Genomic DNA, 115,343 nt, shown 5'->3' with positions numbered 1-115,343 from the left:
GACCATATTTACTTTTACACGAAAACCTAATTGTTTTGCATATTCAATCCGCTCAAGTATGAGATCAGGGGAAATCCCTCGTCCATTAATTTGTCCGAACACTTTCGGGTCAAGAGCGTCAAGACTAATATTAATTCGCTTTAAACCTGCATTCAGCAGACGTTCCCCGTATTGTTTCAATAGCATACCATTCGTCGTTAACCCAATATCTTCAATGCCTTCTATAGTATAAAGTCGTTTTATTAAAAGGTCGATATCGCGACGCATTAGCGGTTCTCCGCCAGTTAATCGTATTTTTTTCACACCAAGTTTTGCAAAAATAGTAGCGAATCGTTCGATTTCTTCATATGATAATAATTCACTTTTAGGCATAAATGCGTAATCGTCCCCGAATATTTCCTTCGGCATACAATATGTGCAGCGAAAATTACAGCGATCGGTAACTGAAATCCTCAAATCACGCATCGGCCTATTCATTTGATCACGTATCGTTTGAATCATCATCACTTTCACTACTTTCTATTTTCATTTTAAATGGAATTAGCTTTTATTAATCGGTCTTGGTAGTACATCCAAATGACTAGAATTAAGCTTGCTAACGCTACTTCTGATAATAGCATAAAACCTATTGCATAGTGACCGGTTATTGAATGGATCGATGCTAGCATTAAAGGCGGGAAAAATCCACCAAGGCCGCCCATCATGGAAACGATCCCGTTTACAATTCCGGCTTGTTTATTAAAGTATAACGGTACGAGTTTAAATATGACACCATTTCCGATACCTGCTGAAATGGCAATTAATATACAACCGACAGTATACAAGCTCATGCTAGGTGAAAAGGCTAATATAATAGCAGCAAATGTATAAATGGAAAATACGCCCATTAATAAGAAAAGTGGTTTAAATTTATCTCCTAACCAGCCCCCAAGTGGTCGAATAAAGGTCGCAACTGCTATAAATCCAGCTGTTCTCATTCCTGCATCAACCTTTTGCAAATCAAATTCGGACACGAGGAAATTAGGTAAATACACTGTAAAGGCAACGAATGAGCCAAATGTAATAAAATAAAATAGAGAGAAGAACCAAAGTTTATAATTTTTATATACACCTTTGATTTGGTTTATAATCGGCTCTTTCACCTTTCGTTCATGGCGATCTCCGAAGAAGAAGTTTAATAAGGCAAAAAAGAGCAATAGGACTAAATATGACTTAATCGTTATGGACCAACCGAAATGAGTAGCAACAATCGGAGCAGCAAATGTTGAAATAGCCGTTCCTATATTCCCTACCCCATATACCCCATTGACTAATCCATGTTTTTCTTTTGGGAAATATTTCGGTAAAGAAGTTACCCCGACGGAAAAGACCGCCCCTCCAACACCAAGTAACAAACCTCCAATAACTAAGTCCCCATAAGAATTTGCTTCACTTAAATAATATACTGGGAATAATAAAACGACGAAGCTAAGTAAAAATACCATCCGCGCCCCTATAATATTAGCGTAATACCCAAGTGGAATACGCAAAACGGATCCTAAAACAACAGGGATCGCTGTTAATAATGCCAACTTTTCATGAGGTATTGCAATATCTTCACTTATAAACGGTAATAAAGAAGAAATAATAACCCAAACCATAAAACCAACGACTAAGTTTAATGTTTGCAGCGGTAGTTGTACTTTTTTTATCATGCTTCTCACCCTTCTTTTTCGAAATCAATGCTTTTATACATTTATTTTAAAGGTGAGTCAGCATGCGGGTAATAGGGAACATCCCTTAATAGCGAAGGGGATTCCCTATATTGTGAAGCTTTTATCAAAAACAAAAGTGCAAGCGCCTGTTCATTGACGTACCGGCTCATCTCCTGTGGGTCCGTCGATGTCGCCACGGGATGTGGCGGCTTTTAGTCGACGTTCCTTTTTCGGCCGTTGACTTATCGTAATGAAAAGGACAAGAAGATTGCTACACGATAGGCGCTGGAGCTAGACGAATACTAATTTCTTAGAAAGCTATCCACAAAGTTTCGAAATTAAAATTTCTTTATCCATAAAAAAAAACTATCATGATCTTTCGCTCTCAACCCAGGAATGAAAATGGGTTTCTCGCTCCATAATGTTGATACCGCAAACAGTGAGTATATAACGTGGTCTTTAATGGTGGCTTGACCCTGTATAAAAAACTGTTGGAATGAATTTGGTGTACAACCCATTGTTAGCTCTCTCTTGTTGAGAGATGACTACGAACAGAAAAATGTTTAATTTCAAATTCATTCCACTGTTTGTGGAATACATTTAGAAGGTGGAGTGAAATGGAAACATTGTACAAACGATGTGCAGGTCTGGATGTCCATTCGGAAACAATTGTGGCCTGCGTGATTCTTGGTGAATCAGAGAACGATACAGTTAAGTTGATTGAAACATTTCCTACTTTGACGAAAGATCTGTTTCGTCTACTTAAATGGCTAGAAGAAAAAGAAGTGACCCATATCGCAATGGAAAGTACCGGAGTGTACTGGAAACCTGTCTATAATATCCTAGAGGACTTCTTTGACATTACTTTGGCAAATGCTCAGCGCATTAAAAATGTTCCTGGCAGAAAAACGGATGTTTCGGATGCAGAGTGGATTGCCAAATTATTGAGGCATGGTTTGATTGAGAAAAGTTTCGTCCCTCCGGAAGACATTCGCAATTTGCGAGATTTAACCCGTTTGAGAAAGAAATGGATTGGACATATGACTTCTGAAAAGAATCGGATCCAAAAAGTATTGGAGACTTCAAACATCAAATTAGGGACAGTCATTTCCGATGTTTTCGGAGTTTCTGGCAGAAAATTGTTGGAACAACTAATGTCCAATGGCTATATAGATCAAGAAGATGTCGAACAAAAGATACATGGGAGTATGGCGCATAAAAAACAATTAATTACAGATTCCCTGTTTGGCACATTGAATGATCACCAACTGTTTCTTATCAAACAGTCATGGATGCACATTGTCTATCTGGAAGAATTAATTTCCGATATTGAAAAAAGGATCGATGGGATACTGATAAACTATAAAGAAGAAGTAGAACTTCTTATCACAATGCCGGGGATTAAGAAAGATACTGCAGCCGTGATCATCGCAGAAATTGGAGTTGATATGACACAATTTCCAACTTCCAAGCACCTTGCGTCATGGGCAGGATTGTCACCTGGAAATCACGAAAGCGCTGGAAAACGAAAGAGTACGCGAACCGTGAAAGGAAACCCGCATATTAAGTCGGCATTGTGTGAAGCCGCTTGGGCGGTATCTAGAAGTCGAAGTAAAATGTTATCAGTGAAATATTGGTCTTTATCTGCAAGAAGAGGAAAGAAAAAAGCACTCGTTGCCATTGGACATCGAATGCTTACCATTGTCTATCATATGCTTCAGAACAAAGAACCCTACCACGAGCCTACTGCAACTTAGCATTATAGACAATAAATAGAAAAGTTATACGAGAAACCGTAAATTATGGTAGCTCTACTTTCCTATTGTAAATTTCAGTTGTTAGTTAGTTTTGACAATTGATATAAATCTTAAACAAGAATTTATTTTCACAGAAAAAAGACTATCCTCAACTAGGAAAGTCCATTAAATGATTTTTGTCTTTAATTGTTCCGTTAACTTCTCCTGATCCACTGCTTTCATGACTCTTTCTGTCATAGGAAATAAAACACTTTCTTCTTTCACAAAATGCACCATTAGAACTTCATAAGCCTCTCCAGCATCTTTAACCACATTGGTCATATCCTCTAGTGTCATCTCTTCGATCCCATTTAAGGTATGGTGTAAAAAGTGACCGATATAACCATCAATTTCAGCGTGTTCTGCTTCTATCGTTACAATGGGGCCCTGTTCTTTTCCAATATATAAACCTAATAGTGGAAAAAAGAATTTTTCTTCTTTCTCACAATGGTTTTTCCATGGATCAATAAATTCTTTTATTAATTTCCTTAACACTTTGATTGCTGCTAAAGCTTCATCTTTTGTATACATTCTATTATCAAAGTTTAAGACAATCGAGTGCCATTCATTCATCAAATGCGTTAAATATACGTGCTCATTTTCTAAAATCCGCATAGAAACTTCTTTAAAACGAAATGTTTTCGAATCCATAGGCATCTCCCTTTAAAAATCCAATAATTTCTTTTTTAAAGCGTATTCAACTAATTCTGGGCGATTTTTTAAATGTAATTTCTCCATGATTTTTGCTTTATGAGCTTCTACCGTTTTTACAGAAACATATAGCATTTCTGCAATTTCTTTGTTTCCATACCCTTTTGCAACCAATGGTAAAATTTCAAGTTCTCTTTTAGTTAATAACTTATATGGATCGTTCTCCACAATATCTTGATCCCTTTTTATAAACTCACGAACTAAAGATGTCGCCATTGTTGGATGTATATATGTTCCACCATCAAACACTATGCGAATGGCTTTTAATAATTCTTCGTCGGGTGAATTTTTAAGTACGTACCCTGAAGCACCATTTTTTAACGAATGGAATAAATATTCTTCATCATCGTACATCGTGAGGATAATGATTTTCGTATTGGGATAATCCTCACTAATTTTCCCCACGGCAATTAAGCCACTTTCTCCTGGTGGCATACTTAAATCTAGCAGTAAAATATCAGGCTCGTATTTTGCCACTTGACGATGGGCTTCAATTCCGTCCGCTGCTGTCCCTACAACTTCCATATCTCCTTGCATATTAATAATCATTGAGAATCCACTTCGTACTACAGCATGGTCATCAGCAATTACGATTTTCAAATTTTCCCCTCCTTCCAGTATAATAGACTTCTGCATGACTGAATGAGTTTATATTCGAACGAAGAAAAACTCAAGCACGGAAAATGCTATTCACATCTCACTCGAAGGGATCCCTATGAGGTAAGGGCTCGAAATAACGACCAAGTTTAAGGACTCCTGAGCTTTTACTCGTAACTTCATTACTATAGTTCTGATAATGGAATCTTCAAACGAACGACAGTGCCTACCCCAACTTCAGAATTTATTGAGATTTCGGCATCAATTAACTCTGCTCTTTCCCGCATCCCATACAATCCAATTCCTGTTCCTTGGGATTCGTATGAATTAGGATCAAATCCAATTCCATCATCTTCTACAATTAATTCTAGATGGTTCTCTGTTTTAAACAATCTTACCGTTACTTCATCTACCTTTGCATATTTTAATGCATTAAAAACAGCTTCCTGACAAATTCGATACACGATTGTTTCTACTTCATTGTTAAAACGGGTGCCCCCCATTTCTGCAGTAAAATGTACAAGCAATCCATAATTTTTCTCTAACCATTTGAAATGTGTTCGAAATGCAGCTTCGAGGCCAAGATCATCTAATAAGGCAGGTCGTAATTCAACTGATAAATTACGCACTTCTTCTAATAAACGATTAATCGATGTTTCTGTTTGATAAATTTTATCCTTCACCTCCGCTGAAATATTCATATATTTCAATACGCGAAGTTCTACTAATGAACTTATTAATTCTTGAGCGATGCTATCATGTAATTCTCTAGATATTCGTTTGCGTTCCATTTCTTGTGCATTGATTGTTTTTTTCATTAGATTACTTTTATATAATGTATCTTTCACTTCTAGCTGTTTCGTTAAGTCTCTTAACATAAATACATGGGTTCTGGATTCTTTATCAATCATTTGAAAGCTCGCAATATACGGAACTACCCCTCTATCACGCGTTTCTAAATATACTTGAAATGAAGAAAAATCTTTTTGCTGGTTCATCATATAGCAGCCTTGGCATGTCATTTCCTCATGTTCATTCATATATCCACGGCAAGCTAAACACATACCGCCTTCCAACCCTGAAAGTAAACTGTTTTGCACTTTCGGATCTAAAATATCTTTAGCGGCGAGGTTCATATCAATAAGCTTATTTTCTCCATCAAAAAAGAGAATCGGTTCAGAACTATTTTCATAAAGTTTCAGTACAAGATCTTGTTTAGATGCATTTTTCATTATGAAATCACCTCTGAAGAATCACCTTGCCCATATTCTTTTAAAAATGAATGATAAATATCATCATAAACCTCTTGTGCTACTTGCTTATTTGCCCGAGTACCGAATAGAATAACCCCTTTTACATGTTCAGATTGATTTCCATAAATCGGAAATGCCGCCAAGTTCGTCAATTCCTCAGAAACAATAATTGGATAATTAAATAAGTCTTTTTTGGCAATATCTATTGAAACATCCTCTATATATAGTGCTTTACCTGATTTAAAAACTAATCCTGCAATTCCTCTACCTGAGCGCAAGACCACACGTTTATAACGGTTACTAATATTACCTGATGCGTATCGCCATTTTAGTACAAAGTCTAGTTGTTCAGACTGAACAAAAGCAACTGAAATAAAATCCAAAGCAAACTGCTCCCGTAATATTTCGATTAGTTTTTGATAATCCGGTTTTTCGTTCATAACGAGGTTTTCCTTTCTAGGACTTGATTATGAATAAAGAAGACGAAAAGTCTTCTTTATTTTAAAAGGTACGATTTTTTCTATATAAAATATAACTTCTTCCGACATAATTTAATGGTACACTCCAAACATGCACAAGTCGAGTAAATGGCCAAAATGCAAAGATTAAAAATCCGGATAATACGTGGAATTTAAACGATAATGGGACATTTTTCATTAATGCTGGATCAGGATGAAATGTTAATAAATCCCTGAACCATATGGAAATTGAACTTCTGTAATCAAAATCAGGCTGAACAGCATTAGTAACTATGGTTGCATACATACCTAAACAAATAATAAGTAATAGCAAGGAGTTTACGATTAAATCTGATAAAGAACTTAGATGCCTGACACTCTTTATCGTAAATCTGCGGGCTGTTAATATAATCATTCCTGCTAAGGTGGCGATGCCAAAAAATCCACCTATATAAACCGCACCTATATGATATAAATGATCATTTACTCCCATTGCTCGCATCCATTCCTTTGGGATCCCAAGACCTGAAACATGTCCTAAGATAACAGGAATAATCCCAATATGGAAGAGAAGACTGCCAATCATGAGCTGCTTTTTTTCAATAAATTCACTTGATTTTGCTGTCCAATGAAATTGATCGTTCCGATAACGAAAAATATGACCAACAATAAAGACAGCCATACAAATATACGGAAAGATAACCCACAAAAATTGATCTATCATTTTAAGGCGCCTCCTTCACAATGCAAAATTTAACTGTTTCCCGCAAACCTTTTATTAAAGGCGCATATGGACTTTGAAATTCGTCAAGCGCATTTAATAAATGAAATGTTCCATCTTCAAGAACTGCGAGTAAAATATTAAAGCTTTCTTCTGAACGAGGATCACCTAGCCAATCTGCTGCATAAATAAATTCACATATTAACGGGAGGTAGTCAGATAGTTCACTATTGGGCATTTCTAAACCATACATTTCGTATAGTACTTTTAAACGGGCTAACATTTGACCGCGTTCTTTACTATCTTCAAATTTCACAAATGTCATATACATCGTTGATTTTTTTTGAAAATCAAATGTTTCTACATATAATTCTTCTAGTTCCTCTAAGCTGTATTCATGAACCATTTCCCAGAATTTCAAAATATATTCGTAAGCCGGACTAGAAGGAGAAACGATTCCTTCTAGCATATTTGGGTGAAACGTTCTTTTTTCCGGATATGACAAGACTTGTGCTAAAAAGCCAAATAAAGGTTTATGGCTATGCAACAGGTTGAGATCAATCACGCCAGATCCCCCCATAAAAGTTTTCTTCATATAATTCTTTTCCGGATTTCTTAGGAACGACTTGTGGTCCACAGCCGTCACAACCATCCTCGAAGCCTGTTGAACCTTGGGCGCGATAAGGATCTGTATATCCTTCGCGATGGGAGGTTGGTACGACAAAACGATCCTCATATTTCGCAATCGCAAGAAGGCGATACATTTGCAATGTTTGGTTAGCGGTTAAACCAACACGTTCCAGTCTACTTTCATCGAACTCTTTTCCCGAAGAAATTGCTCGCATATAGGAACGCATCATCGCCATTCTCTGCAATGCCTCTTTTACTGTATTTGTGTCTCCAGCTGTCAATAAATTCGCTAAGTATTGAATCGGTGTCCGCATTTCTTCGATAGCAGGGAAAATCATATCAGGATTTTTAATTGAATCCTTCCCTTCAAAGTAGTTCATGATCGGACTTAGTGGCGGAACATACCATACCATCGGCAATGTACGATATTCAGGATGAAGCGGGAATGCTAAACGGTATTCAATCGCTAATTTATAAACGGGTGAATTTTGGGCCGCTTCAATCCATTCCACAGCAATCCCATCTTTTCGTGCTTGACGAATAATTTCTGGATCATGTGGATCTAAAAACAATCCGCATTGAGCTTCATATAAATCTTTTTCATCCGGGGTTGCAGCAACTTCCAACACGCGATCCGCATCATACAATAAAACGCCTAAATAACGAATACGTCCTGTACATGTTTCTGAACATACGGTTGGTAATCCAGCTTCAATTCGAGGATAACAAAACGTACATTTTTCCGCTTTATTTGTTTTCCAGTTAAAATATACTTTTTTGTAAGGACATCCCGTCATACAGTAGCGCCAGCCACGACATGCTTCTTGGTCGACTAACACAATTCCGTCTTCATCACGTTTGTACATCGCACCAGATGGACAGGATGCTACACAACTCGGATTTAAGCAATGTTCACAAAGCCTTGGCAAATACATCATGAAGGATTGTTCAAAGTTGAATTTTATCTCTTCTTCAATTTTTTCAATGTTTGGATCCATTGGTCCAGTAATATGCGCTCCAGCCAGGTCATCTTCCCAGTTCGGACCCCAATCCAGATTCATATACTCTCCTGTAATTACAGATTTAGGGCGAGCAACAGGAGTATTTTTTTTCTCCGGTGAATTGGTCAGTACTTCATAATCATATGTCCAAGGTTCATAGTAATCTTTCATTTCTGGCATATCAGGATTATAAAAAATTTTACCTAAAGCTACTTTTGATAGTTTATTACCTGAACGTAATTCAAGTTTTCCATTACGTAATTGCCAGCCGCCTTTATAAAGTTCTTGGTCCTCCCACCGTTTTGGATAACCAATCCCTGGTTTTGTTTCCACATTATTAAACCACATATATTCTGCACCTGGACGATTTGTCCAAGTGCTCTTGCATGTAACACTACACGTATGGCAGCCAATACATTTATCTAGGTTCATAACCATGGCAATTTGTGCTTTAATCTTCAAGCCAGTTCACCTCTTTCATTTTACGTACAGCCACATATTCATCGCGTTGATTTCCAATTGGACCATAATAGTTAAAGCCGTAGCTTAATTGCGCATATCCGCCGATCATTTGGGTTGGTTTCATATGGATGCGTGTAGGCGCATTATGGCTTCCTCCACGTTGATCTGTAATTTCCGAACCAGGAACATTGATGTGTTTATCCTGCGCATGATACATGAACATTGTCCCCTGAGGCATTCTATGACTGACAACAGCCCTAGCCGTTACGACACCATTACGGTTATATACTTCTAACCAATCATTATCATTAATGCCATGGGCATCAGCATCTACATTACTAATCCAAACAGTTGGACCACCGCGGAAAAGTGTCAGCATGTGCAAATTATCTTGATAGGTGCTATGAATATTCCATTTTCCATGCGGGGTTAGATAACGTAAAATTAAATCATCTTTCTGGCCCACAATTCGTTTATCTTTGTTTCCAAATACCATTGGCGGAAGAGTTGGTTTATAAACAGGCAATGCTTCTCCGAACTGTAGAAAAACCTCATGATCGATATAAAAATGTTGACGGCCAGTCAATGTTCGGAACGGCACTAATCTTTCAATATTCGTCGTAAAGGGAGAATATCTTTTTCCTTGTTTATTAGAACCACTAAATACGGGTGTAGGAATGACCTCTCTTGGTTGTGCCGTTATACTCGCAAATGTAATCTTCTCTGCTGCACGGTCTTGAGAAATGTCTACTAATGGAACACCTGTATCTTTTTCAAGTGACTCGTATGCCTTTTGCGATACTCGGCCATTCGTTGCGGAAGATAAATGTAGTACCGCATTAATGGCATCTTTTGCTGTATGAAGTTTAGGGAAGCCATTTTTTATCGATTTATCGATATGAACTCCATTCATTTTTTTCAAATCTTCATATTCTTCGGCAACAGGGAAGTTAACTCCATGTGCCCCTACCTTGCCTTCGCTGAGGAGCGGTCCTAATGTGATAAATTTATTGTAAATTTGTGTATAATCGCGATTCACGATAGTAAAATTCGGCATCGTTTTTCCTAGTTCAGGTGAAATTTCACCTTTCTTCCAATCTTTCACATGTCCAAATGGTTGAGAAATTTCCCCTTTAGAATCATGAGCTAATGGTGCTGTTAGAAGATCTTTATATATACCAGGCATTTCTGTTTCTGCCATTTTGGAGAATACTTTTGCAAGCTCACGGTAAATATCCCAATCAGAGCGTGATTCCCAAAGTGGATCGACAGCAGGATTAAAAGGATGTACAAATGGATGCATATCCGTTGATGAAATATCATGTTTTTCATACCATGTTGCAGCTGGCAGCACGATATCCGCGTACATCGGCGTTGCCGTCATCCTAAAGTCTAAAGCGACGAGTAAATCTAATTTCCCTTTTACTTCATCACGCCATTTAATTTCTTCAGGTTTTTCATCCTCATTTGGAGTGGCGAGCAATCCGTCGCTTGCTCCAAGCAAATGTTTCATAAAATATTCTTGTCCTTTTGCGGAACTGGAAATTAAGTTTGAGCGCCAAACGAATAACGTTCGCGGGAAATTTTCAGGCGCATCTGGATCTTCAACTGCAAAATCTACTTTTCCTGATACAACTTGATCGTATGCTTCTTTAACAATCTCTTCATCAGACGTTTTACCTTTTGTCGCTGCATCTTCAGCAAACAATAAGCTATTTTTATTAAACTGTGGATATGATGGCAACCATCCAAGCCTTGCAGCCAATACATTGTAGTCAGCTGGATGATTATATCTTAAGCTCGAGCCAGTTGGTGATTTTAACGATTCTGTACCGGATTCTTCGTATTTCCATTGATCTGTTGCAAAGTAAAAAAACGATGTTGCATTTTGTTGACGGGCTCCTTTCTGCCAGTCTTTAGCAAATGCAACTGAACTCCAGCCTTCAATTGGACGAACCTTCTCCTGTCCAACATAATGGGCCCATCCTCCACCATTTACGCCTTGAGAAGCAGTTAAAATGACTAAGTTCAAAATCGAACGATAAATCGTATCACTATTGAACCAGTGATTGATCCCTGCACCCATAATAATCATCGAGCGGCCTTCTGTATCAATGGCATTTTGCGCAAATTCTCTTGCCACTTGCGTAACAACCGAAGCTTTTACACCTGTTACTTTTTCCTGCCATGCTGGTGTATAAAAAGATTCCTCGTCATCATATCCCTTTGCAGCAAATTTGCTGTTTGGACGCCGAATCCCATATTGGCTTAACATTAGATCATAAACGGTTGCAACGAAACATGTTGCCCCATTAGCTAGAGTGATTTCTTTTACGGGAATATCGCGCTTAAATGTCCCGTTTTCTTGATTTTTAAAATATGGAAATACAATTTCTTTCCAATTAGAATTGGATTTTTCAATAGTCAGTGCTGGCAGAACTTTTGACCCGTCTTCATTTTCAAGAATAAGATTCCATTTTTTATCTTCTTCCCAACGTTGACCCATAGTTCCATTTGGTACGATGATTTGCTCCGATTTTTCATCAAAAATAACAGGCTTCCACTCGGCATTCTCTGAAACTTCACCTAAATCACTGGCACGTAAAAAGCGGCCAGCTTTATATACATCTTCATGCTCATCTAACATGATTAAAAATGGTAGATCCGTAAATTGTTTCGCATAATCGATAAACATTGGTTCTTGGCGTTTAAGATAAAACTCATCTAAAATAACGTGAGTCATCGCTTGAGCAATAGCAGCATCTGTACCTGGATGTGGTGCTAGCCAATTATCAGCAAATTTAACGCTTTCTGCATGGTCAGGGGCAACAGATACTACTTTCGTGCCTTTGTATCGGACTTCAGTCATAAAATGAGCATCTGGAGTACGAGTTAAAGGTACGTTGGATCCCCACATAATTAAATAACCGGCATTGTACCAATCTGATGATTCTGGTACATCTGTTTGTTCTCCCCAGATTTGCGGAGATGCAGGTGGTAAATCTGCATACCAGTCATAGAAACTTAACATTTCCCCTCCTAAGAGTGAGATGAAGCGTGACCCTGATGCGTAGCTTAGCATTGACATAGCAGGAATTGGGGTAAACCCTGCAATTCGATCCGGACCATATTTGCGAATGGTGTAAATGAGCTGGGCAGAAATTAATTCCAACGCATCCTCCCACGACACACGAACATGGCCCCCTTTTCCACGTGCTTCTTTATAAGAGTTTGCTTTTTCTTTGTCTTCCACAATACCTGCCCATGCATCTACTGCGCTTTTGTGTTGATATAATGCTGTTTTCCATAGACGCCATAGTCGCCCACGCATATATGGATACTTCACGCGTAAAGGACTATATTCGTACCATGAAAAAGAAGCTCCACGCGGGCAACCACGGGGTTCAAATTCTGGCATATCAGGACCACAAGAAGGGTAATCAATTTGTTGATTTTCCCAAGTAATGATTCCGTTTTTAACAAATACCTTCCAGCTGCAAGAGCCAGTACAGTTAACCCCATGAGTCGTACGAACGACTTTATCGTGGGACCAGCGCTGACGATACATATTCTCCCAATCCCTACTCTTTTCTTCTAGTAAAGACCAGTTGCCTGAGTATCTTTCAGTTGGCTTAAAAAACCTCAATCCGAATTTACCTTTCATGAGTACCTCTCACTCCTTATCTATATGGACAACGTAAATATTCCGTGATACTTACTAATAAGTATGGTAGATTGTAAGTTTTCCTCCCATTAGGGATATACCTATAGTTAAGGTAGGAATCCCTATATACGGCAAAAAAATAAAGCTATCAACAGAAAGGCCACTGAAAAAGCGCTACAATGCAAGGATCTATTCATACTGTTGATTTCCGCTCCAGGCAGACGCTTTCTTACCTGTAGTCAAGTATTTTTCCTAACTTATTTTGTTGGGAAATGAAATTTAAGAACGAATAATTATCAATAGGCTGTTTGCGCAAACTTTGTTGCTTTTAACTAAGTAATGCGGAAGCTTGATTTCCGCTACAGTTGCTCGCTTTCCGCGGGGCGGGCGGTGAGCCGCTTCAATCGCTACGCTCCTTGCAGAGTCTCACCTGTCTCGCACATCTCGCGTCGGACAGAAAGTCCTAGAGTCGCCGCCCTCCACTCCAATCAACCGTGTCTGCTAAAAATTAATATTCAAGCTTAATAGAGATAAAAAGAAAAAGGTATAATACCCTAAATTGGGAATTATACCTTCGAATTCAATAAAGATGCAGGAATGTATGTTTGTAAAGCAGGACATATGGCGATAAGGAAGGCTAGAAGAGGACTCCAATAATTTCTCCACTTAATCATTTGCTAGTTAAGTATATTAAACGTATGTAATACTAATTCTTGTATTCTTTTACGAAGTTATAAGATATTAAGTGCTTTTATATTATTTATTGACACAAAACTTCTAAATTTTTTTTATAAAATGACATAAATTAAGTACTTTTGTGCCACTCGTCAACATAAAAGTGACTACTTTTTTTGTCAAGAAAGTACCTACTCAGATACAAAATCCCAAGTTTGATGGTACTTTTCTATCATTACGCATAAGAGTAGGTACTAGTTTGAAGAACGGTGAACTGTGTCTTCAATTAAAAGTTGCAAATTTGTTGAAGGTTGATTGGAGAGAAGTGCGAGATTCCTGGTCGGCTAAAGACGGCCACGTCCTGTGGCCTACGCCGATAATAGGAAATCCTGTTCGTCTTGGAATCAGTGGGACATGTGAGACCCCGCAGGCATTTACGCCGAAGAGACTCATGGAAATGCGTAAGCGCCTTGACCAGCCCCGTAAAGCATAAGACAAATTACGCAGTGGCTTGCCTTTTAGCCACGTAGTAGTAATATGACTTATGACCTCTAGGGGCTAGGCGCTGCAGCTAGACAAACCGCCCGCCCCTCGGAAAGCGAGCAACTTTAGCGGAAATCAACCACGCACTACCTTGGTAAAGACACAGTGTTTGCAAAAACAGACTTATTTTTTGTACATTCCATTATGTAAGTTGCTTGCCAATCTCCCAATGGTGGCCAAATGGATCAACAATGCGTCCAATCCTCCAACCATGCTCTTTAGTTACGGGATAAACTTCAACTGCTCCAGCAGTAATAGCTTGTTTAAATAATGTATCTGGATCATCTACAGTCAAAACCATTCGAATTGAGCCTTGCCCTAATATATCAGGACTTGAATCAAGATCTTCTTGAATCCAAAAAAACGCTCCTTTTATAGATAACTGGGCAATAATAACCTTCTGATTCTCTTCTAGCTCGTAAATCACCTCACTACCAAATCCCTTTCTGTAAAATTCAATAGCCTTTGTACCGCTATTTACCGCTAACCAAGGTGCAATATTCGTTAATTCTGTCATATGAAATCCCCCTCATTTATCATTATTTTCAATATACTCCAAAAGTTGCATATATTACACTATTTATTGGTTGTAATTGTAAATAGGTGTTGTACATTTAGTACCATCATAGTAAGATTTAGCTAAATTACAGGGAAAAGAGGTAGGGGCTTGGAATATTTAACGACACATTTATTATTTAATTTATCCCTATTAATTGTATTGCTTTTTCCTTTTTTCATATGGTCAAAGCTGTACGGCAGTTTTCAAAACTATAAAGGGATTGCTCTTTTATATTGTTTCGTTTCAATCATTCTATGTTTTCTGCTTTCTTATAGAGTAAGTGATTCAGTTGTATTGGACTTGCGTATGGTTCCATTCGTCATTGGAGCACTTTATATGAGGCTAAGCCCATTACTAGGTCTACTTGTCATTATCCTTCGAGCTTTTCACGGGATAGATTTTGGATTCTATTTTGTGTTCGGCATTTATGGATTTTTAAGTATATTTTTCTGGTTTATTTCACCTTGGTTTTTTAAGCTTCAATCCAACCAAAGAATTCTATTTTCCACCTGCGTTACTTTTATATTTAGTGTTTTCATTACAATTTTCATAGAATTGTTTCACTTTCCTTTTCAGATTCTCGATTTGTGGATTGCCTTTACGGTTATACCACCCCTCGGAGTTGCGATGCTTTCTTTTATCATTGAAATGATTGAAAAAAGTCAACTGTTATACCATCAATTATTAAAGTCGGAAAAGTTGGAAGCGGTTGAACAAATGGGAGCAGCCATTTCACATGAAATTCGCAATCCACTAACATCTGCAATCGGATTTGCCCAGCTGCTGAATGAGGAATCATTGGAATCAGGAAAAAGAAAACAATATCTTTCTATTATAAAAGGAGAATTAGAAGCAGCTGAACGGGTTATAAAAGATTATTTAACCTTTTCAAAACCACAAATCGAATCAGTGGAAAAACTGAATGTAAACGAAGAACTCTATCATCTTTTAAATTTGCTTGAACCTTTAGCTAACCTATATTCCATCAAAATATCCTGCAAGTTTTCTTCAATCGTATACATAGAAGGCGACCGTCAGAAATTTCATCAATGTTTTATAAATATTATTAGAAATGTCATTGAATCATTATCAAATGGTGGAGATATATTAATCGAAACAGAAACTTCAAAAAAAAATGTCATTATTTATATTAAAGACTCCGGATTGGGAATGAGCAAGAAGCAATTAAATCGACTTGGAGAACCGTACTATTCAACAAACGGAAAAAAAGGGACAGGTCTTGGGATTATGGTCGCATATAGTATTGTAAAGGCGATGGGCGGGACGATTGATGTTCAAAGTTCTATTGGAATCGGCACAATCTTTCGATTTTCCTTTAAGCGTGTAGGCAACATATAAGATTGTAATTATTTTAGGGGGATTATTTATTGGACATAACTCTATACTTCTTTTTTAATCTTTCATTATTAATTATCATACAGTTCTTTAGTATATTATTGATAGGAATCTCTAAAAAACAACAATCTTTTAAAGTCCCAGCCATTTTGTTTTCTATTCTTAGTATAATTATTTGTTTTGCTTTTACATATCAAGTACATGAAAAAATCTTAATGAATTTATATTTTGTCCCTCTTTCAGTTGGGGGTCTGTATGTTGGAATCGGTCCATTCTTAGGCCTGCTCGCAATCATACTTAGTGGAATATATGGATTTGATATTGGATTTTTTTCTACTGTCATTGTCGTCGCAATTAGTGCATTATTAATTTGGAAAATATCCCCTTGGTTTTTAAAGCGTTCTGCAAAACAAAGAATCGCGATCGTAACCGGGATGACGTTGATTGCAGGCATCATCACTCCTGTCATCATGCAAATTAATCAAATTCAAATTCCGTTTCTTGTTTTCGATGTTTATTTTGCCTATTTGGTTATTCAGCCTCTTGGTGCAGCGATGATTGCATTCATTATAGAAATTACTTGCAATACAGTTCATCTCCGTCATCATCTAGTAAAATCAGAGAGATTAGAGATTGTTGAGAAAATGGCTGCTGCTATTTCCCATGAAATTAGGAATCCACTTACAGCTGCAATAGGCTTTGTCCAACTTATGCAAGATGAATCAATTTCAAAAGATAAAAGTGATCAGTATCTTTCCATCATAAATAGTGAATTAAATTCTGCTGAAAAAGTCATTCAAAACTTTTTAACCATTTCCCAGCCTCAAATCGAAATAGTCGAACCACTTAATGTTAATAAAGAATTACAATTTGCAATTGATATTCTTCATCCTTCTGCAAATAGAAACAATGTGCAAATTGAAATAAATAAATCCGACCTCTATTGGATTCATGGAGATCGGCAAAGTTTTCACCAATGCTTTGTAAATATTATTAAAAATTCAATTGAAGCGATGGAGAACGGCGGAACGATAACAATTGAGATTGGATCCGTTTCAGAAAATGTGAATATTCGCATACATGATACTGGTAAAGGCATGACACCCGAGCAAGTGGAACGTCTAGGCGAGCCATATTATTCTACTAAAGGAGAAAGCGGCACTGGCCTTGGAATAATGGTAGCTTATAATATCGTAAGAGCGATGAAAGGGACAATCTTCGTAAAAAGCGAGGTTGGGATAGGTACCACTTTTGAGTTTTATTTTCCTAAGGTAATATCGGATGGACCGCCAGAATAGTCAAAAGAAAGCCAGCAACGAATGCTGGCTTTCTTTTGACTTTTTATTTAAATCGAACCAAATAATATTTTTTCTTTCCACGACGTATAATTGTAAATTTATCTCCAAGTCGATCCTCATCACTTAAGCTGTACTGAAGATCAGTTACTCTTTCTCCGTTTATAGAGATTGCACCAGATTGAATGTCTTCCCTTGCCTGACGTTTAGAAGAAGAAATTTTTGCAGCAACAAGAAGCTCAACTAAATTCATATCGTCTCCATCTTGATGCACATGGGAAGGTACATCCTTAAAACCTTGCTCGATCTCATCAGCATTCAATTTTTTGACATCCCCGCTAAAAAGAGCTTCTGTAATCCGAATAGCTTGTTGTAAAGCAGGCTCACCATGTATAAGACCTGTCATTTCTTCAGCAAGCGCTCGCTGGGCCTTCCTCAAATGCGGCTCTTCCTGGACAGAGATCTCCAATTTTTCAATCGTCTCCTTATCAAGAAAAGTGAAGAATTTAAGATATTTCACTACATCTGCATCTGCTGTATTAATCCAGAATTGGTAAAATTCATATGGCGTTGTCTTTTTAGGATCGAGCCAGATAGCTCCCCCTTCAGTTTTCCCAAACTTCGTACCATCCGCTTTCGTCACGAGTGGTATAGTCATGCCATATGCTTTAGCTCCCTCACCCGCCATCTTTCGAATCATTTCAAGCCCTGTAGTAATGTTCCCCCATTGGTCACTTCCACCAATTTGCATTTTGCAATCCAGGTTTTGATAGAGCTTAAAGAAATCAATCGCCTGTAAGATTGTGTATGAAAACTCTGTAAAAGAAATCCCAGTATCTAAGCGTGATGCGATCGTATCTTTTGCAAGCATGTAATTAACACCGATGTTTTTACCAAAGTCTCGCAAAAATGTTATAAGGTCCATTGAACCTGCCCAATCAAAATTATTCGTCATGACTGCTGCATTGTCACCATCAAAATCGAATATTAACTCTAGCTGCTTCTTAATTCCTTGAACGTTTTTCTCAACTTGCTCAATCGTTTGCAATTGACGTTCTTCTTTTTTTCCACTTGGATCACCAATTAACCCAGTAGCACCGCCAACTAGCACAATAGGTCGATGACCATTCTGCTGAAAGCGTCTAAGTGTTAAAAATGGCAGTAAATGTCCAATGTGCATGCTGTCTGCTGTAGGATCCACACCACAATACAATGAAATTTTTTCTTTTTTTAGTGTATCTTCCATTCCTTCAGCATCAGTTTCTTGATAAATAATTCCTCGCCATCTTAAGTCTTCTAATAATTGCACCATCAGTTATCCCCACTTTCCATGAAATTAAAGGCTATTTTCTTAAAATTTGTTGTTTTTGTAAAAGCCCAAAAACCGGCTTTTACGCCTAATAAGGAAGTTTAGCGGTTCTTATTAAGCTAGTAGCTCTTTTCCCATTTTAATATTTTGTTTCAAGGATAAAGTCTATTTCTCGTTATTGATTTACATCTAATAGCAATAATATTTGGGAAAAGAGTCAAATTAAAAAACGCCCCTTCGTAAAAACGAAGGGACGACTATTTACCGTGTTACCACCCAACTTAGGAATATGAAAAATAACTATTCCTCACTTCATTTCATTAACGATGCTTTTCACCGTTTGCCGCTACTCCATTTCACAGCAAAAGCTCAAGGAGGTAATTCATCATACTGTTTGTGCCAGTTCGCACCAAACACTGGCTCTCTTCATACAGGGACAGCTGACTACTCATTCCTGTCAATGCTTGTTTTTATTAAATTTCATGATTAATATATCGTATTTTAAACATATATCAATAATAATGTCAATCTTGGCGCGGAAAATACTCCAATTTTACATACCATTCTTTCCAATTATGCTATAATAGGAATGATTTTGGGGGGATTAAAACTTATGACAAATCGCGAAAATAGAAGCAAAGAACGAATGAATAAGCTCGCTTCCACTTTTAAATTTAAAAATGTCGGCAAGGGAGTCCGCATTACTTACGGTGTCGTTTGGAATTTACTGCTTCTGCTTTTACTCGTCATCATGATTGGCGGTGCATTTGCCGGAGGAGTCGGCGCTGGGTATTTTGCAGCTCTTGTAAAAGATGAAAAAGTACGTGCCGAAGCTTCAATGGTAAAAGATATTCATCAATATGAAGAAACGTCAACTTTATATTTTGCAAATAATGTTCCACTTGGTAAATTGCGGTCTGACATTGACCGGGAGGAAGTTAGTATTAAGGATGTATCTGATTATTTAAAGAAAGCTGTTGTTGCTACGGAAGATGAATATTTTTATGAACATAAAGGTGTAGTTCCAAAAGCATTATTCCGTGCAGTATTTCAAGAGTTTACAAACTCTGCAGTTCAATCAGGTGGAAGTACGTTGACACAGCAGCTGATTAAGAATCAAATTTTAACAAATGAAGTATCCTTTGATCGTAAAGCAAAGGAAGTTCTTCTTGCTTTACGGGTTGAGAGATTCCTAGATAAAGATGAAATTTTAGAAGCATATTTAAATGTCTCGACATTCGGCAGGAATTCTTCCGGGCAAAACATTGGGGGTGTCCAAGCTGCTGCTAAAGGAATCTTTGGAATAGAAGCAAAAGACTTGAGCCTACCACAGGCCGCCTTTATAGCAGGTTTGCCGCAAAGTCCTTTCGGATATACACCTTTTACGAACAAAGGTGAAGTTAAGAGCCCTGAAGGACTTGAACCGGGGCTAAATCGAATGAAAACCGTTTTAACTAGAATGAAAAATGAAAAGTATATTACAGAAAAAGAGTATAACAAAGCAATCAAATACGATATAACAGCTGACTTTATTCCAAAACAGCCGAGAACATTTGAAGAATACCCTGCTCTAACGTTTGAACTTGAAGAAAGAGCGGTCGATGTCCTGACAGAGGTATTAGCAAAAAAAGATGGATATAAAAAGGCAGATTTGGCAAAGGATAAAAATCTCTACGGGAAATATTGGACTTTGGCCAATAGAGACATACGTCAAAATGGATATAACATTCATTCTACAATCAACAAGAAAATTTATGATATTCAACAAAAAGTGAAAGATGAATATCAAAATTATGGACCGACATACAAACGCGAACGGAAAAATGAAGAAACTGGTGAAATGGAAACAGTGGATGATCCAGTTCAGATTGGTTCTATTTTAATAGAAAATAAATCCGGAAAAATCTTGAGCTTTGTTGCCGGACGCGATTATGAGTTGGATCCATATAACCATGCTACACAAGCAAAACGTCCAAATGGTTCAACAATGAAACCATTGCTAGTCTATGCACCGGCTTATGAACTTGGGGCAAGCGCTCCTGGTGCCGTTGTCGCGGATTTGCCTTACGTAGGGATTCGTCCTGGCTGGATGCCGAACAATTTTGTCAGAGGTAAGTTTTACGGTCTTGTTTCAACAAGATACGCTCTTGCAAAATCGTATAACGCCTCGGCAGTGGCAACGTATATGAAAATCATCGATCAAAAGCCTACAAAATTTTTAGAAAAAATGGGATTTACAAGTTTAGTAAAGGATGAGTATCAAAACCCTTCTTTAGCACTTGGAGGATTAACAAATGGTGTAACCGTCGAGGAAAATACAAATGCTTATACAACGTTTGCAAACGGCGGTAAGTTCATAGATGCTTATATGATTGAAAAGATTACCGATCAAAAAGGAAAGATCATTTTTGAACAAAAATCGAAACCAGTCGATGTATTTAGCCCACAAACGGCCTATTTAATGACGGATGTCATGCGGGGTGTTTTAAATTTCGGTACGGCTCAAGCATTGCCTGGGATGCTGAAGTTTAATACTGACTGGGCGGGTAAAACAGGTACTTCCAATGATGCCAAAGATTCTTGGCTCGTGGTGTCAAATCCGAACGTAACAATGGGAACATGGATTGGATACAATTCAAATAAAGCCCAAAGTCAAGGCTATGACTTTAGAAACTATCGCATCTGGGCTAACTTAATGAACTCAGCATACGATGTCGCTCCAGACATTGTTAAACCAAAAGATAATAAACGATTTGAAATGCCGGGTGGGATCGTCAATCGATCATATTGTGCGGTTTCAGGTATGCTCCCATCTGAAGCATGTTCTAAAGCTGGTCTCGTTCAAGCGGATATTTTTAATGCAAAATATGTTCCTTCCAAAACGGATGATAGCTTAGGTGCAGGTGGGCGATATATTTTAGCTAGCGGAAAAAAATATGCAGCATTGCCATCTACTCCTGAAGAATTTACGAAGCAGGGCTTAGTGATTAATCCTGAATTCCTAAAACGAATAACAATGGGTTATGTAAAAGACTTTTCGCAGCTCATTCCAGATAATCCTAAATGGAAAGATCTTTTAGTTGCAGATGATAAGCTTGCAGATGACGGCAAGGCCCCTGCAGCAGTTAAAGCTTCTTTCACTAACGGGGCGCTAAAATGGGGGGCATCTTCAAGTAAAGATGTAATTGGTTACCGTATTTATACAGAAGAAGGCAAAAAGATTGCGTCCATCAAATCTGATGAAGACCTAGCACATAAAGTCGGGGATGGAATGTTTCACGTTGTGGCAGTCGATATTGCCGGCAGAGAGTCAAAACCATCCGAAAAAGTAGGAAATGGCGATGAACTCAAGAAAAAGGAAGAAGAAAAGAAATTAGAAGAAGAGAAGAAAAAAGCTGAAGAACAGAAGAAAGTCGAAGAGGAAAAGAAAAAAGAAGAAGAGAAAAAAGCGGCAGAGCAAAAAAAGAAAGAAGAAGAACAAAAAAAGAAGGAAGAGGAAAAGAAAAATAATAATGGAAACAACTCAGATGGAGATGAGGATACTCCATAAAAAACCGGGCATTTACGCCCGGTTTTTTGGTTATCTTTTATTGTAATTGCATCTACTTCCTATAATAGTGATCTCGCCGAAAAGCGAAAAAGAAGAAGTAGATATGTTTTTTTGAAAAAATAATGTGGAAGCGAATCATTGAGAAAGACAGTCTTCGTTTCCGTATTCCCCTTTTACACAATGAACATGTGTGTTAATCAACTTTCATCCTCGCATCTCCTACTTTCGAGAACAAACATGCATATAGGTCAACACTCGTTACTGTATTTCCCAAGCGAACCAAAAAAAGTCCTGCACATCAATCTCTCAGATGATACAGGACTTTCAATTAGTCTTCCATTGTAGATAAATCGCCTGTTGGCAAGTTCAATTCCCAAGCTTTTAGAACGCGGCGCATTATTTTTCCGCTGCGTGTTTTTGGCAGTTTATCGCGGAATTCAATTTCACGAGGGGCCGCATGAGCAGCAAGACCTTTTTTCACGAATTGCTTAATATCTTCCGCCAATTCCTCTGAAGGCTCATTCCCATCAAGCAATGCAATAAATGCTTTTATGATTTCACCACGAACAGGGTCTGGTTTTCCAATAACACCAGCTTCCGCTACGGCTGGGTGTTCGAGTATTTTGCTTTCTACTTCAAACGGTCCAACACGTTCTCCAGAAGTCATGATAACATCATCCACCCTCCCTTGGAAGAAGAAATACCCATCTTCATCCATATAGGCAGAGTCACCTGAAACATACCAATCACCTGGCAAGAAATAAGAATTATATTTCTCTTTGTTATTCCAGATTTCATGCATCATGGACGGCCAGCCTTTTTTAATTGCCAGATTTCCCATTCTATTTGCCGGAAGTACATTTCCTTGGTCGTCAACAATTGCTGCCTCAACTCCAGGAATCGGTTTGCCCATAGAACCAGGCTTAATTTCCATGCTAGGATAATTTGCAATTAGCATAGCTCCTGTTTCTGTCATCCACCATGTATCGTGAATGCGTTTTTGGAATACTTTCATTCCCCAGCGGATGACTTCAGGGTTTAGTGGTTCACCAACACTTAAAACATGGCGCAATTCGGATAGATCAAATTGTTTTACAAGCTCATCCCCGGCACTCATTAACATTCTATAAGCTGTTGGCGCACTATACCATACGGTCACACCGTAATCCTCTAATGTTTGATACCAATTTTCCGGTTTAAAGCGACCACCAACAACCACGTTTGTTGTTCCTGTTAACCAAGGTCCAAACATGCCATATGAAGTTCCTGTCACCCATCCAGGATCAGCTGTACACCAATAAATATCTTCTTCCTTCAAATCTAATATCCAGCGAGCTGTTTCATATTGCTGAATCATCGCATTGTGAACATGGAGCACACCTTTAGGGCGTCCAGTTGACCCAGATGTATAATGAAGGATCATTCCATCCTTTCGATCGACCCATTCAATATCTAGATTTTTATCCGCCTCATTTAAGCGTTTATTAAAATCTATATAAGGACCTTCTTCTTCTATTCCTTCTCCGACTAAAAAGATATGCTTTAATTCAGGCAACTCATCAACTGGAACCCTTTTAAGCAACTCTGGTGTCGTAATGAGAACTTTTGCCTCACTATCTTCTAGTCTATCTTTTACTGCACCTTCCATAAAAGCTTCAAAAAGTGGGCCAACAATCGCTCCAACCTTTATCGCTCCAAGAATAGCAAAATAAAGCTCTGGTGATCTCGGCATAAAAATAAATACTCGATCACCTTTTTCCACATTTCCAAACTCTCTTAAAGCGTTTCCTGCTTTATTCGTCCATTTTTTCATATCATAAAACGTATATGTTTCATCTCTTACACCATCACGGTAATAAAGCGCAACTTTATTTTTGCGGAACGTTTCTGTATGACGATCAATAGCCTCATAAGCCATATTAACGCGGCCAGTTTCATACCATGAAAAGTTTTTTTCTGTCTCGGACCAATTAAAGTTAGCATACGTTTCATCGTAATTTTGTAAATTATAATTACCTTCTATAACTGGCAACGCTTCCAATTTCATATTTACAACTCCCCTTTGTATCTAGAAATTACTTTTTATATTATAATATAAATAGCTATTATTCTCAATTTTTTTAATAATTTATTGAATATATTTTTGATATCTTGTGTCTCTAAAAAGGCTATTATTGTTATACCAGGGTAGTGCTTGGTTGATTTCCGCTACAGTTGCTCGCTTTCCGCGTGGCGGACAGTTTGTCTAGCAGCAGCGTCTAGCCCCTCGAGGTCATAAGTCATATTACTACGTGGCTAAAGGGCAAGCCTCTGCGTAATTTGTCTTATGCTTGTCGGGGCTCGTCAAAGCGTTTACGCATTTCCATGAGCCTCCTCGGCGTAAACGCCTGTGGGGTCTCACCTGTCCCACAGGAGTCTTGCACTTTCGCTACAATCAACCTTTAATAGATTTTGAGTTAAAAAAAAGATTAAGCCAATTAAAGAAAAATTATTTAAGATTGATGATTCATCCTTTTAATGAGTTATCTCTGTTATTATTATTTATTCATTTTCGTGAAGGTATTAGAATTCATAGGCGGAGAATTTCCGGCTAATGCTTATAGAGGAGCTTAAGAAGCAGATATAAGCGGAGATATTCCTATTAACTGCTCTAAATTAGACAAAATCTAAAGATTTGTATTATATAATCGGAAAAACATCCTTTATTATTATGGTAATATGGGTATTTTCCAATTTAAACGGAATGTATCCGTTTATTTTAAAAATACAGAGAACAGTCGCCCTACTATGAGCAAAATAATATCTCAGTTGATCTACATTCCAGGCGGCGTCTCCTTGTCGGCTAAATAAGGCCATGTCCTGTGGCCAACGTCGACTCTAGGACGTCCTGTCCCGTCGGGGGTCAGCGTGACAGGTGAAGAACCCCCGCAGGGCGCAAAGCAACCGGGTAGGCTCACCGCACGCCTCCGAGAAAGCGCGTCCGCTTGGAACGAAAATCAAATCAACGGGTGGCTGGATACAAACAACGTTAAAATAAGGAGGCTTGTTGTGTGGAGCATATAAAGACGTATAATGCAATGGAGTTAAGGACGAAAAATGGTCATTTACTCATTGAAGGACCAATATCAGCAGCGCAGCTTAGCAATCTTGAATTTCATGAAGATCTTGTTGCTTTTCGACCAGCAAAACAGCAACATGATGCATTAATCGGAATTGCAGATCTCCCGGAAGGAAGAATTATTATTGCAAGAGTTGAAAACCAAGTAGTTGGCTATGTTACATATTTATATCCTGATCCTTTAGAAAGATGGTCGCAGGGAAATATGGTGAATTTAATCGAACTTGGGGCCATTGAGGTTATTCCAAAATATCGAGGATCCGGGGTTGGAAAAGGGCTGTTGCACGTCTCCATGATGGATGATGCGATGGAAGATTATATTATTATTACGACTGAATATTATTGGCATTGGGATTTAAAAGGAACTGGGCTAGATGTGTGGGAATATAGAAAAATTATGGAAAAAATGATGAGCTCCGGTGGTTTAGAATGGTATGCGACCGATGATCCAGAAATTACTTCCCACCCTGCCAACTGTCTGATGGTCCGAATTGGTAAAAGGGTGAATACTGAATCCATTCAACAATTTGATAGTATTCGTTTTGTTAATCGCTTTATGTATTAGCATTATTTAAAAAGGGGTGAAAAATATTGATAGTAGAACAAATTATGACGAAGGACGTCATTACATTAACTCCCGATGATTCAATTAGAACAGCCATTCATTTAATGCGCGAAAAAAATATAAGGCATCTTCCACTTCTTAATACTGAAAAAGAAATTGTAGGACTTGTGACAGATCGCGATATAAAAAGTGCCACACCAGTATTCTCTGAAAGTGAGAAAATGCATGAACAGCTGGAAATGCCGCTCTCCACTATTATGACAACTAATATTATTTCAGGGCACCCCCTTGATTTTGTAGAGGAAGTCGCTGTTATTTTTTATCACCACAAAATTGGCTGCCTTCCTATTTTAAATAGCGGGAAGCTAGTAGGTATTATAACAGGAACAGATTTATTACATACGTTAGTTGAATTGACAGGTGCAAATAAACCTGGTTCACATATTGAGGTGAAAGTTGAAAACCGCCCTGGTGTGCTTCATGAAGTAACACGTATTTTTCAGGAATTTCAAGTGAATGTTCATAGTGTTCTTGTGAGTCCAGATCAGGAGGATGAAAGGTACAAAATTCTCGTTTTTCGAGTGGCCACCATTAATCCCCTTTTGCTCATCGAAAAATTAAAAAAAGAAGGACTTCAAGTGATGTGGCCAAATATGCCAGGGATGGAAACATGAAAAAGGATTCGGTATTTATTTATTCCGACTCATTATTGTCATACCGATTTTCAGACCATCATCCATTTAACCAGCATCGATTAACGCTAACTTTAGATTTATTAAAAGAATTAGGAGCAATTAAAGCCGATGATATTATTGCGCCTAGAATGGCATCTGATGAGGAACTTCTTTTAAATCATGAACGTTCTTTTATAGAAGCGATTAAATTAGCAAGCAGCGGGAATCTTTCCAAGGAAAAAGCAGAAGGTTTTGGCTTAGGCACTGAAGATACCCCAATTTTTAAAGGCATGCATGAGGCAAGTGCCGGGCTCGTTGGTGGAACATTGACAGCAGTCGATTATGTTTTACAAGGTAAAGCCAACCATGCCCTCCATCTCGGTGGTGGCTTGCATCATGGTTTCCCAGGAAAAGCCTCGGGATTTTGTGTCTATAATGACAGTGCAGTTGCGATTAAATACATTTTAGAAAAATACAATGCACGCGTTTTATATGTAGATACGGATGCACATCATGGAGATGGTGTTCAAGGCTCTTTTTATGATGATGAATTAGTTTGTACCCTTTCCATACACGAGACGGGCAGATATTTATTTCCCGGGACAGGAAATGTAAATGAATGGGGACAAGGAAATGGTTATGGATATTCCTTTAATATTCCCCTTGATGCTTTCACAGAGGATGAATCGTTTTTAGAATCATATAGATCCGCATTTGCAGAAATCGCAGAATATTTTAAACCAGACGTGATTGTAACACAGAATGGTGCAGACGCTCATTATTTTGATCCTTTAACTCATCTTTCCAGTTCCATGAAAACGTATCGAGGAATACCTAAATTAGCACACGAACTGGCACATACATATTGTGATGGAAAATGGATCGCTGTTGGCGGAGGCGGTTATGATATATGGCGAGTTGTTCCAAGAGCATGGTCGCTTATTTGGCTTGAGATGATAGGTTGGCCAAATGTTTCTGGTCCTCTTCCGGAAAATTGGCTAAAACGCTGGCAGCCAAAAGCACCTGTTTCATTAATTGATCAGTGGGAGGATCCGGTAGATATGTATAACCCAATTCCTCGAAAAAAAGATATTGAAGAAAAAAATAAGCAAACTGTTGATCGTGCTCTTTATTTAGTGAGGCAGCAACTAGAAAGAATCAATCAAAAAAACGGGCAAGTCTGATTAGCCCGTTTTTCCTTTCTAGCATAAGACATCTTGTAGAGTGACATAGCCCAGCTTTTCTTTATTAGTCTTTTGTTGTACCTCGATATTCAATACGATGAGGAAGAACAACGGTTTGCTCGTCTACTTTCTCTTTATTCATTAACTTTGTCAACAATCTCATGGCAACTGCTCCTATATCATATAAAGGCTGAACAATAGAAGTAAGCTGCGGCCTTACCATTAAAGTAAGTCTAGTGTCATCAGATGAAATAACTTCCAAATCATTAGGAATAGTCAATCCTTCATCCTGTGCACCATGCATAATCCCCAGCGCCAATTCATCATGTCCTGCTACAACCGCTGTAGGTTTCTCATCCATTTGGCTCAATTTTACCCAAGCTTCAAGCCCAGAATCATATGAGTCATCACTTTCAACAACATATTCCTCATTGTATTCCAAGCCTGCTTTTTCAAGGGCTTCTTTATAGCCAATTAGTTTTTGATCTCGATTAATCGTATCATTCAATGAACCAATCGCATATGCAATTCTTTTATGCCCTTTATTTACAAATGCTGTTACAGCATCAAAGGCAGCTTGGCGGTAATCAATATTGACTGAAGGGACAGCTTCATTCTCCTCAATGGAGCCCGCCAATACGATTGGAACTGGAGAACGATTGAATTCGTTTCTTAATTCCTCATTAATATTACCGCCCATAAAGACAATTCCATCCACTTGCTTTCCGAGCATCGTATTGAGAAGATGCAATTCTTTATTCAAGTTTTGGTCAGAATTACTTAATATAATATTGTATTTATACATTGTTGCGATGTCTTCAATTCCACGTGCTAACTCTCCATAAAATATACTAGAGATATCTGGAATGATCACACCCACTGTTGTCGTTTTTTTACTAGCTAGACCCCTTGCCACTGCATTAGGTCTATACTCTAACCGGTCAATTACCTCTAAAACCTTTTTTCTAGTAGTCGGCTTTACATTGGGATTACCATTAACCACCCTAGAAACGGTAGCCATCGATACATTTGCTTCTCTTGCAACATCATATATTGTTACATTCATTTACAGCACACACTCCTCTATTACATCTTTCGACAAAACGATCAATAACCGTTTAATAATACTTCAATAATCATACGATACAGAGCCTCTACCTGCAAATTATTTCCCTTGTTTGTGAAAAATATTTCATATTTATACTTATATATACAAAATATACCCTTTTTTTTCATATTTATGAGATATAGATGAAAACTTGTCGGTTCTTAATCTTCTTTTCGCATCGAAGATATGATACATTTTTAAATAGCGTATATACATATTTGTATCTTTTCTGGAAGGTGAATTTCAGTGCAAAACAATAAGATTTTTGCATTAGATATCGGTACTCGTTCTGTTGTAGGACTCATCCTTGAAGAGAACGAGGAAAAATATAAAGTTTTAGATTTAGTTGTAAAAGAGCATAAAGCGAGAGCGATGGTCGATGGACAAATTCATGATATACAAGCGGTCTCATATGTTATTAAAGAAGTAAAAGAGCTATTAGAAAAAACATATGGAAAGCTCTCTAAGGTTTGTGTAGCTGCTGCTGGACGCTCATTGAAAACAGAGCGTGCAAAAGCCATAGTGAATATAAAAGGCAAGCCGATCATCAGTCAAGAGGATATCCTTTATCTGGAGCTAGCCGCAGTCCAAAATGCTCAAGCGATTGCTGCGGAACAGCAAGCGATCGAAAACTTTCAATCCTATTATTGTGTAGGTTACTCTGTACTCCATTATTTTATTGATGATCAGCTCATAGGGAATTTAATTGATCAACAAGGTGACGAAGCTTCAGTAGAAATAATTGCTACATTCTTACCTCGGGTTGTGGTAGATTCTCTCATAAAGGCTTTGCAAAGAGCTGATTTAGAGCTTGATGCTCTTACATTGGAGCCGATTGCGGCTATTAATGTTCTTGTACCTGTTTCGATGAGGAGGCTAAATGTGGCTCTTGTTGATATAGGTGCTGGAACATCCGATATCGCGATTACAAATGCCGGAACAGTTGTCGCCTATGGGATGGTTCCGACCGCGGGTGATGAAATTACGGAAGCGATTAGTGATCATCTCCTCCTTGATTTTCCAGATGCTGAACAAGCGAAAAGAGAGCTTTGGGAGAATGACGCCATTACTGTTCATGATATACTCGGTTTCGAAAATGAATTATCTAAAGTAGATGTCGTTAAACAGATTTCACCTGCTATTGATAAGCTTTCTAAAGAAATTAGTATGGAGATTAGAGAATTAAATAACGGACAACCTCCAAAAGCCGTTATGCTTGTTGGAGGAGGAAGCAAAACTCCCGAACTGCCAAAAAGATTGGCTGGAATGTTAAATTTACCTGAAAATAGAGTGGCGATTAGAGGAGCAGAAGCCATTCAAGGTTTAACCTTTGCCGAACATATTCCCGGTGGGCCTGAACATATTACACCAATTGGCATCGCTATCTCAGCTCGAAAATCACCGATCCAATATGTTACTGTTATGGTAAATAATCAAACTACTCGTATGTTTGAAGTAAAGGATTTAACGGTTGGCGACTGTATTCTTGCCTCAGGCATTTTAATTAATAAACTTTACGGAAAACCTGGAATGGCTATATTTGTAACAATGAATGGTCAGCAAGTTACGATTCCCGGCTCATATGGTGAACCTCCTATTCTATTAAAAAATGGAAAAGAATGTAGTTTAGAAGATCAGATTACAAATGGTGATGAAATTATTGCTCAAAAAGGAGCAGATGGTGAACAATCACATATTAGAATAAGAGATCTAATTGATGAAATTCCTAAAAAGCATGCTGTGATTAATGGAAAGTCATACAATATCGCTGCCATAATCAAGATAAATGGTAAGAAGGCTTCACTCAATGATAAGATTAGTGACCGTGACAGCATTAAGGTTGATATTCCAGATTCTATTTCCGAGCTGCTTTCGACCTTGAATTTAAATGAATTACTAAACGTCCTCCATCCTTTTAAGCTGTATATTAACGGCAAAGAAAAGGTTATTCCTAATTTTTCGGGCGAAATTCGACTAAATGGCCGGCGTACAACTGAAAATGAAACACTTTCTTCGAACATTGATGTAAACATTGCTAGGAAAATGACGCCAACGATTAGTAATTTGGCTTCATCTATGGGGCATTTGTTAAAACGATCTATTACTGTTTTTTTTAATGATGAAAAAATTACTATATCTAAAACAGCTGGCGAATATAAACGTAATGGAGAGATATTAAAACAAGAGGAAGAATTGTTTTCAGGAGACCATATTGAATGGAATGAAGCGAGTGAATCAACTTTTATTTTCCAAGATATTTTTAATTTTGTAGAAGTAAATAAACCGAAAAACGCATCAGGCAATTTCTCGATTTTATTAAATAATGAAGAAGCCACTTTTTACTCGCCCATTCAAAATGGTGATCATTTAGAAATTGTTTGGCCGACTGTAACTTATGATAAATAAGGACTTTCTGTCTAACAAATCACTGCAATAAAACAAAGCATTACTCTCCAGTAAAATGCACATAATTAATCTTGGCACAATGTTGATTGTAGAGGATAGAGTGTGAGAGCCCTGTGGGAATACTTGGCTGGGGAGATCCCGTTTCCGAGGAAATTCCCTATATCTCGCGGAAAAAGCGATCCAGCAGCAGAAATGAACAGTTCAGGTATCAAAGAGGGCTAAATTAAATGAGGGCTTCCAAAAAGTCGACTACTATGACTTTTTGGAAGCCCCTATTTTCGTTATTGTTATTGTCTAGCTGCAGCGCCTTCCGCTTTTCCTACTCATTCATCGAGTTGTTTATTTGCTCTGCCATTTCTTTCGCTTTTTCAGAAACTTCATCGGTAGAACTTTTTGACTGGGCTTGCACCTCATCTATGTTTTCTTTCGCTTGATCCGCCATGTCATCAGTTGCTTCGTGCACTGTTTTTCTCCATCCATCCGTCATATCCTTTGTTTCTTCTGATAGTTGATCAGTCGCATTGTTTGTAGCAGTTCGGAGTTGATCTGCTTTATCCTTCACGACTTCTACTACCGTATTGCCTTTTTCCATCGCTACTTGGCGAAGCTGATTCGTTTTTTCCATAGCTGTCGAGCTGATTTCAGATCCCTTTTCCATTACAGTTTCTTTCCATTCACCAGACTTTTCTTTTAAAGCTTCCACTTGGCTATTGATATCTGTTCGCAGTTCTTTCCCCGATTTTGGAGCCATTAATAATGCAGTAACTGCACCTACAAGACTCCCTACGATAATCCCAGTCATGAAATTGCCAGTATTGTTTTGATTATTACTCATAATATCATCCTCCATCCTTTTATTTACTTTTTTAGCTATTACTACGTTCAAGTTGATGGGTGTGGATTTTCACTTCAGAATCAAATGGTTTTTTCTCATCATGTTTGTTTTTTTCACCAAACCATTTATCTTTTAACTCTTTAACGACTGCACCCCATTGTACTACTTGGGCGACTTTATCTTGATTCCTAACCATTGCCGATGATACAGATGTAGATACTTTTCGAAGCGAGTCATTCATATCTTGGATCGTACTTCCTACTCCTTGAACTGCATGAACGACAGTATCCAACTTCTCTACTTTTCCTTGAATATCGTCCGCTAGGACATTTGTTTTATGTAGTAGCATTGTTGTTTCACCTGTAACACCCTTTAGCTGCGATTCCAGCCCATCCAGTGTATGCGAAACACTTTCCAGCGTTTCTTTCATAGCTTTTAAAGTTTTAGTTAAACTCAAGACTAGAATAAAAAACGCAATTGCAATTAATGCCACACTTAAATATAAAATAATCTGCATGTATGCAGCACCTCCTAATGTACAATTCACTTTACCCTTGTTTAACAATACATAAACAGATAAATTTATACTTCGTTATAACAGGGATGATATCCTTCTTAATTATGTATTATAATTCACTTATTTAAAATGAAGTATTCCAATAATACAAAAAGAGGCTGACCCAAAGTCTTGCTAGTACAAGGCCAGAGGGGCAACCCCTTATTCGTATGTCATTTGTTCAGCTTGAGCGCCCAGCCCCTCGAGGTCAAATAACCTGAGTCAACAAATGTCAAAAACCGGACTTTTATTGACTCAGAACATTTGCTTGTCTGAGGCCCACAGGATGCGGGTCAGGAAGGCGGTGCAACGTACACGGATGTACTAGTGGAGGCGAAGCGATAGGACGTTGCAGTTTTAGCCTTCCTTCCACTCCAAGGCGCTTTAGCTTTTCGTTTTATTGTGCTTTTTTCAATTGCTGTTGTAAAAGACCCTCGTAAGCTAATTGAAACTTTTGTATATCCCCAGCTCCCATAAAGAGTAACACGGAGTTATTTAGCATTAAAAGTGGAGAAGTATCCTCTTCATGTAAGATTTCCGCTCCATCAATTTTTGCTTTTAAATCATTAATAGATAACTTCCCATGATTTTCCCGAGCAGAACCAAAAATTTCACATAAATATACCTTATCTGCTTCCCCTAAGCTTTCACCAAATTCCTGTAAAAACGTTTGGGTGCGTGTAAATGTATGCGGCTGAAATACTGCGACAATTTGACTATTTGGGTATTTTTGACGAGCTGCATTAATGGTGGCCTTAATTTCAACTGGGTGATGAGCATAATCATCAACCAATACTTGATTGCCGATTACTTTTTCAGTAAAACGACGCTTAACTCCGCCAAATGTCTTCAATTGACTTTGAAGCACTTCTACATTGATTTCCTCATAATGACATAACGCAATAACCGATAAAGCATTTAATACATTATGGTCACCAAAGGTGGGAATTTCAAAAGACGCATAAAAATGGTTACGTACAAAAACATCAAATTTTGTACCACTTGTGGATTTTTGAAGATTCCGAGCTTGGAAGTCATTTCCATTCCCAAAACCATAAAATATTACAGGTACCTCAGCTTGTATTTTTTGGAGCTGATCATCATCCCCAAAGGCAATAATTGCTTTATTTACTTGCATAGCCAGCTGTTGAAAAGCTGAATATACGTCATCAATATTAGAAAAATAATCTGGATGATCAAAATCGATATTTGTCATAATGGCATAATCCGGAAAATAAGAAAGGAAATGTCTTCGATACTCGCAAGCTTCAAACACAAAGTATTCCGCATCTTTCACTCCACTTCCAGTTCCATCACCAATTAGATAAGAAGTAGGCTTTGCACCACCCATGACATGGGAAAGCAGCCCTGTTGTGGAAGTTTTCCCGTGAGATCCAGTAACGGCAATACTAGTGAACTTATTCATAAATTCTCCTAGGAATGCATGGTATCTTATAACAGGGATTCCTTGTTTCAATGCTTCATCAATTTCTTCATGCGTATCTGGAAAAGCATTTCCGGCAATAACCGTCATGCCTTGAGTAATATTTTCGCGCTGAAATGGTAATATTTTTATTTTTGAGTCCTCAAGAGCTGCTTGAGTGAAAAAATACTTCCCCACATCCGAGCCTTGCACTTTATATCCCATATCGTGAAGAATTTGTGCAAGTGCGCTCATACCAGAGCCCTTAATACCTACGAAATGGTATACAGTCATATTTGAACCTCCAACAATCGTCTGTCTATTTGCATCATATGATGAATAACTACATTTTGCTCAAGTCGCTTTTATCAATCCTTGCCATTATTATTAGCGGCAAGAAGATTAGTATGTAAAAGCATAAAATGTTTATGATATTTTGTATTTAGTCATTATAACATTGATTATGTGTATTGACCATTTGTCATAAAACAAAACATAAAAACATTCAAAAATAAGAATAACATTTTCAGCCCAGTTATACTAGAGAATCTTTTAATACTTTTAGTTCTCGTTCATTAATTAAAACATCTCTAGGCTTACTTCCTTTTGCTTCAGAAATGATTCCTTGTTGCTCCATCATCAAAATTAATCTTGCAGCACGATTATAACCAATTCTAAATTGTCTTTGAAGCAGAGAAGTTGAGGCACTTCCTTGATTGACAACGAAATCACATGATTCGAAAAACAGTTCATCTTCATCCTCTTGTACTTGCGCTCTTTTCAATAATTCTTCCTGCTCAAACATATAGTTAGGTTTTCCTTGAGTTCGTACAAATTCAACTATACGATCAATTTCATGGTCTGAAACAAAAGTGCCTTGAAGTCTAACTGGCTTGGATGAACCACTTCCTAAAAATAACATGTCACCTCTACCGAGCAGTTTTTCTGCTCCGCTTATATCAATAATTGTACGAGAATCCACTTGAGATGAAACGGAAAAAGCAATTCTCGTTGGTACGTTTGCTTTAATTAAACCAGTGATGACATCAACAGAAGGTCGCTGTGTAGCAATAATTAAATGAATTCCACATGCTCTAGCCTTTTGAGCTATACGGCAGATGGATTCCTCAACATCTGTGGGTGCCATCATCATTAAGTCGGCTAGCTCGTCAATCACAACAACGATATACGGCAGCTTATCGCTATAATGCCCCCTTTCCATAGCCACCTCGTTAAAACGGCTAATGTCCCGAACACTTGCATGAGAAAACAATTCATACCGACGTTCCATCTCGTCTACTGCCCATTTTAAAGCCGCTGTTGCTGCTTTCACATCCGTTATTACTGGACTAACGAGATGCGGAATATGGTTGTATGGTGCGAGTTCAACCATTTTAGGATCAATAAGCAATAGCTTAAGCTCCTCTGGCTTTGCTTTATAAAGTAAGCTGATCAAAATAGAATTAATGCAAACACTTTTACCGGACCCTGTAGCGCCAGCAATCAATCCATGGGGCATTCTTCTTAAATCAGTTACAACAGGAGCACCAGATATATCGAGGCCGAGAACAGCAGTAAGAGGTGATTCGTTTTGTTCAAATCCCTTACTTGCAATAATTTCACTAATTTGTACTGGTCGACTTTCTTGATTTGGAATTTCAATGCCTATTGAGCGTTTCCCTGGAATCGGAGCTTCAATCCGTATATCTTTTGCCGCCATACTTAATTTGATATCGTCGCTAAGATTTGTGATCTTACTTACTTTCACTCCCCGCTCAGGCTGAACTTCAAACCTTGTGACAGCTGGTCCTTGACTTACATGAACAACATGAGCATTTACATTAAAATTTGCAAGTGTTTCGTTCAGCAACTCCTTTTGCTCATCCAGCCATTGTCTGTTTTCCGACTTTATGATAGGTGGCTGCAACAGACTTATTGCAGGAAAATGGTATGATCCTGTTTCCGTATTTGATTCCTGAATTGCCGAAGCCGTTTCAGATCTCGCCATCTGAATTGGTTCTGGCATCTCTTCCCTCTTATTTAACTCTAGTTGTTTTTGTTGCCATTTTTCTTTATCTTTTTTTAGCATTAAAACATTAAAAGGCAAATGTGATCTTTGACGTGGAGCTTCACTCTCTAATATGTGTTCTTCGCTATTTTCGGGTTCCTTTTCATCTTCTTGCTGTTCAATTACTAAATGAACGGGTTCGCTATCTACCGCAGAAACCTCATAATTATTACCTACGTCGCTGCATGCATTATCTTCAACTATTGTTATATCTTCTATTGTTGTGTCTTCTATTGTTGCGTCTTCTTTTTTTATATCTTCTATCGTTATATCCTCTAGTATTGTGTCTTCGGAGTTATCTAAAACATCATCATTTAATTTTGTATCATTATTCTCCTCTTGAATTTCCAAAAATGAATCATTCAGTTCATATTCAAATTCCTTTTTTCCAGGTCGTTCAAATCCATATATTGGCGACGGAATCTCTGTCGCACGAAAAGGTTGATTATTAATGGGTTCAATTTTTTTGCTTTCGACCTTTTTTTGTTTTGCTTTTTGTTGGTTCGCCTTATCCTTTTCAACATTTTGAGGATTTTGCTTTGTTCTTCTAACATGTAGTTCTGATATATTTGTGCGATTTTTGGTAATTCTATCTTCATTCGTTCGCATAGACTTATTTTCATTTCTTCGCGGAGGATCTTCAATTAATGGAAAGCGAAATGGACCTTTTGGGTATTGATACTTCATTCGAGTATCCATTTCTGTATGTTGGAAAACATGGTTAGATTTAGGTATATATTCTTCTTCAGACTCTTCCATAGTTATTTTTGCTAGTATTTTTTTCAACCAGGACATCTTATCCCTCTATTCTTTCAATTCTGTCTAAATACGGTCTTTTTACCAGATACCGTCATAGCTGCCATTTATTCATTATAACAAAAAATGAGGATAAAAATTGAAGCAAATGGAACATTATAAAAGAATCACGATAAAAAGGAGGAGAATGAATGAAATTTGCAAAATCTATTGCTTGTGTAGGTTTGGTTTCCGTCATGCTGATGGGTGGATGCGGAACTAACAATAAAAATAATGACCAAATTGCAGATAATAACGGAAATACTCCACTTGGAGTTCGCTATAACCCTAACGTTGATACGAACAGAAATTGGACAAATGATAATCGAAATGTAACAACACGAGATGGCATGGGTGTAAATAATCCAAATGGATTCAATGTTAATAACACTAGAAATGGTGTAAATAATGATCGTGATTTCAATGACAATAATCGAATCGACGTAGCAGATAATATTGCGGATGAGATTACAAAGCTAAAAGAGGTTGATACTGCAAATGTGCTTGTTACTAGGCGAAATGCTTATGTAGCAGTAAAGTTAAGCAATAAAGGAAATAATGAAATGAGTAGTACTGTTCAAAGAAAAATCGCTAAACAAGTTAGAGATGTCGATAATAATATCGATAACGTCTATATTTCCGAAAACCCAGATTTCTTCAATCGTATGACTGGCTATCGAAATGATATAAACGCTGGACGTCCAGTAAGTGGTTTCTTTAACGAATTTAGCGATACTGTTAGAAGAGTGTTTCCGAACGCACGTTAAGTTCAAAACGGAAGCGTCTGTTCATCGACCTACAAATTTCAGGGCCTTTGACTTAGATAAAGGAAACACGATGGGTCCACAGGGCGAATCGATGTTGGGTAGGGAGAATGGCAAGAAATTTGCTAGAGGCGCTGAAGCTGGACGTAGTGCATGCCCTTTTGCTAATTGCGAAGGGCATGTTTTCTTTCACCAAAATATCCCAATAATAGCAAGTGCCCCTAAAATTAATCCTCCGATGGTTCCAATTGTCCCCGAATCAAGGAGTGGTCTTTTTGTAAAAAATTTAATATCCTCTATTTCTGATTCCAATTTTTTAACTGTTTCTTTTAATTCAGCAATCTCCGTCATTAGTCGGTCTTGATCACTCATTTTTTGGCCTCCCCTCGATTAATCTTTTCATACATATACGTCTTAATGCCATTTTAGTTTCATATTATCTTTTCTATATTATTGAATCCATTGGAAGGTTTAAAGTCAATAAGAAATGGGATTAGGAAAAGGTGTACAATATATTAGAGTATTTTTCATACAGAAGGGTTTGAACATATATGTTAACTTTAATTAAAAACGGAGAAGTCTTTACTCCCGATTATATTGGAAAAAAGGACATTTTACTTGTCGATCAAAAGATTGGGTATATTCAAGACTCAATCGATGTTCCTAACAGCTTTGTTCAAATTAATGTTGTGGATGCAACAGATAAAATGGTTGTTCCCGGTTTCATAGATGCTCATGTTCATATTACTGGAGGGGGCGGCGAGGGCAGTTATCGAACAAGGACTCCCGAACTTCAATTGACGGAGGCAACACTCGCTGGTGTAACAACGATTATCGGCGTAATTGGAACCGATGGAACGACAAGATCGATGTCTAATTTAATAGCGAAAGCACGAGGATTAGAAGAAGAAGGAATTACTTGCTATGTTCAAACAGGTTCCTACCAAGTTCCTGTTAAAACATTAATGGATAAAATTGAAGATGATATTATCCTCATTGATAAAATTATCGGTGTCGGTGAAATTGCGATTTCTGATCATCGTTCCTCGCAACCAACTGCAGAGGAATTAGCAAAAATCGCATCTGCCGCTAGAATTGGAGGCATGTTGTCTGGCAAAGCAGGAGTCGTAAATGTTCATGTAGGCGATAGTTATGAACATGTTCGATTAATTGAAGAGGTCGTGAAAACAACTGAGATTCCGATTCAGCAATTTTACCCCACCCATATGAATCGCAACCCGCATTTATTTGAAGCGGCGATTGAATATGCCCGGAACGGCGGCTATATTGATTTTACGACGAGTTCAATACCAAATTCAAAAGATGACTGGAACATAAAATGTAGTAAAGCTTTAAAAAGATTGCTAGACGAAGAGATTGATATTGAACAAATTACCTTCACATCCGATGCTCAAGGAAGTCTACCGAAATTTGATGAGCAGGGGAATTTTATAGGGCTAGGAATTGGAAAGGTTTCGTCCCTTTTTGCCGAAGTGCGGGATGCAATTTTAACTGAAGGAATTTCTCCTGAAGTAGCTTTCAAAGTGATTACTCAAAGTCCAGCCTCCATTTTAAAGTTAGATCAAAAAGGAAGGATTATGAAAGGCAAGGATGCTGATTTAGTTATATTAAATAAAAAAGATTTGACGATTGATACGGTGTTTGCTATGGGGAAGATTATGGTTGAAAATGGTGAGGCCGTTGTGAAAGGGACATTTGAATAATATTTAAAAAAAGCCGATTCGTGAATCGGCTTTTTACTATAATTATTTTCTTACAAACTCCAAAATAGAATCAATCACTTCGTTCTCCCAGTGATAGGAATTAAATGTGTGATCTCCATTCTCAATAGTATGTAGCGTTGCTTGATCACCGTAACAATGTTCAATATATAATTTAGACACTTCATATGGGACGACATCGTCTTTGGTTCCATGGATAAGTAAAACTTTTCCTTTATATTTCGCTGCGCGCGACCATACATTTAAGGTTTTTAAATCTTCACCAAATTCTTTGCCAACAAGGTTTCCTCCGTGATCGTATGCGTTGTGGCTGGCAATATAAGGAACTGTCGCCTCCATCGGTTCTACAATTTGATCCATTGTTCCTGCTGGAGCAAGTAAAACTAATTTCTCAAGCTGGTTATTCAATTCTCCTGCTAGTAAACTAGCAACGAGCCCTCCCATGCTGAGACCCAATAATATTATTCGATTTTCGTCAATCTTAGGATGGGATTTTACATACTCAAATATTGTGCCCGCTTCTTCAAATTCCTTTGATACGGTCATGTCCTGGAAATCTCCATCACTCTCACCGCTGCCAAGGAAATCAAAACGAAAACTGGCAAAACCTTGTTTTTCCAACGTTCTTGAAATTTTTAAAAATAAGCGATGGGGCTCGAGCTTATTTCCTGTAAATCCATGGAATAAAATGACTGCAGGTAGCGTTTCTCCCGATGGAATATGCTCCATTCCACGAAGAGTAAGTCCGTTATGAGAAATTGAGACCGCCTTTTGCAAATAAGACACCCTTTCTGTTTTATCTTTAATAATATTATTTTAGCACTTATATCTCATAACAACGAGTGCTAAAGATGGTATATAATGGGATTACCTTTGAAAAAGGAGGCGCTGAAAAATGATCACATTAAAACAGTTTCAATTTGTTCGTACTTATACGATAAGAGCACTAAATCAAACAAAATTGGATAAGTGGGATTTTATTCCGAATGGTTTTTCCAATTCGATCCGCTGGAATGTTGGGCATATATTTATTACAGCAGAAATATTATTGAACAAAGCAGAACAACAGTATGATATAAAAAATCGCAAATGGGTAACATTTTTTGCCCCTGGAACTCAGCCAACTGATTGGACGGAAACCCCTCCTTCTACAGAAGAATTAATAGAGGCTTTAAAAATGCAGAGTCGTTATATTGATACTTTTTTTGCAGGAAAAATAAATAATAAAGCGTCTGAATCGTTTATAATTGCAAATCATGAGATGGACACTGTCGATGCTTTTCTTCAATTCGTCATATTTCACGAAGGCCTCCATGCAGGAATCTTTAAATCAATTCATAATGCTTTAAGTTAGCATCGAAATCCCCCCGCCACGTTTGGAGGGCACTGAAAAAGTCCTTAACGGGGATGTTGATTTGCGCTACAGGCGGACGCTTTCCGCGGGGCGTGTCTTGAGCCGCTTCGTCGCTACGCTCCTGCAGGGTCTCAAGCTGCACGTTCATCCCGCAGGAGTCGCCGCCTTCCGCTCCAATCAACTGTATTAAAAATTTTGTTAATAGTTTTAACCAAATACAAAATCAAGGGGCATAAATTCCTTATACGTAAGGGATTTATGCCTTTTTTTCTGTATAATTATAGTATCAATTTCAAACGGGTGGTTACTATGATACAAAATCAACAATCCATGATTTTCAGTACTTATATGGGTATTTATGATTTAGTTGTTCCAGAGGATAATCTTTTACGTAAACTTAACAATCTGGTTGATTTCTCTTTTGTTTATGATGAACTTAAGGATAAATATTGTCATGATAATGGTCGAAACGCTATCGACCCTATTCGCATGTTCAAATATTTATTGTTAAAAACTATTTATGACCTATCTGATGTTGATGTAGTCGATCGGTCGAAATACGATATGTCATTTAAGTATTTTCTTCACATGGCTCCGGAGGAGCCGGTAATCGAGCCAAGTTCTTTAACCAAGTTTCGAAAACTTCGTTTAAAAGATGTAAACCTGTTAGACATGCTAGTTAATAAGACCGTTGAAATTGCCATCGAAAAGGAAATTATCAAAAGTAAATCCATTATCGTAGATGCCACCCATACAAAAGCTCGATACAATCAGAAGTTACCTAGGGAAATCCTGATTGAGTGTTCTAAAAAACTTAGAAAAGCAGTTTATAAGATTGATGAAAACATGAAAAGTAAATTTCCTACTAAAAATAAAACAGATGTCCTTGAGAATGAAATTGATTATTGCCAAAAACTTATTGAAGTGATTGAAAAGGAAGACACCCTTACCCAGTATCCAAAAGTGAAAGAACAATTAAATCTTCTAAAAAAAACGGTTTACGATGACATTGAACATTTACAAATTTCAGAAGACCAAGATGCCAAAGTCGGACATAAAACAGCTGATTCTTCTTTCTTCGGATACAAAACTCATATTGCCATGAGTGAAGAACGGATTATCACGGCCGCCATAGTAACTTCTGGTGAAAAGAACGACGGTAAACAATTAGAAGGTCTAATTGAAAAAAGTATTAAAGCGGGCATTAAAGTTGAGAATGTCATTGGTGATACAGCCTATTCTGAAAAGGGAAATATCGAGTACACTAAGAAGAATGAAATAAAATTAGTAGCCAAATTAAATCCCATCATTACTCAAGGAAATCGAAAAAATGAAGATGATTTTGAATTCAATAAGGATGCAGGAATGTATGTTTGTAAGGCTGGTCATATGGCAATTCGTAAAGCACGCGGGGTAAGAACAAATGAAGGTAATAAAAATACACGTTACATATATTTTTTGATATTGAAAAATGTAAAAGTTGCCCTTTTAAAGATGGATGCTATAAAGAAGGGGCCAAAAGTAAAACGTATTCCGTTACGATTAAATCGGATGAACATCAAGTACAGGCCCAATTTCAAGAAAGTGAGTATTTTAAAGAAAAATCTAAAGAACGTTATAAAATAGAGGCTAAAAATAGCGAATTAAAACACAGACACGGGTACAATGTTGCAAAATCCTCGGGTCTAATTGGCATGGAATTACAAGGTGCCATGGCCATATTTACAGTTAATCTGAAAAGAATATTGAAACTGATGAATTAAAATGAGAAAAATATTCCATCTCAATCAAAAATACGACCCAAAATTCAACTTCTTGGAATTTTAAGGTCGTATTTTTTTAATATTTTATTTTGTCTCCCAAAAAATCGAAGATTTTCAGTGCCCTCCACGTTTGCGGGAGGGGATTTCGATGTTTTTAAATCAACGGCCTTTTTTAAAATAATGCCTAACTTTCTCTAGTTCCTGCTCATACGGAATTCGCTTCTCAATCAAATTAAGTTCTAATTCCTGGAGTATTTCGAACTGCCAGTCTTGCATCGATTCTGGATTCCATTTTTCTTTGAATAAATTGTATAAAAACAGCTCCCTCATTTGTAAAAGAATCAAAAGCTGTTCGTACATCTCTTTGGAAAGTTGTCGCTCAGAAAGATACCCTTCTAATAAATGAGTAAGAAAATAATTAGGGAAATCCTCCCACTCAGAATGAAAAGAAGTTCCTGTCCATATAGCATGATAGATGGACACTGCTAAATCTTGGGCAAAAAATTGATAGGTACAATCATCAAAGTCAAAAAGAACAATCTCACCATTCACAATGTGGAGATTACCTTGGTGAAGGTCATTATGAACAAGTCCAAAATAATTAAGCGTCTTTGAAAATTTATTAATCTGCGTATGTAATTGTTCGTAACAATCTTTCAGCCAATTTCTTTAGAATGGAAATTGGCCAAACCTTCTGGCCGATCTAGAGAAGGCGAAGAAATATTGTGTAAAGATCCAATCGTCCTACCCACCGATAAAAAAATGCACTATTCCATTCAGTACTTTCCAAAACATTTACCGGCTGGCCATAAGTATGTTGGAAAAAAGTAAGCAAATACCTTTCTTGATCTGGTGATTTCAATTACTTTTTCCAATTCATTAAACCGAACAGGTGCTGCAAGACGTATCCCTTTGTCTTGCAAGTAATCCAACCATTTAATTTCTGCTTCAACCCATTCTTTTTTTTATCGCTTAACCGCGCAACATATTGATTCTCATCTACTTTAAATGTTGCAACGATATTTTGAAATCCTTTTGATTCTAGTCTAAACTCCCGTATATCTCTATCTAATACTCTATTAAGCAAGTCACTTATTTTATCATTCACTTCAAAATCCCTCTTTAAAAAAATGCCGACGGATACTTTAGTTCCCCTTTAATAAGATCAAGTTCCCCCGCTCTTAATTCACAAACCATAAAAACATCGTCCGGTACGTCAAACTGAAGTAATTCCAACCCAAATGGACGAGCAGGCTTAAATCCAAATTTCGGATAATAGGAAGGATGGCCAATTAATAATACAAGTCCATAGTTCAGTTCCTTCACCCTTTTTAATCCTTCACGAATCAATCCACTTCCAACGCCTTTTTTCTGAAAACTCGGTTTAACTGCAACTGGCGCAAGCACAATTACCTCGAAAAACTCCTCGTCCTTTACAACATTTGCTTTACTTAGCAAAATATGGCCAACCATTTCTCCATTTATTTCAGCTACGATGGAAAGCTCTGGAATAAAACGAGAAGATTCTCGAATCTTCTCTACTAATTTAGCTTCGTCGTCTCGACTCCCAAAAGCCTCATAATTTAAATCATAAACTGCTTTATAATCATTTATTGTTTCAGTCCTGATGCTCATTTAATACTAAACCTCGCATAGCTTCCTTCATAATTTCTTCGTTTACCCCATGCCAACCATCATAATATTCCGATACCTCACTTGGAGCAATGAATATCCTTTTAGAAGATTCATATTCTCCTGCAAATGGATGGAGCTTTTGAATATCCATTCGATAAAAAACTTGATAGCCCACTAGTGGATAAGGACTGCTTTCATTCCAATTAATATTTTCTTGATGATTCACTTCAACATACCCTAAAAGGCGACAATCGCCTTCCACATACCCTTCCTCCATAGCCTCACGTTTAAAACATTCTTCGGGCGTTTCCTCTATTTCAATATGTCCTCCCGGAAAATCCCAACCTCTATCATTTAAATCGATCATTAATAATTGGTTTTAAAAAAAACAAAAACCATGCACACTCGTAATTATGTTGCGTTCAGGAAGAATTGAGCTAGAAATCCAAGTTAATTTGACTCTCCTATTCCAGTCTACATATGTAAAATACATCTTTTCACCTCATCACTGGGATCATAATCGTGAATTCAGGATCCGTCGAATAAGGATTTTGAGTCATCGGATATTTTTCGAAGTGGGTTAAGTGCCCCACATTATTTTCCATCAATCCTTCCTTTCGAATCCAATTGTACATATTATCATAAGACTGCTCAATATTTTGTCCCTTTCGATGTTGACAAGTTGCATAAGTTAAAGTTGGAACCGATATGCTGATCATGCCTAAAGGAACTTCTTCTACACTCTCCACTTCTACAACAGCATAATGGGTAAAGCCATTGCCGCCGAACGTTGCATGATAAGAAAGACCGAGCAAAATATCAGGATTCACGATATTAGAAATTTCTTCTAACCTATTTTTCAACTTTATTTGAATTTTGCGAATTGCCCCCTCTCCCGCTTCAGCAAATGTTCCTTCCCATTTTAAACCAATTGCTTGAAATGCTTCTTTAGTCGTTAAAAGGGCATCATTTTGTTGATCAACGGTCATTTTCCTCTCTCCTCGTTCGGTTATTTTTTTTCCATGATTACGAGTAAAAAAGTTGCAACTGGTCCGAGTATTATGGAAAGTAAAAACCAATTTAATCCACTTCTATTTTTCGCTTGGGCTAATCCGGCATTTATTAATGTTAATGTTCCCCAACCAACAAAAAATCCGTTATCCCCCATAATAAATTCTCCTTTCAAAACTTTGTTCATTGTATTAAAAATATTTAGTTAATATAATTATAATTGATCTTTGCAAAGTTTAGCTAACGTTTTTTTATTAAGGAGGAAACATGGACATACCTTCAAAAGTTTTAAGCATACTTGAAAAAGAAATCAAAAAAGAAAAAATTGGCTCTTGTCTAATTCATCATAGAGGAAAAGCTATTTTCCAATATTATAAAAATCGAAAAATGGATAATAAATTACATAAGATAAATTCCGTAACAAAGAGCATTGTTTCGATTTTGATTGGGATTGCAATTGATGAAGGGTTAATTAAAAACGTTCAAACGCCTATTGTTACTTATTTCCCAAATCTAGAAGAGACTAAGAAACTAATTACAATCGAACATTTGCTGACGATGACACCCGGATTCAAATGGGAAGAATTCGGCGATTGGGGCGGACGACCTTTCCCGATGATTAATAGTCATAATTGGGTTCAATTTGTACTGGACAAAGAATTGACCACCGCTCCCGGTGAAAAAATGGCCTATAACTCTGGCTGCTCTCACCTATTAAGTGCAATTATCCAAAAAGTATCTGGTACGACTTTAGAAAAATATGCATTCGAAAAACTTTTTAAACCGTTGGCAATTAATGAATATCGCCTGCATCAAGATTCGAAAGGGATTGGAATCGGCGGCTTTGGTTTGTCATTAAAATCTGAGGATTTATTAAAAATTGGCCTCTTAATGTTACAAAAAGGGATTTGGGAGAATAAACAAATCGTTTCTAAGGAATGGGTCGAAGCATCTACTTCAAAAAAATATGAGGGGTATGATTGGATTGGCTCGTACGCCTACCATTGGTGGGTACTAGAGGATGAGCGACTTAGTTTTCCCACCTATTTCGCAATGGGATATGGAGGGAATTATATCATTATTAATCCTGCCTTTGAATTTGTTATGGTATTTACTAGCGAATTATACAACCATACATTGCTTCCAATGGACTTATTTAAAAAATATATAATTAAATATTTCTTAGATTGAGAGGACCATGTAACTTTTCTAAAGCAAAAGGGTATAAAATCCTTTTGATTTCATACCCTTTTTATGTTGCTTTCTACTTTTCTATCTTTATTTTACGATCAAAACCGGACATTTCGCATCTTTTGCTACTTTATGACTGACACTGCCAAGTACCATTTCTTGGAGAGTATTTAAACCGCGGCTGCCCATGACTACCATATCACATGATTGCTTATTTACGTATTCCACAATGATTGGACCAGGTTCACCATGAAGCAATGTGACTTTATGTGATACATTCGCATGGTTAAACGTTTCCTCAATTGGCAAGAGTTTTTTTCGACGTTCAAACTCCAATGTTTCAGCATCCTTGCTTTGGAGTATGTCACTTGATGCTTTTGAAAAGTCCATTACGAAGACGATTTCTACGACTGCGTCCTCTGAAACAGACGAAATTTTCACTGCTTCCTTAGCTGCCCGAATAGAATTTTCAGAACCATCTGCCGCTAATAATATTCTTTTGTACATTTTATTCTCCTGCCTTTTTATCTTATTTTCTCTTACTTAATTCTACTAAAATTTATGTATTCTGCAGTATGAGAATTATCCCAGAAAAAATGACTTAGCACAACCCAAAAAAGATGGGAACGAAATATCCTCCCATCTTTTTTCACTAGGCTCTTTTGTTCTAGAGAATATAAATCTAAATAATGAGAATTAGATTTTATCTCTAAAAATGATGTGAAATTGAAAAAAGATCTAGCTAAACCTCCTTATTTCGCACAAAAAATATTAAAACGGATACTCGCGTGTAATATCTTGAGTGGAAATCCATTGATAGGTTGTAAATTCATCGAGTGACCATCTTCCTCCAAATCTTCCGATACCTGATTGCTTTTCACCGCCGAATGCTATAAGAGGTTCGTCGTTTACACTTTGATCGTTTACATGCACCATTCCAGTTTCCATTTTCAAAGCTACTTGGACCCCTTTTTCTATGGAGCCGGCATGAACAGCACCGCTTAATCCATACTCTGTATCATTGGCAATACCAATGGCTTCTTCTTCTGTTTTAAACGGAATAACTGTTACAACTGGACCAAACATTTCATTTTTTGCAGTAGCTACATTATTTGAATCTGATGTTAGAATGGTTGGATATATGATGCTGCCTTCCACTTCACCATCGAGAACAACCTTTGCCCCTTCTTGTTTCGCTTTTTCAATCTCATTAAGTATGCGTTCAACTGCGCCTTTATTTATAAGCGGTCCTATTAAATTTTCTTTATTCGTCGGATCACCAACAGGGATTTTTTTGGCCATTTCCACAAATCTTTCTAAAAATTCATCATGGACTTTTTCATGAACAATAATACGATTAATTGCCATGCAAATTTGACCATTATGCATGAACTTCCCGAAAATGGCCGAATGAACCGCCTTATCCAAATCTGCATCTTCCAACACAATCAATGCATTATTTCCTCCTAGTTCCAATGCGACCTTTTTTATATTTTTTCCGCATAACGCACCGATATGTTTTCCAACAGGGGTAGAGCCTGTAAAAGAAATCATTTGGGGAATGGGATGATCAACAAATCCGTCTCCCACTTCTTCTATCGAAGCAATTACTACATTAAATAATCCTTTCGGTAAACCCGCGTCTTCAAATATTTTACCAATAATGGTTCCTCCCGACATTGCTGTTTGTTCATCGGGCTTGAGAACAACTCCATTCCCAGCAGCTAAAGCAGGTGCAACCGAACGCATTGAGAGATACATTGGAAAGTTAAAAGGACTAATAACACCAAGTACTCCTAATGGTTTTCTAAACAGTCGATTTTCTTTTCCAGGTACAAGCGAAGGAACCATTTCTCCGCCCATACGCATCGGATAGCTGGCTGCTTCTCGTGTTATGGAAATGCAGAAGTCTACTTCAACATTTGCTTTTACAAAAGAAGAGCCTGACTCTTGCATAAGCAGCTCAACTAGTTCACTACGTCGATTTTTCATAATTTGCACTGCTTTTTCCATGATCTCTGCTTTTTCAAATGCGTTAACTTTTTCCCACTCTTTTTGCACTTTTTTGGCTGATATATAAGCTTCATCTATATCATTTTGATCGGCCAATTGGATGTTCGTGATTACTTCCTGGTTATATGGATTAATATCTTCGTACACCATTTTACTATTTCCATCTCGCCATTCACCTGATATGAACTGTTTATTTATCTCAATGTATTTATCCATTTGCTTCCTCCTTCTATGTGTTTCTATTTATTACCTTCCTTGATAGAATCCTCATTAAACATAAAAAAACCCATCACTCCTGTTAGGTTTGATGGGTGTACATATTTATTATTGATTCAGCTTTTAAATTCTTGTCCTACTTCATATTTTTCATTTTCTAAAACAAGAATGCCTTTTTCCTGAGGTGCGTTAGGAAGCTCTAACTCTCTCGCTGAACATATCATCCCGCTAGACGGAATCCCGCGCAGCTCAGCATCCTTAATAATCATTCCGCTTGGCATGACAGCACCCACTTTTGCCACGACAACTTTTTGGCTCGTCTCGACGTTAGGAGCCCCGCACACGATTTGCAATTCTTCCGTTCCAACATCGACTTTACAAACACTAAGCTTGTCCGCATTCGGATGCTTTTCTTTTTCCATTACATATCCAACCACGAATTTAGGAGAAAAATCGACATCTAACTTTTCTTCAAACCCATTTTTTATTAGTGCCTCATTGATTTTCTCAACGATTGTTTCATTTAAGTCAACTTGACCTTTTCCCTCGACTTTAACATATTTAGAAGCATTAAATACATTGAAGCCGGCCGTTTTATTTGTTTTTTCATCATAAATACGGGCAACGTCCCCTTTTCGTTCAAACGTTCTATGCTCGATATCTCCCAAGTTAATGAGTAAACAATCGCCTACTCCTTCTAAATTATAAAATACATTCATGTTGCTTCCCCTTTCAGTCTTCTTTTTTATGATCCTTTGCTAAAACAAAGATTGGTTCCAATTTTCCATTTTCATATATAAATGAAAGTGCTGTTATGGGAACTGTCCCCGAGGTAAAAAAGCTCATCGTTAATTCAGCCAAAATATCGTAGCCTGTCCCATTGCGGATATCCCCAATAATCAGTACATCCTGGTGCGGAACGGCCACCACCATTTCCCCTTCTATCGTTTCCACTTTTTCTTGGAGAAATTTCTCATTTAGGATCCTACTTGCATCGTAGCCGTCATTCGTATTTAAGAAATAAAAATCATTACCTGCAAGAGAATCTTTTTTCATTTGAGTAGATAATGACCTAACATTAAACCGGGCTATTTCACGAATTTTTTGCGGATTTAACCCTTCTTTTTCAATCAATTTCTCGTCCAGCATTCGATATGTATTACCGAGATCAAGCGCATAATAAATTCTCGTTTCCGCTGTATGATCATCCGTTATAAATGAAATGCCATCACTTGTTTCAAGCGGAAAAGAAGTTGAGCGAATTACAGGATATATTTTCTTTTCACTTCCTGCCACGGTTTGCTGTTTCCCCATGACCTCTAATGCTTCCTCGACATAATACACAACTTCATCAATTGCCTTGTCTTTCTGCTCATGCCACTTCGCGACGATTCCAGAAAGGGCAACATCGATTCCTTTTCCGGTTTCATCATTTTCAATACGAAGTGTTTCCTTCTCGCGGTCATATGTAAAAGAACGGCCTTGTTTTTCAAGCCTTTTCTCTAACTCTCTTCTTAATTTCTTTTCATCCATTTTCATCCATTCAACCCTCCTTGGGCGTAAATAAACTATTAACCATTTTACATGAAAAAGTCTAGAGTCTCAAAGAATGAAGTTAAATGATAAAATTATTTCATTCATTTTAAAACTTTCCCGTACTTTCATTCGTTCAAATTATCGAGGTGAACAAATTGATTCCAGATATCGACTTAGTCAACGAGATTAAAGCTGGCAGCCATTCCGCAATGGAAGTGCTTGTCAATCGTTATTATAAACAAATCTATGCATTTATCTACCGTAAAATTTGCGATAAAGAGACAGCTTATGATCTAACACAAGAAGTCTTTATAAAAATGTTGCAAAGCATTCACACGTATCAAGAACGAGCCCAGTTTAAAACATGGCTGTATACACTTGCTGTTAACCATTGCACTGATTTTTTTCGGTCAAAGTCCTTTCAAGTTAAAAAAATAACGGAGGAACTCGATGACCAGCTATCCTCCACTACTTCTGTTCCATATATTTTTGAAAAAAAAGAAAAACGGAGGGAAGTTATACAGGCGATTCAATCACTTCCCCGTTACCAAAGCGATGCCATCCTGTTGAAGTATTTTCATGACTTAAAGATTAAGGAAATTGCCAAAGTGACAAAAACAACCGAATCTACTGTAAAATCCCGACTTAGACAAGGGTTAGAAAAACTAAAAATCATTTTACAAAGAGGTGAAGATCGTGAACAAGAGGACAGATCTAGAAATGAACAACGATAATGAATTAGAAATGTGGTTGGAGGAATTTAAAATTGAATTACCTGAAGAAGGTAAAATCGAAGAAACAATTGCCATGCTTCATCAATATGTTCCAGAAAAAAAAGAAAGTCTTTTAACACGCTACATTCCAAGTTTACTAAAAAATGCTTATAAGGAATCAATCAAGTTTTCAATTGCCTTTTGGATTTCCAATTTATTGTACTTAATTGTGGGGCTAAGTTTTGTCTTAGTTGCAGACGATCCTTACATGGCATTATTTTTATTAGCTCCATTACCAGTCTTGGTTGGAATTGTTGATATTTTCCGAAGCAGGGACGAAGGTTTATTAGAACTGGAATTATCCTTAAAGCATTCACCATCCCAAATCATCCTATCAAAACTTTTGATAATCGGTATTTTTAACCTTGTATGCAATCTAGTATTATTCTTTATCATTCATTTCTTCGCTGAGCCTGTCATACTTGGCGATCTACTGCGTTATTGGGCGCTTCCATACACGGTTACGATTGCACTTTGCTTATTTTTATCCATTAAGTTTCGGACAATCTTCGCTGTGCCGATCACCATTGCGGTTTTATTTACTCTCGGAATGTCCGTTATACAGTTAGATTCACTTTATGCAGCGATTCCTGATCTTGTATTTTTAACCATTTTCGCAGTTGCTCTTATCGTCATTACACTTGAAATTAATCAGATTAATAAAGGAGTTTACCATGAATTTAACGATTGACCATTTAACGAAACGATATGGAAAACATACCGCTTTAGATAACTTTACTTGCGACTTTACAAGTGGTGTATACGGAATTTTAGGAGCGAACGGTTCTGGGAAAACGACATTGATGCGAATGCTAGCAACCGTTACAACGCCAAGCTCTGGGATAATTCAATATAATGGCAAAAATATTTTTGAACTTGGTGATGATTATCGGGATGTTATTGGCTATCTTCCCCAGTATATTGGGCTTTATAAAAATTTCACTGCGGAGAAATTTTTACATTATATTGCGGCATTAAAGGGGCTGGACCAAAAATATGCTTCGTTAAAAGTTAATGAGCTTCTTGAACTAGTTAATCTTTCAGACGTACGCAAAAAGAAAGTGGGTACATTTTCTGGAGGAATGAAACAACGAATTGGGATTGCACAAGCACTATTAAATGATCCGAAAATTTTAATCGTGGACGAACCAACTGCGGGCCTTGATCCAAAAGAAAGGATTCGTTTTCGGAACCTTCTTTCTGCTATTAGTGGAGATCGAATTGTTTTGCTATCGACTCACATTGTTTCCGATATTGAATTTATTGCAAAGGAAATTCTTATTTTAAAATCTGGCCGCCTATTGCATAAACAAGATCCACAAAAACTTCTATCGGAAATCTCGGAAAAGGTCTGGCTTTTGCAAGTTTCGGAAAAAGAAATAGCTAAATATCAAACACTTTATAAGGTCGGAAATATTGTAAGAAGCGAACTCGGAGCCGAGTTGAGAATCATTAGCGATGAACGCCCATCACCTGCTGCTGTTTTAGCAAAACCTAATTTAGAAGATTTATATTTGTATTATTTTGAGGAGGATCAAGATGTTTCAGCTGCTCAAATTTGAATTGTATAAGATTTATAAACAGAAAAGTATTTATATATTATTTATTCTATTAATAGCTATTGTAAGTTCTGGAGGGTTCGTTGATCGACAAAATGAACGTGCTATTTATCAAGATTATCAAAAGTTTGAAGGAAAGATAACGAAGGAAAAAATGGCGGAATTAGAAATAGTTAGGGATGAAGTTAATGAAAAATTTGATAATGGCGAAGAAGTAACGTCCGAAGAACATACATTATATGGTATATCGGAATTATTTTCTTTTCGGATCGCTAGAATGCAAGAAAGGGAGCATGAGATTGCGGGATTAGCTTCCGAAATAAATAATGCCACATCATCATATAAAATGAAAAAAACTGCCTTAAAAAAGGATATGCTAGCTAGCATCGATTCATCTCAACTTTATTATCAAAAAGGCCCTGCCATCATGATAGATATGATCTATACATTTGGATTTGTCATTACAGCTTTTATGACAATCATTGGCATTGGGCCTATATTTTCTAAAGAATACAGTTCTGGCATGGATCAATTTTTACTTAGTTCAAAATTTGGTCGTTCAAAATTAGTGACAGCTAAAATACTGGCATCTTTACTATTCATTCTCTCCATAGTATCTGCATGGAGTTTATACAGCTTTGCCAAAGCTTATTATCTGTTTGGCATGCACGGTTGGAAATCTTCCTTGCAATCTTTGTACGAGTTTATTGAATCTCCATATTCGTACAATCTAATGAAAACCTTTTTTGCCATGATGACCATCCATATTATTGCTGCATTAGCTTTTGGCCTAATAACGGTATTTATTTCTTCTTTAAGCAAAAAGGTGATGGTTTCCATCCTTGCCTCTGGAATGATATTTGGGATACCACTCGTCTTTGATACTCTCCTTGACTATGGAGGAACTACGAAAATTATGGTGGAACAAATTCTTAATCTTTCAATATATAGGTTTATGAAAGTGAAGGAGCTCTTTAGTGGATTCTACACATATAATATTTTTGGCACTCCAATACTCCATCCAATTGTTGCAGTTGTTGTATCTGTTGGTTTAGGAGGACTAGCTTGGTATATGACAAAATGGGTGATGAAAAGGAGGCAAGTTTCAATATAAAAAAATGCAAAAACCCCATTTGGGGCTTTTGCATTTTTTTATGATAACCCATTAATGAACTCTTCAATCTCTTCTAACGTTTTACGATCTTTGCTGACGAAGCGGCCTGCTTCCTCACCGCTGTGATAGGCGATAAAGCTTGGAATTCCAAATATACTGAGCTCGCCGCATAAATCAATAAATTGATCACGGTCCACCTCTATGAATGTATATTCAGGATAATCAGCTTCGAGTCTTGGTAAAAATGGTTCGATGAATTTGCAGTCTCCGCACCAGTCGGCAGAAAACATAAAGATTGTTCGTTCTTCATTTTTTAATGTTTCAAATTGTTCCACGGATTGTAATTTATCCATCTTATTTCCCTCCAGTGTTGGTTAACATAATGGCTATGTTTGATCCAGCCACATTTTCTCATATATTCCGATATGATTAAGCTTATCACAGCAGGGCCGATAATATGGAGTAAAATGTCTTGAAGAAAACAGTCATTGAAAAGCCCATCATCGTAAAGGTCATGATTTGTCCGACAAATCAACACTTTCTCATTCCAGCACTAGCCGTGTTGCTCATCATTGGCCAAAACATATTGCCTATAGATGCTAAAATAACTAGAATAAGGTAAGGGGATATTAGCAACTTAAAGCATCGATGATCCTCGCCTATCCGCAGGCAGGAAAAGCGAATAGTTAACTAATCTCCATAGCTAGTGTATAGATATTTGCTGCATTCGTCTAAAAAAAAGACGGACTTGCTCCGCCTTAATCATTCCTTAAAAGATGTGGATTTAACAACTTTCATTAATAGCTCTGCATCAGTCGCTAAGTTTTTTAAATCCGATTCAGAAGTTGCTTTGATTCCACCAATTCCGACTGTGACCTCGTACATTTCTTTATCCATTTCATTAATTACTAAGTAACCAAAGCGTTCTTCATCCGAAAATGTTTTATTTGTAATTACCTTATTAGCATTCTCGACAACACCATCATAAAGGGCTTTGCTTTTATGATCTTCATTCGGGTTATAAAAAAGGATATAAGGATGATCCCCTTTTTCCAAAATAATATTATTAGGTGATTCATCTTTTATTGAAAATCCTGATGGCAGATTGAACTTAATGGACTGAATTTCTTCGTTCGCATTTTCAGACTTAGCTTCAAAAGCCTTTTCAACATTTCCCTCGGCTTTTACTTTTTCTTCTTCTATCGTTTTTCCACAAGCAGCAATAATCAAAACCCCTAATAAGATCACTACACTTGTTATCATTTTTTTCATGATCTTTCCCCCTATATTACTTAACTCACATGTCTATCATACTACTCTTAAAAAGTGCTTGACAACCCCGTGCATGGACAAAGAAAGGATTGGAAAAAAATGATACAATATTTTGTAGTATATGAAGGAGGGATGCTTTATGAGGTTAACCGTCTATTTAGCAGGTGAAATTCATAGTAACTGGCGTGATGAAATAAAAGAAAAGGCAAAAGCATTACAGCTTCCAATTGATTTTGTCGGACCAATGGAAGATCATGATCGTTCAGATGCAATCGGAGAAGAAATACTTGGTGAACAGCCTAACGCCATTTTCCGCGATGCAGCTGCTTCAAGCTTTAATAATTTACGAACTCAAGTGCTCATGCAAAAGGCTGATTTAGTTATTGCCTTATTCGGCGAAAAATTTAAACAGTGGAATACCGCTATGGATGCAAGTTCCGCCATTACACTAGGCAAGCCATTAATTCTTATTCGCCCTGAAGAACTTCACCATCCTTTAAAAGAACTTTCAAGGAAGGCGAATGCAACAGTCGAAACAGTCAACCAAGCAATCAAAGCACTAGCTTATATTTTTGATTGACTTAAGAAATTTTCTAATTAAGACAATAACTATTTAAAAACATATTTTAATTCGAATGTGGTATGGATTCGGACTGTATTTTTGACGACTCTACTTTTTTCAGTCCGAATTCAGCTCGCATTCAGGCTGTATTTTTGAAAAAACTACCTTTCAGTCTGAATGCGGCGCAGATTCAGACTGTACTTTTGAAATCTCTACTTTTCAGTCCGAATTCTGCAAGCAATCAATATGTCACGAGGAAAATCTTACTTTCTCCCCCATTCTCTTTGACCCACAAGTAATTTTACTATATGCATGAACATTTCATCGCGATTAACCATTCCATGGGTAAAAATGCCAATTGCACCTTCTCTGGAACGGACATTTTTCTTTTTGCTGTATTCTTCCATTACGGGACCTAATTCTTCCCCTGCTCTAAGGAGTTCGGCAATCTCTTCCGGTAGCTTAATTCGTGCTCCGCCTGTTACAATCGTTTCCTTGCCTTTTTCAGCTAAAGCACCATAGTTGATTAAAAATAGACCATATTGTGTTTCCGTTACGCCACCTTCAAGACCTATTGCTACATGCGCCTCGCCATGATTTAAACAAAATTCTGCCCGATTCATTGCGCCCTTCATCGTTTCTTCGTCTGAAAATGGCATGCCACTAACATTCGAAGGAGCATTTAACGAAATAAGTTCGTTCTTGTAGCCACTATCCCCCAAAACCATTTCTACTGCCTTAATTTTTGCTGCGTTTTTTGAACCTACTGCTATTTTCATGTTATATCTCCTTAAATTGCTAGCATAAACTCTTTTTTCCAAGCATTAAATATATAAGGATTCAAGCCTCTAATTTTGTTTCAGTCAAGAGAAAATCTTCTAATTTATACATAACTCTAACTTTCTATATAGAGTAAAAAAGCAGGCTATTGAGCTTTTACGATAACATGTTTTCATAACAAAGAGGCGAAGTTTACTCCACCTCTTTATTCTTTCTTATTTCTGGATAATAGAATCTACAGTAGCACGGTCACTTGCCTTTACTAGCTTAATAAGCAGCTCTTTTGCTGCTGCATAATCATCAACATGAACGATTGATGCATGGGTATGAATATAACGCGAGCAAATACCGATTACCCCACTAGGAACTCCTTCGTTTGAAAGATGGACCTTCCCCGCATCCGTTCCACCTTGGGAAACGAAGTATTGATATGGGATATTGTTCGTTTCCGCTGTATCTAGAATAAATTCTCTTATCCCTTTATGTGTCACCATGGAACGATCATAAATTCGAAGGAGTGCACCCTTGCCTAGTTGACCAAATTCATTTTTATCGCCAGACATATCATTTGCAGGGCTAGCATCAAGTGCAAAGAAAATATCAGGTTTAATCATATTTGCTGCAACTGTTGCGCCTCTGAGTCCTACTTCCTCTTGCACATTTGCTCCTGAATAAAGGATATTCGGAATTTCTTCATCCTTTAATTCCTTTAAAAGTTCAATTGATAATCCACATCCGTAGCGGTTATCCCATGATTTAGCCATAATTTTTTTAGGATTGGCCATCGGAGTAAACGGACACACTGGAACAATTTGTTGACCAGGCTCGATTCCGATTTTTTTTGCATCATCTTGATCATCTGCACCAATATCAATCATCATATTTTTAACATCCATTGGCTTTTTCCGTTGCTCATCGCTTAGTAGATGCGGTGGAATGGACCCAATAACTCCGTCTACCGGTCCATTGTCCGTAATAATTTGAACACGCTGCGCCAACAAAACCTGGCTCCACCAACCGCCAATCGTTTGAAAACGAATCATTCCATTATCGGTAATTTTCGTAACCATAAAACCAACTTCATCCATATGCCCTGCTACCATGACAGTTGGTCCTTTTTCATCTCCTCGCTTTACACCAAAGATGCTGCCTAAACGGTCTTGAACCACTTCATCTGCGTATTTTTCCAATTGTTCGCGCATGAAATTGCGGACCGCATGCTCGTTGCCAGCAATTCCAGGGAGTTCGGTAAGTGTTTTAAATAAGTCTAGTGTTTCCTGATTCATTTTCAGACCTCCTGATCCTTCCAATCTATGTACACTTTTTATTTTACAGAACTTACTTTTTACTTGCCATCATTCTGTATGCGAATTATTAAATGTCGAAGAATTAAACCATTTCCTGTATACTAAAGCTACTTACCATTTTCGGAGGTGTACTCGTTTGAATTGGAAATCATTTTTAACTGGAGCAGCGGCTGGTGTTGTCGGGGGTTACTGTTTAAGTAAAAAAATAAATAAAACCATACCTATATCTGGAGAAATGGTTCTTGCTGATGTAAAGAACGCATTTAAAAAAGAAGGCAAAATTGATGGCTCTTGGCTGCAAATGAAGCCAGAGGATTATAAAAAGTATGCTATTCAGACGAAAGTATATCGTGGCGGGATTACGACTACACAAAATGGGGAACGTCAGCAATATGAATTTATCGCCGACGCTTATACGGGAAGTGTTATTGATATATATCCGTTATAGGAAAATCAGAGGTTCATAAGCCTCTGATTTTTTTAGTCGTCCTTTCTGTTTCTTTTCACCGAATCTAAAATATTCCCTTCTTCGTCCCACTTCAAAGCACGATAATGTCCATCATGGTAAAAGGTAAACCAATTTTCTGCTTTCATTTTAGTTGGAATCCACTCCTGTTTCGCCCGGATTGAATCCATTGGATAATCATCATAAGCGAGCACCCAAAGGACATTTTGATGGGCGTGCGTCGGCATAAGATCCCCCATATGAACGAGGTGTTCTCCTTCACTTTCGATCACAATGATGGAATGACCGTTGCTGTGACCTCCAGTATGAATCATCGTAATGGCTCCTTCGATTTCTTGCTTATCTTTAAATGTCACAACTTGATCTTGTATCGGCTCCCAGTTTTCTTTCCAATATGTATTCCGCGAACGAATATTTGGATTTCTCAACTCATTCCATTCAACCTCTGATGTGTAGATAACTGCATTTGGAAAAACGGAAGTAAAGCCCTCTCCATCCGGCTTCGTTAGCCCACATGCATGGTCAAAATGAAGATGTGTCATACAAACAATATTTATATCCTCAGGCATTAATCCAAGTTCGGCCAATGATTCAGATATTTTGGATTCCTCCGTCACGCCAAAATTCCTTTTTTGCTTATCGGTCAATTTTCCATTTCCAATGCCCGATTCAATTAAAATATTTTTATTATTTATTTGTAAAAAAATAGGATCGGTCCGCAATTCAATTTGATTTTTATCATTTACAGGATATTTTTTTGACCATAAAGGTCTTGGGACAACTCCAAACATTGCACCACCATCCATATGAGTAACTCCGCCATTCAGCCAAGTTAAGGTGATGCTCCCAAGTTTAAAAACCTCCACAATATCCACGCCCTTCCATCCTTTTAAGTAAATTTTAACATAAAAAGGGGCTGTCCCAAAAGTCCATGAAAAATGACTTCTGAGGACTGCCTTTTTTTGTTAGGCTTTTCTCACATACTTTGTTGCTTTTTATCAAGTAGTGCGTAAAGGTTGATTTCCGCTACAGTTGCTCGCTTTCCGCGGGGCGGGCGGTGAGCCTCCTCGGCGCAAACGCCTGTGGGGTCTCACCTGTCCGCACATCCCGCAGGAGTCTCGCACTTTCGCTCCAATCAACCTTCAAACAGTGTTGGTTTTAAAAGCAACAACCTCTCAGAACAGTGCCTTCCGTTATTAAAAATAGGTACAAAAAAATCGTCACTTCTTGTAAAATGAAAGTTACCACACCAACATTTAGGAAGGACGATTTTTTATGAGCAATCCAAAGATTACTAACCCCAATTATATCACTGAACAAACTTCACTTCCACTGGAAATACAAGAGGAAACTTGCGTTTCTAAAAAAGCAAATTACGCACCTACTTAAAAGTATTTGAATAAGAAAAATGCCTCAGGTTATGTACAAAGTTTAAAAGTGTATGAATGTGAGGACTGTTCAGATTGTCCGTTGAAAGCTCTCTGTACAAAAGCCAAAGGCAATCGTCAAGTACAATGGAACCCCATTTTTAAAGAAATGAAAGCAAAGGCCAAAACAGCCCTTGAGTGTGAAACAAAATCACGCCTCTACGCGCAACGTAAAATTGACGTAGAGAGTGTTTTTGGCCACATCAAGGGCAATCGGTCGTTCCGCAAATTTTTACTGCGGGGCCTTGATAAGGTTCACACAGAATTTGGGATTGTGGCATTGGCACACAATCTCTTGAAAGTAGCCGGCATCCGCCGGCTACTTTCAAGGGAAAAAATGAAAGCATAAAAACAGGTGAAAACGACTCGTTTTCACCTGATATATTTTAGGGACTTATTAGACAGCCCCAAATCAATTTAGTATTTTACCTCGCATCTATAAATCGGATGACCTTTCGATGAAAACTTTTCTTCATATTCTGTCATGATATTGCCTTCGAAATTACTATTATGCAAATCAAGGCTTACGTATTTTAACTCAAGTCCAAATTTAGAAAAGCTCATTAACGAATATTCAAATAAGCCGCGATTATCCGTTTTAAAATGAATTTCACCATGTTTAATTAATAACTTTTCATATATACGTAAAAATGATTCGTGGGTTAGTCGCCTTTTTTCATGACGATTTTTTGGCCATGGATCAGAAAAGTTTAAATAAACGCGCTCAACATCTGCACTTTCAAAAAACTTTTGCAAATCCTCGCCGTCTGTGTTCAAAAGTTTTACATTCGGAAGCTCGGCTTCTATCAACCTATCGAGTGCCGCTACAATCACACTTTCTTGAAGTTCAATCCCAATATAATTAATATCAGGATTCGCTTTTGCCATTTCTGTTACAAAGCGCCCTTTACCGGTACCTACTTCAATATGAACAGGATGATTATTTTCAAATAGTGCACTCCAGTTGCCACGAAATTGCTCGGGATTAGGAATGACGTACTGTGGATAGTTTTCAATTTTCTCTCTCGCCCAAGGCTTATGTCTTAAACGCATGAATGTTACACCTCATTATTTTATTGCTTTTCCAACTATTTTTTATGAATAAATACAAAGCTTGTTCCGTACACTAGCAACAATATCGTTGTTTAAAAAGGAGATTTCCGTATGTCACTTAAGGTTCAAGATCAAGTGGGTTTACTTCAAGATATTTTGGTTAATCACCTTGAAGATTGCTGTGGATCAGTTTCAGAATGTGAACAGTTAGGAAGACTTGTCAAATCCTTACTCGCAAGCAATTCCATATCCTCGGATATGCAGCCGCTTTTGGAAGAAATATATACATATTGCCAGTCTGGGAAAAACTCTTCTGATCTAGAGAGTCATATAAATGCCCACCAGGAAGAGCTCTCCCAGTGGGTAGGACAAATTAATTCTTATTCATAATGAAAGTGGTCAAGATAATTAATCCAATATTCCATTTCTCGGAATCGATTTTTGCTTTTATGCCATTGGATCGATAATAAAGTATGGGCAATTGTGTACCACTTCATTCTAAGTTCAAGCTCAGCGGTTAACGGCTTGCCGTATTGTTCAAGCCATTTTCCCCAATGATCTTTTGGGATATACCAATGAAGAAGCAATCCAAGGTCAAATGCTGGATCTGCAATCATCGCACCGTCCCAATCAATGAGGAAAATTTCATTTTTATCCGAAATTAGCCAATTATTGTGATTTACATCGCCATGGCAAACAGCCCATTCTTCACAATTAATATTCGCTATTTCATTTTGAAGAAATGCTTGGGCAGCTTTCACCAAATGTACATTTAATAACCCTTGGTCAATGGTGGATTCCACATCATCGAGCAGCTGGGCAGGACCGCATGGTGTCTTTCCCATACGCATAAGCATCGTTAAAAGCGGCTGCGATTCGTGAATCTTTTTTAGCAATTTCGCAGCCCTTTTATCAGCCATTTCATTCGGTTTAAACTCTCGCCCAATTAAATACTTCTGGGCCGTGATTACGTCACCATTTTCCATTCTTTTTGTCCAAATTAACTTTGGAACAATTCCCTCCGCTGATAGCACGGCAAGAAATGGTGAAGAGTTACGCTTTAGAAACAGTTTTTTATTATCTTTTTTTGCAAAAAAAGCTTCTCCTGTTGCTCCGCCAGCAGGAGTGATTTCCCAATCCTGCCCTAATAAAAAATCCACTTTATGTTCACCTTCGTTTATATCAACGGAGTCAGTACCCCGAAATGTCGTAATAAAAGCGCATAGAATTCTTACAACCTTTTTCAACAAAAAAAGACAGCTATTGAAACTAATTTGACTGCAATAGCTATCAGTTATTAAATTTTATCGCTAATTGTCGTTTTTCGTCAAGACGTTTTTATGGAAATCATAAAATACCATAAGAATTATATAATATTATTCTGCATTTTGGATGAGTCCCCAGCTTTTAGGAGATATTTTAACAAAAAAAGGGGTTTCCGCAATATCTTCTCCATCTGCATGAACTCGTACAGGTTTCTCAAAATGAATGCCGATCTCCTGTCCATTAAATGAATCTACTTCTTTATATTTTAAATGCCCGCCCCAAAAGACTGTTACGAAAATAAAAAGAAGTTTGATCTTGGATAAATTATGGACTACCGTAATATTAAACATGCCATCCCCAGGATCAGCATAAGGGGCAATTTTCATTCCTCCACCGAAATACTGTTGATTAGATATGGTGACGAACCAAGTTTTTTCATAGACTTTCGTTTCCCCATCCACTTCAAGAGTTAACGTATTTGGCCGATAGCGTATTAGCTCTGTAATAATAAAGTAGACGTAAACGAGCTTGCCTAGTGAAATATAATTCAGCCATTTTTTAACTTTAGAACGATTTGCTTTCATGGATAGTAATGCATCGAAGCCTGCTCCTACACTATTTACAAAAAATCCACTTTCATTAAGGTTCGTCTTATACATACCCGCATCATATAAAATGGAAGGTGAATGCATAAGTTTTACGATGAAATCGATGCTCTTCCTTGGGTCGGTTGGCAGCATATACCCTCTTGCAAAATCATTTCCAGACCCTGCTGGGATGTATGCAACTGTCACATGAGGCAAATGCATAATCCCATTTATCACCTCATGAATGGTTCCGTCCCCGCCAACCGCAACTATTAGAACGTGGCGAGAATCTTTCATCGCTTCTCTTTTAGCAATTTTAGCCCCATCCATTGTTTCTTTTGTAAAGAAAACCTCATGTGGAATATTTGTTAATTGTTTCTTTAATTTCTTCCAAATCCGCAAGCTATAACCATTTTTGGCGGCAGGATTCACAATGAAAATAAGTTTTCTTTGTTCATTCATCTTCATATTCTTTATCCCAATCTGGTCTGCGAAAAGAAGTTGTCTGGCAATATTCCAGAAGAGCTTTCGCACCTTTAATTTGCAGCATTTTTAAAGGAGAAGCTAAGTTTCTCATCCTTTGAAACCATTCTTCATAAGAACGCTTATCTAACAAATATAAATCACTCGGCACTTCCGGAAAATCAATGAAACCATTTCTCGAAACAATCGCCTTTCGAATCGGCAGCTCCACTTCATATAACTGAAAAAGCTGTTTCACTATTTTTTCCATTCGATTCGCGGACATAGCAGGATTCAAAACCTTCGAATCTTGATTCTGATGTTTTTTCATCCAAAAGTGCTCGCTTGAACCTACGTATGCTGCGTCATCTTCATTTTCCAAGAAAGCAAGACACCATGTTTCTGTCGGGGTAAGCAGTATAACCTCCACTTCAACAGGTGCTTTTTTCAGTAAAAATATAGGCTCATATAGTACTAGTAAATTATCTGGCAGTCGCTGCAAAAAATGTTGCAGCTTTTCATTTGCATAATATTCTTCATTAACAAATGATTTTTCGTGAATCGTTGAACTCGCCCATTTAATTTGGAAACGTAGAAGATGATCCAGAAATTCTTTTTTTAATTCTTCTTCTGTATTTGCATGGGAAAAATTTGAAAAGCTGAAGTCTTTGTCTTCATTTTCTGGTAGGAAATCGAGTTGATCTATCTCTTCTTTTGAAAACATATTCATCACTTTTTTGAAAAAGCTTTGTTTTTCCTGAGACGATATCGGTATTGAAATATCTCCGTCATTATGAAACGAACCAAATTCCCAAGCCTCTTTTACCTTCTCCCACTGTTGCTTTTTCAAGCGAACATATTGAGAAGGGTAGCGGGACAGATCCGTTTCGTAGCGAGAAATATAATCTTGTAATTTGATGAGCTGGGCCATCGTAAAATCATCCTTTACTCGGGTCGCTGACAAAACTACTCTCTATTATAATATGTAATATAACGATTAGAAAGGACGTTTGCTAAACTTATAGGATATCAAAACAATACAAATCAAAAAAGATGCATTTCTTTGTGTGATCTGCATCTTTTTCATATTTAGTCATTAGCCCATTTTTACTTCATCAAATTCATTACCACATGGAGTGGATTCGCTTATTTCCATTTCAACTTCTTCTCTACCATCTTGGTGATAAAGAGGTTTGTAAAAATTGCCGATTTTGCTCGCTGATATTCCTGTGTAATGGCAAATAAATGATCTTCTAAATTTATCTTTTGAAACATTCGGATAAGATCCATGTATGACATTTCCATTAAAAAACAAAACATCTCCAGGCTCAAGAATGGCAGGAATGGGAGCTAATCCTTCTGGAACATTCACTTCTTCACGCGTAAATGATTTTTCAGGATCCGCTTCATGAGGACATTGCAGCTCGGAATATTGTGAATTGGGAACGACATAAAGGCCACCATTTTCTTCTTTTGAAGAGTCTACTGCTGTCCAAGCAGCAATACAGGTGCCAGGCTCCACTTTTAGATAAAAATTATCTTGATGAAGGGCCTGCCCCTTCGCTCCTGGAGGCTTAAAATAGAACATGCTTTGAGCTGCAAGGGGCTCCTCACCAAGAAGATTCGTGAGGATTTCAAACACTCTAGCATCTAACATATAATCCATAGAGAGTTGGTCGACTTTATGTGGATGCATGATTCTCGGATACATTTTTAGTACATCGCCATTTGCATCTTCCTTGGATTTAGGTGAAAAATGTCCCGGGATCGGTCCATTTTTATGGATATTCATGAAATGTTCTTTTAATTGCTCCGTTTCTTCCTTCGTAAAAAGGGATTTCACTATTAAATAGCCTTCTTTATCAAAAAATTCCTTTTGCACTATAGAAGTCTTTTCAGTAATCAATTGTTTTTCACTCCTTTTTATTTGAAAATTATCTATAATTAAATAATAAATTGTTTTTTAATAAAAGGAATGAATGAAATGACTAATAATCTTAACAATCCTGCTATTTTTACTACAATCCCATCTCCTGGCATTCTTATATGTGACCACTTTAATCAAAAGAATGGTTACAAAGTTGCTAGACTGGAAGGGACGAAGGATTGGCTGATGACATATACAATATCTGGTCAAGGTCAGTTCAAAATAGGAGAAAATGTACAAATGGTTAAAAAAGGAGATATAGCTATTCTTAAACCTAAAACAAATCATGTGTACGAAACTAGTTCCTCCCATTGGGAGTTTGTTTGGGTTCATTTTCTTCCTAGGGAAACTTGGATAGAATTACTTCAATTTTATGAGCCTTTTAAGGGATTACTATATTTTCAAATTGAACAAAATCAATTAAATGATCGGGTTTTAAATTGTTTTAAACGAATGATTCGCGATAATCATGGCATTCATTCATTATCTAAAGAATTGAGTATGAACGCTCTGGAAGAAATTCTATTATTAATTAATCAAATTCACAATCACAATAACCGAACAATTGCAGATAGGCGCGTTCAGGAAATTTTACATATCTTTGCCAAAACTTAAAAGCTCCGCACACGATTCAATCCTTATCAGAACAAGTAAATCTATCTCCTTCTAGATTGTCCCATTTATTTCGCGAACAAGTTGGTCATTCAATTATGGCCACCCTTTTATCGATGCGTTTAAGACATGCTGCCCGCTTACTTGAGTATACTAATTTGCCGATCTCGGAAATTGCTAGGGAAGTAGGATTTTCTAGCCCGTTTTATTTTACTAAACAATTCACCTCCTTTTTCGGATTAAATCCAAGCATGTTTCGTAAACAAGTATTTGAAAAAGCGAAAAGCACTAGATATGATTAATGTGCTTTTCGCCATTTTATGTGAAGGGGGTTAATTCAGTCGAAACGACTCTATTATTTCATATTTAGGTGTTTTCTCAGGGTGTGTATGATAAAGAACAACCTCATCTGCTCTAAATTCAAAATCATTCATCAACTTCTCAGAGTATTTTTGGAAATCCGCAGCAGAAAAGGAATCATCGTTATTCCATTTTCTTGCTAACGTAATATGTGGTTTAAACGGACGCGTTTCAAGTTGAAAACCAGCCTGAATACAGCTGTCATAAACATTTGTACGAAGACTATGTAGATTTACTGAGTGATTAACCCCAGCCCATAATATTCTCGGTGCTTTTGGACTACCGAAAATACCTGTGTTAGTTATATTTAAATGCAATGATGAAAAATCCTTTATTTGATTTCTAATTTTTTGTACGGATTGTATTAATTTAATTCGATCTGCATGTCCAAGAAACGCAAGTGTAATATGGTAATCCTCATGATGAACCCATTTTTTAAAAGGAAATTCCCCGTTTATTTGTTCACTCACATTTAATAAATATTGTTTTACTTCCGCAGGGAGCGCTAGCGCGTAAAAATAATGCCCTGTCATTATCCCACTTCCTTTTTGTATTTATTATACCCTTTAAACACAAGTTCACTGCTTGAATAGAAAATGAAATGCTGGAAAGGGAATGAAAATCTCTTGGACGAGAATAAAGATCACTTGAACGGGAATAAAGCTCGCTTGAATGGGAATTGGGCGTGTACGAACGAGAATTGAAGCTTCTTGAACGGGAATGAATCGCCTGAACGGAAATAAAACCCTCTTGAAAGGGAATTAAACATGTGCGAAAGAGAATTGAAGCTGCTTGAACGGGAATAAATCATGTTCGAACGAGAATTAAAGCTGCTCGAAAAGGAATGACAAGCACTGGAACGGGAATTATTACCCGAACGGGAATAAAGCTCGCTTGAATGGGAATTGGGCGTGTGCGAACGAGAATTGAAGCTGCTTGAACGGGAATGAATCATGTTCGAACGAGAATTGAAGCTGCTCGAAAAGGAATGACAAGCACTGGAACGGGAATTATTACCCAACGGGAATAAAACTCATTTGAACGAGAATTGGACGTGGGCGAACGGGAATGAATCGCCTGAACGGAAATAAAACCCTCTTGAAAGGGAATTAAACATGTTCGAAAGAGAATTGAAGCTGCTTGAACGGGAATAAATCATGTTCGAACGAGAATTAAAGCTGCTCGAAAAGGAATGACAAGCACTGGAACGGGAATTATTACCCAACGGGAATAAAACTCATTTGAACGAGAATTGGACGTGGGCGAACGGGAATGAATCGCCTGAACGGAAATAAAATGCCCTTGGACGGGAATTAGACATGTTAGAAAGAGAATAGAAGCTTCTCCAACGGGAATTGAACCTATTTGAAAGGGAATTGATTCAACCTAAATGGAAATTCCCCACACTTATAGGGGAATTGACTTCGATCAAACAGCGGTGACATTCAAAAAAGTTGCACTCTTTAATATAAAGTCCCCTCCAAAAAAAATCGGCAATACCCATATTTTTTCAGGGGATTGCCGACCTTATTAAATTATAGTGTATGAGCTTTCTTCACGGATTCGAATTCTTCAACAAATAGTGTTTGAAGTTTCCTAGTCACGACACCTGGCTTTCCATCGCCGACTTCTTTTCCATCTAATTTTACAACGGGCATTACTTCAGATGTAGTGCTTGTAACGAAAATTTCGTCCGCATTTTTCAATTCATCTAGCATAAAGGCTTCTTCTACAAAAGGAATATTATTTTTTTCACACAAACGAGCAACAACCTGGCGTGTAATTCCATTTAAAATTAAGTTTGTAGCTGGATGAGTCTTAATTTTACCATCCAAGACTATATAAGCATTTGAAGCGGAGCCTTCTGTAACGACTCCATCACGATGAAGTATTGCCTCATAGCATCCTTGTTCTGTAGCAGCTTGTTTTGCTAGCAAATTGGGGAGAAGATTTAAGCTTTTAATGTCACAGCGGAGCCAGCGAATATCGTCAGCTATCAAGGCAGCAACCCCTTTTTCCAATGATTCAACAGGTCTTGCTACCTCTTTTGTATAGGCAGTCAGGACTGGTTTCGTATCTTTGCTCGGAAAGAGATGGTTTCTTGGCGATGCACCTCTCGTCATCTGCATATAAAGAGAACCATCTTTTACTTCATTCTCTTGAATGAGTTGCTGAATTAACTCAAGTAACTCTTCTTTTTGAAATGGCACCGAAATTTGTATTTTTTCCGCACTGCTATAAAACCTCTCTAAATGCTCATCACCAGTAAATAGTACTCCGTCGTATATGCGAATTACTTCGTATACACCGTCTCCGAACTGGTAACCGCGATCTTCAATATCAACAGCTGCGTCTGATCTATCAATAATTTTATCGTTTACTATTACTTTTACCATGTTTTTCATCTCCCTATTTTTCACGTGCAAGCTCATAGATAGCTTGTGCATAAATGGCTGTTGCTTTTACTAAATCATCCAGCTCCATATATTCGTCTTTTTGATGGGCAACATCTGGACGTCCAGGGAATAATGCTCCGAATGCGACCCCGGATTTTAAGGATCTCGCATACGTTCCTCCGCCGATTGCCATTAAAGAAGCAGAATCATGTGTTTGTATTTCATAAACATTTTTTAAAATTTGGATCAATTTACTATCTTCTGGGACATGATGTGGTTTTGAATCTGAAAAATTGGCAATAGAATATCCTTTTTCTTCTACAAATTTAGTCAAGGTTTCTAGCCGCTCTTCCATATTAAATGTGACTGGATAGCGCATCGTCAATCCGAATTTTCCACCATCTTGTTCATTGTATGACATGATGCCTACATTAATTGTCAGCTCCCCAGAAATTTCATCTTCATATTGAACACCGAGATTGCGCCCTCGTGAATCTCCAAAAAAGAAGTTCACAGCAGATGATACGAACTTGCTTCCTTTTTTATCCAAGTCGGTTGTAGATAAAAAACTAGCAAGCAATAATCCAGCATTTTTTCCTTTATCCGGCTCGCTGCCATGGGCAGAAACACCTTCAAGTTCAATAATGGAATAGCCGCTTTCCACAAAATATCGTCCTTGTAAATCTTGGCTTTTTATAAAATCATTAAACGTTTGCATAAGTTCAGTATGGTTTTCTTTCACATCAAGAACAGCTTTTGCTTTATCAGGAACCATGTTATAACGTAATCCCGAAACAAAGGATAAAAGTGAAATTGTTGAAGGTTGATCATTCGATTCCTGTCCGATTTGAACAAGGTCGAAATCAGCAATCCCCTTTTCTGCATTAATGATTGGAAAATCTGCATCTGGTGCAAATCCCATATCAGGCATTTCTTCATGCTTAAAATAGTGATCTACACAGCGCCATTTGCTTTCCTCGTCTGTTCCAATGATTAAGCGGACACGTTTTTCCAATGGCAATTCCAATTCCTTGATCACTTTCATCGCGTAATAAGCTGCCATTGTCGGCCCCTTATCATCAATGGCGCCTCTCGCAAAAATTTTACCATCTTGAACGACACCTTCAAACGGATTGACTGACCAGCCATCCCCAGCAGGCACTACATCGACATGCCCTAATACACCAATCAACCCATCCCCAGAACCCATTTCTAGGTGCCCTGCTACATTTCCCGTGTTTTTTTGGGTGAAACCGTCTTTCTGTCCTAGCTCAAGCATATAATCCAATGCTTTTTTTACATTTACACCAAGCGGTGCATCTTCCGTAGCATTTTCCTCATCCAAAACACTTTCAATTTTTAATAGACCTTGTAAGTCAGCAATTAAGTCTTCTTTACGTTTTTCAACCTCTTTTTTCCAATTGATTGAACCCATGATCATACTCCTTTTCAAAGGCCCTTTCTTTGACTGCCTTAACTAATTATCACTCTGTTTTATATTGTACATCTTTTTAGTCAATCAGAAAAAGAAAAAATGTTGGCGAATCCAAATATTCATAATGAATGAACAACTGATTAGGATGATGAATGAAATGATAAGTAGACTAGTTACTATTTTTTTCGCTTCGAAATAGGCATCTTCAGCAGCATATTTTTTAGTAAAAGCGTGGCTTCCGATTACTTTATGCCATACAGAACGAAGCCAAGTAAGCAGGAAAACAGTCCCCAAAAAAGCCATCGTAATTTTTAACCAAACTGGCGGAAGAATGACGATTGCGGCAGACGTCACTCCCATTATTTGAAGATATCCGGTTATATATTCTATATTTCTAGTTGTTGCTTTAATAAAAAGCTCGATAAAACCATTTTTGGGGGTGCGGTTTTTAAATATCCGATTAGATCTGGAATATAGACGTGGACTTATTCTTACTGGAACAGGCTTCGGCAACTTTTCCATATCCATAGATAGTCCGAAAATGAGTTCTATATATTTATTTTTTTCTAGTTCATTAATCGCCAAGTCTTGCTCAAAAGTATAAACCGAGGTAAAACGTGATCGCACGAGCCATATAGATAAAATCGTATTAAAAAATATTAAAATAATGATTAAAAGTATATTTTCACCAACAAAAGCTCTATAACACCAATACCAAATGATGGCCGCTCCAATAAATAAAGGAATTCCTCTTAATAAACTTCTCCATCCACGCAGTTCAACGTCTAATTTTCCTTTTACAGCCATAATCAGCCATTTCAGTGAAACCCACAATACGGCAAATAAAATAAATTGTCCTCCATGAAAATCAAAATGCTTAAACCATAATGGCGCAATGAGCATGCAGAGTGTAGCGGCAGAAAACAATTGGAATGCATAAGAATAAATGATTCCTCCTCGTTTCATACCGAGAAAAAGTTCCTCTTTTTTCTTCAAAAAGATTCGATCTGCTTCTCGTACATATGTTAAAAAATGATCGCCCCATAGGAATAAGAAAAAAAGGATGAATATAGAAGAGAATGGTAGAATCCTCGTCCATTCCGGGATCTGAATCCACCATGATCGATATACAAAAAACGAAATGACAGCGGAAGGAATGACTAAATATACTAGAACGGTCCAATCGCCAACTCTTTTAATAACAGCATATTGCTGCTTCCAATTTTGACTAATTCTTTTAAATAATAGCTGTCTACTATTCATCTACTTCATCCTCAATGGATATGCATGAATATAAACTTCCATCCTCTGCCCCGCATGCTTCCAGTACTTCATCTAAAGTACCCACAGCTTTCATCGTCCCTTTTTCGATAATAATAAAAGAATCACATATTCGCTGAGCAGTATCCAAAATATGTGTGCACATAAGAATGCCGGTCCCTTTATCACGTTCTTCCTCAAGCATATTCAATAAAAGTTTTGTAGAGCCTGGATCAAGCCCCATAAATGGTTCATCAATAATTAATAAATCTGGTTGCGGAAATAAGGCAAGAGCAATCATCGCTTTTTGCTGCATCCCTTTCGAAAAAGTTCCCGGAAATTCATGAATCCTATCAATTAATCGAAATTTCTTTAAGATTTCCTTTGCGTAAGAAAGAGAGGATTCTCCAATTTCATCCACGGCAGCTACAAATTCAAAATGCTCCCACAATGTTAATTCCTGATAAAATATCGGTCTTTCAGGTATGTATGAATAATGGCTTCCTTCTTTTCTCTTAATTTCTCCATTTAAAAAAGGAAGCTCACCTAGGAAAGCTTTAATTGTCGTACTTTTTCCAGCTCCGTTTGAGCCGATCATGCCTGCTAATTCTGACCTTTTTAATGAAAAGTGGATATTGTGGATTGTTTCAACATTGGATTTATAACCAGCTTGCTTAATATTAACTTCTAACAAAGACATTTTGGTTCACACCTTATATATCGATTATAGTTTTTATACGAATATCGAATGATGAAAGTTTCGACATAGCCCAATTTTCACATGTGAAACAGGATTTTGTTAAAACCCCTTTAAATTTTCACACTAATGAGTTAAAATAGAACTGTCTGATTAGTTGCTTAATAACTAACGGATTCATACACTAGGAAAAATAATTAAGGAGTTGTCTATACGGAAAAAAATAATAGCCCGTTCTGTCCGGGACATTAAGCCGACCGTACCATCTGCCAAGGAATTTAAGATGAGGGAGTGGTTTTTTGAAACCTTCGACGAACAGAATGCTCACCCGAATCAAAGCGATCTATTTATACATTAAGGAAAATGGAACCGTAACGACACGGGAGCTTGCGGATGAATTTGGGAGCACTCCTCGCACCATTCAAAGGGATTTGAATGTGTTAGAATACAATGACCTAATTAGCAGCCCACATCGGGGAAAATGGACGACAACAGAGAAAAAAGTAAAAATTACATCATAGTAGAAAGCATAAACCGTTGTTGTGTTGTTTATTGAAACGATTAAACTAAGGTAAGCGCAAGTACCATGCTCATCGACTTACTGGCATACAGGATGTGGCGGCTTTTAGTCAGTCGACATTTCCTTTTCAACCATCGACTGAGATAAAGGAAACACGGATGATCTTGCATTCAAATCGATGTTGACTCATGAGAGAAAAGGACAGGAAGTTTGCCAGCGCTTGGCGCAATTATACTTTCTAAAAAAAATAAAAAGCCATCTGGCAGCGCGATTTCCTTTTTGGAAGGAGATCGTACTAAAGGATGGCTTTTTATTTTCGTATTTAGAATTAATTCATGGAGGTATGTAAACATCGCTCTACTGCTATTAAGGAGGCTGTGAATTGATAAAAGAATATCGAGCAGATTTCACTTTTTCATTAATTAATTATGCTTCACTAGGCACAAAATCTTTTAACAACTGCACTTCTTCCCCCGTAAGCTCCCTGTACTCTCCATTCTCTAATGTTTCATCAAGCAAAATGGGCCCCATTGAAATTCGCTTTAAGAACACGACTTTTTTCCCAATTGCTTCAAACATTCTTTTTACTTGATGGAATTTTCCTTCTGTAATCGTTAGTTCTATATCCGAATATTTTCCGGATTTTAAAATTACTAATCTTCCTGGCTTAGCCTCGTAGCCATCATCCAGCGTAACACCTTTGGCAAATGTCTCAACATCATCTTCAGTAACGGGACTGTCAATAACGGCAAAATATGTTTTAGGCACATTTTTTTTTGGAGATAAAAGTTGATGGGCAAGCTTTCCATCATTTGTCAAAAACAACAAGCCTTCTGTATCTTTGTCGAGTCTGCCGACGGGAAATGGATTAAAAATGGCTTCCTCTTCGTTCAACAGGTCAATCACTGTTTTATCTCTGTTATCTTCAGTTGCAGAAATGACTCCAGCAGGTTTATTCATCATCAGATAAATGAACTCACGATACTGAACTTCTTCTCCAAAAAGAAAAACAACATCGGCGAATGGGTCTACTTGACATTTAGCATCTTTAATAACCATCCCATTCACCGTAACATTTCCATTTTTTAGAATCTTTTTTACTTCTTTTCTGCTTCCATACCCTATATTTGAAAGCAATTTATCGATTCTCATTGAACTCTCCCTTTTAATAAAAAATTTTCTGGGCTGTTGCCCAAACATAATCTAGTTAGAATCATAGGCTAATGATGCAGGTGACTAATGAATGGAGTGATTACACACATGAACTTCCGACAACAAATGCAACCCCAGTTTCATGGAGAAATGCTTCCTCAACAATTCCCCGGCTCCGGTGGGGGTACTGGAATAAACCAAAGAATTAACCAATTAGAAAGACAAGTTCGTCGTTTAGAGCGTGAGCAAGAACGGACGGATAGGCGTCTAACAAGGTTAGAAAGAATGGTTGGAGGTACAACTGGATTCCCAGGGCAATCTGGGTTTCCGGGACAGACAGGATTTCCAGGACAAACAGGGTTTCCCGGGCAAACTGGATTTCCGGGACAAACTAGTTTTCCTGGGCAAATGACTTCCCCCGGGATGGGATCTCCAGGCCAAATGATGTTTCCTGGAGGCCGTCCCGGCTACGAAGATTACTTTTAAAGAAAGGCTCTCTTCCCAAATAGATGTCATCCCTAGAATAGATCTTAAAATGGGAAAAGAACTAAGCACTTCTTAATTAGACATAAAAGTCGACTCTTGGGCTTTTACAAACGACAAAATTTTAGAAATTAGCCTAAGTAAATGAAGAACTGACTGAAATGGAAAGAATCCAAACGGTCAGTTCTTTTTTAAGGCTCTTTTCTCAAACACTTTCAAAACCAACAAGCTTTATGCAATCAGTCTTATTTAAATACTATTAATCCCCAACTTACGTTTTACCTTTTTTAATTTTTCCCCAAAAAGTCGATCGGCGAGTCCCGATTTAAGTCCTAAATACGCATAAAACACTCCACCTATGGAAGCACAGATAAGGATGATAATAATGGATTCGAACCTGGATTCTGTCGTTAAGAAAAATAATAGCCCTTTGTATGCAAGATAAACAGGAACGATCATCATCACATTAAAAATAATAATTAAAAGTGAACGTCTATAAATAAGCTTAAATGGATAACGAGCAAAGCTTCTGATTACAAATAAATTAATGATAATGGAAACAGTATACCCTAATGATGTTGCATATATTGCTCCTTCAGTTCCAAATGCTTTGATTAATGGGGTGTTGAACGTCAATTTAATCAATATCCCTGTTAATAAACTTAAAATCGTAAAACGCTGTTCATTGATGCCTTGTAAAATGGCTGCTGTAACGGAATATACCGCAAAAAGAATGGCTACAGGCGCATATGCTCGAAGTACTTCTCCACCGAAAGGATTATATGTGAAAAACGCTGAATATATAGGTTCTGCCAATAAAGATAATCCTAATGAAGCAGGTACAGTAATAAACAGTAAAATCTGTATCGTTTGATCAAGCTGCCGGAACATGATTTTTCGATCATTATTTACGAACGCTTCTGTTATTAATGGAACGAGCGTCAACGCGAATGCAGTCGCCAAGGAAACTGGAATGATGACCAGCTTATGTGCCGTACCATTTAAAGTTCCTAGTGCATTAAAACTTTCTGCTGCTTTTCCCGCTGCCTCCATAGCGCTCATAAACGTTGCCTGATCAATAAATTGATAGAGCGGATTAGCAATTCCTACTAAAACAAACGGAAAAGCATAAACTAATATTTCTTTATACATATCTTTTATAGAAACTTGTAATGTTCCTTTATCATGCTTTAATAGTTCATCAAGACCGGGCTTTCTTTTTTTCCAGTACACTAAAAGAACGACTAGACTGGCGATTCCTCCAATAAAAGCTGCAAAGGTAGCAATACTGATGGCTTTAACAATACTTCCTTTTAAAAGAAAAATAACGATGAAACTTCCTGCCAACAAAAAGATAATACGAGCGATTTGTTCAATTACTGTTGACACAGCAGATGGTCCCATCGATTGATGTCCTTGGAAAAAACCTCGAATTAAACTCATTAACGGTATAATCAGTAAAGCAAAGCTAACTGCCCTGATTACCTGTGAGACGTCAGAAACAGTATATCTCGTTTCCGCTCCCCTTAAAACAATTTCCGCCAATGGCGTAGAGAGTGCATACATGATCAGGAATGATAGTATCCCCGTCGCTGTCATAACTAAAAGACCCGATTTAAATAGTTTCCGACCAACCGCATATTCTCCCATTGCATTATATTTAGCGATGTATTTAGAAACAGCAAGAGGAACCCCTGCTGTTGCAATACTTATAAAAATGGTATAAGGCACATACCCAAAGTTATATAGAGCATATGGCCCTTCCCCTCCGATTATGGCATAGAATGGGATGACATATAAGAGTCCCAGTACTTTTGACAAGATTGTACCTAACGTTAATATAAAAGTTCCCCGAATTAATTTAGAAGACATACATTCTCTAACTCTCCATTTTATATTTTTATGTGAAAAATCATCATAAGTATATTTTACTCGATGTTTTTGTTATTACTACCGATTACAGACATCTTACTACCGATTGATAAAGGTTTACTACCGGTTAAGCACCCTTTTCTACCGATTGGATTCAGTAAAGCTCTATTGATAGTTTACAGTTATCGACGCCATTTGACAATGAACGCAACGTCAACAACCCGCCACTTAACACCCTTACGGGTTGTTTGAAGTGGGGGCTTGCGTCTGTCAGAGTTTGACAGTGCCTCTACCCTCATAGAGTGCAATTACGCTTGTTCCTACCCAGTAGTACAAACGAGTCATGCTCTCCTACCTTTGAGTGGTGGAACATAAGGACGGTTGACTTCGCCCCTACCACAAGAGCTATACTCCCGTGGTAACTACACCAATATGTTCAATTCCTTTACGGTGTAGATTCATAGCTCCAATACGGTCGTCATTTGATTGGTATTGGCAGTTTTTACACTTAAACGTGTGTAATTTCTTTTTTCGATTCGCCTTGTCTACGTTTCCACATTTTGGACAAGTCTGGGAAGTGAATTTTGGGTCTACTGTAATTACTTTTTGACCATTCATCTTAGCTTTATATTCAAGCATTTGACGGAATTGGTGGAAAGCCCAAGACACTGTAACATAGCGATTTTTCACCCGTACTTTTTCGGTTGCAGAACGAACACCAGTTAAATCTTCTAAAACAAACATCGTCCCTCTCGGATATTTGTCAACGAGTGCCTTTGTAGTTTGATGGTTTACATCAGTTACATAACGGTTTTCTCTTGAACCCATTTGTTTTAGTTTTTTACGGGCAGATGGTGTTTGTCGCATTTGTACTTGTTTACGAGTGGCCTTGAATTTAACGCTCTTATGCTTCACCATTTTCCCGCTGTAAAAAGTGGTTTTCCCTTCACTGTCATAAGTTGTGGCAAGATAGTTAATGCCTAAATCAACACCAACGATATGATTGACATTTGCAGAATCTAACACTAGGTACCTTTTGGTCATTGGAATATGTAGGAACCACTTATTGTACTTATTAACTAATTTGGCAGTACCAAATTTCCATGTCCCATTGAAGTATCTTTTCATAGCCTTACGTTCGTAATGTAGCTTTAAACGACCATCAAGCGTGTTCACGCTAAATTGATTTTGGGTTAACGAGTAGTCACGATTCCAAACAAGATCATATTCGGGAAGTTTAAATGCAATCAACGACCATTCGTGCCCATTGGATTTAGCGGACTTGTAACGGGCGATGACGGTTTTCATCACAGATTGAGCCATTTGACTTTTTAGGCCAAATAGATGTCGTAATGGTTTATAGTACAAGTCGTTCAGTTTTGCTTGATTTAGATTTTTCGTTTCAAATATGTGTTTGGATAACCAGTTACTAGCTTTACGATAAGCGTTTGTTGTGATCTTTAGACTTTCAGCTTGATGATCAGAAACATAGATTTGTATTTTTGCAGTAATCGTAGACATAATTTTCACCACCTTTCACTAACTAAATTATACTATATTGTTTGTTTGAGTATCCGAAATAGAAAAAGGCGGCAGCAAGGTGGAAGTTTCAGATACTTGATAGGTACAAAATCTTACGATTTTAAATGTACCATATCGTATCTGACGGCAATTCCTCCCCCACTTATCATTGGGCTAAGGCTAAGCCCTTCACACGCTTGAAGTGGGGGTTTCCTTGCCGATTTTAGATGAACTATTTGCTTTTCATAACCACTAATTCTACAATTATAACAGCAAATAACAAGGTGTTGAACAAGATATGTATGATGTCATTGTAATTGGTGGAGGACCTTCTGGATTGATGGCTGCCATTGGTGCAGCTGAAAATAAGGCGAAAGTACTTCTTATTGATAAAGGAAATAAATTAGGGCGGAAGCTTGCGATTTCAGGAGGAGGGCGCTGCAACGTTACGAACAGGCTGCCGATTGATGAAATTATTCGTCATATTCCTGGAAACGGTCGCTTTCTATACGGAGCATTTTCCGTTTTCAATAACGAGGATATTATCTATTTTTTTGAAAATCTAGGCATTGAACTAAAAGAAGAAGATCACGGAAGGATGTTCCCTGTTTCGAATCGAGCACAATCCGTAGTAGATGCCCTATTGAATCAACTGAAACTACTTGGGGTTGAAATGAAAGTAAACTGTCCTGTAAAAGAGATTTTATTTAAAAATCATCATACCGAAGGAATCCTGCTAGAATCTGGTGAAAAAATCCAAAGTAAATCGATTGTCGTCGCTACGGGTGGAAAATCCGTTCCTCATACGGGCTCAACAGGAGATGGCTTTCCGTGGGCAACAGCTGCTGGACATACTATATCAGAATTATTTCCAACTGAGGTCCCGGTAACTTCAGCGGAAAACTTTATAAGAGATAAAGCATTGCAAGGATTATCATTGCGAGATGTAGCATTAAGTGTTCTAAATCCAAAAGGGAAGCCAATTATTACACACCAAATGGATATGATTTTCACCCATTTTGGTATATCGGGACCAGCTGTTCTCAGATGCAGCCAATTTGTTGTTAAAGCCCAAAAAAAGTGGAAGCTTGAGGAAGTAGCCATGTCCTTAGATGCATTGCCAGGACGCAGGAAAGAGGATTTGCATAATGATTTGATAAAAATTATGAAGGACGAGCCGAAAAAAACAGTAAAAAATGCCTTTAAAGGAATACTGCCTGAACGTTACTTATTATTTTTATTAGATCGGAGTGGAATTGATCCTAGTGCTATATGCACTTCGATTTCTAGTGAAAAGTTACGTACTTTTGTAGAATTGTGCAAGCAATTCAAATTTAATGTCAATGGCACTTTGCCGCTTGAAAAGGCCTTCGTTACAGGCGGAGGTGTCTCTGTAAAAGAAATTGAACCAAAAACAATGGCTTCAAAACTTATGTCTGGTCTTTATTTTTGCGGTGAGGTACTAGATATTTATGGGTATACTGGAGGCTATAATATCACTTCTGCATTAGTTACAGGAAGATTAGCTGGGACGAATGCAGCACTATCTATTATTTGAACCTCTTATGACTGAAGTCATGAGATTCCCGAAAACACTAGTATAACCGCTATTTTTTTAGAAGGCTCTTCCCATAAGTCCTATGGTGATAATATGTAAAAATGATAGAAGCTGTTTCACTGAGACAGCTTCTATCATTTAACGTATAATACCATCGCGCTAAAGCAATATACTTGCTCAGATCCCGCTTCTCCAATCGCCGCTACATTGTATTTAATATCAATAATATCCCTTTCCTCTAAATCACCAAGAAAGTCATTCATTTCATCTTCAAGATCTCGCTCATGTTCACAATCAAATAATTTTACTTGAACCATCCTTCTCACCTTTTCGGAATTTTTATATATTATGTCCGAAAAAATAACTTTTTATACAATTCAGAATTTACTCTAAGTGGCGATTGAAAAAACGTCTCAATCCTTCTCCTAATATATTGAAAGTGAAAATCACATATGCTAATGCAAGCGCTGGGAAAAATGGAATCCAAAATGCAGTAACGACGTCCTTTCTCGACTCCCGCATCATCGTCCCCCATTCAAGGCTTGTATTCACAATTTCCATATTAAAGAAACCCGTCTGGACAAAGTCTACTTTCATGAAAATCCCAAAAATCGCCAACTGCCCCATTAATAATGCAACTCTACCGACATCTAAGCAAAAGTTAGTTGCGATATCAGGTGCTAGATTAGATAGGTAATAGCTTTTTAGTAGATTTACTGGTTTCATCCCTAATGTAATTCCAGCGTCCATATATGGCTTTCTCGAAATTAAATATGCTTGCTGTTGAATAATATAACTTACTCTTCCTACTTCTACTAGAGCTATAGTCAAGATAGCCCAATACATTCGATGCTCTGAATAAACAAGAAATGGCATATTCAACATAATAATGGCTATAAAGATAACCGGAAGACTTGAAAATAATTTGTGCCATCCACTTATAATCTTGGGCATGATTCCTTTATTTTTATATCCTGATAATCCAAGTGGGATTGCAATGAGATACCTGAGTATCGTAATTCCCAAAATAAGGAGCATGGTTTCGCGTGCTCCCACAATAATTAAGCTAAAAATATCTCTTCCATCGCGATCAGATCCAAACCATTGACGTTCTGAAGGCTCAAATGGTGCTTTTTGAAATTTTCCATTTTCGGGGAAATAAAGCCGTTCAGCTTCTAATTTAGTGTCTACAAATGGCATGCTTGGTCCAATAAACATAACAACCAGTAGAAATGCTAATAATATACATCCCGTAATTAAATATTTGTTTCTCATGAATCCTTCTCCCATTCTAGCTTTATACTTTTTCTAATCATAAAACCAACGAGTTGGGAGATCATGACAAGCACGATAAAGCATAGACCAGTCCCGATTATAATTCCGGGCTCGTATTGTGGCCAAGAAACCGTTCTAGCTACACCTATAGCTGTAAAAACACGGTAAGCTATTCCTTGATAGCCCACTAAATATTCAGTAATAAGAAGACTTGAAAGAATAAAAAGCATTAAAGGCGTTATATGCGTTAAAATCGTTTGCAAACTATTGCGCATAATATGTTTATATAAAACTTTCTTATTGCTGAATCCTTTAGACTTAGCTACTTGGATATATAATTCCCCTTCTTCAGCCGCGATTGCTGCAAAAGTAATACGTGCGATATACATCATAGGATAAAGAGAAACGAGAACTCCAATTACTAAGAAATTATACCAAACAGTGTTATTAAACATTCGCAGAGACGGAACCATGAAAATAGTCATCCAATGAACACAAAGAATGATGAAAAAATCAGGAATAGACTGAAGGAACCAAGTGCTTCCATTCCCAAATATTTTGAATCTGCTATCTTTAACCCTGTAATCAAAAATACCTTTTAAAATACCAAACACAATACTTAACACAAAAGCAACTGCAATCACTTTTAAACTTTTCGGAAAATACATCTTAATCTCTTCTTCAGCTGTAAGATTATATTGAGTCATTCCTAAAGAATGATCATCTTTTAGAGAATGATAAAAATTCAGTAAATTCCCTTTATATTCTTCCCAATGAAATTCATATTTTAGGATTGGAGTCATTGCTATTCCATCAAATCCGTTAACAGGTTCGCGAGGAAAGAGAGCAATTAAAACGAGTAATACAATGACTACTATATATAGAGCTATTGATTTTAATGCTTCTACAAAACTTATAATTCTAAAGTCCCCCCTATTATCTAATATAGTTTTCATTATAATGGTAATTTATTAAAAACTAAAGACTATCTAGAAATACATAGCTTATTTCTAGATAGTCTTTATAGTAATTATTCATTATTTTTGTTCAAGCGGCCCTTCCCATTTAAGCATTCCGCCTACCATATTACACACATTATAACCTTGATTTATTAAATATTCACATACTCTTCCACTTCGCCCGCTAGATCTGCAAATAAAAATATATTCTTTATTTGGATCTAGTTTTTCAAGGTTATCGGGAATATCACCCATTTTGATATGAACCGCAGTGGGAATCATTCCCTCTGCAACTTCATCATCTTCTCTAACATCTATCAGATTTAATGTTTTTCCTTCTTCGAGTTGTTTTTGAACTTCTTCGGGTGTGATTGTTTTAAAAAGCTCCATTCCTTATCACCTTTCCATATCATTAATTGGCGACGATGTTTACTAATTTTCCAGGGACGGCGACGACTTTTCTAACTGTTTTTCCTTCAATCATCTCTTTAATCTTTTCATCATTTAATGCAAATTCTTCAAGCTCTTCACGAGTTGATTTACGAGAAACCAACAATTTCGAACGAACTTTGCCGTTTAATTGAACTACGATTTCTACTTCATCATCCACAAGCTTTGCTTCATCATAAACTGGCCATGATTCATATGCTATCGTATTTGTATGCCCAAGCTTATTCCATATCTCTTCAGAAATATGAGGTGCAATTGGAGAAAGCAATTTTACAAAGCCTTCAATATATTCCTTTGGAAGAACTTCGACTTTATACCCTTCATTAATAAATACCATTAATTGGGATATAGCTGTATTAAAATGCAGTCCTTCATAATCATTTGTTACTTTCTTAACTGTTTGGTGATACACTTTTTCAAGACCTGTTCCAGTATTTTCTACTATTTTTTCGGAAAGGTTCCCTTCATCATCTACAAATAGTCGCCATACACGATCAAGGAAGCGACGAGATCCATCAAGACCAGTTGTTGACCAAGCAATCGATGCATCTAGTGGCCCCATGAACATTTCATATAGACGTAGTGTATCGGCACCGTGGCTCTCCACGATATCATCAGGGTTTACAACATTCCCTTTTGATTTACTCATTTTTTCATTGCCTTCACCAAGAATCATTCCTTGGTTAAATAGCTTCTGGAAAGGTTCCTTCGTTGGAACAACGCCAATATCATACAAGAATTTATGCCAGAATCGTGCATAAAGCAAGTGTAAAACCGCATGCTCCGCTCCACCAATATAAATATCGATCGGAAGCCATTTTTTTAATAGCTCCTCATCGGCAAGTGCTTGATCGTTTTTAGGATCGATAAAGCGAAGATAATACCAACAGCTGCCTGCCCATTGTGGCATCGTATTCGTTTCACGTCTTCCTTTTTTACCTGTTTCAGGATCTTCTACAAAAAGCCAATCTTTAATATTCGCAAGCGGCGATTCTCCTGTACCAGATGGTTTGATTTGATCAGTCTCAGGTAGAATAACAGGAAGCTCGCTTTCAGGAACAGTCGTCATCGTTCCATCTTCCCAATGGATAATTGGAATCGGTTCACCCCAATATCGCTGACGGCTAAATAACCAATCTCTTAGGCGATATGTGACCTTCTTTGTACCCTTTCCTTCTTTTTCAAGCCAATCAATCATTGTAGAGATGGCTTCTTCCTTGTTCATCCCATCAAGGAATCCAGAATTCACATGAACACCATCTCCGGTGTATGCTGTTTCATCGATATTTCCACCAGCAACAACTTCGACGATATCTAATTTGAATTTCTCAGCAAATTCATAATCGCGTTCATCATGCGCTGGAACGGCCATAATGGCACCAGTACCATACGACATTAATACATAGTCAGCGATCCAAATAGGTATTTTTTTGCCATTCACTGGATTTACCGCATATCCACCAGTAAAAACACCTGTTTTATCCTTTGCAAGATCTGTTCTTTCTAGATCACTTTTAGTTTTGATTTGATCAATATAAGCTTTAACCGCAGATTTCTGTTCAGCTGATGTGATTTTATCTACGAACGGATGCTCAGGTGCAAGAACAGCATAAGTCGCACCGAAAAGCGTATCCGGACGGGTTGTAAAAACGGTGAACGTTTCATCAAATCCGTCAATGCCGAAAGTGACTTCCGCACCTTCCGAACGGCCAATCCAGTTTCGCTGCATATCTTTAATACTTTCCGGCCAATCCAATTCTTCTAGATCTTCAAGAAGGCGATCGGCGTACTTCGTTATCCTTAAAATCCATTGTTTCATTGGACGGCGCTCTACTGGATGTCCACCGCGCTCACTTTTCCCGTCGATAACTTCTTCATTTGCGAGCACTGTACCAAGAGCGGGACACCAGTTTACAGGCACCTCATCCACATAGGCTAGCCCTTTTTCGAACAACTTTGTGAAGATCCATTGTGTCCATTTATAATAATTAGGATCTGTCGTATTGATTTCACGATCCCAATCATACGAAAATCCTAACTCTTTAATTTGTCTTTTAAATGTATCAATATTATGCTGAGTAAAATCAGCTGGATTATTCCCAGTATCAAGTGCGTATTGCTCAGCAGGCAGACCAAAAGCATCCCAGCCCATTGGATGAAGGACATTATATCCTTGCATTCTTTTCAACCTTGAAAGAATGTCAGTCGCAGTATATCCTTCTGGGTGCCCAACATGCAATCCTGCTCCAGATGGGTACGGAAACATATCAAGGGCGTAAAACTTTTCCCCTTTCCCATCTGCATCCGTTTTAAATGTTTTATTTTCTTCCCAATACTTTTGCCATTTTTGTTCAATTTCTTTGTGGTTAAAGCTCATGTTTGTGCCTCCTAATCTTAAATAAAGTACAAAAGCGCAAGTGTCTGCTCAGCGACTTACAAACTTTTAAGGTTTCTAACGAGATAAAGGAAACACGTCAAACCTGAAAAATAAGCCAGTGTTGACTTACCGAAATACGAAAGTTTGTTATGCGCTAGAAGCTGGCGCAGATGAAAATTGAAATATAAAGTAAATTGCATAGAATATTTCATAATTTCTTAGTAAACAGCAAAAACCCCTCATCCCAAAAAATAATTTCTTGGGACGAGAGGTTGAATTCTCCCGCGGTACCACCCACATTAGTGTCATTAACACTCACTTCATTCATCCTTAACGCGGAATACGGCATGCATTACTTAGAATTTAAGCAGTATCGGCAAATGGCTCCACAAAAATCCGTTTACACATGCAACTTGAAAGGTGAGTTCGTGATTCCTCCCGATTGGCTTGCACCTTCCGCCAACTCTCTAAACGGGTTATTAATCATTACTAATCCTTCATTAACGTTTTATTTATGCTATTCATGATATTACCAATTGTAATTAATATTATACATACATGCAACAAAAAATCAAAAGTTCGTAAGTTAGGTGGTTGCTTTCTTTTCTTTTGCCATTGTTTTAAGGGGGCGGTCATAAAAATACGTTAAAATAAGTGCAAAAACTAAAAGCGCAATCATGAAATAGAAAAGTGAATTCATTCCATTCAGATCAACAATCATTCCTCCAAGCACGGGACCAATCATTCTGCCACCCGTAGCGGTGCTATTTACAATCCCTTGATAAAAGCCTTCTCTTCCTTTCGGAGCCAATTTATCAGCGACTGTTGGCACAATCGGCCATACAAGCATCTCCCCCACAGTTAAAATAATCATGGCGGCGAGAAATCCTTTAAATTCATTAACTGCACCGGCTATAATAAATGAAATAATAAAAATAATAAAACCTACGATCATTTGCCCTTTCAGTTTTTCACCAAATTTCCGCAGCGCTCGTTGAAGCAATGGCTGGGCTAGAACAATCAATGCGCCGTTCACGGTCCATAGCAAGCTGTATTGTTTTAGAGTAATATTTATTTCCTGAGTATATGCCGCAATCGTAGACTGCCATTGAACATAACAAACCCATCCTAATAAATAGGCCGAACATAATATGACTAGAGCATAAAACTTATTTTTACTTTTTAATGTTTTTCTTTCCTGCAATACATTTGTTTGGGCTAACTGATTTCCTGCTAAATTTTTATAACCAAAAAGAGCTAAAAAGAAAAAAATGACGTACATAAATAAATTCGCTAAAAATATATAGTCAAAGGAATAAAATGCTACAAATCCTCCCAAGGCAGAGCCAATCGCAACTCCTGCATTTTGAGCAACATACACTGCGTTAAAAGCTTTCCTTCCCCCTTCTTTCCATACAGCACCCGCCATCGCGAACATGGAAGGAAATACAATGCCTCCCCCGAATCCGATTAAAACTAAGAAATAGACATAATGAGGCCAGCCATGCCAAATTGTTAATCCAGTTAATGAAATGACTGAAATAATAATTCCAAGCAGTATAGAACGGTAACCACCGATTTTATCGTATAAAGTTCCGCCTATTAAATTTCCTATAACACTTGCCGCAGAATTCAACATTAAAACTAACCCTGCAACAGATAACGATTTTCCCAAATGATCATGTATATAAATAGCATTGAGAGGCCATAAGAAAGAAGATCCTGTAACATTTACGAGCATCCCTATGACTAACAGCCATAATGCTTTTGGCATGTTTGTCAGCACCTTTCCACGCTTATAATTCGTGCACCAAAGCAATTCTATGCTTTTATGAAGGTACTGGCAAGCAGGGTAAAGATAAAAATAAATTCAGTTAATTGATGACAAACTGTTTTTGAATAATTGAGATGAAATTGAAAGATCTGGCATCTAAAAAGAGCCAGATCTTTAATTCATTTTAATGCCAAGTACTATACAACGGGTGATCATGGTCTTGGAGAATCATTTTGTTTTGCAGCTGCTGTACTTTTAAGCGAATTCGATGCAATTGTTCCCGCTGCTGGGCATTGGAGCTATCTGTTAGTTTTTCAAGCTCCTGCACAGCATTTTCTAACCCTTGCTGTGCTTCACTGAATTCCACATCATAATAATGTTCCTGTTTCTTCGATTCGGTGAACTGCTCATTTGCGAAAAGAATTGCGGACTCACAACGATTTACACAGTCTTCAATCGATTGCCTAGTTGCCACTAACAATCCTCTCCTTTCAACCTGTCCCTTTGGAAAAAGGGTCTTGTTTAGTTTGTTCTCTTCTGCCATCTGTTATGTTACAATTTTTTGTATGTTTAGTAAGGAGTTGGATGTAGTGTCTTTAGAAAATATTCTTTCTTTTGCGCGTTCATTGCTTGAAAAAGTCGTAAAACCTGGTGATATCGTTATCGATGCGACGATTGGAAATGGCCATGATACGCTTTTTTTAGCAAGGCTTGTAGAGGATACTGGCCATGTTTACGGATTTGATATCCAAAAAAGTGCTTTACACGAAACAAATAAATTACTTGCTTCCAATAAATTACTGCACCGTGCCTCCCTTTTTCACACTGGACATGAACATGTAATAGATGTCATCCCTAAAGACAAACATGAACTTATTAGAAGCGCTATTTTTAATTTAGGTTATTTACCTAAAGGCGATAAATCCGTCATCACAAAACCTGAAACGACTATCATTGCTGTCCATCATCTTTTACAAGTTATGGCCTCTGGCGGGATTATAGTCCTTGTTGTTTACTATGGGCATGATGGAGGAAAAATGGAACGTGATGCTCTACTTCGATATACTTCAAGCTTGGACCAAAAAAAGTATCATGTTTTGCAATACGCTTTTATTAACCAAATTAATCATCCTCCTTTTATTGTCGCTATAGAAAAAAGAGGCAATCATTGAGATTACCTCTTTTTGTCCAACTCTAAGCGCCTTCCACTTTTTCAACTTCATCGTGTTTCCTTTATCTCAAGTCTTTGGCCGGAGAAGGAACGTCGACTAAAACCAAAACCGCCACGTCCTGTGGCAACGTCGACGGACCCACATCATGTAGGCCTGTACGTCGATGAACAGGCGCTTTCGCTTTTCTTGTCCAGCTGCAGTGCCTATCTATTTTGTGGGGCTAAAAATCGACCTGAACCACTTACTACTTGTTGGAGCCTTCTATAAAGCCTTCCATTCCAATAAAAGAAATAACTTGTGACTCCGCCGCGTTTCATTATTTTTTTTGCAAGAGTTCGGACGTCCTTTTGTTCATTTACTTTTCTATCAGATAAATAAACTCCGAGTAAACCGCGATTTATCAATTTATGAAATTTCTTATCGGGCAGATTTTTCGTATGCTTGTCCGCTTCATCTAAAAAGTGAATAAATCGGTTCAGCATTTGATCTTTATTTTCGTAATAAAAACAAAAATTTAAGTCTCCTCCTGCACGATCCTCATCTTGGTCAATAAAATAATCAAGTAAAATATGCAGCCCTTGTATATAAGGAAAATATCCTTCACGAATCATCTCCGCGTGTTTTTCTTCAAAATCATTCCTTAAAGCGTATGATATTAAGCAAAAAATTCCTAATGTCGATCCGGAGCAAGCCGAAAATTCATGCCACCCCATCTCCGGCAACACATCCTTATACCCTGCAAACCATTCTTTTAGACGGGTTTCACGTTCCTCCAAACTAACATGTTTATGTATTTGCAAATCACAATAATACTGGCATAGCTCAAGGAGGAATGGCTTTACAGCCTTATAATGAGGGACTTTTTCTAATACGCTTTGACACGTTTGAACAAGCTCTTGTAAATATCCCCCATCCTCACTTTCCGTTCGAAAACGATAATATTGTTTTGGGGATTCGCCAACCGTCAGGGCATCTCCCATGGATTCATGCAGTGCCGCAAAATCATTTGGATCAAGAGAAGTACTTCGATCGCAAAGATTATCTAAATAATCGCTGATCGTTTGATAGGCAACAATAAATTTAATCGCACTATGCTTTCCTTCATGTGCAGTTAGCGCCATAATGGCTCCACCCTCACAGTGAAAGGTCTTATGTTCAATACTTGCTAGTGCTTGGTGCCTCAGTTCCTTATCTGGGATAGCTGCTGCCCGCTCTTTCCAATAAGTTAATTCAGAATGAACAGCAGGCATTACTTTTCTATAAACTTGATTCATTAATGCTATTGGATGCGATGGCAAAGTCATCTCCCAATCACCTCATTTTATCAATGGCTCGTTATTAATCATTATAACCTATTTGGCGAAGCCTTATATCTACAAAGCTTTTAGCGTAATCAAAAATCAGTTCCTTCTCAGGTTCGTTAAAAATTTCATGATAACAATTTGCCCATTCTTTATAAAGCTTTTCTGAAACTTTCAATTGATTAAACCAATCTACAACATCCAGCTTATTTACAATTTTATCATCTCCACCTTGCAGAACCAATAGAGGCACATCAGGAAAGTATGAAAGTTTTGTAAAGGCCATTTTCATCGCTTTTAAAAGTTCCCGATACCAGCGGACCGATACTTTTGTGACGTACAGACTGTCATTAAGTGCTTTTTGCTTTATATCATCACTTCTTGTCACAAGGTCGATATCCATATTACTGCTAACCTTTAATTCAGGAAGAATCCAGTTTAATCCAACTGACAGAGCATTTAGTGGGACAGCGGGATAATCGACAAGCCCTAAACAGGGAGAAGAAAGAATCACTCCATCTATTTTAACTTTCATATCTTGCAAAAGTCTAATAACAGTAAGTCCGCCCATACTATGTCCGAGGACAAATATAGGAAGCGCATATGCTTGTGCTTCTTTTATCCATTCATGGATTTCCTTTATATATTCATCAAAGGAATCAACATGCCCCCTTTTCGATCTCGTCGTAAGTCCTTGCCCAGGCAAGTCACCCATAATTACATGAAACCCATGCATCCTCCACATCTCTCTCAGCCATCCGTATCTGCCATGATGTTCCATCGCCCCATGGACAATTACCATGACAGCCTTCGGTTCATTTAAAGCTTCCCATTTTCTCACCTAACCACCTCGGAATGTTGATAATAATATATTACCCCGTTTTTCATAATGAAAAATCATTCTGCATTCTACAAAAATCTACCTTTTTTGATACAATATAATTAGAAATATAAGGAAAGGGCGATTTTATTTGGCTATTTACCCTTACAATGGAAAAAAACCTGATATACATCCTTCTGTCTTTATTGCCGATTATGCAACGATTGCTGGAGATGTCAAAATTGGGGAAAACTCAAGTGTTTGGTTTAATTGTTCGATTCGAGGTGATGTAGCACCGACCATCATAGGCGAAAAAGTGAATATTCAAGATAACTCTGTTTTGCATCAAAGTCCTAAAAATCCGCTCATAATTGAGGATGAGGCTACAATAGGGCATCAAGTTGTTTTACATAGCTGTAAAATCAGAAAGAAAGCATTAATTGGTATGGGTTCCATCATCTTGGACGGGGCGGAAATAGGAGAAGGCGCATTTATTGGAGCAGGAAGCCTAGTTCCACAAGGTAAAATCATTCCACCTAATACACTTGCTTTCGGACGACCAGCAAAAGTTGTACGGGAATTAACAGTAGAAGATATAAAAGATATGGAGCGTATTTCAAGAGAATACGTTGAAAAAGCCAAGTATTATAAATCTATTCAAGAAAACTAAAAATACATGATAATTTTCCGATAGTATAGATAGCGCCTAAAATAAATAACTAGGCAATATTATAAAAGGTGATTGATTTTATATGGAAACACTGCAGTTCATATCGATAGCATGTGCTGTCGGTGTATTCATCTTTCTTTTTATCAAATATAAAAAGCATGTTTTTTTTTCAAGTCTCATTTCTTTTTTGGCGATCGTGATTTTTATGGCTACCATCTATCTATATGGAACACATAGAACGTATAGTGAAAAAGCCGAAGAAGCACCACAAAATGGTCAAGGAGCTAAGTTGAGTGAACAAAGAGATACATTGGAGCTCATAAAAATTGAAAATAAGGTGTTGCTCGACGCTCCTGTCATAAAACAATTTCCCGAGCTTCCACGTGGCTGTGAGGTTACAGCATTAGCAATGCTTTTAGGAAGTGCAGGTGTCGAAGTTGATAAGATGACTCTGGCGAAAGAAATCAAAAAGGACTCGACACCTCGCACTGTGAAAAATGGGGAAATCAATTTCGGAAATCCACATGAAGGTTTCGTTGGCAATATGTACACTTTTAATGAACCAGGGCTCGGAGTTTACCATGAACCTATTATGGAGCTTGCTCAATCTTATTTGCCAGAAAAAATCGTGAATCTATCAGAGCAATCTTTTGATGAGTTAAAAATTCCGCTTTCTGATGGACGTCCTGTCTGGGTAATTATCAATTCTCAATATCGCGAATTGGAAGATTCATATTTTCAAATTTGGAATACAAAAAAAGGTAAAATTCGGATTACGATGAAGGAACATTCTGTTCTCATAACAGGATATGATGAAAAGTTTGTTTATTTTAATGATCCATTAACAGGTTTAAAAAACAAAAAAGCACCCATTGAAGATTTTAAAAAATCTTGGGTGCAAATGGGCAGCCAGGCACTCACTTATTCTAATTAGTAAGTATGCTTTCGCATACTACTTTAGTGAGCAGCGGCTGTTTTATATTGATTTTGAAAATCATATTGGTTTTCCATATAAACGGAATGCCACACCATGAATACGACGACCGTCCAGATTTTACGGCTATAATCCATTTTTCCTTGGCAATGATCTTCAAGCAAGTTCAGCACATATTGTTTGTTAATAATATGGTCTGTACCACTTTCCTTAATGATGTTTTTAACCCAGTCGTGCATTTCATTTTTTAACCAATGACGAATTGGAACCGGGAATCCTAATTTTTTACGGTTTAACACATGATCCGGAACAATGCCTTCCGCTGCTTTTCGGAGGATATATTTCGTTGTGCCTTCAGCCGTTTTTAAACTTGTCGGGATATTCGATGCGACGTTAAATACTTCCTTATCAAGAAAAGGAACTCTAAGCTCTAATGAATGGGCCATCGTCATTTTATCCGCTTTAAGGAGAATATCCCCTCGCATCCACGTGTGTATATCGATATATTGCATTTGGTCGACAGGGTCATAGCCTGCTGTATCAGCGTAAAGGGGTCTCGTTATATCTCGATAGTCGATGCCCTCATTATACGATTTTAGCAAATGCCTTTTTTCTGCTTCCGAAAACATTTTGGCATTTCCAATGTAACGTTCTTCCATCGGAGTAAGGCCACGCTCGATAAAACTTTTCCCTTTTACTCCTTCCGGCAATACTTTCGCAAGTCCACGAAGAAGTGATTTTCCGACTGCTGGAATTTTATTGAACATCTCCAATGATTGTGGCTCTCTATAAATATTGTAGCCACCGAATAGCTCATCCGCTCCCTCACCAGAAAGAACAACAGTCACATGCTTACGCGCTTCTCTAGCTACAAAATACAAAGGAACGCAGGCAGGATCTGCAAGCGGATCATCCATATACCACATAATTTTGGGAAGTTCATTCATGTACTCTTCAGGAGTAATGACATAACTAATATTTTCTACTCCGAGCTTGTCGGCCGTTTCTTTTGCGACATCAATTTCACTAAAACCGTCACGCTCAAAACCGACAGAGAATGTTTTAATGCTTGGATGGAATTGCTTTGCAATCGAAGCAATGATCGATGAATCAATCCCGCCCGACAAGAAGGAACCGACGGGAACATCACTGCGCATATGAAGATTCACGGAATCAAATAATACGTCTTTTATTTCTTTAATGTATTCATTTTCAGATTTATACACTGGATGGAATGTTGCTTTCCAATAACGAGAAATCTGCATCGGTTCACCAAGCTTTTTAATGAAAAAATGTCCTGGTTCAAGCTTTCTAATATTCGTTGTCAATGACTCGGGTTCTGGAACGAATTGATACGTCATATATTGCTGTAATGCGTCATGATTCAATTCATTTTTCTCAAGGGCTAGCAAGATGCTCTTTTTCTCTGAAGCAAAAAAAGTACGATTATCATCTTCAAAATAAAAGAATGGTTTTATACCGAATGGATCACGTGCCCCAAAAAGTTCCTGATTTTCTTTGTCCCAAATCATAAAGGCAAACATACCACGAAGTTTCTCAACGGATTTTTCTTTCAATTGACTATAAAGCGCAATGATGACTTCTGTATCAGAAGCTGTTTCGAAAGATAAGCCCTCATTTACTAGCTCTTGTCTTAATTCTACAAAATTATATATTTCACCATTAAAAATAATCCAATAACGTTCATTTTCATATGATAATGGTTGTTTACCACTTTCAATATCGATGATGCTGAGCCTGCGAAAACCAAATTGTATATGCTCATCTGTAAAATATCCCTCATCATCCGGCCCACGATGAGTGATGATTTGATTCATTTGTTTGAATAACTCCTGATCGGACGCGTGCAATTCTCTTGCCTGATCATGGATGCAACCGATAAAACCACACATTTCCTTGTCACCTACTCTGTTATATTTCAAGCGCTTTTTACTGTATCAATGCGTTGCATACTTGTTAATACTATCATTATTTTATCAAATTTGGCAGTAATATTTACAAAAAAAAGAGCCGTATTTTTCATACAGCCCCGATTTTCAACATTATTTTATTATTATTGAGCTGATTTTCGAATCGCTTCTGCTTTATCAGTTCTTTCCCACGGTAAATCTAGGTCAGTACGTCCGAAATGTCCATAGGCGGCAGTCTGTCTGTAAATTGGACGGCGGAGATCAAGCATCCGAATAATTCCAGCTGGCCTTAAATCAAAGTTTTTTCTAATGGCATCGACTAAAACTTCCTCAGAAACCGTTCCAGTTCCAAATGTATCGACTGAAATAGAAACTGGTTGTGCTACCCCTATCGCATATGCAAGCTGGACTTCACACCGATCAGCTAGACCGGATGCGACAATGTTTTTTGCAACATAACGAGCGGCGTATGCGGCTGAGCGATCAACTTTCGTTGGATCTTTTCCTGAAAAAGCACCGCCTCCGTGGCGAGCATATCCACCATACGTATCCACAATGATTTTACGGCCGGTCAAACCTGCATCCCCCTGTGGACCACCAATAACAAATCGGCCTGTCGGGTTAATGAAATACTTCGTATCTTCATCAATCAATTCAGCAGGAACTACTGGTGCTATAACAAATTCCTTAATATTTCGTTGAATTTGCTCAAGGCTAATTTCTGGGTGGTGCTGGGTGGAAATGACAATCGTATCAATTCTTACCGGATTATTCTGTTCATCGTATTCGACTGTCACTTGAGTTTTTCCATCTGGTCGTAAATATGGTAACACTTCTTCCTTACGTACTTCGGACAATCTTCTAGATAATTTATGAGCGAGTGAGATTGGGAGTGGCATAAGTTCCTTTGTTTCATTACAAGCATACCCGAACATCAAGCCCTGGTCCCCTGCTCCTATCGCTTCGATTTCTTCCTCTGACATAGAACCTTCACGCGCTTCAAGGGCTTGATTAACTCCCGCTGCAATATCTGGAGATTGTTCGTCAATTGAAGTAATTACAGCGCAAGTCTCCGCGTCAAATCCGTATTTTGCACGCGTGTAGCCTACTTCTTTTATCGTATCTCTAACGATTTTAGGAATGTCCACATAAGTGGTCGTCGTAATTTCACCTGCAACAAGTACAAGACCCGTTGTAACAGAAGTTTCACAAGCAACACGTGCATTTGGATCATTAGATAAAATAGCATCGAGAATTGAATCGGAGATTTGATCACAAATTTTATCGGGATGTCCTTCTGTAACAGATTCTGAAGTAAATAAATGGCGAGTTTTAGACAAGGTGTTTCCTCCTTTTAAACAGTATACTTTTCAATATTTATAATAACGGTACTCAGTTCCTTTATGATGACAAAGACTACGCAATGATTATTAAGCAACTTTTATCACAATTTATTCTACAGTACGTAAAACGCCTTATAAAATAATAAAAACCTTTCCTATTTAAAAAAGTAGAGGAAAGGTTTTTTAAATCATTCGAGCCCTTCACTCTTATCGCCCAAGGCAAATTGCCTTGCAACAGGTTAGCACCTTGCTTACGACTTGTCAGTAGGTTGCTGGGTTTCATAGGGCCTGTACCCTCCACCATCTCAGGATAAGAGTATCCGTTCAATCTAAAATAATAGCGAATGAGTTAGAAATTGTCAATTAAGAACGGACATATCCGCATTAATTACACGAATGCAATGCCATAAGCTGATACAAGATCGTGGTGGTTTCATTTTCCCATTCCACCTTTTTAATAATAGCCGTGGCACGATAATCGCTTTCCCTTGAATGTCGAACCTCTAAAGGAATATCAATTGGGTATAATCGGTAACCATTTTTTTCGAGAGTGAAAAAATTATCCTTTTGCCTTTTTTCCTTCCCTTTTGTCACAATCATTGTATTTAACTCAAACGGCATTCCCATACTTGATTCCCCCTTTCTCCTTTCTCCTCATTATATACCATATCTTTGCATTTTCATCCAAAGGCAAAGGTCTCGAACGACTTCCCGATTTATAAACGGTGGAAAATAGTGAGTAAAGTTTTTGAAATACCACGTTTCCACTTGCTTTCCAAGAGATTTGAGTCTTTCTTCAAGACGCTTCGCATGTTCGACTGATACATTATCATCAAGCTCTCCATGAATTATGAGAACAGGTGGAATAAGATTTTCTATTTCATACAAAGGGGTTCGGGATTCGTATTCTCCCGGTTCCGTTTTTGGAGATCCACCAATGACCCGCTTCATCATTCTTCTCATATCTTTTCGTTCCACATATGTAAGTGAAAGATCTGACACTCCTCCCCATGTAACAACAGATGCTGCCTCCGGATATTGAATAGCCGTAAAAAGCGCCATCACACCTCCTCTTGAAAAACCAAAAATATGGACCCGATTTTCTTGCACGTTTGGGAGGCTTTTTAATAAATGAAATGCAGAAAAAGCATCATTTCGATCCTCACCCGCAAAATCCTCATTCCCCTCGCCTCCGCGATTTCCTCTATAAAAAGGAGCAAAAACAACAAACCCTTCTGAAGCAAATTGCGCAATTCTTGCCGGTCTTACCATTCCCACGTTTTTTATTCCACCTCGCAAGTAAAGAAACCCTTCGTATATCCCTTTCTCTATCGGCTCAGCAAGTAAACCTTTAACCTTCAATCCTTCCGATATATAAGTGATCAAAACTAATCGTACGTGTGGGTTAGGAGATGGGAAATGTTGTTTATCAATTATTGTTCCGTTCATATTCATAAAATTCCCCTTTATTAAAGAGTTAAATCAGATTTTTTATTTTACTTTTTTACTTTCATCTATCGAACTACATCATTTATGTTAAATTCATAATTTTATTTGCCATTAGCTCCGTATAATGGAAGCCTTTCTCAGTTTTAATTGCCGGCACTACAAGTTTACCGGACCATTAATGGACAAACGATAAACAAGCGCCTTCCGCTTTTCTTTGGCTAGCTGCATGCGCTAGGGGCTCGAGGTCAAATAACCTAAGGCATAAAAGTCAAAAACGGACTTTTTTGCCTTAGAACATTTGCTTGTCGCCCCTGATCAAGCGCCTTCCGCTTTTCTATATAGGCTATCACACATTTCCTCCTAATTCATACTATATGTTAGCCCAGATTATTTCTTAAGGAGGATTGCTTGATGAAGACATGGAAGAAATTTGGAATTGTAGCCATCATATCCACATTTATGCTCATAGCCATGACAGCTTGCTCACAAAAGGAAAGTAAAGTAAGAATTGCAGAAGTAACTCGATCGATATTTTATACTCCTCAATACGTTGCGATTGAAAAAGGATTTTTTAAAGAAGAAGGTCTTAATGTTGAGCTTACTACTGCATGGGGCGGAGATAAAACGATGACTACTCTTCTTGCAGATGGCGCTGACGTCGCTTTAGTAGGATCGGAAACATCCATTTATGTATATGCTCAAGGTGCATCTGATCCGGTAATCAATTTCGCAGGCTTGACGAGAACAGATGGCACCTTCCTCGTTTCTCGCGAAAAAATCGATAACTTTGATTGGGAAATGTTGAAAGGATCAACATTTTTAGGGCAGCGAAAAGGCGGAATGCCTCAAATGGTTGGTGAATTTGTCTTGAAAAAACATGGTATTGACCCCCATGCTGATTTGGAACTGATTCAAAATATCGAATTTGCTAATATAGCAAGTGCTTTTGGCTCAGGCACAGGCGAATATGTTCAACTTTTCGAACCAACTGCATCGGTATTTGAAAAAGAAGGAAAAGGATATATCGTTGCTTCGTTTGGAGAAGAGTCAGGTGAAGTTCCTTACACCTCTTTTATGGCTAAAGAAAGCTATATAAAAAATAACAAAGAAATTGTTGAGAAATTTGTTCGCGCGCTCTACAAAGCTCAAAAATGGGTAGATGAAAGCAGTGCAAAAGATATTGCTAAAGTCGTACAGCCGTTTTTCGAGGATTCTGATCTTGAAACATTGGAAGTCGTAGTAGACCGTTACAAGAGCCAAGGGTCCTTCGCAAATGAAATGAAAATAACAAAAGAAGGCTGGGACAATTTACAAGCAATTATGGAAGAAGCAGGGGAACTTCCTGAAAAAGTTGACTATGAAAAGCTAGTAAATACAGAAATCGTCGACAAAGTAATAAAAAAATAAAGGAGGGCTTTAACAATGAGTTTTCTTGAGGTTAAGCATGTTGCCCACTTTTATTTTTCGCCTTCTACAGCTACGAAGGCTTTAGAGGATATTTCCTTCTCCATTGAAGAAGGTGAATTCATATCACTTTTAGGTCCGAGTGGGTGTGGAAAAACGACAATGCTATCCATTTTAGCTGGTCTATTTCCTCCGACAAGCGGAAGTATAACAATCGACCACGAAGCTCCGGATGCCAATTCTAATTTAATTGGTTATATGCTTCAACAAGATTATTTATTTCCGTGGAAAACCATTGAAGAAAACATCTTTTTAGGACTTAAACTTAATGGTCGGCTTAATGAAGAAACTAAACAATCTGCCCTTCATTTTTTAAAACAAATTGGTTTAGAGGGTGTTGAGAAACAATTTCCAAGACAGCTATCAGGTGGGATGAGGCAGCGTGCTGCATTGGCAAGGACAATGGCCGTCAACCCGAAGCTTCTACTATTGGATGAACCATTCTCCGCCCTTGATTATCAAACGAAACTAAAGCTTGAGGATTTAGTGTTTGAAACATTACGAGAGTATAAAAAAACAGCAGTCCTTGTGACCCATGATATTGGAGAAGCCATATCTATGAGTGATCGAATCTTCTTATTCTCTGCTAAACCAGGTAGAATCCACAAGGTTTTTGACGTACCGAAAGAACTCCGTGATGTTACCCCATTCAACGTTCGCAGTAAAGAAGCCTACAATGATATATTCCAAACGATTTGGAAGGAGTTGGAAAGACTTGAAGAAAATAATTGACCCAAATCTCCTTCATCGGAAATACAAACAAAGACTTGCATCAGAAAAAAAATGGGTATTTTTCTACCAGCTTTTAATCTTCATTTCTTTTTTCTCCTTCTGGGAAATTGCCAGCCGCCAACATTGGATTGACCCGCTAATATTTAGCTATCCAACAAAAGTTGGCCATCTTTTTATTGAAAAAATAGCAGACTCCAGCTTGTTTACTCATTTAGGTGTCACCGTTTTTGAAACATTACTAGGATTTATTCTTGGAACAGTACTTGGGACGATTTTGGCGGCAATACTATGGTGGTCTCCTTTCTTATCAAAAATACTCGACCCTTATCTCGTCATTTTAAATGCGATGCCAAAAGTGGCGCTCGGTCCAATCTTAATTGTCGGGCTTGGTCCTGGATTTACGTCCATCATCGCCATGGGGGCCATCATTTCTATCATCATTACTACGATTGTCGTATATACTTCATTTCGTGAAGTGGATGATAATTATTTAAAAGTGCTTCGTACATTTGGTGCAGCTCGGGGACAGCTCTTTCAAGAAGCTATATTACCAGCATCATTTCCTACCATTATTTCTACTCTAAAAGTGAATGTGGGCTTATCATGGGTAGGCGTTATCGTCGGAGAGTTTCTTGTATCTAAGGAAGGACTTGGATATATGATTATTTATGGTTTCCAAGTATTTAACTTCACTCTTGTTATGCTTTCTCTGCTCCTTATAGCAATTTTTGCCACAATCATGTATAAGGTAGTGGAGTGGCTTGAAAAGAAGTTGATAAAAGACGTTGAGAAATAATAGGCTGTCTCAACTGAGGCAGTCTCCATATTTTTCTTTTATTATTTCTAACGATAGAGGAACTACTTTATCTTTCATAATAAAACTATATTCCGGATTTATTAACTCTCCTAGAAGTGTTTCTTCTTTTAATATCGGACCATTTGTTTCCATGTAATCCTGTTTTTCTTTCAAAGTACAAACTTTAGCATATAAGACTGCTTTTACAAATGGAACGTTCCTTTTATCTTCAACGTAATACTCACCGATATAGTCCAACGTTTCTATGATCCCGCCCGTTTCTTCATACACTTCTCTTGCCGCCGCTTCTTCCACAGTTTCCCCCGCTTCCAATTTCCCGCCTGGAAATTCCAAACCTCTATTAGGATGATCTGTTAAAAGCCATTTCTCTTTATAGCGGCATATAACCAACACATGGCGGGGCTCAATTGAAAATGCATTTTTTTCAAACGAAATATAGACTTTGTTTCCATTTGCATCATAAAATTCCATCAAATAACATCACTCCCCTTTTCACTATACGATATCGCGTCTTTGGAGAAAAGAGGAGTTTCCTAATTCTTATATGTCTAGCTTCAGCACCTTTTGACTAGCAAATTTCTTGTTCTATTCACTTGCTTCGTAAATATCGGCTCTGAGATTTAAACCGCGATGAGCAAAGCACTTCCGCTTTTCTTATTCACTTGTAAAGTTGTTTAGAATTCCCATGCTTTCGATATGCTGTCTAGCCTCTGCATCTCCAAGTTGGTGAATCATTTCATATACCTTCATTAAATTTTCATCATGAATATCATTCGTTGAATCATTATGATATTCTACAAAAGGAACATGGGCACGCAAGAAATCGTCTACACTATTCGCTTGATTGGAATCAAATAATTGTCTGAGTCTTGTAATTTCGTCGTCTGATGCTTGGATTTTAAACTGCCATGGAGAAGCACTTGGGGTTGTCATAATTTCACCCGCCCCTACGGATATGTAATAAGTCTTTTTATTTTCCAAGGTATTGTACCTCCTAAATAACTAAAATTACTATGCATATTTTACCGCATACCTACCTATTTTATTCTTAACAGGAATTCTCTAAAATTTTTCGATTGTATAGATTATATTTCGGGTATAGAAAAATATGGGTTGATAGAAGCATGTATATATGGGATGATATTCTAAGATAAAAGAGGTGACATGCATGAGATTGGTGGACGAATTATTCGCCATGTATCGTAATAAAATTACAGATGATGAAGAAGATTTAGATATGATAACATTTGCAGTACTCGAACATTATGACCGAAATGAGTTAATGGAGATAGTAAAAGATATGGATCAGCATGAACTCCAATATTTCATTCGTTTGTACCTACTGGAAACACTAAAAGGAAAATTTGCCCAATTAGACGGAACTCAATATACAAATTCCAGACACTTACATTGATACATACAAAAGCGTAAGCCGCTGTCCAATGACGTACCGGAATGTGGATCAGTCAATAAAGGACATGGCGGGTAGTCTTGGTCCTTTTTTACGGCCAAGACTTGCGTGATAAAGGAAACAGGATGAGGGACGAGCCGATATTGACTGCTTATGTGAAAAGACAAGATCTTTACTAGTCGATAGACGCTGGCGCTAGATGGAAAATAAAAAACTTGGCAATGTGCCAAGTTTTTTATTTTCCAAGGTATGCTTTGAACATCCAATTATTTTTTTCTAAACTTTGATGGATTGCGATTAACATATCACCTGTTGTATCGTCACCCATATTAGCCGCAACATCGATTCCCTCATTGAATTCGGAGATTAAGATTGCAAAATCATCTGCAAGAGACTGAACCATTTGATTTGCATCTTCATTGCCTTCAGCCTCGCCGACACTTGCCACTTCAAGCGCCTCCTTTAATGTTGCTATCGGGCTGCCTCCTAGGGCTAGAATTCTTTCAGCAAGTTCATCAATATGAACACCAGCTTCATTATACATTTCCTCAAATTTTGCATGAAGTGCAAAGAAATTGGATCCTTTTACGTACCAATGAAAATTATGTAGCTTCATATAAAGAACCGTCCAATTCGCTACTTGCTTATTAACAATTGGAACTAATTTATTTCCTTCTGCCATTTTTATCACTCCTCCTATAAAAACTTTACCCTGTCAAACATGCAAACAAACGTATTTTTCCCCTACTACTATGGAATTATGCTACAATAACATGAATTCGAACTATATTCTTCCTGAAAGAAGAGATCAATTTGAAAAAGATTTTCATCATCATTATTCGATTTTATCAAAAAGTCATTTCACCTCTTAAACCGCCAACTTGTCGATTCTATCCAACTTGTTCACAATATGGAATTGAAGCGATCCAGCGATTTGGTGCATTGCGTGGTGGCTTTCTAACAATAAAAAGAATATTAAAATGCCATCCTTTCCATCCAGGAGGAATCGATCCAGTTCCTGAAAAAAAGAAGTAATGTATGTCAGAATTGGAAAACTCATTAATATTATCGTTTCATTTCCTCACATAACAAAATCAACTTAGCCAAAACTATATGTGTATCTTATTCTGAAAAGAGGAGTGATACAGATGGCAGATGATGTATTATGTGAAGTGGAAAACTGTCATTATTGGGCAAAAGGCAATCGTTGCTCGGCTGATCAAATATATGTTGTAAGCCATACTGGGAAAAAAGCTGAGACAGAGCAAGAAACCGATTGTCAAACATTTAAACAAAAATAATTAAACACAAATAGGGAAGGTGAGTACTTAAACTCCCTTCCCTTTTATATATTCCCCATAGGAAATCGTAACTTCTTTCAATCTTTTGCGATTAATCAAAAAGCCAATTCCAGCTTCAGCTGGGACTGATATCATACCATTTTTCACTTCAACAAAAGGTTCTATAATATCTTCTTCCCAGTAATGATTCGATGATACTATATCTCCGGGAATCGTAAATCCCGGAAGGGTCGCAAGCGCAATATTATGTGCACGTGAGATGCCAAATTCAATCATTCCCCCACACCAAACTTGAATTTGATGATCCACACACAAATCATGGATACGCTTAGCATTTTCCAAGCCGCCAACACGCCCCATTTTTATATTCATGATTTTGCAGCTGCCAAGCTGGATGGCACTATAGGCATCGTGAATACTTGATATACTTTCGTCTAAACAAATCGGGGTCGAGATTTCCCTTTGTAAAGTGGCATGATCAACCATATCCGTTACGGCAAGAGGTTGTTCAATCATTAATAATCGGAATTCATCCAAAGCTCTTAACTGATCTACATCCGCCAACTTATATGCCGAATTTGCATCAGCCATCAGTGGGATATTTGGATATTCCTTTCTTATTTCTTTCAAAAATCTCACATCATTTTCAGGGCTGATTTTTACTTTTAATCGTTGATAGCCTTGTTTTTGAAAAAGCTCTATTTGTCTCAATGCATGTAAAACATCCTCGGTTGCAACAACGGCTCCAGCAGGAATCTCCGTTCTACTGCCGCCAATTAAGGCGGAAAGCGATTGGTCTCGTTTTTTTGCATATAGATCCCAAATGGCTGTTTCAATACCCGCTTTCGCCATTTCGTTCCGTCTAATTGAAGCAAATAAACGCGATACTTCTTGTGGATGATTGATTTTTTCGTTTAACAGCTTTGGAATTAAAAAATCGTTTAGCATATGTAAAACCGTTGCCGTTGTTTCTTCTGTATACCAAGGGGATGAAAAGGCGACTGCTTCTCCAAACCCGGAAATACCATCCGAGTCAATCACTTCGATAATGATGGATTGCCTATTTTTTACTGTTCCAAGATGAGTGGTAAATGGTTTTTTTAAAGGCATTTCAATAAGTGATAAGTGGACACGATCGATATGTAACATTTATTTCCTTCCTTCAATTAAAAGCGGTAAATTTTTTCGCTCTAATTTATTCGCACCATTTCGAGGCAGTTCCTTTACTTTTATAATCTTTTTTGGAATTTTATAAGAAGCAAGCCGCCCACGGCAAAAGCTAAGCAATTCTTCTTCTGTCACTTCTTTATGGCATACAATAAAAGCGTATGCTACTTGCCCCCATGTCGCATCACTCATACCAGTCACACCTGCTTCATCTACTGCATCATGCGCCATCAGCACCGCTTCAATTTCTGCAGGATATACATTTTCTCCGCCAGAAATGATTAAATCTGAACGTCGATCCTGGACATATAAAAATCCTTCTTCGTCCAAATAGCCGAGGTCTCCCGTTAAAAACCATCCATGTCGAAAAGACTGTTCATGATTTAAATATCCCGGAGTAATATTTGGACCTTTTAGTGCTATTTCACCAGTTTCTCTAGCCTTAGCCTCTTTTTCTGTGCTAGTAAGGATTTTTATTTGAGCTGGAAAAAGTGGCTTTCCCGCAGAACCGAGCTTGTATAAACTATCCTCCGGCGACAAAGTAACGATTTGTGATGCTGTTTCGGTCATCCCATATGTTTGAAAAACAGGTATTTGCTTCGCAGCGCATTTTTCAAGAATGGGGAGTGGTGCTGGACCGCCGCCAAGCAGCATACAGCGAAAGTTTTCATGATAAACTTCATCTCTTAATTGTGTCAGCATACGATTTAACATGGCTGTGACAACGGACATGATGGTTACTTTTCCACTCTGTAAAATCGTATTTGCTGTCTTCTCATTGAACTCCTCTAATAAATATACAGGAATTCCATAAATCACACTTCTCATTAAAATGGAAAGCCCGCTTATATGGAAAAGTGGAACTGCACAAAGCCATGCATCATTTTCTTGTATTCCAAGATTTAAAGAAGATCCAATCGCACTCCACCAATGATTTCCATATGTTTGTCGAACTCCTTTTGGTTTACCAGTCGTTCCCGAAGTGTACATGATGGAACATATATCATCAAGATCAAACTCAGAGCGCATATTAACTGATTTTTTTTGTGAAGCTGTCAGACGCTCGATTGAATAAGTTTTAAGTTCCACAAAAGCTTCTATTTCTTTTACAGTCGCTTGGAAATCACGATCATAACATAAAGCAGTTGTATGGCTATCCTTTATTTGATAACTTAACTCAGATGCTGTAAGACGACTGTTCAGAAAAACAATTTCAGCCCCAATCATTTGCAAGGCATGAATTAGGAAAACAGTCTTTGGCCGGTTTTTCATTAGGATTGCAACCCTGGAATGATGAGAAATAGAAAGCCCGGTTAGATTCATAGCGAAATCTAGAATGACTTCTTTCATTTCCTGAAAAGTCCATGTTTGTTCATTAAAAACTAGTGCAGCCCTTTTTGGTGTTAGATGGGCTCTTTGCAGCAGCCAATTTGGTATCATTTCTCCCATTACTACATCTCCTACAATAAAATAAGTGCCTGAAGGAATATTCCATCAGGCTTTAAATCAAATATTATGGGAATCTAGGGAATTGCCCGAAGTCTGGCTTACGCTTCTCTTTAAAAGCATCTCGTCCTTCCTTCGCTTCATCTGTCGTATAATAAAGGAGTGTTGCATCTCCAGCCAGCTGCTGAAGTCCTGCAAGACCATCTGTGTCTGCATTAAATGCAGCTTTCAAGAAGCGAAGTGCTGTAGGGCTTTTTTCAAGCATTTCTTCACACCATTTTACTGTTTCTTCTTCTAATTGATCTAAAGGAACCACCGTATTGACTAAGCCCATATCAAGTGCTTCCTGCGCATTGTATTGACGGCATAAAAACCAAATTTCCTTCGCTTTTTTATGACCGATGATACGTGCCAAGTAGCCTGCGCCATATCCTGCATCGAAACTACCCACTTTTGGACCTGTTTGTCCAAAAACAGCATTATCAGCTGCGATTGTTAAATCACAAACAACATGAAGTACGTGGCCGCCGCCAATCGCATATCCGGCCACCATCGCGATAACTGGTTTCGGTATTACTCTTATCAGTCTTTGTAAGTCAAGTACGTTTAAGCGTGGGATATTATCATCGCCGACATACCCTCCATGGCCACGAACTTTTTGGTCTCCCCCTGAACAGAAAGCTTTTCCTCCTGTACCCGTTAAAATAATCGCACCCACATTTTCATCATCTCGTGCATATGCAAAAGCATCGATTAGTTCCATGACCGTTTTTGGTGTAAATGCGTTATGTACTTCTGGTCGATTAATCGAAATTTTAGCGATCCCATTATATGTTTCGTATAAAATATCTTCGTATTCTCTTTCTTTTGTCCAATTAAATGACATCTTTATTTCCTCCTTTTCAACTCTTGCTTAAAAACTCCCTTACTATTGTACCAAATATTCTTGGATCCTCCACGTGAATTGCATGTCCAACTCGCTCTACCTCGATAAGATCAACATTTTTTATTAATAATTGCATTTCTTTTGATATCGTGCAGAATTTTCGATCCTTTTCTCCGCATAGCAATAAGACTGGAATTTCTATATTTTTTAGATCATCCCACCACGAAGGTTGCACGCCTGTTCCCATACCTTGTAAACTATTTACTAACCCAATTGGATTGTTTGAAAGCCGTTGTCGTCTAATTTGAAGCTTTACAGATTCTTCTAAGCTTTCTTGTGTTTTAAATAAAGGGATACCTTCCCAATAATATACAAATGCCTCTAATCCTTGTTGCATAATCATTTGACACAGCTGATCATCTGCTTGTACTCGTAATTTGCGCTCTTCATCTGATTTTAATCCTGGAGAAACACTTTCAAGTATTAAGCTTTTCACTCGCTCAGGAAAAGCAATAGCAAAACTTAAAGCAAGTCTCCCCCCCATAGAATATCCGAGTATATGCACTTTATTTAATGAAAGGTGATTCATCAAAGAACATATATGGGAAATCACTTGTTCCATTGAATATTTGTTTAAATCTGTTGGTGATGATGTTTTTCCATGACCAATAATATCGATTGAAATGACTTGGAATGAATCAAGTAAAAAAGATTTAATTGAGTTCCATGTTGAACTATCACCTGTGAACCCATGTAAAAGAATAAGAGGTTCCCCGCTTCCTGAAACCTCATAATAATAATCAATGCCATCGACAGGTACAATCATTTTTTTTCGACTCCCCGAAGAAAAGAGCTTATTTCCTGGGAAACCTTCTCCCACATTTCACGGTGGGAGGACAAGTTTCTTTCACGATCTGTCGGAATTTCAATGACATTCAGTCCTTCATAACTGACAGAATCTAAAACAGCCATTTTTAATCCTTCCCAATCAAAGATTTTTGTGTACCTGCCATGATACATTTGTACAGCATGTTCATAATTTAAACCGGTTGGCGTTCCGAATAAAACTTCAAAATGCTTTGGCTCGCCATACTGTGGCAAATAGGAAAAAATTCCTCCACCGTCATTATTAAGCAAGATGATCGTAATGTTCAACTTTTGCAATTTGGCCATTAGCAATCCATTAAGATCATGGAAAAATGAAAGATCTCCGATGACGAGAAAAAGAGGTCTTTTATGAACAGCTGCACCTAAAGCACTGGAAACAACACCGTCGATTCCATTGGCACCTCGATTTGCCATGACTGTAATATCTTTATTATTTTTATGAAAAAATGTATCCATATCTCTAATAGGCATGCTATTTCCTACAAAAACAGTACTATCTATAGGTAGGAGATCAACTAACTCATAAACTGCTTTTCCTTCTTCAAGCTCTTCTGTTGATTTCATATGATTTGCTATAACGTTTTTTGCTATGTCATCCATTTCTAACCACGTTGATAACCAATTGTATGAATGTGGTTCTTCAATTAACAAAGCCAGTTCATTACAAAAAGCCGCTTCGTTACAATAGATCATCGTTGTTCCTACGTAATTAGGATCTCGCCAATGAGATCCATTATCTATAACATAATGTTTTGCATCTATTTGCTTTGTAATATAAAGAGAAAGTGACTTAGATACGGGCATGCCCCCAAAGCGGATAATAACATCTGGTTTAAATTCTTTTACAGCCTCTTCTGTCTTTAGAATTGCATCATAACTATCAATTACGGTCGTTTCAGACATGGAACTACTTCTAAGTTGCGAGAGGGGATCCGCTAAAATCGGAAATCCAAGCTTTTTCGCTAATGTCGTGACGGCTTCAGTAAAACGATGATCTTCTATTTGACCGCAAATAATTAATCCCTTTTCTACACCTTGCCATTGTTCTGCTATTTTCTTTAATTTTTCATACGGTAGTAAAAGGATGCTATCTTCAATTTCAATAGACATCTCTTCTTCATTAAATGGATAAGGGTCTAGCAATGGCAGCAGCGGTTCTCGCAATGGAAAATTCAAATGAACTGGACCTCTATTTTGTCCCAACGCTTCTTTAGCTGCTCGTCTCGCTGTTGTTTTTGCATACCGAAGCTGGTGGCTCCCAGCTTCAGGCAAAGCCATTTCCGCAAACCAGTTTACGTGGCGCCCATATAAATGGAGCTGGTCGATCGCCTGTGGAGCTCCAACATCGCGAAGCTCGTGAGGACGATCTGCGGTCATCACAATAAGAGGGACACCCGAAAGACTTGCCTCGATGACAGCTGGATAATAATTAGCCCCTGCTGTACCAGAAGTGCAGAGCAATCCAACTGGATTTCCTGAAGCCTTTGCGATCCCCAAAGCAAAAAATCCAGCGGACCGTTCATCCACATTCATGTATACATTTATGTTACGATGCTCTTGAAACATCAATGCAAGAGGAGTGGAGCGTGAACCTGGACTAATGACAACGTCCTTAACGCCAGCTTGAACGAGGCCAGTTATAAATGCCGCTAAATACTTCGTGAGTGTTTCCTGATGGCTCATACATTTTCTCCTCCGGTTGCCTTTAGCATAGGCTGGAACTTTATCCTTGTCTCTTTTAATTCTTCCTCCGACACTGAATCTGACACTAATCCACACCCAGCGTATAAAAATGCTTTCTTCCCTTTCAATAGCCCAGAGCGAATACCTACGGCAAACTCCCCGTTTCCTAGATAATCAGTCCAACCAATAGGGGCAGCATAAAAGCCTCTGTCCATATTTTCCTTTTCCCGAATGATTTCTAGAGCAGCATTAGTTGGAACTCCTCCTAAAGCAGGAGTAGGATGTAGTTTTTCCACTACATTTAATAATGTAAATTCCTTATTAGCTTTCCCTTCTACAGGCGTATATAAATGCTGAATATCAGGCATTTTCAAAAGAATCGGTACTTTAGGTATATCGATGTCAGTACAATAAGGTCGTAATGCATCCTCTATCATTGAAACGACTAACTCGTGTTCAAATAAGTTTTTTTGATCTTTTAAAAGCCTTTCTCCAAGCAATTGATCTTCTTGGGCATTCTCATTGCGGCCAATAGATCCAGCTAAACATGTTGATAAAACATGGTCCCCAGTTTTTTTTATCAACCTTTCAGGCGACGCCCCTAGAAAACAACTATCACCCACTTCTAAAGCAAATACGAAGCTAGTCGGCTGCTGATTAAGCAATTTCTTGATGACTAAGGATGATTGAGCATGTTCTTCAAATTCGAGTAACAGCTTCCGTGCAAAAACAACTTTTTTAACATTTGACGTTTTTAAGATGTCTACGATTTCTTCAACGGAATGAACCCATTTATCCGGTGCTATTTCTTTACATACTTTTATTTTTATCGGGTTTTCCTTATATAGAGCTTCTTCTTTCATTAACTGTTGTATGAAGTGGTTTGCTTGTTCACGCTGCTCCACAACAGAAAAAGATTCATTGCCTATTGTATTTATAGTTATATAATACTGATCTTGCGCAATAGTTAACATATAGGTGGGCAAGTATAAAGTAGATTGTCCAAATTGCTCCCATTCCACCTCTTTTTCATTAGATGGATCAAATGAAAAGCCTCCAAATAAAAGTGGACCTGTACCTGGTACGCCAGAAGGATTTTGTATGTCAGCATCTTTTAAGAGTTGACTCCACTGCTCATTCGTCACTTGGAATCTGTTTTCATCACCTTCTACTGATAGCGTGGCAGCTACTCCTAATCCTACAGTCCAAAAAAGGCCATCCGAGCTTTTCCAGAAAAATCTTTCTCCAGAATACGTTGATGATTTATAGTTAAAGAAATCCAAAGGATCATAAGAATCGATAGGAAGGGTAATACTGAAAAGTTTGTTTTCCACATTTGATTTGGTATGTAAACCATTGTCTTTGATTGTCTGAAATAATTTAGTCAACATAATCTCTCCAAAAACTTTAATACTTTTTTCACTTCTTTATTATATATGAATATGTGAGCTAAATGTAGCATTCATACTTACGGAAAACATTTCCCTTATTTCCCTAATTAAATGGATTGACACAAGCCCACTCATTACCTACACTTTAATAGGTGAATAAGTTTTCTTATTTTGATAATATTAGCTTTTTGTACTATTTAAAGGGAGAGACAAGTAATGAATTTACAAACAAATTCTGTCGTTCCGGCAGATAAAGGTTGGCGGATCTGGTGGCAATTAAGCCGTCCACATACATTGACAGCCGCGTTTATCCCCGTCCTATTAGGAACGGCCTTAGCCATAAAAAGTGGACCCTTCCATATTCCATTATTTATCGCAATGCTCGTGGCGAGCTTACTTATTCAAACGGCGACAAATATGTTTAACGAGTATTTTGATTATGCCCGGGGGCTTGATCACGAAAACTCCGTTGGAATCGGTGGAGCCATTGTCCGAAACGGAATTAAACCAAAGACGGTTTTAAGTCTAGGATTTCTTCTTTTTGGAGTATCCCTCATATTAGGATTATATATTGCGATTAGCAGCAGCTGGTGGGTCGCTGTTATCGGATTAGTCTGCATGGCTGTAGGCTACTTTTATACTGGGGGTCCAAAGCCTATCGCTTACACTCCATTTGGAGAGCTAATGTCGGGATTTTTCATGGGTGTTGTTATCATTCAAATATCTTATTTTATTCAGACAGGGTATATTTCAAAGATGAGTATTCTTGTTTCTATCCCCGTTTCTATATTGATTGGAAGTATAATGCTAGCAAATAATATACGCGATCTAGATGGAGATCAGGAAAATGGGCGTAAAACCTTGGCCATTATTATTGGGCGTCAAAATGCGATTGCACTCTTAGCAAGTATGTTTATCATTTCGTACGCTTGGATTATCTTTTTAATCTTATTTACAGACTCATCTTTTTGGCTTTTAATTACGTTTATCAGCATTCCTAAAGCTTTAAAAGCAGTCAAAGGATTCATTGGAAAAACAGAACCGATCCAAATGATGCCAGCTATGAAAGCAACTGCTCAAACAAATACATTTTTTGGTTTTCTCATGGCGATCGGACTTTTTATAAGTTACTTTTCTTAAGCACCTGTCTTTTATGGCAGGTGTTTTTTTATTTGTAAATAAAGATTGAATTCCAAACGATCTTCAGCGCATATTGATTCGCAAGCTTTTTATCCTTTTCCCTACGCTAAGTAAACCTCCTCTTTTTTGTTTAGCTTCAGGTCCCGCTTTCTTAATATGTTTATTACTTTGCAAAAAAAGGAAACTATAAGGAAATAGTTGTTTACAAACAATAGGTCATACTAGAAAAGAATTTGAAAACTAAGGATGTGAAAGAAATGCTGACACAACAACAACTAGCAAGTTTAAAAAGTGAACTTTTAGAGATAAAAAAGGAATTGACCCATAATATTCATGAAGATGAAGAAACGGTTGGAAGCGGCAATGCACGAGAAATGGAATTATCGATGTATGACAATCACCCCGCGGATTTGGGAACTGAACTATTCGAACGGGAAAGGGATTTTGCGCTCGCCGTTCATTCAGAATCGGAATTAGTGAAGGTGGATCAAGCACTTAAAGCTATAGATGCCGGAACTTATGGAAAATGTGAGGTATGCGGTCAAGAAATTCCCTTTGAAAGACTCGAAGCAATACCGAATACAACCTTTTGTGTAGAGCATTCACCTGAACAATTATTACCTAACGACCGTCCAGTTGAAGAAGAATTATTAAAGCCAGCTGTTGATAATTCATTTGCTTATCGTGATAAAAGAAGTGGCGTTAAAGATTATGAAGATAGTTTTCAGGAAGTTGCAAGATACGGTACGTCAGAAACTCCGTCAGATTTTGAAGGAGATTTTAATGACTATAATGATTTATACGAAGGTGATTTAAAAGATGGATTCACTGAAGAATACGAAACCTTTATTGGAACGGACTTAGAAGGTAAAGATGTGAAAACATATACTTCTGAAGAAAAAGTGGAATACGAGGAAACATTAGATAAGGAAGGAATTGAAGCACCGTTCGGCGATGTTCCTTATAAGTATACAGATGGCTATGTAGACGGCGAAGAATAAAAAATATATCAAAAAAACCATCACACAGATGGTTTTTTTGATATATTGGATGACCCCTACGGGATTCGAACCCGTGTTACCGCCGTGAAAGGGCGGTGTCTTAACCGCTTGACCAAGGGGCCGAATAATATGTATGGCGGAGAAGGAGGGATTTGAACCCTCGCGCCGCTTACGCGACCTATGCCCTTAGCAGGGGCACCTCTTCAGCCTCTTGAGTACTTCCCCACTACAACTCCGCAGGTAGGATTCGAACCTACGACCGATCGGTTAACAGCCGATAGCTCTACCACTGAGCTACTGCGGAATGGTGGGCCTGAGTGGACTCGAACCACCGACCTCACGCTTATCAGGCGTGTGCTCTAACCAGCTGAGCTACAGGCCCATATTAATATATGGAGCGGGTGAAGGGAATCGAACCCTCATCAACAGCTTGGAAGGCTGTGGTTTTACCACTAAACTACACCCGCATATTTAAAATCATAACACAAAATAATTTGGGGCGACTAGTGGGAATCGAACCCACGATGTCGGAGCCACAATCCGATGCGTTGACCATTTCGCCATAGCCGCCATTCTATTTGCATCGTATGATTTAAATGGTGGCTCAGGACGGAATCGAACCGCCGACACAAGGATTTTCAGTCCTTTGCTCTACCGACTGAGCTACTGAGCCATATAAAGTATTAACACGCTTATTTATTATTCAATTGTCCTTCGCCCCATCTCAGGGGGATAAATCAAGCAGCAGCTCCATGGGTACGGCTTCCAGTAATTTCAGGGAAGACTTGCTTCGCTGCTCTACCGAATGAGCTACTATGTAAAAAATATGGCGGTCCGGACGGGACTCGAACCCGCGACCTCCTGCGTGACAGGCAGGCATTCTAACCAACTGAACTACCGGACCAAAGTTTTTTCAAGTGAAACTTGAAAATAACTTACCTTATTATTTTCGAATATACTCGAAAATAACTTAGTTAAATTGCGGGGGCAGGATTTGAACCTGCGACCTTCGGGTTATGAGCCCGACGAGCTACCGGACTGCTCCACCCCGCGATAATAAAAATAAAGGTATTTCATTTATGGCGGAGGAAGAGGGATTCGAACCCCCGCGCGGTTTAACCCGCCTGTCGGTTTTCAAGACCGATCCCTTCAGCCAGACTTGGGTATTCCTCCATAGATGAAAAATATTGGTGGACCTTGTAGGACTCGAACCTACGACCGGACGGTTATGAGCCGTCTGCTCTAACCAGCTGAGCTAAAGGTCCAATAAGTGGTAGCGGCGGAGGGGATCGAACCCACGACCTCACGGGTATGAACCGTACGCTCTAGCCAGCTGAGCTACGCCGCCATTATTGATTAATTACATAAAAATGGTGGAGCCTAGCGGGATCGAACCGCTGACCTCCTGCGTGCAAAGCAGGCGCTCTCCCAGCTGAGCTAAGGCCCCAAACATATTTTCAAAAGTGGTCGGGAAGACAGGATTCGAACCTGCGACCCCTTGGTCCCAAACCAAGTGCTCTACCAAGCTGAGCTACTTCCCGATAAACTATATATTTTATAAAATACTATTGGCGCGCCCGAAAGGAGTCGAACCCATAGCCTTCTGATCCGTAGTCAGACGCTCTATCCAATTGAGCTACGGGCGCACAATATGGAAGGTTATTTTGCTGAAGCAAAAAACCTAGCTATTTTGTTGAAACAAAAAATTAAGGTAAGTTATTTTGCCTGAGGCAAAAAATTAAGGTAAGTTATTTTGCCTGAGGCAAAAAACTTTAATGCCGAGAACCGGAATCGAACCGGTACGGTAGTCACCTACCGCAGGATTTTAAGTCCTGTGCGTCTGCCAGTTCCGCCACCCCGGCATAAGTTGGAGCGGAAGACGGGATTCGAACCCGCGACCCCCACCTTGGCAAGGTGGTGTTCTACCACTGAACTACTTCCGCGTGGTTTAACAACTCTCAACAAAAGCTAATAATGCGGGTGAAGGGAGTCGAACCCCCACGCCTTACGGCACTAGATCCTAAGTCTAGCGTGTCTGCCAGTTCCACCACACCCGCAAAGGGTAAGATATTTTGCCTGCGCAAAGGAAAGATCTTTTGCTGAAGCAAAATGGTAAGTTATTTTTCCTGCGAAAAAAAACTTTGGTGAGCCATGCAGGATTCGAACCTGCGACCCTCTGATTAAAAGTCAGATGCTCTACCAACTGAGCTAATGGCTCGTACAATCAAACGAGACTGGTGCCGGCCAGAGGACTTGAACCCCCAACCTACTGATTACAAGTCAGTTGCTCTACCAATTGAGCTAGGCCGGCATATATGGTGGAGGATGACGGGATCGAACCGCCGACCCTCTGCTTGTAAGGCAGATGCTCTCCCAGCTGAGCTAATCCTCCAATATGTATGCCTGGCAACGTCCTGCTCTTGCAAGGGGAGACCCCTTACTACCATCGGCGCTGAAGAGCTTAACTTCCGTGTTCGGGATGGGAACGGGTGTGACCTCTTCGCTATCGTCACCAGACAAATCATAATCGACATACTTTATTATAATATGTTTTATGTATTTTTCAAGAGAAATCTTTCATTCCCTCAAAACCAGATAATAGAGAAAACAAACCATATATTTTGATTAAGTCCTCGATCGATTAGTATCCGTCAGCTCCATGTGTCGCCACACTTCCACACCGGACCTATCAACCTGATCATCTTTCAGGGATCTTACTCGCTTGCGCGATGGGAAATCTCATCTTGAGGGGGGCTTCATGCTTAGATGCTTTCAGCACTTATCCCGTCCGCACATAGCTACCCAGCGATGCCTTTGGCAAGACAACTGGTACACCAGCGGTGCGTCCATCCCGGTCCTCTCGTACTAAGGACAGCTCCTCTCAAATTTCCTGCGCCCGCGACGGATAGGGACCGAACTGTCTCACGACGTTCTGAACCCAGCTCGCGTACCGCTTTAATGGGCGAACAGCCCAACCCTTGGGACCGACTACAGCCCCAGGATGCGATGAGCCGACATCGAGGTGCCAAACCTCCCCGTCGATGTGAACTCTTGGGGGAGATAAGCCTGTTATCCCCGGGGTAGCTTTTATCCGTTGAGCGATGGCCCTTCCATGCGGAACCACCGGATCACTAAGCCCGACTTTCGTCCCTGCTCGACTTGTAGGTCTCGCAGTCAAGCTCCCTTGTGCCTTTACACTCTACGAATGATTTCCAACCATTCTGAGGGAACCTTTGGGCGCCTCCGTTACTCTTTAGGAGGCGACCGCCCCAGTCAAACTGCCTGCCAGACACTGTCTCCCACCCGGATTACGGGTGCGGGTTAGAAGGTCAGTACAGCAAGGGTAGTATCCCACCGATGCCTCCACCGAAGCTGGCGCTCCGGTTTCCAAGGCTCCTACCTATCCTGTACAAGCTGCACCAACATTCAATATCAGGCTGCAGTAAAGCTCCACGGGGTCTTTCCGTCCTGTCGCGGGTAACCTGCATCTTCACAGGTACTATAATTTCACCGAGTCTCTCGTTGAGACAGTGCCCAGATCGTTGCGCCTTTCGTGCGGGTCGGAACTTACCCGACAAGGAATTTCGCTACCTTAGGACCGTTATAGTTACGGCCGCCGTTTACTGGGGCTTCAATTCGCACCTTCGGTTTGCACCTAAGCGCTCCTCTTAACCTTCCAGCACCGGGCAGGCGTCAGCCCCTATACTTCGCCTTGCGGCTTCGCAGAGACCTGTGTTTTTGCTAAACAGTCGCCTGGGCCTATTCACTGCGGCTCCCTAGGGCTATTCACCCCTAGGAGCACCCCTTCTCCCGAAGTTACGGGGTCATTTTGCCGAGTTCCTTAACGAGAGTTCTCTCGATCACCTTAGGATTCTCTCCTCGCCTACCTGTGTCGGTTTGCGGTACGGGCACCTTTTACCTCGCTAGAGGCTTTTCTTGGCAGTGTGGAATCAGGAACTTCGGTACTACATTTCCCTCGCCATCACAGCTCCGCTTTAGGATGAAGGATTTGCCTCCACCCCAGCCTAACTGCTTGGACGCGCATATCCAACAGCGCGCTTACCCTATCCTCCTGCGTCCCCCCATTGCTCAAATGGTAAAAAGGTGGTACAGGAATATCAACCTGTTGTCCATCGCCTACGCCTTTCGGCCTCGGCTTAGGCCCCGACTGACCCTGAGCGGACGAGCCTTCCTCAGGAAACCTTAGGCATTCGGTGGAAGGGATTCTCACCCTTCTTTCGCTACTCATACCGGCATTCTCACTTCTAAGCGCTCCACAAGTCCTTCCGGTCTTGCTTCACCGCCCTTAGAACGCTCTCCTACCACTGACATCAAAGATGTCAATCCGCAGCTTCGGTGATCCGTTTAGCCCCGGTACATTTTCGGCGCAGAATCACTCGACCAGTGAGCTATTACGCACTCTTTAAATGGTGGCTGCTTCTAAGCCAACATCCTGGTTGTCTAAGCAACTCCACATCCTTTTCCACTTAACGGATACTTGGGGACCTTAGCTGGCGGTCTGGGCTGTTTCCCTCTTGACTACGGATCTTATCACTCGCAGTCTGACTCCCAAGGATAAGTCATTGGCATTCGGAGTTTGTCTGAATTCGGTAACCCGATGAGGGCCCCTAGTCCAAACAGTGCTCTACCTCCAAGACTCTTCTCCTTGAGGCTAGCCCTAAAGCTATTTCGGAGAGAACCAGCTATCTCCAGGTTCGATTGGAATTTCACCGCTACCCACACCTCATCCCCGCACTTTTCAACGTACGTGGGTTCGGGCCTCCAGCAAGTGTTACCTTGCCTTCACCCTGGACATGGGTAGATCACCTGGTTTCGGGTCTACGACCTCATACTCAAACGCCCTATTCAGACTCGCTTTCGCTGCGGCTCCGTCTCCTCGACTTAACCT

Annotated in this window: 106 protein-coding genes, 21 tRNA genes, 2 rRNA genes, 2 pseudogenes, 1 riboswitch and 2 other annotated features (1 of these 134 running past the window's edge); of the genes and pseudogenes, 38 read left to right on the top strand and 93 right to left on the bottom strand. The window is 38.2% G+C overall.

Annotation, left to right across the window (positions count from 1 at the left end):
* Both moaA and KHA96_RS00650 read right to left on the bottom strand, forming a co-directional pair.
* Positions 1-504 carry the 5' portion of a GTP 3',8-cyclase MoaA gene (moaA, locus tag KHA96_RS00655; RefSeq protein ID WP_213127374.1) on the bottom strand. It extends 513 nt beyond the left edge of the window, so 504 of the gene's 1,017 nt are visible here — the first part of the coding sequence; its start codon is at positions 502-504; its stop codon lies off the left edge, out of view.
* Positions 505-530: 26 nt separating this feature from the next.
* On the bottom strand, positions 531-1,694 hold the full coding sequence (locus tag KHA96_RS00650) for a nitrate/nitrite transporter (RefSeq protein WP_213127373.1): 1,164 nt from the start codon (positions 1,692-1,694) through the stop codon (positions 531-533).
* A 617-nt stretch (positions 1,695-2,311) separates the two neighbouring features.
* On the opposite strand from KHA96_RS00650, the gene KHA96_RS00645 reads away from it, so the two are divergent.
* On the top strand, positions 2,312-3,451 hold the full coding sequence (locus KHA96_RS00645) for an IS110 family RNA-guided transposase (protein ID WP_213127372.1): 1,140 nt from the start codon (positions 2,312-2,314) through the stop codon (positions 3,449-3,451).
* 165 nt (positions 3,452-3,616) lie between these two features.
* Here KHA96_RS00645 and KHA96_RS00640 read toward each other — a convergent pair whose 3' ends face one another.
* The 9 genes from KHA96_RS00640 to KHA96_RS00600 all read right to left on the bottom strand — a co-directional run bounded on the left by KHA96_RS00640 (position 3,617) and on the right by KHA96_RS00600 (position 14,722).
* Positions 3,617-4,141, bottom strand: a complete 525-nt coding sequence (locus KHA96_RS00640) for a hemerythrin domain-containing protein (protein ID WP_213127371.1) — start codon at positions 4,139-4,141, stop codon at positions 3,617-3,619.
* Positions 4,142-4,153: 12 nt separating this feature from the next.
* Positions 4,154-4,801, bottom strand: a complete 648-nt coding sequence (locus KHA96_RS00635) for a response regulator (protein ID WP_213127370.1) — start codon at positions 4,799-4,801, stop codon at positions 4,154-4,156.
* Between the two features lie 182 nt (positions 4,802-4,983).
* A complete protein-coding gene (locus KHA96_RS00630) occupies positions 4,984-6,030 on the bottom strand; it encodes a sensor histidine kinase (RefSeq protein ID WP_213127369.1) in 1,047 nt (348 codons plus the stop codon).
* Positions 6,030-6,491, bottom strand: a complete 462-nt coding sequence (locus tag KHA96_RS00625; protein WP_213127368.1) for a GAF domain-containing protein — start codon at positions 6,489-6,491, stop codon at positions 6,030-6,032. Before KHA96_RS00625 ends, KHA96_RS00630 begins: the two co-directional genes overlap by 1 nt.
* 61 nt (positions 6,492-6,552) lie before the next feature.
* Positions 6,553-7,233 (bottom strand): respiratory nitrate reductase subunit gamma, encoded by a 681-nt coding sequence (gene narI, locus KHA96_RS00620; RefSeq protein WP_213127367.1) that lies wholly within the window; start codon positions 7,231-7,233, stop codon positions 6,553-6,555.
* A gap of 1 nt (position 7,234) precedes the next feature.
* Complete coding sequence (gene narJ / locus KHA96_RS00615; protein WP_213127366.1) at positions 7,235-7,795, bottom strand: nitrate reductase molybdenum cofactor assembly chaperone; 561 nt, start codon at positions 7,793-7,795, stop codon at positions 7,235-7,237.
* Complete coding sequence (gene narH, locus KHA96_RS00610; protein WP_213127365.1) at positions 7,788-9,323, bottom strand: nitrate reductase subunit beta; 1,536 nt, start codon at positions 9,321-9,323, stop codon at positions 7,788-7,790. The genes narJ and narH overlap by 8 nt, the downstream gene beginning before the upstream one ends.
* The gene (locus KHA96_RS00605; protein ID WP_213127364.1) at positions 9,313-12,987 is read right to left on the bottom strand and encodes a nitrate reductase subunit alpha; all 3,675 of its coding nucleotides are present in this window, start codon (positions 12,985-12,987) and stop codon (positions 9,313-9,315) included. Before KHA96_RS00605 ends, narH begins: the two co-directional genes overlap by 11 nt.
* A gap of 1,360 nt (positions 12,988-14,347) precedes the next feature.
* Positions 14,348-14,722 carry a VOC family protein gene (locus KHA96_RS00600; protein WP_213127363.1) on the bottom strand — a complete coding sequence of 125 codons (375 nt, stop codon included), beginning with the start codon at positions 14,720-14,722 and terminating at the stop codon, positions 14,348-14,350.
* Positions 14,723-14,872: 150 nt separating this feature from the next.
* Here KHA96_RS00600 and KHA96_RS00595 point away from each other — a divergent pair, with 150 nt between their 5' ends.
* On the top strand, positions 14,873-16,123 hold the full coding sequence (locus tag KHA96_RS00595; RefSeq protein ID WP_213127362.1) for a sensor histidine kinase: 1,251 nt from the start codon (positions 14,873-14,875) through the stop codon (positions 16,121-16,123).
* A 29-nt stretch (positions 16,124-16,152) separates the two neighbouring features.
* A complete protein-coding gene (locus tag KHA96_RS00590) occupies positions 16,153-17,418 on the top strand; it encodes a sensor histidine kinase (RefSeq protein WP_213127361.1) in 1,266 nt (421 codons plus the stop codon).
* Positions 17,419-17,461: 43 nt separating this feature from the next.
* Here KHA96_RS00590 and tyrS read toward each other — a convergent pair whose 3' ends face one another.
* Positions 17,462-18,724: a tyrosine--tRNA ligase gene (gene tyrS / locus KHA96_RS00585; protein WP_213128633.1), complete on the bottom strand. Its 1,263-nt coding sequence runs from the start codon at positions 18,722-18,724 to the stop codon at positions 17,462-17,464.
* Between the two features lie 246 nt (positions 18,725-18,970).
* Positions 18,971-19,194, bottom strand: a binding site (T-box leader).
* 143 nt (positions 19,195-19,337) lie between these two features.
* Between tyrS and KHA96_RS00580 the strand changes: the two genes are divergently transcribed.
* Positions 19,338-22,274: a transglycosylase domain-containing protein gene (locus tag KHA96_RS00580; protein ID WP_213127360.1), complete on the top strand. Its 2,937-nt coding sequence runs from the start codon at positions 19,338-19,340 to the stop codon at positions 22,272-22,274.
* Between the two features lie 328 nt (positions 22,275-22,602).
* Here the strand turns inward: KHA96_RS00580 and acsA are convergent, their stop codons facing one another.
* Positions 22,603-24,321 carry an acetate--CoA ligase gene (acsA, locus tag KHA96_RS00575; protein WP_213127359.1) on the bottom strand — a complete coding sequence of 573 codons (1,719 nt, stop codon included), beginning with the start codon at positions 24,319-24,321 and terminating at the stop codon, positions 22,603-22,605.
* Positions 24,322-25,324: 1,003 nt separating this feature from the next.
* On the opposite strand from acsA, the gene KHA96_RS00570 reads away from it, so the two are divergent.
* Genes KHA96_RS00570 through KHA96_RS00560 form a run of 3 tightly spaced genes read left to right on the top strand, consistent with a single transcriptional unit; the run spans position 25,325 to position 27,815 of the window.
* On the top strand, positions 25,325-25,957 hold the full coding sequence (locus tag KHA96_RS00570) for a GNAT family N-acetyltransferase (RefSeq protein ID WP_213127358.1): 633 nt from the start codon (positions 25,325-25,327) through the stop codon (positions 25,955-25,957).
* 26 nt (positions 25,958-25,983) lie between these two features.
* Positions 25,984-26,631: an acetoin utilization AcuB family protein gene (locus tag KHA96_RS00565; RefSeq protein ID WP_213127357.1), complete on the top strand. Its 648-nt coding sequence runs from the start codon at positions 25,984-25,986 to the stop codon at positions 26,629-26,631.
* Positions 26,628-27,815, top strand: coding sequence for an acetoin utilization protein AcuC (locus KHA96_RS00560; protein ID WP_213127356.1), 1,188 nt, complete (start codon positions 26,628-26,630; stop codon positions 27,813-27,815). The genes KHA96_RS00565 and KHA96_RS00560 overlap by 4 nt, the downstream gene beginning before the upstream one ends.
* A 64-nt stretch (positions 27,816-27,879) precedes the next feature.
* On the opposite strand, the gene ccpA is transcribed toward KHA96_RS00560, so the two are convergent.
* Complete coding sequence (gene ccpA / locus KHA96_RS00555; protein WP_213127355.1) at positions 27,880-28,881, bottom strand: catabolite control protein A; 1,002 nt, start codon at positions 28,879-28,881, stop codon at positions 27,880-27,882.
* 288 nt (positions 28,882-29,169) lie between these two features.
* Between ccpA and KHA96_RS00550 the strand changes: the two genes are divergently transcribed.
* Positions 29,170-31,329 (top strand): cell division protein FtsA, encoded by a 2,160-nt coding sequence (locus KHA96_RS00550; RefSeq protein ID WP_213127354.1) that lies wholly within the window; start codon positions 29,170-29,172, stop codon positions 31,327-31,329.
* A gap of 319 nt (positions 31,330-31,648) precedes the next feature.
* On the opposite strand, the gene KHA96_RS00545 is transcribed toward KHA96_RS00550, so the two are convergent.
* The 4 genes from KHA96_RS00545 to KHA96_RS00530 all read right to left on the bottom strand — a co-directional run bounded on the left by KHA96_RS00545 (position 31,649) and on the right by KHA96_RS00530 (position 37,006).
* On the bottom strand, positions 31,649-32,164 hold the full coding sequence (locus KHA96_RS00545) for a YtxH domain-containing protein (protein WP_213127353.1): 516 nt from the start codon (positions 32,162-32,164) through the stop codon (positions 31,649-31,651).
* A gap of 31 nt (positions 32,165-32,195) precedes the next feature.
* Positions 32,196-32,681 carry a DUF948 domain-containing protein gene (locus tag KHA96_RS00540; RefSeq protein WP_213127352.1) on the bottom strand — a complete coding sequence of 162 codons (486 nt, stop codon included), beginning with the start codon at positions 32,679-32,681 and terminating at the stop codon, positions 32,196-32,198.
* A 436-nt stretch (positions 32,682-33,117) separates the two neighbouring features.
* Positions 33,118-34,437: a UDP-N-acetylmuramate--L-alanine ligase gene (murC, locus tag KHA96_RS00535; RefSeq protein ID WP_213127351.1), complete on the bottom strand. Its 1,320-nt coding sequence runs from the start codon at positions 34,435-34,437 to the stop codon at positions 33,118-33,120.
* Positions 34,438-34,678: 241 nt separating this feature from the next.
* On the bottom strand, positions 34,679-37,006 hold the full coding sequence (locus KHA96_RS00530; RefSeq protein WP_213127350.1) for a DNA translocase FtsK: 2,328 nt from the start codon (positions 37,004-37,006) through the stop codon (positions 34,679-34,681).
* 152 nt (positions 37,007-37,158) lie between these two features.
* Here KHA96_RS00530 and KHA96_RS00525 point away from each other — a divergent pair, with 152 nt between their 5' ends.
* Positions 37,159-37,773 (top strand): YhcN/YlaJ family sporulation lipoprotein, encoded by a 615-nt coding sequence (locus KHA96_RS00525; protein ID WP_213127349.1) that lies wholly within the window; start codon positions 37,159-37,161, stop codon positions 37,771-37,773.
* Between the two features lie 186 nt (positions 37,774-37,959).
* Here KHA96_RS00525 and KHA96_RS00520 read toward each other — a convergent pair whose 3' ends face one another.
* Positions 37,960-38,142, bottom strand: coding sequence for a hypothetical protein (locus KHA96_RS00520; RefSeq protein ID WP_213127348.1), 183 nt, complete (start codon positions 38,140-38,142; stop codon positions 37,960-37,962).
* Between the two features lie 179 nt (positions 38,143-38,321).
* On the opposite strand from KHA96_RS00520, the gene iadA reads away from it, so the two are divergent.
* Positions 38,322-39,494, top strand: a complete 1,173-nt coding sequence (gene iadA, locus KHA96_RS00515; RefSeq protein WP_213127347.1) for a beta-aspartyl-peptidase — start codon at positions 38,322-38,324, stop codon at positions 39,492-39,494.
* A gap of 42 nt (positions 39,495-39,536) precedes the next feature.
* On the opposite strand, the gene KHA96_RS00510 is transcribed toward iadA, so the two are convergent.
* Positions 39,537-40,289 (bottom strand): alpha/beta hydrolase, encoded by a 753-nt coding sequence (locus tag KHA96_RS00510; protein ID WP_213127346.1) that lies wholly within the window; start codon positions 40,287-40,289, stop codon positions 39,537-39,539.
* A gap of 118 nt (positions 40,290-40,407) precedes the next feature.
* Between KHA96_RS00510 and KHA96_RS00505 the strand changes: the two genes are divergently transcribed.
* Positions 40,408-40,866: a DinB family protein gene (locus KHA96_RS00505; protein ID WP_213127345.1), complete on the top strand. Its 459-nt coding sequence runs from the start codon at positions 40,408-40,410 to the stop codon at positions 40,864-40,866.
* A gap of 309 nt (positions 40,867-41,175) precedes the next feature.
* Positions 41,176-42,629: pseudogene (locus KHA96_RS00500) on the top strand (IS1182 family transposase).
* 159 nt (positions 42,630-42,788) lie between these two features.
* Here the strand turns inward: KHA96_RS00500 and KHA96_RS00495 are convergent.
* The 6 genes and pseudogenes from KHA96_RS00495 to KHA96_RS00470 all read right to left on the bottom strand — a co-directional run bounded on the left by KHA96_RS00495 (position 42,789) and on the right by KHA96_RS00470 (position 45,432).
* Positions 42,789-43,256 carry a phosphotransferase enzyme family protein gene (locus KHA96_RS00495; protein ID WP_349305702.1) on the bottom strand — a complete coding sequence of 156 codons (468 nt, stop codon included), beginning with the start codon at positions 43,254-43,256 and terminating at the stop codon, positions 42,789-42,791.
* A gap of 235 nt (positions 43,257-43,491) precedes the next feature.
* On the bottom strand, positions 43,492-43,737 hold the full coding sequence (locus KHA96_RS00490; RefSeq protein ID WP_213127344.1) for a hypothetical protein: 246 nt from the start codon (positions 43,735-43,737) through the stop codon (positions 43,492-43,494).
* A 14-nt stretch (positions 43,738-43,751) separates the two neighbouring features.
* Positions 43,752-44,264, bottom strand: coding sequence for a GNAT family N-acetyltransferase (locus KHA96_RS00485; RefSeq protein ID WP_213127343.1), 513 nt, complete (start codon positions 44,262-44,264; stop codon positions 43,752-43,754).
* Positions 44,248-44,757: pseudogene (locus KHA96_RS00480) on the bottom strand (NUDIX hydrolase). Before KHA96_RS00480 ends, KHA96_RS00485 begins: the two are co-directional and overlap by 17 nt.
* Positions 44,758-44,761: 4 nt before the next feature.
* The gene (locus KHA96_RS00475; RefSeq protein WP_213127342.1) at positions 44,762-45,253 is read right to left on the bottom strand and encodes a GyrI-like domain-containing protein; all 492 of its coding nucleotides are present in this window, start codon (positions 45,251-45,253) and stop codon (positions 44,762-44,764) included.
* Between the two features lie 20 nt (positions 45,254-45,273).
* Positions 45,274-45,432 carry a hypothetical protein gene (locus KHA96_RS00470; RefSeq protein ID WP_213127341.1) on the bottom strand — a complete coding sequence of 53 codons (159 nt, stop codon included), beginning with the start codon at positions 45,430-45,432 and terminating at the stop codon, positions 45,274-45,276.
* 110 nt (positions 45,433-45,542) lie between these two features.
* Here KHA96_RS00470 and KHA96_RS00465 point away from each other — a divergent pair, with 110 nt between their 5' ends.
* Positions 45,543-46,466, top strand: a complete 924-nt coding sequence (locus KHA96_RS00465) for a serine hydrolase domain-containing protein (RefSeq protein ID WP_213127340.1) — start codon at positions 45,543-45,545, stop codon at positions 46,464-46,466.
* Between the two features lie 87 nt (positions 46,467-46,553).
* Here the strand turns inward: KHA96_RS00465 and KHA96_RS00460 are convergent, their stop codons facing one another.
* The 4 genes from KHA96_RS00460 to KHA96_RS00445 all read right to left on the bottom strand — a co-directional run bounded on the left by KHA96_RS00460 (position 46,554) and on the right by KHA96_RS00445 (position 50,234).
* Entirely contained in the window at positions 46,554-46,973 is a 420-nt protein-coding gene (locus KHA96_RS00460; RefSeq protein ID WP_213127339.1) for a universal stress protein, read from the bottom strand.
* A gap of 264 nt (positions 46,974-47,237) precedes the next feature.
* Positions 47,238-48,695: an aldehyde dehydrogenase family protein gene (locus KHA96_RS00455; protein ID WP_213127338.1), complete on the bottom strand. Its 1,458-nt coding sequence runs from the start codon at positions 48,693-48,695 to the stop codon at positions 47,238-47,240.
* 116 nt (positions 48,696-48,811) lie between these two features.
* The gene (ytpR, locus tag KHA96_RS00450; protein ID WP_213127337.1) at positions 48,812-49,414 is read right to left on the bottom strand and encodes a YtpR family tRNA-binding protein; all 603 of its coding nucleotides are present in this window, start codon (positions 49,412-49,414) and stop codon (positions 48,812-48,814) included.
* A 13-nt stretch (positions 49,415-49,427) separates the two neighbouring features.
* Entirely contained in the window at positions 49,428-50,234 is an 807-nt protein-coding gene (locus KHA96_RS00445; RefSeq protein WP_213127336.1) for a DUF1444 domain-containing protein, read from the bottom strand.
* Between the two features lie 152 nt (positions 50,235-50,386).
* Here KHA96_RS00445 and KHA96_RS00440 point away from each other — a divergent pair, with 152 nt between their 5' ends.
* Genes KHA96_RS00440 through KHA96_RS00425 form a run of 4 tightly spaced genes read left to right on the top strand, consistent with a single transcriptional unit; the run spans position 50,387 to position 53,677 of the window.
* On the top strand, positions 50,387-50,965 hold the full coding sequence (locus KHA96_RS00440) for an RNA polymerase sigma factor (protein ID WP_213127335.1): 579 nt from the start codon (positions 50,387-50,389) through the stop codon (positions 50,963-50,965).
* Positions 50,928-51,695 carry an ABC-2 family transporter permease gene (locus tag KHA96_RS00435; RefSeq protein WP_213127334.1) on the top strand — a complete coding sequence of 256 codons (768 nt, stop codon included), beginning with the start codon at positions 50,928-50,930 and terminating at the stop codon, positions 51,693-51,695. Before KHA96_RS00440 ends, KHA96_RS00435 begins: the two co-directional genes overlap by 38 nt.
* The gene (locus tag KHA96_RS00430; protein ID WP_213127333.1) at positions 51,679-52,566 is read left to right on the top strand and encodes an ABC transporter ATP-binding protein; all 888 of its coding nucleotides are present in this window, start codon (positions 51,679-51,681) and stop codon (positions 52,564-52,566) included. Before KHA96_RS00435 ends, KHA96_RS00430 begins: the two co-directional genes overlap by 17 nt.
* Complete coding sequence (locus KHA96_RS00425) at positions 52,544-53,677, top strand: ABC transporter permease subunit (protein WP_213127332.1); 1,134 nt, start codon at positions 52,544-52,546, stop codon at positions 53,675-53,677. Before KHA96_RS00430 ends, KHA96_RS00425 begins: the two co-directional genes overlap by 23 nt.
* A gap of 38 nt (positions 53,678-53,715) precedes the next feature.
* Here KHA96_RS00425 and KHA96_RS00420 read toward each other — a convergent pair whose 3' ends face one another.
* On the bottom strand, positions 53,716-54,030 hold the full coding sequence (locus KHA96_RS00420) for a thioredoxin family protein (RefSeq protein WP_213127331.1): 315 nt from the start codon (positions 54,028-54,030) through the stop codon (positions 53,716-53,718).
* Positions 54,031-54,149: 119 nt separating this feature from the next.
* On the opposite strand from KHA96_RS00420, the gene KHA96_RS00415 reads away from it, so the two are divergent.
* The gene (locus KHA96_RS00415) at positions 54,150-54,299 is read left to right on the top strand and encodes a hypothetical protein (RefSeq protein WP_213127330.1); all 150 of its coding nucleotides are present in this window, start codon (positions 54,150-54,152) and stop codon (positions 54,297-54,299) included.
* Between the two features lie 140 nt (positions 54,300-54,439).
* On the opposite strand, the gene KHA96_RS00410 is transcribed toward KHA96_RS00415, so the two are convergent.
* Positions 54,440-54,949 (bottom strand): hypothetical protein, encoded by a 510-nt coding sequence (locus tag KHA96_RS00410; protein WP_213127329.1) that lies wholly within the window; start codon positions 54,947-54,949, stop codon positions 54,440-54,442.
* A gap of 139 nt (positions 54,950-55,088) precedes the next feature.
* Between KHA96_RS00410 and KHA96_RS00405 the strand changes: the two genes are divergently transcribed.
* Positions 55,089-55,529, top strand: coding sequence for a YtoQ family protein (locus KHA96_RS00405; RefSeq protein WP_213127328.1), 441 nt, complete (start codon positions 55,089-55,091; stop codon positions 55,527-55,529).
* Positions 55,530-55,774: 245 nt separating this feature from the next.
* On the opposite strand, the gene KHA96_RS00400 is transcribed toward KHA96_RS00405, so the two are convergent.
* Together KHA96_RS00400 and KHA96_RS00395 are read right to left on the bottom strand one after the other, a co-directional pair.
* Positions 55,775-56,290, bottom strand: a complete 516-nt coding sequence (locus KHA96_RS00400) for a DUF84 family protein (protein ID WP_213127327.1) — start codon at positions 56,288-56,290, stop codon at positions 55,775-55,777.
* 216 nt (positions 56,291-56,506) lie between these two features.
* Positions 56,507-57,577 (bottom strand): M42 family metallopeptidase, encoded by a 1,071-nt coding sequence (locus KHA96_RS00395; RefSeq protein WP_213127326.1) that lies wholly within the window; start codon positions 57,575-57,577, stop codon positions 56,507-56,509.
* Between the two features lie 157 nt (positions 57,578-57,734).
* Here KHA96_RS00395 and KHA96_RS00390 point away from each other — a divergent pair, with 157 nt between their 5' ends.
* A complete protein-coding gene (locus KHA96_RS00390) occupies positions 57,735-58,046 on the top strand; it encodes a PepSY domain-containing protein (protein WP_213127325.1) in 312 nt (103 codons plus the stop codon).
* Between the two features lie 32 nt (positions 58,047-58,078).
* Here the strand turns inward: KHA96_RS00390 and KHA96_RS00385 are convergent, their stop codons facing one another.
* Entirely contained in the window at positions 58,079-58,930 is an 852-nt protein-coding gene (locus KHA96_RS00385; protein ID WP_213128631.1) for a YtnP family quorum-quenching lactonase, read from the bottom strand.
* A gap of 529 nt (positions 58,931-59,459) precedes the next feature.
* On the opposite strand from KHA96_RS00385, the gene KHA96_RS00380 reads away from it, so the two are divergent.
* Complete coding sequence (locus tag KHA96_RS00380) at positions 59,460-59,840, top strand: transposase (RefSeq protein WP_213127324.1); 381 nt, start codon at positions 59,460-59,462, stop codon at positions 59,838-59,840.
* 68 nt (positions 59,841-59,908) lie between these two features.
* Here KHA96_RS00380 and trmB read toward each other — a convergent pair whose 3' ends face one another.
* Positions 59,909-60,544, bottom strand: coding sequence for a tRNA (guanosine(46)-N7)-methyltransferase TrmB (gene trmB / locus KHA96_RS00375; protein WP_213127323.1), 636 nt, complete (start codon positions 60,542-60,544; stop codon positions 59,909-59,911).
* A 111-nt stretch (positions 60,545-60,655) separates the two neighbouring features.
* Here trmB and KHA96_RS00370 point away from each other — a divergent pair, with 111 nt between their 5' ends.
* The gene (locus tag KHA96_RS00370; RefSeq protein WP_213127322.1) at positions 60,656-60,934 is read left to right on the top strand and encodes a YtzH-like family protein; all 279 of its coding nucleotides are present in this window, start codon (positions 60,656-60,658) and stop codon (positions 60,932-60,934) included.
* Here KHA96_RS00370 and KHA96_RS00365 read toward each other — a convergent pair.
* The 4 genes from KHA96_RS00365 to KHA96_RS00350 form a co-directional block, all read right to left on the bottom strand.
* The gene (locus KHA96_RS00365) at positions 60,925-61,704 is read right to left on the bottom strand and encodes a phosphotransferase family protein (protein WP_213127321.1); all 780 of its coding nucleotides are present in this window, start codon (positions 61,702-61,704) and stop codon (positions 60,925-60,927) included. The genes KHA96_RS00370 and KHA96_RS00365 overlap by 10 nt on opposite strands.
* Positions 61,705-61,920: 216 nt before the next feature.
* The gene (locus tag KHA96_RS00360; RefSeq protein WP_213127320.1) at positions 61,921-62,865 is read right to left on the bottom strand and encodes a diacylglycerol/lipid kinase family protein; all 945 of its coding nucleotides are present in this window, start codon (positions 62,863-62,865) and stop codon (positions 61,921-61,923) included.
* Positions 62,852-63,790, bottom strand: coding sequence for an NERD domain-containing protein (locus KHA96_RS00355; protein WP_213127319.1), 939 nt, complete (start codon positions 63,788-63,790; stop codon positions 62,852-62,854). The genes KHA96_RS00360 and KHA96_RS00355 overlap by 14 nt, the downstream gene beginning before the upstream one ends.
* A gap of 165 nt (positions 63,791-63,955) precedes the next feature.
* Positions 63,956-64,765 carry a phytanoyl-CoA dioxygenase family protein gene (locus KHA96_RS00350; protein ID WP_249315183.1) on the bottom strand — a complete coding sequence of 270 codons (810 nt, stop codon included), beginning with the start codon at positions 64,763-64,765 and terminating at the stop codon, positions 63,956-63,958.
* Positions 64,766-64,843: 78 nt separating this feature from the next.
* Here KHA96_RS00350 and KHA96_RS00345 point away from each other — a divergent pair, with 78 nt between their 5' ends.
* Positions 64,844-65,401: an AraC family ligand binding domain-containing protein gene (locus tag KHA96_RS00345; RefSeq protein ID WP_213127318.1), complete on the top strand. Its 558-nt coding sequence runs from the start codon at positions 64,844-64,846 to the stop codon at positions 65,399-65,401.
* Positions 65,402-65,415: 14 nt separating this feature from the next.
* Positions 65,416-65,700: a helix-turn-helix transcriptional regulator gene (locus tag KHA96_RS00340; RefSeq protein WP_349305701.1), complete on the top strand. Its 285-nt coding sequence runs from the start codon at positions 65,416-65,418 to the stop codon at positions 65,698-65,700.
* A 30-nt stretch (positions 65,701-65,730) separates the two neighbouring features.
* Here the strand turns inward: KHA96_RS00340 and thpR are convergent, their stop codons facing one another.
* The 5 genes from thpR to KHA96_RS00315 form a co-directional block, all read right to left on the bottom strand.
* Complete coding sequence (thpR, locus tag KHA96_RS00335) at positions 65,731-66,291, bottom strand: RNA 2',3'-cyclic phosphodiesterase (protein WP_213127316.1); 561 nt, start codon at positions 66,289-66,291, stop codon at positions 65,731-65,733.
* Between the two features lie 1,002 nt (positions 66,292-67,293).
* On the bottom strand, positions 67,294-68,154 hold the full coding sequence (gene dat, locus KHA96_RS00330; RefSeq protein ID WP_213127315.1) for a D-amino-acid transaminase: 861 nt from the start codon (positions 68,152-68,154) through the stop codon (positions 67,294-67,296).
* A 13-nt stretch (positions 68,155-68,167) separates the two neighbouring features.
* The gene (gene pepV, locus KHA96_RS00325) at positions 68,168-69,589 is read right to left on the bottom strand and encodes a dipeptidase PepV (RefSeq protein ID WP_213127314.1); all 1,422 of its coding nucleotides are present in this window, start codon (positions 69,587-69,589) and stop codon (positions 68,168-68,170) included.
* An 84-nt stretch (positions 69,590-69,673) separates the two neighbouring features.
* The gene (locus tag KHA96_RS00320) at positions 69,674-70,852 is read right to left on the bottom strand and encodes an ABC transporter permease (RefSeq protein ID WP_213127313.1); all 1,179 of its coding nucleotides are present in this window, start codon (positions 70,850-70,852) and stop codon (positions 69,674-69,676) included.
* Entirely contained in the window at positions 70,845-71,549 is a 705-nt protein-coding gene (locus tag KHA96_RS00315; RefSeq protein WP_213127312.1) for an ABC transporter ATP-binding protein, read from the bottom strand. Before KHA96_RS00315 ends, KHA96_RS00320 begins: the two co-directional genes overlap by 8 nt.
* Before the next feature lie 296 nt (positions 71,550-71,845).
* Between KHA96_RS00315 and KHA96_RS00310 the strand changes: the two genes are divergently transcribed.
* On the top strand, positions 71,846-72,067 hold the full coding sequence (locus KHA96_RS00310; protein WP_213127311.1) for a DeoR family transcriptional regulator: 222 nt from the start codon (positions 71,846-71,848) through the stop codon (positions 72,065-72,067).
* A 425-nt stretch (positions 72,068-72,492) separates the two neighbouring features.
* Here the strand turns inward: KHA96_RS00310 and KHA96_RS00305 are convergent, their stop codons facing one another.
* On the bottom strand, positions 72,493-73,218 hold the full coding sequence (locus tag KHA96_RS00305; RefSeq protein ID WP_213127310.1) for a pseudouridine synthase: 726 nt from the start codon (positions 73,216-73,218) through the stop codon (positions 72,493-72,495).
* Positions 73,219-73,326: 108 nt separating this feature from the next.
* Between KHA96_RS00305 and KHA96_RS00300 the strand changes: the two genes are divergently transcribed.
* Complete coding sequence (locus KHA96_RS00300) at positions 73,327-73,704, top strand: hypothetical protein (RefSeq protein ID WP_213127309.1); 378 nt, start codon at positions 73,327-73,329, stop codon at positions 73,702-73,704.
* A 246-nt stretch (positions 73,705-73,950) separates the two neighbouring features.
* On the opposite strand, the gene KHA96_RS00295 is transcribed toward KHA96_RS00300, so the two are convergent.
* Positions 73,951-75,573: a putative polysaccharide biosynthesis protein gene (locus KHA96_RS00295; RefSeq protein ID WP_213127308.1), complete on the bottom strand. Its 1,623-nt coding sequence runs from the start codon at positions 75,571-75,573 to the stop codon at positions 73,951-73,953.
* 405 nt (positions 75,574-75,978) lie between these two features.
* Entirely contained in the window at positions 75,979-77,094 is a 1,116-nt protein-coding gene (locus tag KHA96_RS00290) for an RNA-guided endonuclease TnpB family protein (RefSeq protein WP_213127307.1), read from the bottom strand.
* A 298-nt stretch (positions 77,095-77,392) separates the two neighbouring features.
* Between KHA96_RS00290 and KHA96_RS00285 the strand changes: the two genes are divergently transcribed.
* Complete coding sequence (locus KHA96_RS00285) at positions 77,393-78,652, top strand: BaiN/RdsA family NAD(P)/FAD-dependent oxidoreductase (RefSeq protein ID WP_213127306.1); 1,260 nt, start codon at positions 77,393-77,395, stop codon at positions 78,650-78,652.
* 134 nt (positions 78,653-78,786) lie between these two features.
* Here KHA96_RS00285 and KHA96_RS00280 read toward each other — a convergent pair whose 3' ends face one another.
* The 7 genes from KHA96_RS00280 to KHA96_RS00250 all read right to left on the bottom strand — a co-directional run bounded on the left by KHA96_RS00280 (position 78,787) and on the right by KHA96_RS00250 (position 85,962).
* Complete coding sequence (locus tag KHA96_RS00280) at positions 78,787-78,969, bottom strand: sporulation protein Cse60 (RefSeq protein ID WP_213127305.1); 183 nt, start codon at positions 78,967-78,969, stop codon at positions 78,787-78,789.
* 67 nt (positions 78,970-79,036) lie between these two features.
* Entirely contained in the window at positions 79,037-79,927 is an 891-nt protein-coding gene (locus tag KHA96_RS00275; RefSeq protein WP_213127304.1) for an ABC transporter permease, read from the bottom strand.
* Positions 79,924-80,883, bottom strand: coding sequence for an ABC transporter permease subunit (locus tag KHA96_RS00270; protein WP_213127303.1), 960 nt, complete (start codon positions 80,881-80,883; stop codon positions 79,924-79,926). Before KHA96_RS00270 ends, KHA96_RS00275 begins: the two co-directional genes overlap by 4 nt.
* An 81-nt stretch (positions 80,884-80,964) precedes the next feature.
* Entirely contained in the window at positions 80,965-81,276 is a 312-nt protein-coding gene (locus KHA96_RS00265; protein ID WP_213127302.1) for a rhodanese-like domain-containing protein, read from the bottom strand.
* Positions 81,277-81,298: 22 nt separating this feature from the next.
* Positions 81,299-83,713 (bottom strand): leucine--tRNA ligase, encoded by a 2,415-nt coding sequence (gene leuS, locus KHA96_RS00260; protein ID WP_213127301.1) that lies wholly within the window; start codon positions 83,711-83,713, stop codon positions 81,299-81,301.
* A 257-nt stretch (positions 83,714-83,970) separates the two neighbouring features.
* Positions 83,971-84,226: a binding site (T-box leader), on the bottom strand.
* Between the two features lie 73 nt (positions 84,227-84,299).
* A complete protein-coding gene (locus tag KHA96_RS00255; RefSeq protein ID WP_213127300.1) occupies positions 84,300-85,487 on the bottom strand; it encodes an MDR family MFS transporter in 1,188 nt (395 codons plus the stop codon).
* A gap of 184 nt (positions 85,488-85,671) precedes the next feature.
* Positions 85,672-85,962, bottom strand: a complete 291-nt coding sequence (locus tag KHA96_RS00250) for a YtzC family protein (protein ID WP_213127299.1) — start codon at positions 85,960-85,962, stop codon at positions 85,672-85,674.
* A 115-nt stretch (positions 85,963-86,077) separates the two neighbouring features.
* On the opposite strand from KHA96_RS00250, the gene mnmM reads away from it, so the two are divergent.
* Positions 86,078-86,659, top strand: coding sequence for a tRNA 5-(aminomethyl)-2-thiouridylate-methyltransferase MnmM (gene mnmM / locus KHA96_RS00245; RefSeq protein WP_213127298.1), 582 nt, complete (start codon positions 86,078-86,080; stop codon positions 86,657-86,659).
* Between the two features lie 203 nt (positions 86,660-86,862).
* Here mnmM and KHA96_RS00240 read toward each other — a convergent pair whose 3' ends face one another.
* The gene (locus KHA96_RS00240; protein ID WP_213127297.1) at positions 86,863-87,963 is read right to left on the bottom strand and encodes a tetraprenyl-beta-curcumene synthase family protein; all 1,101 of its coding nucleotides are present in this window, start codon (positions 87,961-87,963) and stop codon (positions 86,863-86,865) included.
* A 34-nt stretch (positions 87,964-87,997) separates the two neighbouring features.
* A complete protein-coding gene (locus KHA96_RS00235; protein WP_213127296.1) occupies positions 87,998-88,801 on the bottom strand; it encodes an alpha/beta hydrolase in 804 nt (267 codons plus the stop codon).
* Positions 88,802-88,937: 136 nt separating this feature from the next.
* On the opposite strand from KHA96_RS00235, the gene KHA96_RS00230 reads away from it, so the two are divergent.
* Positions 88,938-89,450: a gamma carbonic anhydrase gene (locus KHA96_RS00230; protein ID WP_349305700.1), complete on the top strand. Its 513-nt coding sequence runs from the start codon at positions 88,938-88,940 to the stop codon at positions 89,448-89,450.
* 82 nt (positions 89,451-89,532) lie between these two features.
* Positions 89,533-90,384 carry a C39 family peptidase gene (locus KHA96_RS00225; protein ID WP_249315182.1) on the top strand — a complete coding sequence of 284 codons (852 nt, stop codon included), beginning with the start codon at positions 89,533-89,535 and terminating at the stop codon, positions 90,382-90,384.
* Between the two features lie 23 nt (positions 90,385-90,407).
* Here KHA96_RS00225 and asnB read toward each other — a convergent pair whose 3' ends face one another.
* The 4 genes from asnB to KHA96_RS00205 all read right to left on the bottom strand — a co-directional run bounded on the left by asnB (position 90,408) and on the right by KHA96_RS00205 (position 95,107).
* Complete coding sequence (gene asnB / locus KHA96_RS00220) at positions 90,408-92,297, bottom strand: asparagine synthase (glutamine-hydrolyzing) (RefSeq protein ID WP_213128628.1); 1,890 nt, start codon at positions 92,295-92,297, stop codon at positions 90,408-90,410.
* Between the two features lie 161 nt (positions 92,298-92,458).
* Entirely contained in the window at positions 92,459-93,655 is a 1,197-nt protein-coding gene (gene metK, locus KHA96_RS00215; RefSeq protein WP_213127294.1) for a methionine adenosyltransferase, read from the bottom strand.
* A gap of 207 nt (positions 93,656-93,862) precedes the next feature.
* Positions 93,863-93,975: riboswitch (SAM riboswitch) on the bottom strand.
* Between the two features lie 67 nt (positions 93,976-94,042).
* Positions 94,043-94,285 carry a DUF2584 domain-containing protein gene (locus KHA96_RS00210; protein WP_213127293.1) on the bottom strand — a complete coding sequence of 81 codons (243 nt, stop codon included), beginning with the start codon at positions 94,283-94,285 and terminating at the stop codon, positions 94,043-94,045.
* Between the two features lie 30 nt (positions 94,286-94,315).
* Positions 94,316-95,107: an alpha/beta hydrolase family protein gene (locus tag KHA96_RS00205; RefSeq protein WP_213127292.1), complete on the bottom strand. Its 792-nt coding sequence runs from the start codon at positions 95,105-95,107 to the stop codon at positions 94,316-94,318.
* Positions 95,108-95,518: 411 nt separating this feature from the next.
* Here KHA96_RS00205 and KHA96_RS00200 point away from each other — a divergent pair, with 411 nt between their 5' ends.
* Genes KHA96_RS00200 through KHA96_RS00190 form a run of 3 tightly spaced genes read left to right on the top strand, consistent with a single transcriptional unit; the run spans position 95,519 to position 98,099 of the window.
* Positions 95,519-96,514: an ABC transporter substrate-binding protein gene (locus KHA96_RS00200; RefSeq protein ID WP_213127291.1), complete on the top strand. Its 996-nt coding sequence runs from the start codon at positions 95,519-95,521 to the stop codon at positions 96,512-96,514.
* A 15-nt stretch (positions 96,515-96,529) separates the two neighbouring features.
* Positions 96,530-97,303 (top strand): ABC transporter ATP-binding protein, encoded by a 774-nt coding sequence (locus KHA96_RS00195; protein ID WP_213127290.1) that lies wholly within the window; start codon positions 96,530-96,532, stop codon positions 97,301-97,303.
* A complete protein-coding gene (locus tag KHA96_RS00190; RefSeq protein WP_249315180.1) occupies positions 97,287-98,099 on the top strand; it encodes an ABC transporter permease in 813 nt (270 codons plus the stop codon). Before KHA96_RS00195 ends, KHA96_RS00190 begins: the two co-directional genes overlap by 17 nt.
* A 9-nt stretch (positions 98,100-98,108) precedes the next feature.
* Here the strand turns inward: KHA96_RS00190 and ytkD are convergent, their stop codons facing one another.
* Both ytkD and KHA96_RS00180 read right to left on the bottom strand, forming a co-directional pair.
* The gene (gene ytkD / locus KHA96_RS00185) at positions 98,109-98,594 is read right to left on the bottom strand and encodes an RNA deprotection pyrophosphohydrolase (RefSeq protein WP_213127288.1); all 486 of its coding nucleotides are present in this window, start codon (positions 98,592-98,594) and stop codon (positions 98,109-98,111) included.
* Between the two features lie 180 nt (positions 98,595-98,774).
* Positions 98,775-99,101, bottom strand: coding sequence for a hydrolase (locus KHA96_RS00180; protein ID WP_213127287.1), 327 nt, complete (start codon positions 99,099-99,101; stop codon positions 98,775-98,777).
* Between the two features lie 187 nt (positions 99,102-99,288).
* Between KHA96_RS00180 and KHA96_RS00175 the strand changes: the two genes are divergently transcribed.
* Complete coding sequence (locus KHA96_RS00175; RefSeq protein WP_213127286.1) at positions 99,289-99,534, top strand: DUF6154 family protein; 246 nt, start codon at positions 99,289-99,291, stop codon at positions 99,532-99,534.
* Between the two features lie 232 nt (positions 99,535-99,766).
* Here the strand turns inward: KHA96_RS00175 and KHA96_RS00170 are convergent, their stop codons facing one another.
* Complete coding sequence (locus tag KHA96_RS00170; RefSeq protein ID WP_213127285.1) at positions 99,767-100,213, bottom strand: Dps family protein; 447 nt, start codon at positions 100,211-100,213, stop codon at positions 99,767-99,769.
* A gap of 131 nt (positions 100,214-100,344) precedes the next feature.
* Between KHA96_RS00170 and yidD the strand changes: the two genes are divergently transcribed.
* Together yidD and KHA96_RS00160 are read left to right on the top strand one after the other, a co-directional pair.
* Positions 100,345-100,566 (top strand): membrane protein insertion efficiency factor YidD, encoded by a 222-nt coding sequence (gene yidD / locus KHA96_RS00165; protein ID WP_213127284.1) that lies wholly within the window; start codon positions 100,345-100,347, stop codon positions 100,564-100,566.
* A 113-nt stretch (positions 100,567-100,679) separates the two neighbouring features.
* Positions 100,680-100,832 (top strand): DUF1540 domain-containing protein, encoded by a 153-nt coding sequence (locus tag KHA96_RS00160; protein ID WP_213127283.1) that lies wholly within the window; start codon positions 100,680-100,682, stop codon positions 100,830-100,832.
* 27 nt (positions 100,833-100,859) lie between these two features.
* Here KHA96_RS00160 and menC read toward each other — a convergent pair whose 3' ends face one another.
* From menC to KHA96_RS00130, 6 genes are all read right to left on the bottom strand, one after another.
* Entirely contained in the window at positions 100,860-101,981 is a 1,122-nt protein-coding gene (menC, locus tag KHA96_RS00155) for an o-succinylbenzoate synthase (RefSeq protein WP_213127282.1), read from the bottom strand.
* Positions 101,982-103,439 (bottom strand): o-succinylbenzoate--CoA ligase, encoded by a 1,458-nt coding sequence (locus tag KHA96_RS00150; protein ID WP_213128627.1) that lies wholly within the window; start codon positions 103,437-103,439, stop codon positions 101,982-101,984.
* A gap of 73 nt (positions 103,440-103,512) precedes the next feature.
* On the bottom strand, positions 103,513-104,331 hold the full coding sequence (gene menB, locus KHA96_RS00145) for a 1,4-dihydroxy-2-naphthoyl-CoA synthase (protein ID WP_213127281.1): 819 nt from the start codon (positions 104,329-104,331) through the stop codon (positions 103,513-103,515).
* A gap of 16 nt (positions 104,332-104,347) precedes the next feature.
* Positions 104,348-105,157 carry a 2-succinyl-6-hydroxy-2,4-cyclohexadiene-1-carboxylate synthase gene (gene menH, locus KHA96_RS00140; RefSeq protein ID WP_213127280.1) on the bottom strand — a complete coding sequence of 270 codons (810 nt, stop codon included), beginning with the start codon at positions 105,155-105,157 and terminating at the stop codon, positions 104,348-104,350.
* The gene (gene menD / locus KHA96_RS00135; RefSeq protein WP_213127279.1) at positions 105,154-106,902 is read right to left on the bottom strand and encodes a 2-succinyl-5-enolpyruvyl-6-hydroxy-3-cyclohexene-1-carboxylic-acid synthase; all 1,749 of its coding nucleotides are present in this window, start codon (positions 106,900-106,902) and stop codon (positions 105,154-105,156) included. Before menD ends, menH begins: the two co-directional genes overlap by 4 nt.
* Positions 106,899-108,290 carry an isochorismate synthase gene (locus KHA96_RS00130; RefSeq protein WP_213127278.1) on the bottom strand — a complete coding sequence of 464 codons (1,392 nt, stop codon included), beginning with the start codon at positions 108,288-108,290 and terminating at the stop codon, positions 106,899-106,901. Before KHA96_RS00130 ends, menD begins: the two co-directional genes overlap by 4 nt.
* A 219-nt stretch (positions 108,291-108,509) precedes the next feature.
* On the opposite strand from KHA96_RS00130, the gene KHA96_RS00125 reads away from it, so the two are divergent.
* Positions 108,510-109,433 carry a 1,4-dihydroxy-2-naphthoate polyprenyltransferase gene (locus KHA96_RS00125; RefSeq protein WP_213127277.1) on the top strand — a complete coding sequence of 308 codons (924 nt, stop codon included), beginning with the start codon at positions 108,510-108,512 and terminating at the stop codon, positions 109,431-109,433.
* A 257-nt stretch (positions 109,434-109,690) separates the two neighbouring features.
* The gene (locus tag KHA96_RS00120; protein ID WP_213127276.1) at positions 109,691-110,434 is read left to right on the top strand and encodes a TraR/DksA C4-type zinc finger protein; all 744 of its coding nucleotides are present in this window, start codon (positions 109,691-109,693) and stop codon (positions 110,432-110,434) included.
* Between the two features lie 50 nt (positions 110,435-110,484).
* Here KHA96_RS00120 and KHA96_RS00115 read toward each other — a convergent pair.
* The 23 genes from KHA96_RS00115 to KHA96_RS00005 form a co-directional block, all read right to left on the bottom strand.
* A tRNA-Glu gene (locus KHA96_RS00115) sits at positions 110,485-110,556 on the bottom strand.
* Positions 110,557-110,568: 12 nt separating this feature from the next.
* Positions 110,569-110,659 (bottom strand) — tRNA-Ser (locus KHA96_RS00110).
* Between the two features lie 7 nt (positions 110,660-110,666).
* A tRNA-Asn gene (locus KHA96_RS00105) sits at positions 110,667-110,738 on the bottom strand.
* A gap of 1 nt (position 110,739) precedes the next feature.
* Positions 110,740-110,816: transfer RNA gene (locus KHA96_RS00100), tRNA-Ile, on the bottom strand.
* An 11-nt stretch (positions 110,817-110,827) separates the two neighbouring features.
* Positions 110,828-110,901: transfer RNA gene (locus tag KHA96_RS00095), tRNA-Gly, on the bottom strand.
* A 28-nt stretch (positions 110,902-110,929) separates the two neighbouring features.
* Positions 110,930-111,004 (bottom strand) — tRNA-His (locus tag KHA96_RS00090).
* Positions 111,005-111,031: 27 nt separating this feature from the next.
* Positions 111,032-111,107 (bottom strand) — tRNA-Phe (locus KHA96_RS00085).
* Between the two features lie 154 nt (positions 111,108-111,261).
* Positions 111,262-111,338, bottom strand: a tRNA-Asp gene (locus KHA96_RS00080).
* A gap of 75 nt (positions 111,339-111,413) precedes the next feature.
* Positions 111,414-111,487: transfer RNA gene (locus tag KHA96_RS00075), tRNA-Met, on the bottom strand.
* A 27-nt stretch (positions 111,488-111,514) separates the two neighbouring features.
* Positions 111,515-111,607 (bottom strand) — tRNA-Ser (locus tag KHA96_RS00070).
* A gap of 15 nt (positions 111,608-111,622) precedes the next feature.
* Positions 111,623-111,699, bottom strand: a tRNA-Ile gene (locus tag KHA96_RS00065).
* 6 nt (positions 111,700-111,705) lie between these two features.
* Positions 111,706-111,782, bottom strand: a tRNA-Met gene (locus tag KHA96_RS00060).
* Positions 111,783-111,805: 23 nt separating this feature from the next.
* Positions 111,806-111,881, bottom strand: a tRNA-Ala gene (locus KHA96_RS00055).
* Between the two features lie 17 nt (positions 111,882-111,898).
* Positions 111,899-111,975, bottom strand: a tRNA-Pro gene (locus tag KHA96_RS00050).
* 28 nt (positions 111,976-112,003) lie between these two features.
* Positions 112,004-112,080: transfer RNA gene (locus tag KHA96_RS00045), tRNA-Arg, on the bottom strand.
* A gap of 130 nt (positions 112,081-112,210) precedes the next feature.
* A tRNA-Leu gene (locus tag KHA96_RS00040) sits at positions 112,211-112,296 on the bottom strand.
* Between the two features lie 6 nt (positions 112,297-112,302).
* A tRNA-Gly gene (locus KHA96_RS00035) sits at positions 112,303-112,377 on the bottom strand.
* A gap of 32 nt (positions 112,378-112,409) precedes the next feature.
* Positions 112,410-112,491, bottom strand: a tRNA-Leu gene (locus KHA96_RS00030).
* A gap of 85 nt (positions 112,492-112,576) precedes the next feature.
* Positions 112,577-112,652 (bottom strand) — tRNA-Lys (locus tag KHA96_RS00025).
* A gap of 17 nt (positions 112,653-112,669) precedes the next feature.
* Positions 112,670-112,745, bottom strand: a tRNA-Thr gene (locus KHA96_RS00020).
* 5 nt (positions 112,746-112,750) lie between these two features.
* Positions 112,751-112,826: transfer RNA gene (locus tag KHA96_RS00015), tRNA-Val, on the bottom strand.
* Between the two features lie 9 nt (positions 112,827-112,835).
* Positions 112,836-112,951 (bottom strand): 5S ribosomal RNA (gene rrf / locus KHA96_RS00010).
* A gap of 104 nt (positions 112,952-113,055) precedes the next feature.
* Positions 113,056-115,343 (bottom strand): 23S ribosomal RNA (locus tag KHA96_RS00005); the annotation flags it as partial.

Origin of the sequence: Bacillus sp. FJAT-49711 (genome assembly GCF_018343715.1) — a bacterium.
GTDB lineage: Bacteria > Bacillota > Bacilli > Bacillales > Bacillaceae_C > Lederbergia.
Note: the sequence above shows the minus strand (reverse complement) of the source record. Positions and strands in the feature narration are given on the sequence as shown.

What these genes read in the sequence shown, in the direction of transcription:
- KHA96_RS00580 (WP_213127360.1), top strand. Translation starts at nt 19,338, where the DNA reads ATGACAAATCGCGAAAATAGAAGCAAAGAACGAATGAATAAGCTCGCT.
- KHA96_RS00300 (WP_213127309.1), top strand. Translation starts at nt 73,327, where the DNA reads ATGAACTTCCGACAACAAATGCAACCCCAGTTTCATGGAGAAATGCTT.
- asnB (WP_213128628.1), bottom strand. Translation starts at nt 92,297, where the DNA reads ATGTGTGGTTTTATCGGTTGCATCCATGATCAGGCAAGAGAATTGCAC.
- KHA96_RS00420 (WP_213127331.1), bottom strand. Translation starts at nt 54,030, where the DNA reads ATGGATAAATTACAATCCGTGGAACAATTTGAAACATTAAAAAATGAA.
- KHA96_RS00120 (WP_213127276.1), top strand. Translation starts at nt 109,691, where the DNA reads ATGCTGACACAACAACAACTAGCAAGTTTAAAAAGTGAACTTTTAGAG.
- KHA96_RS00650 (WP_213127373.1), bottom strand. Translation starts at nt 1,694, where the DNA reads ATGATAAAAAAAGTACAACTACCGCTGCAAACATTAAACTTAGTCGTT.
- KHA96_RS00315 (WP_213127312.1), bottom strand. Translation starts at nt 71,549, where the DNA reads ATGTCTTTGTTAGAAGTTAATATTAAGCAAGCTGGTTATAAATCCAAT.
- dat (WP_213127315.1), bottom strand. Translation starts at nt 68,154, where the DNA reads ATGGTAAAAGTAATAGTAAACGATAAAATTATTGATAGATCAGACGCA.
- KHA96_RS00345 (WP_213127318.1), top strand. Translation starts at nt 64,844, where the DNA reads ATGACTAATAATCTTAACAATCCTGCTATTTTTACTACAATCCCATCT.
- KHA96_RS00305 (WP_213127310.1), bottom strand. Translation starts at nt 73,218, where the DNA reads ATGAGAATCGATAAATTGCTTTCAAATATAGGGTATGGAAGCAGAAAA.
- KHA96_RS00410 (WP_213127329.1), bottom strand. Translation starts at nt 54,949, where the DNA reads ATGAAAAAAATGATAACAAGTGTAGTGATCTTATTAGGGGTTTTGATT.
- KHA96_RS00205 (WP_213127292.1), bottom strand. Translation starts at nt 95,107, where the DNA reads ATGAACGGAACAATAATTGATAAACAACATTTCCCATCTCCTAACCCA.
- KHA96_RS00640 (WP_213127371.1), bottom strand. Translation starts at nt 4,141, where the DNA reads ATGGATTCGAAAACATTTCGTTTTAAAGAAGTTTCTATGCGGATTTTA.
- KHA96_RS00645 (WP_213127372.1), top strand. Translation starts at nt 2,312, where the DNA reads ATGGAAACATTGTACAAACGATGTGCAGGTCTGGATGTCCATTCGGAA.
- KHA96_RS00255 (WP_213127300.1), bottom strand. Translation starts at nt 85,487, where the DNA reads ATGCCAAAAGCATTATGGCTGTTAGTCATAGGGATGCTCGTAAATGTT.
- KHA96_RS00320 (WP_213127313.1), bottom strand. Translation starts at nt 70,852, where the DNA reads ATGAATAGTAGACAGCTATTATTTAAAAGAATTAGTCAAAATTGGAAG.
- pepV (WP_213127314.1), bottom strand. Translation starts at nt 69,589, where the DNA reads ATGGGTTCAATCAATTGGAAAAAAGAGGTTGAAAAACGTAAAGAAGAC.
- KHA96_RS00540 (WP_213127352.1), bottom strand. Translation starts at nt 32,681, where the DNA reads ATGCAGATTATTTTATATTTAAGTGTGGCATTAATTGCAATTGCGTTT.
- thpR (WP_213127316.1), bottom strand. Translation starts at nt 66,291, where the DNA reads ATGACAGGGCATTATTTTTACGCGCTAGCGCTCCCTGCGGAAGTAAAA.
- KHA96_RS00170 (WP_213127285.1), bottom strand. Translation starts at nt 100,213, where the DNA reads ATGGCAGAAGGAAATAAATTAGTTCCAATTGTTAATAAGCAAGTAGCG.
- KHA96_RS00560 (WP_213127356.1), top strand. Translation starts at nt 26,628, where the DNA reads ATGAAAAAGGATTCGGTATTTATTTATTCCGACTCATTATTGTCATAC.
- ytpR (WP_213127337.1), bottom strand. Translation starts at nt 49,414, where the DNA reads ATGAATGTATTTTATAATTTAGAAGGAGTAGGCGATTGTTTACTCATT.
- KHA96_RS00225 (WP_249315182.1), top strand. Translation starts at nt 89,533, where the DNA reads ATGGAAACACTGCAGTTCATATCGATAGCATGTGCTGTCGGTGTATTC.
- KHA96_RS00445 (WP_213127336.1), bottom strand. Translation starts at nt 50,234, where the DNA reads ATGAAAATGGATGAAAAGAAATTAAGAAGAGAGTTAGAGAAAAGGCTT.
- KHA96_RS00360 (WP_213127320.1), bottom strand. Translation starts at nt 62,865, where the DNA reads ATGAAGATGAATGAACAAAGAAAACTTATTTTCATTGTGAATCCTGCC.
- KHA96_RS00400 (WP_213127327.1), bottom strand. Translation starts at nt 56,290, where the DNA reads ATGAAAATAGCAGTAGGTTCAAAAAACGCAGCAAAAATTAAGGCAGTA.
- KHA96_RS00625 (WP_213127368.1), bottom strand. Translation starts at nt 6,491, where the DNA reads ATGAACGAAAAACCGGATTATCAAAAACTAATCGAAATATTACGGGAG.
- KHA96_RS00530 (WP_213127350.1), bottom strand. Translation starts at nt 37,006, where the DNA reads ATGTCCTGGTTGAAAAAAATACTAGCAAAAATAACTATGGAAGAGTCT.
- KHA96_RS00465 (WP_213127340.1), top strand. Translation starts at nt 45,543, where the DNA reads ATGGACATACCTTCAAAAGTTTTAAGCATACTTGAAAAAGAAATCAAA.
- KHA96_RS00150 (WP_213128627.1), bottom strand. Translation starts at nt 103,439, where the DNA reads ATGATACCAAATTGGCTGCTGCAAAGAGCCCATCTAACACCAAAAAGG.
- menD (WP_213127279.1), bottom strand. Translation starts at nt 106,902, where the DNA reads ATGAGCCATCAGGAAACACTCACGAAGTATTTAGCGGCATTTATAACT.
- KHA96_RS00405 (WP_213127328.1), top strand. Translation starts at nt 55,089, where the DNA reads ATGAGGTTAACCGTCTATTTAGCAGGTGAAATTCATAGTAACTGGCGT.
- KHA96_RS00600 (WP_213127363.1), bottom strand. Translation starts at nt 14,722, where the DNA reads ATGACAGAATTAACGAATATTGCACCTTGGTTAGCGGTAAATAGCGGT.
- acsA (WP_213127359.1), bottom strand. Translation starts at nt 24,321, where the DNA reads ATGAAATTGGAAGCGTTGCCAGTTATAGAAGGTAATTATAATTTACAA.
- KHA96_RS00475 (WP_213127342.1), bottom strand. Translation starts at nt 45,253, where the DNA reads ATGACCGTTGATCAACAAAATGATGCCCTTTTAACGACTAAAGAAGCA.
- KHA96_RS00295 (WP_213127308.1), bottom strand. Translation starts at nt 75,573, where the DNA reads ATGTCTTCTAAATTAATTCGGGGAACTTTTATATTAACGTTAGGTACA.
- ccpA (WP_213127355.1), bottom strand. Translation starts at nt 28,881, where the DNA reads ATGAATGTAACAATATATGATGTTGCAAGAGAAGCAAATGTATCGATG.
- KHA96_RS00525 (WP_213127349.1), top strand. Translation starts at nt 37,159, where the DNA reads ATGAAATTTGCAAAATCTATTGCTTGTGTAGGTTTGGTTTCCGTCATG.
- KHA96_RS00280 (WP_213127305.1), bottom strand. Translation starts at nt 78,969, where the DNA reads ATGGTTCAAGTAAAATTATTTGATTGTGAACATGAGCGAGATCTTGAA.
- KHA96_RS00545 (WP_213127353.1), bottom strand. Translation starts at nt 32,164, where the DNA reads ATGAGTAATAATCAAAACAATACTGGCAATTTCATGACTGGGATTATC.
- KHA96_RS00485 (WP_213127343.1), bottom strand. Translation starts at nt 44,264, where the DNA reads ATGAGCATCAGGACTGAAACAATAAATGATTATAAAGCAGTTTATGAT.
- KHA96_RS00125 (WP_213127277.1), top strand. Translation starts at nt 108,510, where the DNA reads ATGAATTTACAAACAAATTCTGTCGTTCCGGCAGATAAAGGTTGGCGG.
- KHA96_RS00285 (WP_213127306.1), top strand. Translation starts at nt 77,393, where the DNA reads ATGTATGATGTCATTGTAATTGGTGGAGGACCTTCTGGATTGATGGCT.
- KHA96_RS00270 (WP_213127303.1), bottom strand. Translation starts at nt 80,883, where the DNA reads ATGAAAACTATATTAGATAATAGGGGGGACTTTAGAATTATAAGTTTT.
- KHA96_RS00470 (WP_213127341.1), bottom strand. Translation starts at nt 45,432, where the DNA reads ATGGGGGATAACGGATTTTTTGTTGGTTGGGGAACATTAACATTAATA.
- KHA96_RS00505 (WP_213127345.1), top strand. Translation starts at nt 40,408, where the DNA reads ATGATCACATTAAAACAGTTTCAATTTGTTCGTACTTATACGATAAGA.
- menC (WP_213127282.1), bottom strand. Translation starts at nt 101,981, where the DNA reads ATGTTACATATCGATCGTGTCCACTTATCACTTATTGAAATGCCTTTA.
- KHA96_RS00455 (WP_213127338.1), bottom strand. Translation starts at nt 48,695, where the DNA reads ATGGATAAATACATTGAGATAAATAAACAGTTCATATCAGGTGAATGG.
- iadA (WP_213127347.1), top strand. Translation starts at nt 38,322, where the DNA reads ATGTTAACTTTAATTAAAAACGGAGAAGTCTTTACTCCCGATTATATT.
- menB (WP_213127281.1), bottom strand. Translation starts at nt 104,331, where the DNA reads ATGTCATTTAATTGGACAAAAGAAAGAGAATACGAAGATATTTTATAC.
- KHA96_RS00195 (WP_213127290.1), top strand. Translation starts at nt 96,530, where the DNA reads ATGAGTTTTCTTGAGGTTAAGCATGTTGCCCACTTTTATTTTTCGCCT.
- KHA96_RS00240 (WP_213127297.1), bottom strand. Translation starts at nt 87,963, where the DNA reads ATGACTTTGCCATCGCATCCAATAGCATTAATGAATCAAGTTTATAGA.
- KHA96_RS00425 (WP_213127332.1), top strand. Translation starts at nt 52,544, where the DNA reads ATGTTTCAGCTGCTCAAATTTGAATTGTATAAGATTTATAAACAGAAA.
- trmB (WP_213127323.1), bottom strand. Translation starts at nt 60,544, where the DNA reads ATGCGTTTAAGACATAAGCCTTGGGCGAGAGAGAAAATTGAAAACTAT.
- KHA96_RS00520 (WP_213127348.1), bottom strand. Translation starts at nt 38,142, where the DNA reads ATGAGTGATCAAGACCGACTAATGACGGAGATTGCTGAATTAAAAGAA.
- KHA96_RS00430 (WP_213127333.1), top strand. Translation starts at nt 51,679, where the DNA reads ATGAATTTAACGATTGACCATTTAACGAAACGATATGGAAAACATACC.
- narI (WP_213127367.1), bottom strand. Translation starts at nt 7,233, where the DNA reads ATGATAGATCAATTTTTGTGGGTTATCTTTCCGTATATTTGTATGGCT.
- KHA96_RS00265 (WP_213127302.1), bottom strand. Translation starts at nt 81,276, where the DNA reads ATGGAGCTTTTTAAAACAATCACACCCGAAGAAGTTCAAAAACAACTC.
- KHA96_RS00355 (WP_213127319.1), bottom strand. Translation starts at nt 63,790, where the DNA reads ATGGCCCAGCTCATCAAATTACAAGATTATATTTCTCGCTACGAAACG.
- murC (WP_213127351.1), bottom strand. Translation starts at nt 34,437, where the DNA reads ATGACTGTATACCATTTCGTAGGTATTAAGGGCTCTGGTATGAGCGCA.
- KHA96_RS00370 (WP_213127322.1), top strand. Translation starts at nt 60,656, where the DNA reads ATGTCACTTAAGGTTCAAGATCAAGTGGGTTTACTTCAAGATATTTTG.
- KHA96_RS00460 (WP_213127339.1), bottom strand. Translation starts at nt 46,973, where the DNA reads ATGTACAAAAGAATATTATTAGCGGCAGATGGTTCTGAAAATTCTATT.
- KHA96_RS00395 (WP_213127326.1), bottom strand. Translation starts at nt 57,577, where the DNA reads ATGAATCAGGAAACACTAGACTTATTTAAAACACTTACCGAACTCCCT.
- menH (WP_213127280.1), bottom strand. Translation starts at nt 105,157, where the DNA reads ATGATTGTACCTGTCGATGGCATTGATTATTATTATGAGGTTTCAGGA.
- KHA96_RS00210 (WP_213127293.1), bottom strand. Translation starts at nt 94,285, where the DNA reads ATGGGAATGCCGTTTGAGTTAAATACAATGATTGTGACAAAAGGGAAG.
- leuS (WP_213127301.1), bottom strand. Translation starts at nt 83,713, where the DNA reads ATGAGCTTTAACCACAAAGAAATTGAACAAAAATGGCAAAAGTATTGG.
- KHA96_RS00275 (WP_213127304.1), bottom strand. Translation starts at nt 79,927, where the DNA reads ATGAGAAACAAATATTTAATTACGGGATGTATATTATTAGCATTTCTA.
- KHA96_RS00630 (WP_213127369.1), bottom strand. Translation starts at nt 6,030, where the DNA reads ATGAAAAATGCATCTAAACAAGATCTTGTACTGAAACTTTATGAAAAT.
- KHA96_RS00290 (WP_213127307.1), bottom strand. Translation starts at nt 77,094, where the DNA reads ATGTCTACGATTACTGCAAAAATACAAATCTATGTTTCTGATCATCAA.
- KHA96_RS00175 (WP_213127286.1), top strand. Translation starts at nt 99,289, where the DNA reads ATGAGATTGGTGGACGAATTATTCGCCATGTATCGTAATAAAATTACA.
- KHA96_RS00200 (WP_213127291.1), top strand. Translation starts at nt 95,519, where the DNA reads ATGAAGACATGGAAGAAATTTGGAATTGTAGCCATCATATCCACATTT.
- KHA96_RS00605 (WP_213127364.1), bottom strand. Translation starts at nt 12,987, where the DNA reads ATGAAAGGTAAATTCGGATTGAGGTTTTTTAAGCCAACTGAAAGATAC.
- KHA96_RS00160 (WP_213127283.1), top strand. Translation starts at nt 100,680, where the DNA reads ATGGCAGATGATGTATTATGTGAAGTGGAAAACTGTCATTATTGGGCA.